This window comes from Sinorhizobium sp. Y406, assembly GCF_058732025.1.
Window position 1 is genome coordinate 228,660 of record NZ_CM178975.1, and the last position, 113,881, is coordinate 342,540.

The following is a 113,881-nucleotide window of genomic DNA, read 5'->3' on the forward strand; positions in this document are numbered from 1 at the left end:
GGGATAGACCGCGCGCCATTTCTCCGCCGCCGGTATCGAGGACACGCGGAAGGCCACCGATTGGAAGACGGCGCCGCCGTCCTGACGCGTCGCTGGCTTGCGGGAAGACGGGGCCGAGGCGAGGGCTGCAATATCGTGCCGTCCGGCCGTCGCGAGCGCGGCGGAGGCTTTTGCGCGCCAGAATTCGACGGCAGTGACGGCGGCGGCGATCGGGGCCCCGAGGCTGTATTGCAACGGACCCAGATAGGCGGAACCAGGCTGCCCGGCCGAGGCTGTGCAAGGACTCATCAGGCCGGCCGCCAAAACAAGCGCTTTCGTATAGGCCTTGATGCCTGTCCAGTTCTTCCCGCCCATCGCCACACCTCATGGTTGATTGGCAATACCATAGGGACAAAAAGAAAAACTCACGTAAAGCAACAAGGAATACAGACAATAATACTCAAAATTGCAATTTGAGTAAAATTTTAGGCAATATTTATATTGTTATCGCGGATCTTGCATCCGTAAAAATCTACTGGTTGACCAGGAAAAATCCAGGAGCGTCATGCGATTACTATTAATCTGAAGTGCTGCGGGGATGCGATCACCAATCTGCGTTGCTCTTATCGGCGTCATGCGCGGCTGAAAAGATATATGTCAATATGCATCTGTGTCATTCGAGAAAGAAATCATCGAAAACAGCATATTATGATATATGCATCGCCGGTCGGACGTTTTCCTAAGAATTGCTTTCAAAGGGACCTTGTGGTTACGTTCTTTTAATTCTTGGGGGATGTATCCATGGCAACCGAAGGTTTCTCTCTTTCAGCCGGCGCAGACGCTCTGACAGCAGGCAATGAAGCAGTGCATGACGATCTCGTCGGGAAAGGCGGGCGCCTCGTCGCGCAAGCGGCAGATCCGTCAGAGCCGCAACTCCTGGATCCGGCGACCGGCGGGCCGGCCGACGACAGCGGAGCCGCACCCGTTCCTCGGATGCCGGAGAGCGTCAAGGCAGATGCGAACAATGTCGTGCGGCTTCCGGCCGGCATCTCCCTTGAAAACATTAAGGTCGTCGGTAACGACATCGTGCTGGAGCAGCCCGGCGGGGCAGAAATCAGAATTGAAAACGCCGCGCTAAATATCCCCACTTTCGTGATCGGCGATGCCGAGATCCCGCGGGAAACGTTGGTGGCTGTCCTCGAAGGCAATGGCATCAACGTCGCTGCTGGACCGGACGGAACCATCAGCGTGGTTTCCGGCCAGAGCAGCGGCGGTGATTTCTCCAATAGCAGCGCCGACATTGGCGATGCGGGGCCGGCGATTTCCTTGCTCGACCCGACCGAACTGCAGTTTGGCACCACGCCGCAGGAGGAGGATCTGCTCGCGCTGCTAGACGCGAATGACACCCCGGTCTTGGCTTTGACCGCGGATGGCTCTGTCACCGAAGACGCAGAGGTCGGCGTTGATGGCAATCTGACGGCCGACGGCACGATATCGCTTACCGATGCGGACGCCGGCGACACACTGACGGTGACCAGCACGCCGAACGGGCAGCCGAGCTGGAGCGGCGGGTCGCTGACGCAGGCGCAGATCGACACGCTGACGTCCGGTTTCACGGCCAGCTCGAGCGGCTGGAGCTACCAGGTTCCGAACGCGCTGGTGCAGTTCCTCGACGCCGGCGAGACGATCACGCTGCGCTTCGACGTGACGGTGACCGATGACGACGGCGCCACCGCCACCCAGACGGTGACGGTCACCATCAACGGCACCAATGACGCGCCGGTGATCGCGGCGACGGCAGCGGGGGCGGTGACCGAGGACGTCGCGGTCGACGGCAGCGGCAACCTGACGACGAGCGGCACGATCACGCTGTCGGACGTCGACACGAACGAGACGCTGACGGTGACGAGCGGACCGAACGGGTCGCCGAGCTGGAGCGGCGGGTCGCTGACGCAGGCGCAGATCGACACGCTGACGGCCGGCTTCACGGCCAGCTCGAGCGGCTGGAACTACCAGGTGCCAAACGCAATGGTGCAGTTCCTCGGCGCCGGCGAGACGATCACGCTGCGCTTCGACGTGACGGTGACAGACGACGACGGCGCGACCGACACGCAGACGGTGACGATCACCGTTAACGGCACCAACGACGCGCCGGTGATCGGCGAAAGCTCGGTAACGACCGGCTCGGTGACCGAGAGCGGACTGGCCGCCGACGACGAGACGGCGGTGACCGGGCCGACGACGGCGACGGGCACGATGGCGTCGAGCGACGTCGACGCCGGCGCCACGGCGACCTGGAGCGGCAATGCCAGCGGCAGCTATGGCAGCTTCGCCATCACCACCGGCGGGGTTTGGACCTATACGCTCGACAACGGCCTCGCCGACAGCCTGGCCGAGGGCGAGACCCGGACCGAGAGCTTCGTCGTCACGGTGACCGACGACAAGGGCGCGACCGCCACCGAGACGGTGACGATCACCGTCAACGGCACCAACGACGCGCCGGTGATCGGCGAAAGCTCGGTAACGACCGGCTCGGTGACCGAGAGCGGACTGGCCGCCGACGACGAGACGGCGGTGACCGGGCCGACGACGGCGACGGGCACGATGGCGTCGAGCGACGTCGACGCCGGCGCCACGGCGACCTGGAGCGGCAATGCCAGCGGCAGCTATGGCAGCTTCGCCATCACCACCGGCGGGGTTTGGACCTATACGCTCGACAACGGCCTCGCCGACAGCCTGGCCGAGGGCGAGACCCGGACCGAGAGCTTCGTCGTCACGGTGACCGACGACAAGGGCGCGACCGCCACCGAGACGGTGACGATCACCGTCAACGGCACCAACGACGCGCCGGTGATCGGCGAAAGCTCGGTAACGACCGGCTCGGTGACCGAGACGGGACTGGCCGCCGACGACGAGACGGCGGTGACCGGGCCGACGACGGCGACGGGCACGATGGCGTCGAGCGACGTCGACGCCGGCGCCACGGCGACCTGGAGCGGCAATGCCAGCGGCAGCTACGGCAGCTTCGCCATCACCACCGGCGGGGTTTGGACCTATACGCTCGACAACGGCCTCGCCGACAGCCTGGCCGAGGGCGAGACCCGGACCGAGAGCTTCGTCGTCACGGTGACCGACGACAAGGGCGCGACCGCCACCGAGACGGTGACGATCACCGTCAACGGCACCAACGACGCGCCGGTGATCGGCGAAAGCTCGGTAACGACCGGCTCGGTGACCGAGACGGGACTGGCCGCCGATGACGAGACGGCGGTGACCGGGCCGACGACGGCGACGGGCACGATGGCGTCGAGCGACGTCGACGCCGGCGCCACGGCGACCTGGAGCGGCAATGCCAGCGGCAGCTACGGCAGCTTCGCCATCACCACCGGCGGGGTTTGGACCTATACGCTCGACAACGGCCTCGCCGACAGCCTGGCCGAGGGCGAGACCCGGACCGAGAGCTTCGTCGTCACGGTGACCGACGACAAGGGCGCGACCGCCACCGAGACGGTGACGATCACCGTCAACGGCACCAACGACGCGCCGGTGATCGGCGAAAGCTCGGTAACGACCGGCTCGGTGACCGAGACGGGACTGGCCGCCGACGACGAGACGGCGGTGACCGGGCCGACGACGGCGACGGGCACGATGGCGTCGAGCGACGTCGACGCCGGCGCCACGGCGACCTGGAGCGGCAATGCCAGCGGCAGCTATGGCAGCTTCGCCATCACCACCGGCGGGGTTTGGACCTATACGCTCGACAACGGCCTCGCCGACAGCCTGGCCGAGGGCGAGACCCGGACCGAGAGCTTCGTCGTCACGGTGACCGACGACAAGGGCGCGACCGCCACCGAGACGGTGACGATCACCGTCAACGGCACCAACGACGCGCCGGTGATCGGCGAAAGCTCGGTAACGACCGGCTCGGTGACCGAGACGGGACTGGCCGCCGATGACGAGACGGCGGTGACCGGGCCGACGACGGCGACGGGCACGATGGCGTCGAGCGACGTCGACGCCGGCGCCACGGCGACCTGGAGCGGCAATGCCAGCGGCAGCTATGGCAGCTTCGCCATCACCACCGGCGGGGTTTGGACCTATACGCTCGACAACGGCCTCGCCGACAGCCTGGCCGAGGGCGAGACCCGGACCGAGAGCTTCGTCGTCACGGTGACCGACGACAAGGGCGCGACCGCCACCGAGACGGTGACGATCACCGTCAACGGCACCAACGACGCGCCGGTGATCGGCGAAAGCTCGGTAACGACCGGCTCGGTGACCGAGACGGGACTGGCCGCCGATGACGAGACGGCGGTGACCGGGCCGACGACGGCGACGGGCACGATGGCGTCGAGCGACGTCGACGCCGGCGCCACGGCGACCTGGAGCGGCAATGCCAGCGGCAGCTACGGCAGCTTCGCCATCACCACCGGCGGGGTTTGGACCTATACGCTCGACAACGGCCTCGCCGACAGCCTGGCCGAGGGCGAGACCCGGACCGAGAGCTTCGTCGTCACGGTGACCGACGACAAGGGCGCGACCGCCACCGAGACGGTGACGATCACCGTCAACGGCACCAACGACGCGCCGGTGATCGGCGAAAGCTCGGTAACGACCGGCTCGGTGACCGAGACGGGACTGGCCGCCGATGACGAGACGGCGGTGACCGGGCCGACGACGGCGACGGGCACGATGGCGTCGAGCGACGTCGACGCCGGCGCCACGGCGACCTGGAGCGGCAATGCCAGCGGCAGCTATGGCAGCTTCGCCATCACCACCGGCGGGGTTTGGACCTATACGCTCGACAACGGCCTCGCCGACAGCCTGGCCGAGGGCGAGACCCGGACCGAGAGCTTCGTCGTCACGGTGACCGACGACAAGGGCGCGACCGCCACCGAGACGGTGACGATCACCGTCAACGGCACCAACGACGCGCCGGTGATCGGCGAAAGCTCGGTAACGACCGGCTCGGTGACCGAGACGGGACTGGCCGCCGATGACGAGACGGCGGTGACCGGGCCGACGACGGCGACGGGCACGATGGCGTCGAGCGACGTCGACGCCGGCGCCACGGCGACCTGGAGCGGCAATGCCAGCGGCAGCTATGGCAGCTTCGCCATCACCACCGGCGGGGTTTGGACCTATACGCTCGACAACGGCCTCGCCGACAGCCTGGCCGAGGGCGAGACCCGGACCGAGAGCTTCGTCGTCACGGTGACCGACGACAAGGGCGCGACCGCCACCGAGACGGTGACGATCACGGTCAACGGCACCAACGATGCGCCGGTGATCGAGGCAACGGCCAGCGGTGCCGTAACGGAAGACGTCAATGTCGTCGGCGGCAATCTGTCGACGACCGGAACGATTGCGATCTCGGACGTCGATGCCAGTGACACGCTGTCAGTGACAAGCACGCCCCATGGCCAGCCGATATGGAATGGCGGTGCATTGACACAGGCGCAGATCGATGGCCTGACGGCTGGCTTCACCGCCACGGAAAGCGGCTGGAACTATCAGGTGCCGAACGCGCTGGTGCAGTTCCTCGATGCCGGCGAAACGATCACCCTGAGCTTCGATGTCACGGTGACCGACGACAAGGGCGCCACAGACACTCAGACGGTCACCGTCACGATCAACGGCACCAACGACGCGCCGGTAGCGGCGAGCACCTGCGTCTGGCTGCCGAGCGATCCTGCGCAACAGGGTTCGGAGTATGCGAGTGGCTACCCGCTCATGGTCTCGACCCCGACCGACGTCGATGGCGAGAACGTGATTGTGACCGCCACGAATTCACCGAACGGTGTCTACTGTTTCGACGGAACAAACTACGTCGCGGTTACTACAAATACGGTCCTCTATGACCCCGCCAACGGGATCAATCTGCTCGACAACCTTGTTTACCGGCCGACCTCAACGGTCGACGATACGCCTTCCGTCTCCCTGAACTTGAGCGCAAGCGATGGTTCACAGGCGACAGCCTATTCGGTGACGATCAATGAAGTCGCCCCCAACCGGCTGCCGGCGACCTCAGTGACTATCAACGACGAGAAAGGCGGACCACTGACTTCTGGAAACAGCGTCACGAAAACGATGGCGATTACCCAGGGCTTTGCTGATAGCGTCAATGCCAACCTGGCTGGTGCGACCATTAGGGTCCTGACGGATTTTCAACAGACAAAAGTCGTAACGCCAGTTCCGGACGACGAGCGTGATCCTGACTTAGGACCCAATGGATATAATGGAAGCAGTGCGGGGACAGCTCGCGAGAAAGAGCTGCAGGTCGAGCTCGTGATCGGGGCAAACCGGTTCGTCGTCGTCGAGGCCGACACAGCGCCTGCAAAATACGAACAAAGCTGGTTTTTCGATCAAGCAAGCGGGCTTATGGCCGCTACCGTGAGCTATTCAAACATATTCTTGCTGAATAGCTCTGGCGTTGCCACGACGATGACTTTGGCGGATTTTCTGGCGCTCAATCCCGCTGCTGCCGGAGACCAATGGACGGTCAGCTATAATGACAACAACGGCGGCAACTTCCAAGCGCGCACCGCAACGTTCGAGTTCTACTACAACGACCCCGGCGATCCCGGCATCGTCGTCGTCGGCGACGACACGAAGTCCAATCTCATCTACGGCACCTCGGGCGCCGATCATCTCACTGGCGGTGCCCTCGACGATACCATCGTCGGACGCGACGGCAATGACGTGATCAATGGCGGCGGCGGTAACGACACGCTGCGTGGCGGCTCCGGCAACGATACAATCGACGGCGGGGCAGGGGCTGACCTTCTCGATCTGTCGGATGCGTCCGCGGGCGTTACCTTCTCTCTCGTACAGTCGTCGGGAAATACGGTGGCGGATCTGACGGCCGTCGGTCTGGGTGTTGATACCTATCGCAATGTCGAAGGACTGATTGGCTCGGATTACAACGATACGTTTATCGGCAGTGCCTTTGACGACAAGCTCTACGCCGGGGCGGGCTCGGACACGCTATCTGGTGGCGCCGGCGCCGATACATTTGTGATCGCCGATGACGAATTGCAACTCGACATCGATGATGTCATCACGGACTATAATGCCGCCGAAGGCGACGTGGTCGACCTGTCGGCGCTGCTTGGTGAGTTAGCACCCGGCACGCTGGAGCAGCATGTGCAGATCGTGCAGGACGGCGAGAATGCCAACCTTCAGGTCGATACGGACGGCAGCGGGAACTCCGCAAGCTGGCAGACCGTGGCCGTGCTGGAAAACTTCTCAGTGAGCGACGAAGTCGTGAAGATACTCTTCAACGAGAGCGGCACCAAGACGACAGGCGAGGTTTGACGGCTGCACGCTTTACATTCTTCCGGTTCGCGGCAAACATGCGCGAACCGGCTTTCCTGAGGGGGATTCCATGATCAAGAGAATTTGCGTCGGGGCAATGATCGCCTTTTCAGCTTCGGCCGGCCATGCCGCCGATCTCATCGGCGATTACGCGCCGGTCGCCGCGCAGTGCGACACGCTGGCCGCATCATCGTTGACGGTCGGGCAGGACATTGCTTTCCTGAGGGGCGAAGTCGTGTCGCGCATGGACCACGCGATTGCCGTTGCCGAGGATCCACGGTGGATCGCTTCGACACGGCCGACATTCGTCTGGGCGTCCGAAACCAAGGTCGCCTGCGGCAAGGCCTATGGCTACTTGCAGTCCGGCTGGGCTGACGGGGACTATCTCGCCAAGTGCGATTGCTTCCACGCCAAAATGATTCGCTTCATGAATTGAAGAGAGCCCGCTTGTCTTGCATGAACAGCATTCATTCTGTCCCGAGGGCGGGCGTACGCCAATATGCGGGCAGGGCACTTGGCGTCCTGTTGCTCGGCCTCTTGGCCAGTTGCCAGGGCGCGAGCCAGGACGCCATCAGCGTCGGGCCACCGCAGGCGGCCCAGGCGAGCCGATCGGCCTCGAGCAAGCCGAAGCCTCAGGAGTTGTTCGGTTCCGGCCCGGTTCGGGTCGGTCTGATCACAGCCCTTCTCGCCTCCGCTGGCGAAAGTCAGCGCGAACGCGACGTCCGGGACGGTGCGGTGCTTGCGGTGGACGAACTCGGCGGCGGGCAGTTGTCCTTGCAAATAGAGAATACGGATGGCTCGGCCGAGCAGGTGCGGGAGGCGGCAAAGAGGCTTGCGGACCAGGGGGCCAAGCTTGTCGCCGTCTCGGCCGAGATGCGGACGACCGGGATGCGCGAAGGAATGCACGCCAGGGATGTCCCGATCCTGGTGCTGAGCGGCACGCCGACCGGGAGCGGCAATGGAAGCTTCTCCTTCGTTTCGGACCATATCGACAGCGCGATCGAGGGCGCATCCTACGCCGCAGCCGCGGGCCGCAAGCGCTTTGTTGTTCTGTTGCCCGCGGGTATCGCCGCTGCGGAACGGCAGCGGCTCGACCGCGGCCTCGCCGGGCACGGCATCAAGCCCGTGTTGACGGCAGACGCGGCCTCGGTATCTGGAGATGCAAGCACCAGAGCCAAGCTCAAGGATATCGATGCGGTCGTAATGATCGGTGCTGGGGAAGCCGAGGTCGGATCCCTTTCGGCGCTTCGGGCAAATGGTCATCTGGCGGCAGACGCCATGGTCGTCGGAAGTTCGCAATGGACGACCGCTTCCTATGGGCGGCCGGAACTCGCGCGGAGTCACCTCTGCCTCTTCGGGCCGGAAAGCGGATCGCGGATGACCGCGAGCTTCCGCCAGCGCTACGAGCGAGCGGCCGATCTGGATGCGGCTTACGGATTCGACATCGTAGCGCTCGCGGCCGGCCTCGTGCGAACGCAAGGGGAGAGCGGCATCAACCGACAGGCGCTCATGTCGCCGAACGGCTTCCTTGGCGCCGCGGCGGCATTCCGCTTCGAGAAGGATGGATCGGTTCGCCGGACCTGTGCCGTCTATCAGATTGTCGACGGAAAGCTGAGCCTGGCGGATCCAGCACCGCGTTCCTTCTGACCTCTCCTCAGTTTCTGACAGGTGATGCAGCAAGCTTGGCGCGTCTAATAAGACGCGCCAAGCTGTGGCGCAGCCGGGCAGCCACGTGCGGGGGGATGAGCGAGGCCGGAAAGGTCACAGCGAGTGTTCAGAACGCCCGCGTTCTCCCTCGTGGACTGAAGGGAGAACGCTTGTGAATAGGCTTCTCGATTGCCGCTAACGTTCGTCAAGCAGGCCGCTCGGAAGCGCTCGGTCTCCACTTGATGAGATGCTTCTCGGCGACGTCGAGGATGCTGTCGATGATCAGGACAAAGATCGCGAGGATCAGGATGCCTGCGAAGACGCCGACCGCATCAAAATTGCCTTCCGCCTGAGCGATCAGATAGCCAAGCCCGGCGGAGGAGCCGAGATACTCGCCGATGATCGCACCGACGACGGCAAAGCCGACCGAAGTGCGCAGCGAAGACAGGATCCAGCTTGCCGCTGCCGGGAAATAGACGTGGCGCAGCAGGTCCGACCGTTTGGCTCCCAGAATGCGGGCGTTCGACAGCACCACCGGGTTCACTTCACGGACACCCTGCATGGCGTTGAAGAAGGTGACGAAGAACACCAGCGTCACGGCGAGCGCCACCTTCGACCAGAGACCGAGGCCGAGCCAGAGCACGAAGATCGGCGCAAGCACGACTCGCGGGATCGCGTTCAAGCCCTTGATGAAAGGGTCCAGAATGCGCGCGGCCGAACGGCTGAGGCCGAGCCAGACGCCTGCTGCCACGCCGAGTGCCGTCCCGACCAGATAGCCGAGCACGGTTTCCGTGAGGGTGATGGCCACATGGTTATAGAAGCTGGCGTCCAGTACCCAGGATACCACCTGGTTCAGGATGTCGAGCGGCGCCGGGAAAAAGAAGACATCGATGGCGCCGGCCGCGACACCGAGCTGCCAGCCGCCGACAATTGCCACCAGCAGCGCGATTTGGATGAGGCGTTCAGTCATGGCGTTCATAGCTTTTCTCCACTTCGCCGCGCAGCGATGACCAGATGTTGCGATAAAGATCCATGAAGCGTGGATCGAGCTTGATTTCCGCGACATCGCGCGGGCGTTCGAGATCGACGGGGAAGCTGTCGATCACGCGCGAGCGCGGTCCGGCGGCAAGCACCACGACCCGATCTCCGAGGGCAATTGCCTCCTCGAGATCGTGCGTAATCATCACCACGGCGCGCCGTTCCTCCTGCCAAAGCCGCAACAGTTCATTCTGCATCAGGTGGCGGGTATGAATGTCGAGTGCCGAAAAGGGCTCGTCCATCAGGATGACCTTGGGGCCGGTGATCAGCGCCTGCGCCATCTGAACGCGCTTGCGCTGACCTCCGGAAAGCTGATGGGGATAGCGATGCTCGAAGCCCTTCAGGCCGACCTTCGCCAGCCACTTCATCGACTGCTCGCGCCGTTCGGCAGCGCCCGTACCCTTGAACATCGGGCCGAGTTCCACGTTCTCGAGCGCGGTCTTCCAGGGAAGCAATGCATCCTGCTGGAAGAGATAGCCGATGTCGTTCTGCACTCCGCGCACCGGCTGGCCGTCGATCGCGACCGTGCCGCTTGCGGGCTTCAGCAGCCCGGCAATCGCATTGAGTATCGTGCTCTTGCCGCAGCCGGTCGGCCCTACGATCGCGAGAAACTCGCCATCGGCGACACTCAGGTTCACGTCCTTCACCGCCACATAGGCGCCGAAGGACATGGTGACCGAGTCGATGGAAACCATCGGCTTTGCCTGATGTGGACTGTCCATCGGGGTTGCGGTTTTCACTACGGCCAATGCCATGACCTCCTCCTGTCAGTTGGCGGCGACGTTCCGGACTTTGCCGACGAACTCGTTCGTGTAGGTTTTCGTAAGATCGATTTCAGCCGCCGCGACTTTTTCGTTGAAACTCTTCAAGACGGCGAGCGGAGTCTTGATATCTTCCTCGTTGATACGTCCGTCCTTTGAAAAGATCGCCTTCGCGTTCTCTACCGCCTTGATGTAGGTGTCGCGATCGCCGGAGATGAACTCCTTCGGGAGCGTGTCGACGATCTCTTCCGCGGAGTGGCTGTTCATCCACTCGAGCGCTTTGACCGTCGCATTCGTGACCTTCTGGATGGTCTCCGGGTTTTCCTCGATATAGCTCTGTGTGGCATAGAGGACGGAGGTTGGGTAAATCCCGCCATAGATCGCCTTGGCACCGTCGTCGCTGCGCCCGTCGATCAGGATGTTGCCGACGCCCTTGGCCTCGATGAAGGTCGCTGCCGGGTCGTAGTTGACGAGGAGGTCGACCTTGCCCTGTTCAAGGGCCGCGACGGCGGCAGACCCGGAGCCGACGCCGATCAGAGAGACGGCGTCCGCGGGCAAGCCGTTGCGCTGCAGGTAGTAGCGGACGAAGAAATCGGAAGACGAGCCTGGCGAGGTGATCCCGACTTTCGCGCCCTTGATCGTTTCTGGTTTTGCCGGGTCGAAAGTGCTCCCCGAACCGCCCGCCAGCACGAGCCCGGAATTGCGGGCGAGTTGCACGAACGCCACCACGGCCTTCTTCTGCGACTGCATTTGGATCGTATGATCGTAGAAGCCGACGGCGATATCCGTCGAGCCGGCAACAAGCGCCTGAAGCGTCTTCGACCCGCCCGATGCGAAGTTTTCGACGGTCACCTCCAGGCCTTCCTTCTCATAAAGGCCGAGCCCCTGGGCGACCGGAAACGGGAGATTGTTGAGGTTGTAAGAGCCGACGCTGATGCGGACCGCATCCGCGTGAGCCGAACCGGCAAAGGCGACGGTTGCCGCGAGGGCGAGCATGAGCTTGCGCATGATATTTTCCTCCGTGTTGGTGGCGCCCTCCCGGCGGCCACGGTCATTATGCCGCGCAACCCATTTGCGTGACAGGTTTTGCGAAAACATGTCCTTCGAACAGCCGGCGGGCGGTGCGAAGGATTCCGGCGACGACTGTGCCGTCTCTTTCGTAGAGCTTGACGTCCAGGTGGCCGCTCGGGTGCTCTATGGAAAGCACGACTGGAGGGGCACGCCGGCCGATCAGTAGCGAGGCGATTGTATCCTGGCTGATACAGGCCGTGGCGATCCCTACAGCGCCCGTGGTTGCCAGCGACGGGTGACATTGATGCGGCATGAAATACCGCACGCTGACGTCGCCTCCCGCCGTTGGCCGGGAAATGAGCACCGGCTTCGGCGTTACCTGATCGCGCACGTCTCCAAGGCCCATCCGTTTGCCGGCCGCGATGCGCAGCTTTTCCAACCGTTCAAGCAATTCCCTATCAGCATTGAGTTCAGCCGCTGACTCGAAGCCGCTTGCGCCGATCGAGTCCGCCTCGATCAACATCATCGGCATCGCACAGTCGATGCAGGTGACAGACACACCGTCGATCACGTCGATTGGCTTGCCAGTGGGAAAGAGCTGTCCGGTGCGAGCCCCCGCTGCGTCCATGAAGGTCAGCGCGATCGGGGCTGCACCGCCGGGCACGCCGTCAATTGCAGCTTCACCGAGATAGGAGACGCTGCCGTTCGGAGTGGGAACTTCGGCCTCGATCAGCTTGCCGGTGTTGACGTTATGGATCCGGACGAGCGTCGTTTCTCCACGGACTGGAACAAGTCCGGCTTCGATGGCAAACGGGCCCACCGCAGCCAGCATATTGCCGCAGTTCGGGGAGGTGTCGACAATCTGTTGCTCGACCCGCACCTGGGCAAAGAGATAATCCACGTCGGCGCCAGGAAGGCTGGCAGGTCCGACGATGGCCACCTTGCTCGTGACCGGGTTGCCGCCGCCGATGCCATCGATCTGCAACGGGTGACCCGACCCCATGACGGAGAGCAGGATCTTGTCCCGCTCGCTGGCATTCGCAGGAAGATCGCTCGCCAGGAAGAACGGACCCTTTGAGGTGCCGCCTCTCATCAGAACGCAAGGGATCGCCAGCAGGTCGTTCATCGCTTGTGCTTCCACCGGAATTATGTCATCGACGTATCAATCGATGTTCGTTGATCCAATTATCGGAAGAAGCGTTGATTTGTGAAATGCTTAGATTCGGGGAATTGATGCACGATGAGCATTAATTGCGAGATCCTTGACCTTCGAGCCTTCCTGAGCGTCGTCGAATTGGAGAGCTTTCATCGCGCCGCCGATGCGCTGCATCTGTCACAGCCCGCGTTGAGCCGTCGCATTCAAAAACTGGAGCAGGTTATAGGAGCGCCCCTCTTGGAACGGACAACCCGGCATGTCTCCGCGACGGCTCTCGGAACAGAGCTCGTGCCGCTTGTCCGACGCATGCTGGAGGAGTTCGATGGCTCCCTGTTTGCTGTCCGTGACGTTGGACCTAATCGCGGCGGATTGGTGACGATCGCATGCCTCCCTACCGCGGCGTTCTACTTCCTGCCTACCGTCATCCGCCAGTTCAATGAGGAGTATCCGAACATCCGCTTTCGAATTCTCGACTTGCCGGCGACCGACGGTCTTCAAGCCGTGGCACGCGGGGAGGTGGAGTTCGGCATAAATATCATGGGCACGTCGGATCCGGACCTGACCTTTGAGCGGCTCGCGGAAGACCCATTCGTGCTTGCAGCGCGCAAGGATCACCCTCTTGCAGCCAAACCCTCAGTCGACTGGGCAGACCTCGAGCCCTACCATCTGATTACGGTTCACCGGTCGAGCGGCAACAGAACCCTGCTCGACGCAGCGCTAGCAAAATCGAGTATCAAACTGCGTTGGTTCTACGAAGTGACCCATCTGTCCACCTCCCTCGGTCTGGTGGAGGCCGGCCTCGGGATTTCGGTGCTACCGCGCATGGCGACCCCGCAGGGTGCCCATCCGTTCTTGATCACACGCCCGATTGGCGATCCCGAGATATCGCGTACCATCGGCGTGGTTCGCCGTCGCGGCGGCACCTTGTCGCCGGCGGCAGAGCGATTTCTCAAGATGCTGATAGGTGTATGGGGAGGTGATTGAGAGGCGCTATGAAAGCAACAGCCGCAAAGCCAGAAAGCCTCACGACCATAGCCGCCGCCACCCATCCGCGTGCCAGGGATTGCGGGAAAGCCGAGCCCGAGGGGGCTCTCGCCGGCACTTGGGAACTGGCTCAAATTAAGGTTCCTTTCCCGTTCAGCGGCGTCGTCTGGAACAGGGCCAAGACGTCTGTCTTGGATATGCAACCAAACTTGCCCCGGCGGGAGAGCTTCGTCTCTTTTAACAATTGACTGATTGACACAGACCCAGTGAACAGTATTCTTGCGTCGATTGGTATGACCACCTGGCCACCTAACCGCTTTGTGCCTAAGGCTGCCTCGGAGAAGCGATGATGTTCTCTGCCGTGGAATCGCGCCGCCTCTATCGTCAGGTGGCGGATCAGATGCGAGGCCTGATCGAACGGGGCGAACTCGCGCCCGGTTCGCGGCTTCCGGCCGAACGTGATCTGGCGCAGAAATTCGGCGTTTCCCGCCCGACAATACGGGAAGCCTTGATCGTGCTCGAGGTCGAAGGCTTCATCGATATTCGCATGGGCTCGGGCATCTATGTCACAGGCCGGCAGGCGCCGGCTCCCGATGTGCCGCCGGAAGATTTCGAAGGCCCGTTCGAATTGCTCAGGGCGAGGGCGGTCGTCGAGTGTGCGATCGCCGAGGAGGCAGCCCGTCTGGCGCGGCCCGAGCATATCGCCATTCTCGACGACAATCTGACGCGAATGGCCGCGGCCCTGGAGGATCGTCGCCTGGCGCTGGCGATCGACCGGGAGTTCCACATTCTCATATCAGGCATCATCGCCAACCAAACGCTGAACCGTTTCGTCGGCAGCATCCATGACATGCGCATGACGCCCTATTTCGAGAAGCTCGCCAGCTATTTCGAGAACACGGAGACATGGCGGGCCGCAATGGAGGAACATCGCGTGATCCGCGACGCGATCGCCGCCGGTGATCCGACCGCAGCACGCGCCGCCATGCGCGCACATCTCGACCAATCGCAACTTCGCCTGTCGGCCAGTTTCGGAGAGGAAGCTGCCGACAGCAAGGTACCTGCCGCCTGGAGGCGTGCCGGGGGGAAACAGCACTGACACTTTGAATTGCGGGATGCAGGCGGAAGACCGCGTACACTTTTCCTCATCCCGGTCTGCGCGAATGACTTCACTTTGGAGGAGAAGGAAGATGAAGGTCAGACTGCTTTTGGGTGCAACTGCGATTATTCTGGCTTCAGCCATCACCGCCCAGGCCCAGACGGCGCTCAAATGGGCGCATGTCTACGAGACATCCGAGCCGTTCCACACCGAATCCGTCTGGGCGGCCGAGGAGATCGGCAAGCGCACCGAGGGGCGCTATAAGATCGACGTCTTCCCGGCCTCACAGCTCGGCAAGGAGGCCGATCTCAACCAGGGCCTGAAGCTCGGTACGGTCGATATCATCATTTCAGGCTCGAGCTTCGCCGCGCGCGAATATGCGCCAATCGGCGTCACCTATTTTCCCTACACCTTTCGCGATCCGGGGCATCTGCTCGCCTATACGAAGAGCGATGTCTTCAAGAATCTTGCCAAGGGCTATGAGGACGCCTCCGGCAACCACATCACCGCCGTCACCTATTATGGCACGCGCCACACCACGTCGAACAGGCCCATTTCCAAATGTGCCGACATGCAGGGCCTGAAGATGCGTGTTCCGGATGTTCCGGCCTACCTGGCCATGCCGCGTGCCTGCGGCGCCAATACAACACCGATCGCCTTTGCCGAGGTCTATCTTGCGCTGCAGAACGGCACCGTCGAGGCACAGGAGAATCCGTTGACGACGATCGAGGCAAAGAAGTTCTTCGAGGTGCAGAAGCATATCGTGCTGACGGGTCATATCGTCGATCACCTGAACACGGTCGTCTCCAAATCCGTGTGGTCGCAGCTCTCCGATGCGGACAAGCAGATCTTCACCGAGGTCATGCAGGAAGCCGCCGAGCGCGCCACAAAGATCATCGGGGAGCGCGAAGCCGGGCTCGTCGCGACTTTCAAGGAGCGCGGCCTTGAAGTGACCGAAGTCGACAAGGCCGACTTCGAGGCGAACGTCGTGGACAAGGTGGCGCTCGAGGACTTCGGCTACCGGAGGGAAGACTGGGAAGCGATCCGCGCCGTCAAGTGAACCGCTTGCCGGCGGTCCGTAGGCGCCGCCGGCATTCCGTCCACCCTCGCCGGATGATCGCCCATGTCACAAGAAATCCATTTGCAGACGACACCGGAGGAGATTGCCCATTCCTTCGACGAGGCGCCGCCAGCCGCCGACATTTCGAACTATGCCTTCGAGGATTGGATCACATTCGTCATCTTCTGGGTTATGACGGCTTGCGTATTCCTGCAGTTTTTCACGCGCTACGTTTTGAACGACTCCTATGCCTGGACAGAGGAGATCGCCACCAATTGCCTGATTGGCGTGGTCTTCCTGGGTTCGGTCATGTGCGTTCGCGTCTCGCGGCACATTCAGGTCGACGTGCTTTATCATTATCTGCCGCGCCCACTGGCGCGCGGCTTGGCGATCTTCGTCGATCTCGTTCGGATCGGCTTCTTCGCCTATGCCTGCTGGCTGATGTGGCGCTATGTCGAGATCGTCGCCCATGAACGGATGGTGACTGTCGACCTGCCGCGCAACATCGTCTTTTACAGCGTCATGGCCGGATTCGTGCTGATGCTAATCCGCTCCATCCAGGTTTTCATCGCCAATCAACGCCGCGGCTATTCGGTTCTCGAGAAGCCGGAGGAATTTCAGAAAGTCGAGGGCTGATCCATGCTTCTGCTTGTCGGTTCCTTTGTGGTGCTGATGGTGATCGGTGTGCCCGTCGCCATCTCCATGGCCGTGGCATCCGTTCTCTATCTCGTTTTCTTCAACGTCGCGCCGGACATCATCGCCGCACAGCGGATGATCGCGGGCGTCGAGAGCTTCCCGCTGCTCGCGGTGCCCTTCTTCATTCTCGCCGGAAACCTGATGAACTCCGCCGGCGTCACCGGACGCATCTATTCATTCGCCGTGGCGCTCGTCGGCTGGATGAAGGGCGGGCTCGCGCAGGTCAACATCATCGGCTCGGTGATCTTTTCCGGCATGTCGGGCACGGCGCTGGCGGATGCGGCCGGCATCGGTACGATCGAGATCAAGGCGATGAAGGATCACGGCTATCCGGTTGAGGCGGCGGTCGGCGTTACCGCCGCATCGGCGACCCTGGGCCCGATATTTCCGCCGTCCCTACCGTTTGTCATCTACGGCATGATGGCGAATGTCTCGATCGGGGCGCTGTTCATGGCTGGAATCGTGCCGGGCGTGGTGATGACCGCTCTGATGATGCTGACGGTCGCCATCTTTGCCTATCGACGCGGCTGGGGGTCGGACACGCCGTTCGAGATCAAGCGATTGTTGTCGGCTTCTCTCGAGGTCATCGTCGTTCTTTCGGTGCCGCTTGCCATCTACCTCTTGATGTCAGCGGGCCTGTCGATGAATGTCGCTGTTGGCCTCGCTCTCGTGGTGCTTCTCGCGCTCGATTGGTATTTCGACTTTTCCGCCGTCATGGCGTTGATGACACCGGTGATCCTGATCGGCGGCATGACTATGGGCTGGTTCACGCCGACCGAAGCCGCCGTTGCCGCGGTCCTCTGGTCGCTGTTTCTCGGCCTGGTGCGATACCGGAGCATGACCATGTCGACGCTCGCCCGGGCAACGTTCGACACGATCGAGACAACCGCTTCGGTGCTGTTCATCGTCACGGCCGCCTCCATCTTTGCCTGGCTGCTGACGGTGAGCCAGGCAGCGCAGATGCTCTCCGGGGCGATCCTGACGATCACGGACAACAAATGGGTCTTCCTGATCCTGGTCAACCTGCTGATGCTGTTCGTCGGCTGTTTCCTGGATACGATCGCGGCGATCACCATTCTGGTGCCGATCCTCTTGCCGCTCGTGGCGCAGTTCGGCATCGACCCGGTCCATTTCGGGCTGATCATGACTTTAAACCTGATGATCGGCCTGCTTCACCCGCCGCTTGGCATGGTGCTCTTCGTGCTGTCGCGCGTGGCCAAACTCTCGGTCGAACGGACGACGATGGCGATCCTGCCCTGGCTCCTGCCGCTCTTCATCGCGCTATTGCTGATCACCTTCGTGCCGGCGGTGACCCTGTGGCTGCCGGGCATGGTGGGACTCGTGCGCTAATGGGGAGAGCGACGATCCGCACGCGCTTCGCGCGGCTCTACGGCCAGCGCGATCTCCGGGTGGAGACCGCCGACCTCGCCGAACCAGGAGAAGGCGAGGTGCTGCTGAAGATTGCGGCTGGCGGCATCTGCGGTTCGGATCTGCACTATTATCAGGACGGCGGCTTTGGCCCCGTCCGGGTGTGCGAACCGATCATTCCGGGCCATGAGGCGTCGGGCTATGTCGCGGCGCTCGGGACAAACGTGTCCGGCCTTGCGATCGGCGCCCTCGTGGCGGTCAATCCGAGCCAGCCTTGCGGAAACTGCCGCTTCTGCCGGGAGGATACTCCCATTCATTGCCTGAACATGCGGTTCATGGGGAGCGCCATGCGTCTGCCGCATGCGCAGGGGATGTTTCGCGATTGGCTGGTCGTTCCGGCCAGCCAGTGCTTTCCGGCTGGCACCCTGGCCGGCGCGGGCGAAGCCGCATGTTCGGAGCCGCTGGCCGTCTGCCTTCACGCGGTCGCGCAGGCCGGCGATCTCGTCGGCAAGCATGTGCTCGTCACCGGCGCAGGGCCGATCGGAGTGCTGGTGATTGCCGCCGCCCGCCATGCCGGGGCCGAGACGATCGTCGTCTCCGATCTCGCCGATGGCGCGCTCGAACGAGCGATGGCAATGGGCGCGACGACCGTCCTCAACATCCGGCGTGATCCGTTGGCGCTTGCGCCCTTCGAGGCGGAAAAGGGCCAGTTCGATCTCGCCTTCGAGTGTTCCGCCGCGGAGCCGGCGCTTCGGAGCGCGATCGCCACGGTCAAGCCGCACGGTCTGATCGTCCAGGTCGGCGTAACCGGCGAAATCGTGCTCCCGCTCAGCGCGCTGGTCGGCAAGGAATTGCGGCTTGTCGGTTCGCAGCGTTTCGATGTGGAATTCGCTCGCGCCGTCGACCTGATCGCGACGCGTCGCATCGACGTCAGACCGATCATTTCCCACGAGTTTCCGATAGAACAGGCGGCCAGCGCCTTTGAGCAGGCCGGCGATCGCTCGGTAGCCTGCAAGGTGCAACTGGTCTTTCCCGATTGATGGCTGTCAAAAGTCGGCGACCTTGCCCCAGGCGGATTTGCGGAAGCGGTCCGGGTGATAGGGGCGGGGATCGACGATCGGCTCGCCGCCGGTGATGATGTCCGCGATCAGGTGGCCGGCGCCGGGTCCGATGCCGAAGCCGTGGCCGCTGAAGCCGGCCGCAAGGATGAAGCCGGGGATGCTTGAGATCTCCCCGATGCCGGGGACACCGTCCGGTGTACTGTCGATATAGCCGGCCCAGGCCGCGGTGACATGGGTGTTCTTCAAGGGGGGAAGCAGTTCGAGCGCACGCGCGTGGGTCAGGCGTATCGTGCGTTTGTCCACCGCCGGATCGAGAATGCGCATGCGCTCCATCGGCGTAGGCTGGTCCAGCCGCCAGCGGACGAGGGCCTCGTGACCGGATTGGATACCCTCTATGCCGCCGGGTGCAAGACTGCGCCAGCGACGCAGGAACATCGGCAGGAATTGCGGCGCGAAGCGCATTTGCTGCGGCGTCGGATCGACGCGGCCGCGGCCGCTGATGGCCAGCGTGTAACCGCCATCGGCGCGACGTGTCACCGAGACGGCGGCCGTGTGCAGCGCGTCCGGCAGGTTTGCAGCGCCCGGGGAGACGGACAGGATCGACGAGCGGACGGAGGCCTGAGGGAAGCGGATGCCGAGTTGCCGGCAGAAGGAGGAGGCCCAGGCGCCGCCGGCGAGCACGGCCGTCTGCGTGTGGATGGTGCCATGTTCGGTGACGATGCCGGACAGGCGTCCGCCTTCGAGCTCGATGCCGCGGGCCGCACAGGATTGATGAACCGTGCCGCCGAGCTTCAGGATCGCTCGCGCGACCGCAGGTGCGGCGCTCGCCGGATCGGCAGTGCCATCGGTGGGCGAAAAGACGCCGCCCTTCCAGGGCTTGCCGGTAGCGCGGCCGCGTTCGCTTGCCTCGGCGCTGTCGAGCATGTGCGTGGTGACGCCGACGGTGCGGGCAAAATCGCGCCAGCGTGCCCAGCCGGCCAGTTCCTCCTCGCTGTCGCTCAGATAGAAGAGGCCGCAGCGCCGGAATCCAGTATCCTCGCCGCTCTCTTCAGCGAAGCTCTCCCAGAGATCGAGGCTCTTCGTCGCCATCGGCAGTTCGCGGGCGTCGCGGTTCTGCTGTCTGCACCAGCCCCAATTCCGGCTGGATTGCTCGGCGCCGATCCGCCCCTTCTCGACGAGGGCCACCTTCAATCCCCGCCGGGCAAGATAGTAGGCCGTGAAAACACCGACAATTCCGCCACCGATCACCACCGCATCGGCAACTGCAGGCAGGGTGGGCGTCGTGTCGACGAGTTTCAGCGGCGCGGGCATTGCATTGTCTCCATTTACGTTCAGCCTAGTCATTTTGCGCCTAAGGCGTTGCTGGAGAGCTGGACCTAGACAGCAGAAAATTCCGTCTTGCAGAGAGGCTGCAGTCCTTTCTGCTTCGGTGCATTGCAAGAAACAAAATCGACATGTGACACCAACGTGTTAAGGTCAACGTGGGAAGTAGGGCAGCATAATGTGCTGCGACGTTGACCCCTATTGCCAGGCGGAGGCACACGGATGAAGCTCGACCGGATCGACATAAAAATTCTCTACGAATTGCAGAAGAATGGCCGCATCACCAATGTGGAGCTTGCCGAACTGGTCAACCTCTCGCCGAGCCCTTGCCTGATGAGGGTGAAGAAACTGCAGTCAGAGGGTTATATTGAGGGCTATTCCGCGCAGATCAATGTGGGCAAGCTTGGCCAGACGTTAACCGTCTTTACCGAAATCACGCTAAAGAACCATCGGCAGATCGACTTCGCCCGTTTCCTGGCGGCAATCGAGAAGGTGGACCAGGTGATCGAGTGCCATCTGGTTTCGGGTGGCTATGACTATCTGGTGAAATTCGTCGCAGCCGGCATCGGCGAATACCAGACCATCATGGAGCGTCTGACCGATATGGATGTCGGCATCGACAAATATTTCAGCTTCGTCGTGCTGAAGTCGCCCATCGTCAAGGCGCACATGCCGCTGACGAGTTTGTTTCGGCTTTAGGTTTCGCGACGAGTTGGTCAATCGCCCCTCACCAGCCCTCTCTCCGTCAAGACGGGGAGAGGGCTAGGGAGCGCGCTGCTTCCGCTTTTCTCCCGCTGAACCGTCCCGGCTTGCGGGGAGAAGGTGCCGGCAGGCGGATGAGGGGCGTTCCGACCGACTAACGCCCGCAATAGGCCCGCACCAGCTCCGGGTCCTGCTCGAGCCCGTCGAGCCAGGTTGGGTCGAGTTTCGGCACGGACGAGAAGAGCAATTGCGAATAGGGGTGCTGTGGCGCCTTGACCTTGGCGGGAGTGATTTCCTCGACCTTCTTTCCACCATACATGACGACAATCTCGTCGCAGATCGCCTCCACCACGGAAAGATCGTGGCTGATGAAGACGTAGGAAAGGCCGAGTTCGCGCTGTAGTTCCTTCAGCAACTCGATGACTGCGGCGGCAACCACGGTATCGAGTGCCGAGGTGATCTCGTCGCAGAGGATCAGCTTCGGATCGGCCGCGAGCGCCCTGGCGAAGTTCACGCGCTGCTTCTGGCCGCCGGACAGTTCGCCCGGTTGGCGATGGCGCAGGTTGCGCGGCAGGCGCACCATGTCGAGCAATTGGTCGATGCGGGCGCTTCGCGCCTTGGCACCCATGCCGTGATAGAAGGTCAGCGGACGCGCAAGAATATCCTCGACGGACTTTGCCGGGTTGAGCGCGGTGTCGGCGTACTGGAAGACGATCTGCATCTCACGCAACTGTTCGCGCGAGCGCTGGCGGGCGTTCTGGTCGAGTGTCACCCCGTCGAACACGATGTTGCCCGCTGCCGCCGGCAGGATGCCAGCGATGGCGCGGGCAAGTGTCGACTTGCCACAGCCGGACTCGCCGATAATGCCGAGATTGCGGCCTTTCTCGACCTTTAGGCTGACATTCTCGACCGCACGGACGAGCGGCAGACCGTCAGCCTGTGTCTGTCCATAGCCCGCAACGAGGCCCTCGATCTCAAGCAGCGGTGCCGGAGCGGTAGCCGCTTGGGCGGCCTGGCGTGGCTTCGGCTCGAAGGCGGCGAGCAGTTCGCGCGTATAGGGATGTTTGGCGTTCGTGAGAATGTCTTTAGTGGTGCCGGCTTCCTGGACCTCGCCGCCCTTAAGGACAACGATACGGTCGGCGATCTGCGCAACCACGGCAAGGTCGTGCGAGACATAGACGCCGCCGATGCCCCCCTGCTTCATAACCGACTTGAAGGCTCGCAACACCTCGATCTGCGTCGTCACGTCAAGGGCAGTCGTCGGCTCGTCGAAGATGACCAGTTTGGGATTGCCGATGAGTGCCATGGCGGCGGAGAGGCGCTGCAATTGTCCGCCGGAGACCTGGTGCGGATAACGGCTGCCGATCGTTTCCGGTGCGGGCAAGGAAAGGGCTCGGAAAAGATCCACCGCGCGGCTGCGCGCCTCCTCCGGCGGCATGAGCCCATGGATACGGGTGACCTCGATCACCTGGTCCATGATGGTGGCGGCGGGGTTGAAAGCAGCGGCGGCGGATTGCGGCACATAGGCAACCTCAGTGCCGCGGACCTTTGCACGCTGCTTTTCGGGGAGAGTAACCATGTCCTTGCCGGCGAGCGACACGCGGCCCCCGGCGATGCGGCAGCCGGGACGGGCATAGCCCATCAGCGTCAGTGCGATCGTCGTCTTGCCCGAGCCGCTCTCGCCGATCAGGGCAACGATCTCACCCTCGGCGATGTCGATGCTGACGCCCTTGATGATCTCGACGCGGCGGCCGGAATCGGTGGTGGCTTCGACTTTCAGGTCGCGGATTTCTACGAGCTTGGCCATCATTCGCTCCGATCGCGGATCTTCTTGGGCAGGTTGTCGATCAGCAGATTGACGCTGATCGTGAGGCTGGCGATTGCAAAGGAGGGTGCCATCACCGCCGGTGCGCCGAAGGGCAGGCCGCCGATGTTTTCGCGCACGAGTGCTCCCCAGTCGGCATAGGGCGGCTGAACGCCGAGGCCGAGGAAGGAGAGGCCGGAGAGCAGGAGCACGATGAACACGAAGCGGATGCCGAGATCCGCCAGGACCGGCCCGACGATGTTGGGCAGGATCTCCGAGCGAATGAGATACCAGGTGCTTTCGCCGCGGATACGGGCGACCGTGACGAAATCCATGGCATTGATGTTCACGGCGAGTGCCCGGGCGAAGCGGTAGGAACCGGGAATGTAGATCACCGACAGGGTTAGGATCAGCACGGGGATGGAAGAGCCGACGGCGGCGACCACCACGAGGCCGAAGAGCTTGCTCGGTATGGAGTTGAGCGCGTCCAGGAAGCGGCTGAGCACCGTGTCGAGCCAGCCACCGGCGACCGCCGCGATCATGCCGAGCACGACGCCGCTGAAGCAGGCGATCGTCACCGCGGCGAGCGAAATGCCAACGGTATAACGGGCGCCCATCAGGATCCGCGAAAACATGTCGCGCCCGAGATAGTCGGAGCCCAGCCAGAAGTCGGCGCTCATCGGACCGAAGTAGTCGAGGTCGACGATCTCGCCGACCGGGTAGGGGATGATCAGCGGTGCGAAGATCGCAACGATCGCCCAGAAGAGGATGACCGAAAGACCGATCATGCCGACGATGTTGAAGCGGTATCCAAACCGGGATCCGGTCATCCGCTCGGAAGTGGTCTCGGAACTGGTCATGGTCATCGAAGCCTCGGATTGGAAAGGATGGCGATGATGTCGGCCGTCGTGATCAGGAGCAGGTAGCCGAGGCAGAAGATCATGGCGCAGCTCTGGATCAGCGGCAGGTCGCGGGTCGCCACGGCGTCGACCATCAGTTTGGCGATGCCCGGATAGTTGAAGATCGTCTCGACGATGATGACGCCGCCGAGGAGATAGGAAAGCGAAAGGGCAACCGCATTGACGATCGGCCCCAATGCGTTCGGAAGTGCATGGCGCAGCACCATTCGCGGGCGAGAGGCGCCCTTGAGCAGAGCCATCTCGACATAGGGCGTATTCAGCGTCTCGATCACCGCCGCCCGCGTCATCCGGATCATCTGAGCCGAGACACCGAAGGTCAGCGTGATCACCGGCATCGCGTAGATGCGCAGCATATCGGAAAGGCTATGGATCTCGTTGGCGAAAGAGAGCGCCGGAAGCCATTTCAGATAGACCGCGAAGATCAGTACGGCGGAGGTCGCGATCATGAATTCCGGCACGGAGATAACGCCGATCGTCATCACGGTGACTATGCGATCGTATAGCGAGCCGCGCAGCATCGCGGCGCTGATGCCGAGTGTCAACGCGATCGGCACCGAGAAGAGCGCGGTGACGCCCGCAAGCTTCAAGGTATTGATGAAGCGCCCGCAGATCAGATCGGCAACCGGCATCTCGTTGGCGTAGGAGGTGCCGAGATCGCCCTGCAGAAGACCGACGATCCAGCGCAGGAAGCGGAAGATCGCCGGATCGTCGAGATGCATGGCCTTGCGCAGGCCCTCGACGGCCTCCGGCGTGGCAGCCTGGCCGAGCAGGATGGTTGCCGTGTCGCCTGGCAGCAGCGTCGTCGCGAAGAAGACGGCGAACGAGACGATCACCAGCGTGATCAGGGCAATGAGCAATCTGCTCAGGACAAGGGAAAGAACCCGGTTGTTCACGCGTGTTCCCTTTCGCATAAGGCTAAAATCGGTGGGGTAGGCTGCAGCGGTGCAGCTGCAGCCCGACCCTTTTCCATTCTTCAGGCTTCGAGCCAGACGTACTCCGCGAAGGCATAGCCCATCTGCCCGCCGAGCGGGTTCGGTTCCAGGCCCTTGAGCTTGGCCGTGAGCGCATCGACGTTGGAGATGTAGGCCGGGATGATGGTCCCGGCTTCGTTGGAGACCATCACCTGCATCTCGTTGTAGATCTCCCTGCGCTTCTCCTGGTCGAGCAAGCCGCGCGCCTCGATCAGCATCTTGTCGAATTTCTCCGATTTGTATTGGCTCTCGTTCCAGGGAGCACTGGAGGCGTACAGCAGTGAGAACAGGATGTCCGGCGTCGGACGCGGGTTGATGTTGCCGAAATGAACCGGCGCCTTGAGCCAGTAATTGTCCCAATACCCGTCCGACGGCACGCGCTGGACATCAAGCTTCAGGCCGATCTCGGCCGCGGATGCCTGAATGATCATTGCCATATCGATGGAGGCGGTGGCCGCTTCGGAAGCAACGACTGGGATTGATTGGCCGAACACGCCGGCCTTCTCGAAGTGGAATTTCGCCTTTTCCGGATCGAAGGCGCGCGGCTTCAGGTCGGCATTATGATAGAAATTGGCCGGCGAGACCGGCTGGTCGTTGCCGACTTCGCCGAGGCCGCGGAGCGCGGACTTGACGATCTGCTCGCGGTTGACGAGGTGTTTCATGCCCTCGACGAAATCGCGCTTGCTGCCGGGCTCCATGTCCAGGCGCATGTTGAGATTCGTGTAGTTGCCTGAAGTCGACTTGGAGAGCACGAAGCCGTCGCCCTGGCTCTCGACAAGGCGCATGGAACGCGGATTGATCGTGGCTGCCAGGTGGATGTCGCCGGACAAGAGCGCATTGACGCGCGAGCTGTCGTCGCTGATAGCGAAATACTCGAAGGAGTCGACGTGCGGGCCGGACTTCCAGTAGTTTTTGTTCTTGACGCCGATCGAGCGCACGCCCGGCTCGAAGACCTCCCTGACGAAGGCGCCGGTGCCGTTCCCCTTGGAGAAGTCGGTGGTGCCATCGGCGACGATCATGAAGTGGTGCAGCGACAGGATCGTCGGCAGGTCGGCGTTCGGGTCGGCAAGGGTGATCTCGACGGTCTGCTTGTCGATCGCCTTGAAGCCGGTCATCTGCGCCGCGATCTTCGCGACCTTGGAGCCGACCGACGGGTCGAGATGGCGCTTCAGCGAGAAGATCACGTCGTCGGCGGTGAGCGGCTTGCCGTCATGGAAGGTGATGCCGCTTTTCAGTTTGACGATCCAGGTCTGGGCATCCTTGGTCTCGATTGCTTCGGCAAGCTCCATCTGCGGCGTGCCGGACTTATCGAGGAAGGTGAGGCGATTGTAGAAGGAGCAGCAGCGGACGTAGTCGGTCGAGAGCGACGCCTTGGCCGGGTCGAGCGTGTCGGCGGTCGAGGACGACCAGCCGGCAGCCTTGAGCGTGCCGCCGGCGACCGGCGTCGCGGCAACCGCCTGACCGGCGCGGCCGAGCAGGACGCCGCCGGCCGACATTGCGACGCCGCCTGCAAGCAGCATCTGCAATAGTTCGCGGCGTGTGGCGCCACGACGGATGGCGGTTTCGACCATGGCGTCGTCCGACCTGGTCCAGTTGGTGATCTTGTCTGTCATGACATTCCCCTTCTTAATTGGCGGGCTGCCCTTCTCTTGTGGGCTTCGACCCGATCCGTTGAATGGATCACTTGCGTTCTTGAGCCACGGCGTCGGCGAGGGCGACCATCGAGGTGAAGTGATAGTCCGGCTTCGTGAATTCGGCCGGCTCGATGGTGCCGCCGTAGCCCTTCTGGGCATGGCGGCGCTCGATCCAGCAATTGGTCATGCCAAGCTCCCGCGAGATGCCGATGTCGTGATACTGGCTCTGGGCGACATGCAGGATGTCGTCTTTGGAATTGCCTTCGGACGCGACGAAGTCGAACACCTTCTCGAAGAAGGCGGGGTCCGGCTTTTCGGTGCCGGTGTCGTCCGCGGTGAAGGCGGCGTAAAAGGGGTTGCCGAGCTCGCGCGCGAAACACTCGAACGCCCAGCGGCGGGCGTTGGTCATGGCGATGAGCCGGTAATCCTTCGCAAGCCGTGCCAGGGCATCGGCGCTGTCCGCGAAGCCTTTCCAGTTCCTTGCCGAGTCCCGCAGGCGCTCGCCATAGCTTCGGTCTGCTGGCAGGCCAAGCTTCGGCGCGACCTGGAGGTAGACCCGCACGAGATCGTCGGGAAAGAGGTCCGCGTCCTCGGAATAGCGGGCGGCGCGATAGAGCGTCAGCGCCTCTTCGCCGTCGATGTCGACGCCCGCCTCGGCCGCGATGCCCGCGAGGCAGTCTTTGAGGCCGCTCTCGAAGTCGATCAGCGTGCCGACTACGTCGAAGGTCATATATTTGAATTCCGGAAGGCTCTTCAACTTCATTCCCCAGTTTTCGGGCTCACAAGGAGCGGCTTCATGGAAGAAGAATATTCTGTTCCCGTCGCGGGATCTCCGCCCCGCCGATCGAAGACCGCATTTACTGTAATGCCGCCATTTCGCGATTTCAGTTTGGCTGCTGTGCCGCGCGGAAGTTTCCGAAAAGATACGGTGACGCGGCACAAAATTTCGAATATGTCCATTCCGCGAAATAAGCGGATGGTCGCTCTCAGGCCCTCACGGCCGCGCGTACGTCCGGGTCCGCCAAGGTCTCGTCCAGCACCTTCCGGGTGCGCTCGACGATGGCGTCGATGTCGGCGTCGGTGCAGCAGAGCGGCGGCGCATAGCCGAGGACGCCGTTGGCGAAGGCGCGGATGACGAGGCCGCTCTCCCAGGCGCGGTCGAAGATGCGCCGTGCCGGGTCGGCTGCGGCCGGTAACGGGGCCTTCTTCTCCTTGTCGGTTACGAGCTCAACGGCCGCCAGCATGCCGCGGCCGCGGACATCGCCGACGAGCGGATGGTCCTTGAGGCCTTCAAGCCCTGCCATCAGCCGTGCGCCGGCTTTGCGGCCGTTGTCCAGCAACCCGTTCTCGTAGAGCTTCAGCACTTCAAGGCCGACCGCGGCGCTGACCGGATGGGCCGAATAGGTGTAGCCGTGGCCGACGGCTGCGGCACCGGCGCTGTCGGCGATCGTCTGGTAGATATGATCGCCCATGAAAACCGCGCCCATCGGCACGTAGCCGGAAGTCAGGCCCTTCGCCACGGTCATGAGGTCCGGAACGATCTCATCTTCCTCGCAGGCAAAGAGCGGTCCGGTGCGGCCGAAGCCGGTGATCACCTCGTCGGCAACGAAGAGAATGCCGAGTTCATGGCAAAGATTGCGCATTGCCTTCATCCAGCCTTTGGGCGGTACCAGCACTCCACCGGAGCCCTGGATCGGCTCGGCATAGAAGGCCGCGACCCGCTCGGGACCGATCTCCTCGACCTTGCGCCGCAGCGCTGCAAGCGACGCATCAATGATCGCCTGCGGATCGTCGCCGACCGGATTACGGTAAGCATAGTGCGATGGAATCTTGTGCTGCCAGTCAAAGGGTATGCCAAAGCCCGCATGGAACAAAGGCAAGGCCGTCAGGCCCGCACCAACCGTCGAGGAGCCGTGATAGCCCTGCTCGATGGAGATGAACTGGTCGCGCTGCGGTTCACCCCGGGCGATCCAGTAATAGCGGATGAACCGGATCGTGCTGTCGACCGCATCGGAGCCGCCGAGCGTGAAATAGACGTGGTCGAGATTGCCGGGCGCCCGTTCGGCGAGTTCCGAAGCAAACCGGATCGCCGGCTCCGATCCGAGACCGAAGTAGGCGGTCGCATAGGGCAGATCGCGCATCTGCCGCGTTGCCACCTCGACGATGCTCTCATGACCATAGCCGGCATTGACGCACCAGAGGCCGGCAAAGCCGTCGATCAGCTGCTTGCCTGAAGCGTCGGTGACTGTCGCACCGGAAGCCGAGGCGAGCACGCGCACGCCCAGCTTTTCATGGCCGCGATAGGAGGCGACCGGATGCACGAGATGAGCACGGTCCAGTTCGATGAGGGAATTGCTGTACATGGGGACTCTCCGGGTCAGCCAAACGCCTGGTTGGCGAGGGCGAAGGTTGTCGCGGTGGCGTCGGCAGCGCGTTCACTGACCGACGTCCTCATAGCGATAGCGTCGCCGACATGGGCAAGACCCTGTTCGGCGAGCCATGGCCCGAGGCCGGTATCTGCGATTGTATCAATCCGCAAAAATCGCCCGGGCCGCCGGGCGATGAAATGTGCGATCAATGCCTTGGCGTCGTTGAGATCGGCGGCAACAACCGGCCCGATGACCTCGCCACGGCCAAAAGGCCTCAGGGCAGCGAAGCCGCAAACGCGTCCATCGCGGCGGATCACCGCGAATTCGCCGACCGCCTCGATAGAGGCGATGAGGTCGCCACGGTCCGCGCCGAAGGCGCCGCGGTCGAGATCGGCAATCGCTGCGACGTCGGATGCGTTTGCGGGCTCCACGCCTGCCGGAGCGGTCATTTCACCAACGACGCCCTGCTGCTGCAGCACGCGACCCGTCTCCCGGAAGCCAACCTTCTCGTAAAGCGGCAAACCTTCCGCGGTAGCCACCAGTCGCAAGGGGCGATTGCCGGCAATGCGCAAGGCGGCGTCCATCAGCCGGCGCCCCAGCCCGCGGCCGCGCATCGCTTCGTCGACGATAACCATGTTGATCGTCGCGCAGTCCTCTTTGTAAGAGGTCACGAGCACGGTGCCGACGATACGATCGTCCTCGAGCGCGACGATGCCCTCACTTAAGGCGAGCACCATCTGCCAATCCTCGGGCCGGTGCGGCCAACCGGCCTGGCGTGACAGTCCGACCGCTGCATCCAGGTGTTCGGGGCTGAAGGTTATGAGATCGATCTGACGTGTCTGCATTGCGAATCTTCCTCATTTCTGACCTCGAAGTCTGGAGGATTTGGATCCGGCAAATCGGCTGAAGGACAGCTTCCGCGCGGTATCTTATGGCTTTGCGCGCGCGCGCCGCCGCATCTTATGCTGGCATGCTGCGATGGGCTGCGGGAAATGGGGGCCTCGGTCGGCGCGGGCGGGCGAGGCTCGCAACCTTCTGCCAAAGGCGACTTTCGATACGGTAGATTCTGCTTCGGTGCTCGCGAAATCAGGTGAGCCGAGGCGTTGGCCAGGGCCTATGATTATGGCATCCGAACCCGTCTATGAAGGATATGCACATGACGACCTTCCGCCCGAAATACATCACCTTCGACTGCTACGGCACGCTGACCAACTTCCAGATGGCGGAGGCCGCTCGTGACCTTTATAGCGAGCAACTGGACGAGCCGCGGATGGCGGAGTTCATCAAGAATTTTGCCGCCTATCGCCTCGATGAGATCCTGGGTGATTGGAAGCCGTATGCAGAGGTCGTGCACAATTCGCTCGAACGCACCTGCAAGCGCAACGGCATAAAATTCCGCGACGAGGCCGCGCGTATGGTCTATGAGCGCGTGCCGACCTGGGGGCCGCATCCGGACGTTCCGGCTGGTCTTGCCAAGGTCGCCAAGGAGATTCCGCTGGTCATCCTGTCAAACGCAATGAACTCGCAGATCATGTCCAATGTCGAGAAGCTCGGCGCGCCGTTCCACAAGGTCTATACCGCCGAACAGGCGCAGGCCTACAAGCCGCGGTTCAAAGCCTTCGAATACATGCTGGACATGCTGGGTTGCGGCCCGGAGGACATTCTGCACTGCTCTTCCTCCTTCCGCTACGACCTGATGTCGGCCCATGACCTCGGCATCAAGAACAAGGTGTGGGTGAACCGCGGTCACGAGCCGGCCAATCCCTATTACGGCTATACCGAGATCGCCAACATCTCGGAACTGCCGGGCGTCGTCGGTCTCTGAACAAGAAAAAGGGGCGGTACGCCATGAAATACGTTTCCTATTGGCACGACACCGCCCCGGCCTTTGCCGGGGCCGTGCAGGGCCTGGTCGAAGGCCATTACGACGTCGCCATAATCGGCGGCGGCTTCACCGGCCTGGGCGCGGCCCGTCAACTCGCCAAGGCCGGCGCGAAGGTCGTCGTGCTGGAGGCGGAAAGGGTCGGTTGGGGCGCCTCCGGCCGCAATGGCGGGCATCTGAACAATGGCCTCGCACACAGCTATCTGGCGGCAAAGAAGGAGCTCGGAAAGGAGCGGGCGATCGCCCTCTACAAAGCGCTCGACGATTCGATCGACACGATCGAGGCGTTGATTGCCGAAGAGGGAATAGAGTGCAATTTCCGGCGGGCCGGCAAGCTGAAGCTCGCTTCGAAGCCCCAACACTTCGAGACGATTGCCCGTAATTTTGAAGCGGTGAACGCTGAGGTGGACGCCGATACTGCTCTGCTCAGAGCGCATGAACTCAAAGATGAGGTGGGCGCCCCCTTCTTCGGGGCGATGCTTTCGAAGAAGAGCGCGATGATGCATATGGGCCGCTATGTCGTCGGTCTCGCCGACGCGGCGAGCCGTCATGGCGCGACGATCTTCGAGCACGCGGCGGTTACCGATCATCGGCGCGCCGGCGGCCGCCATGAACTGAAGACCGCACGGGGGAGCGTGACCGCCGACCAGGTGCTGGTCGCCACCGGCGCCTATACGCCCTCGGCTTTCGGTTATTTCCGGCGCCGCATCATCGCGGTTGGCAGCTTCATCATCGCCACCCGGCCGCTGACGGCGGTGGAGGTCGAAGCGACGATGCCCGGTAACCGCACCTGCGTCACGTCGAAGAATATCGGCAATTATTTTCGGCTTTCCCCGGACAATCGGCTGATCTTTGGCGGGCGCGCCAGGTTTTCTGCGACATCGGACCAGCGGTCAGATGCAAGGAGCGGTGCGATCCTGAAGGCGAGCCTTGCGGAGATTTTTCCGCAACTCGCCAATGTCGAGGTCGATTATTGCTGGGGCGGGCTTGTCGACGTGACCAAGGACCGATATCCGCGCGCCGGCTATCAAGATGGAGTCTGGTATGCCATGGGCTATTCCGGCCATGGCGCGCAGCTTTCGACCCATCTCGGCATGATCATTGCCGACGCCATTCTCGATCGGCCGGACCGCAATCCACTGAAGGGCCTCGATTGGCCGGCTGTGCCGGGACATTTCGGCAAGCCCTGGTTCCTGCCGCTGGTTGGCATGTACTACAAGATGCTTGATCGCATTCAGTAATCGGGACCAGCGGCCGTTTCCGGCAGCCAGGCGTTGAAACTCGCGCGGCGGCGGAAGCGCACGGCCGCGAAATCTAGGAACGCACGTATGCGAGCCGAGACTTTGCGGCCCTCCGCATGCACGATATGGATCGGTACCGGTTCGCGCTCGTAGTCGGCAAGCACGATCTTGAGCCGGCCGGCCTCGATTTCCGGCGCTACCTGGTAGGACTGAAATCGGGACAGTCCCCACCCGGCGACGGCGGCGGCGATGGCGGCATCGTTGGTATTCACGATCAGCCGTGCGCCGATCGGGACGCGTATGCTGCCGTCGTTTCCAAACAGCCATTCGGAATGGCCGAAAAGACCATCGCGGCCGATCATGCGATGTCGTGTGAAGTCTTCCGGGCTTTTGGGCTCGCCGAAGCGGGCGAAGTAGTCTGGCGCGCCGCAGATGACCTGCCGCACCGATCCAATGCGACGCGCGATGAGACCGGAGGAGGGCAGCGCGGCGATGCGGATCGCCACATCTAATCCCTCCTCCACGAGATTGGTCACCCGGTCGACGAAGACCGTCTTCACCTGCATCGCCGGGTAGTGATCGAGAAAGTCGAGGATGATCGGCAGGACATGAATGCGTCCGAAGAGCGCTGGCGCCGTGATCGTGAGCAGCCCTGCCGGATGCGTGAAGCTGCCCGCCGCATTGGCTTCGGCTTCGGCGATTTCCGCGAGGATGCGGCGGCAGTCGGCCACATAGCCCTCGCCGGCCGCTGTCAGCTTCACCGACCGCGTTGTGCGAACCAGCAGCCTCGTGCCGATTTGTTGTTCCAGTGCGGCGATCGCCCGCGTCACCGATGGCGGGCTCATATGCAGCATCTTGGCGGCTGGTGCGAAGCCGCCGCTATCGACCACCTGGACGAAGATCCGCATAGCCTGCCAACGGTCCATCGCCATCTCTCCAATTATTGCTCTAAATGAAATTGTTTAGTGCCTCGGAAAAGACTTAACAACGCGGAGAACAATAATCATGTTTCCGTCTGTTCCCCAATTTCTTTCAGGAGGCAGTCATGAAGCTCTTTTACCATCCACTCTCCGGCCATGCTCATCGCGCCCTGCTTTTCCTCTCGCTGCTCGGCATCGAACATGAGCTCGTGCTGGTTGATCTCGCCAGGAAAGAGCACAAGGAGCCGGATTTCCTGAAACTCAATCCCTTTGGCCAGGTTCCGGTGCTCGATGACGGCGGAACGATCGTGTGCGATTCCAACGCCATTCTCGTCTATCTCGCCAAGAAGACCGGGCGCGCCGACTGGCTGCCGGAAGACCCTGCAGGTGCGGCCGCCATCCAGCGCTGGCTTTCCGTCGCGGCCGGGCAGATTGCCCATGGCCCGGCGCAGGCGCGCCTCATCAACGTGTTCAAGGCGCCGTATCGGGCCGACGAGGCCATGCAGCGGTCGCACGCCATTCTATCCCTGGTCGACTCGGAGCTCGACGGCAGGGTCTGGATAGCCGCCGATCGGCCGACCATCGCCGACGTTGCGCTCTTCAGCTACGTCGCGCGAGCACCCGAAGGCGGCGTGGACCTTCAACCCTATTCGAATATCCGCACCTGGCTCGAGCGCGTCGAGGCCCTGCCAGGTTTTGTCGATTTCCAGAAAACGCCGGTGGGCCTGACAGCTTGAATGGAGGCAAATGGTCATGCAGAACCCCGCCCTCGCACCTTCTCCCTGGCATAAAGGGGAGATCGCCCTGCAGCGCCTCGTCGGTGTGGAAACCCGTATGAACGAGGTCGGGCGCCGGGTCGTGCGCGATCACCTGATCGATCAGCACCGTGAATTCTACTCGCTTCTGCCGATGGTGGTACTCGGTGCCGTCGCGCCCAACGGCGACGTCTGGGCAACACTGCGGTTCGGCTACCCGGGTTTCCTCCGGGCGCCGGACGCCCATACCCTGAACGTCGAACTCGCCAGGGAGCCAGCGGATCCCGCCGAGCCGGGCATGGAAGATGGTGCCGCGCTCGGCCTGCTTGGGATCGATCTCGGCACGCGTCGCCGCAATCGGCTGAACGGAGCTCTTTCGCGCAGCAGCCGCGGCTTCGATCTTGCCGTCGCTCAGAGCTTCGGCAATTGTCCGAAATATATCCAACCCCGGCAGGTCCGCTTCACTCGAGACCCGGCCGCGCCGCCGGTGCTGCCACCGAGGGCGAGCCTCGCGCTCGACGAGACGGCCCGCACCGTAATTGCGCGCGCGGACACTTTTTTCGTGGCGAGCTACGCCGATCTCGAATCCGGGCGCCAGGTGGACGTCTCGCATCGCGGCGGCCGTTCCGGATTCGTCCGCCTCGGCAAGGACGCTTGGCTGACGATCCCGGATTTTCCCGGCAACCGCTTCTTCAACACGCTCGGCAACATCGCGCTCAACGGGCGCGCCGGGCTCGCCTTCCCGGATTTCGATGCGGGCGGCCTCCTGCAGATGACCGGCGAGGCGGAGATCCTGTACGAGCACGCCGATGGCGCGCCACTCGAGGGTGCAGAACGCCATTGGCGCTTTCGGCCGTGCCGGATCGTGTGGCGGGCCGACGCGCTGCCGATCCGCTACGATCCTGCCGAATGATCGCCACACACGCTGGACATTGGATAGACCCCCTGTAGACGGCAAAGTGAGACCTGGTGCAGCCGCTCGTGGTTACGGGGACGCAGTTTCCGGTGACGGCCCCTCGCGGTCGCTAATGCTCGGCGCAACAATTTGCCCGATTGTCCCGATGTGTCCGAAGGCGGCTGATCGCGCGGATGGCTGCTGGTGAGACACGCGTCAGCCGAAAATGCCAAGTTCCGCTGGAGCGTCTCCATAGAGACGCCGGCCGACTGGTCCGGTCGAGTGCGCCAATCTACGCACGCAATGCCAGACGGACGCACGTTTTCTCCGTCTGATTACACGATAACCGGCTCTCTCACGTCTGTAACGGTCGGTGTGCCAACGATCTGCATCAGGATGAAACCATTCGGATGCAGCTTCAAAACGTCGCCATGGTGTTCTGTGGCTTCGTTTAGCGACACCACGCCGACGCCCTCTAGCCGCACGCTATGGGGGTGTGGCGACAAATTGAAGACGCAGAGCACTTCGCCGCCGCGCGTAAATGCCAGAACTGGCTCCGAGGTATCGAAGAACTGCGTCGGGCCGGTACGAAGAGACTCGTTTTCCCGCCGCAGTTTCAGCATGCGGCGGTAAAATTCCAGAACTGAATCCGGCTGGTCGAGCTGGCCCTCCGCATGCCGCGCAGCCTGTGGCGCCTTGATCGGCAGCCAGGGCGTGGCGGTGGAAAATCCGCCATTGGGTGTGTGGCCGTCCCAGACCATCGGTGTGCGGCAGCCGTCGCGCCCCTTGTTGTCGGGCCAGAATCTCAGGCCCTGCGGATCGGTGAGCTCGTGGTATTCGAGGTCTGTTTCGCTCTGGCCGAGTTCCTCGCCCTGATACAGGCAAATCGATCCCTGGAGCGACAAAAGGAGGGCCGCTGCTTGCTTGGCAAGGGCGTCCTGATTGATGCCGTGCCTCGCCCAGCGGCTGACATGACGGATAACGTCATGGTTCGAAAATGCCCAGGTCGGCCACCCACCGGGGGCTCCGGTGAAGAAATCCTCGATCTGATTGCGAAAGTGCGCGGCATTAAAGGCGTCCCCGAGCATCTCGAAGGAGTAGCATTTGTGCAGCCGCTTGCCGGTGGTGTATTCACCCATCATACGGATTGCATGGTGGGCTTCACCCATCTCGCCGACCATGGCGCGGGCATGATATTGGTCGAGCAGAGCCCGCATACGCTCCAGAAACACAAGGTTTTCGGGCTGGTTCTTTGAAAACAGATGGTATTTCATCCAGTAGGGATTCCACTCCGGCACTGCCTTGCGGCGGAAGTCCGCTGGATCATCCCTCAAGAGCTTGTCGTGAAAATAGAAGTTCACCGTGTCGAGTCGGAATCCGTCGACACCGCGGTCGAGCCAGAACTTCATCGTGGACAGCAGCCAATCCTGGACATCCGGGTTATGGAAGTTGAAATCGGGCTGTTCAACGAGAAAATTGTGGAAGTAATACTGCTTGCGCCGGGTTTCCCATTGCCAGGCAGGGCCACCGAAGACCGAGAGCCAATTGTTCGGCGGCGAACCGTCTGCCTTCGGGTCCGCCCACACGTACCAGTCCGACTTCGGATTGTCGCGGCTCTTGCGACTCTCTTGGAAAAACGAATGCTGTGAGCTGGAATGGGAGAGCACCTGGTCGATAATCACCTTCAGACCAAGCTCATGGGCTCGCGCGATCATTCGGTCGAAATCGGCAAGCGTGCCGAAGGTGGGATCGATGTCGGTATAGTTAGCGACGTCGTAGCCCATATCCGCCATCGGCGAGGTAAAGATCGGCGACAGCCAGATTGCGTCGACGCCGAGATCTGCGAGATAGCGGAGACGCTCCGTGATGCCATTGAGATCACCGATGCCGTCGCCGTTGCTGTCCTGGAACGATCGCGGGTAGATCTGATAAGTAACGGACCCGCGCCACCACTCGTTTTGGTCGCCCATTCTTCCGCCTCCCAAGTCACAAACCGCATTCAAAACTGTCCGAAACGCTTCGGATGTTTCACAGTGATAACCGAAACGATTTGGATTGACAAGCGCAGTGCGCTAAGGTCCGGGAAACAACCCGTCGGAGCCACGTCAAATATGACCACCTTGAAGGACATCAGCCGAAAGCTGGGCCTATCTGTAACGCAGGTAAGTCGAGCTCTTAACGGCCATTCGGACGTGAATGAGGAGACGCGTCAGCGGGTCATGGAGACCGCTAAAGCGTTAAAGTACCAGCCGAATCTCACTGCGCGAAAGCTCGTTTCGGGCCGCTCGGGGATGGTCGGTTTCGTGATGACCCGATATCCGCGGCTATCGTCCGACGGCTTTCTCCTGGAAATGATGGCCGGTCTCTCGTCTCAGTTCTCCAGCCGGGGCATGCAGTTCGTCCTGCATATCGCCCAGGAGGGAGATGACGTCATCGACATCTACCAGAAGCTGATCGACGGTGGTGCGCTTGACGGATTTATCATCGTCGAACCCGTAAAAGACGACGTGCGGGTCCGCTACCTCGCCAAACGAGGTGTTCCTTTTGTGGTGCACGGCCGCACGAGCCCGACTCCGAGCTACCCGTTTTTCGACATAGACAATTATGGTGTCGCCTATCAGGCCACCGCCTACCTCGGGAGAAGGGGGCACAAGCACATCGCCTTGATCAATGGCCCCGAACATTACAGCTTCGCACGCGATCGACTGGCCGGTTACCGGTCGGCTCTTGCGGAGAGGGGGCTCACTTTGCGGCGGGATTTGATCCGCCACGGCCGCATGGATGAGGGCCTCGGGCTGGTTTCGACCGTACAGTTCTTCAGCGATGCCGAGCGCCGTCCGAGCGCCGTCATCTGCGGTAACGTGTTGATAGCACAAGGCGTTTACAAAGCAGTCGCGGCACTCGGCCTCTCCATCCCGCACGACGTATCAATCATTGCCCACGACGATGTGCTGCCTGATTTCTCCGTTCCGCCATTTCGCCCGGAACTGACGGTCACGCGCGCGGCGCTCCGCGACAGCTGGTCTCCTCTGGCCGACTACCTGGCCGGCGCGATCCAGGGCAAGCCGCCGGAAAGCCTGCAATGCGTGACTGAGTTCGAGTTCGTCGAAGGGGGCTCCGTCGCCTCGCTCGCCAGCTGATCTGGGCCTTCGCACGCGATTTCGAATATTTTCTCCCAAATCCCGATTGACAGCCGACAAATCTTGGCGCTTATTATCCGAAACGTTTCGGAGAAACGGCGCAAATGCCGGGCGCCCTGCGCTGAGGAGCGCACGCCAGTCGTTCAATGGGAGGAGCCTCGATGAAATCTCATCTCGCAAACCGTGTGACCCGCTCGGCTATGGTTGCGGTACTCGCATCCGCATCGTTCGGAGCTGTGGCGACCGCCGCCGAACTTCACTACGTGCTCGGAACGGTCGGCAACGACGTCGAAAACTTCAAGAAGCTCGTGAAGCCCTGGGAAGAGGCGACCGGCAACACGGTGAAGCTGGTGCCGATGCCAGCCTCCACTTCCGATCAGTTCGGCCAGTACCGCCTGTGGCTCGCAGCCGGCAATAAGGACATTGACCTTTACCAGACAGACGTCATCTGGGCGCCGCAGTTGGCGGAACAGCTGGTGGATCTGTCCGAGGCAGCAAAGGATCTCGTGCCGAAGCATTTGCCCGCCGTCATCCAATCGCAGACGGTGAATGGGAAGCTCGTTGCCTTGCCGCTTTTTACCGATGCACCGGCTCTCTATTATCGAAAGGATCTGCTGCAGAAGCACGGCGTCCGCGTTCCGAAGACTTGGGAGGAACTGACCGAAACCGCACGCAAGATCCAGGACGCCGAGCGGGCCGAAGGTAAGGGCGACCTGTGGGGCTTCGTTTGGCAAGGCAATGCCTATGAGGGTTTGACCTGCAATGCGCTGGAATGGATCCGGTCCTTCGGGGGCGGCCAGATCGTGGAACCTGATGGCACAATATCGGTCAACAACGAGAAGGCCGCCGCGGCACTCGATCTTGCGGAGAGTTGGATCGGCACGATCTCGCCGCAGGGGGTTCTCGCCTATCAGGAAGAGGAAGCCCGCGGCGTCTGGCAGACAGGCAATGCCGTCTTCATGCGTAATTGGCCATACGCCTACAGTCTCGGCAACGGTGCAGACAGCGCAGTGAAGGGACGCTTCGATGTAGCGCCGCTTCCGAGCGGAGGTGAAAACGACAGCTCGGCGGCGACCCTCGGCGGCTGGAATGTCGGTGTGTCCAAGTACTCCGAGCACAAGGAGGAGGCGATTTCGTTGGCACTCTTTCTGGCCGGACCCGACGTGCAGAAACAGCGTGCCATCATGGCCTCAAGCCTGCCGACGATCGTGAAGCTCTACGACGATCCGGACATAGCCGCGGCTCAACCGATCATCCCGCGTTGGAAGGACGTGCTCCTCGGCGCCGTGCCGCGCCCCTCGGCATCAGCCAAGGTCAAGTACAACGAGCTCTCGTCGAAATTCTGGTCCGCCGTGCACGAGACGCTTTCCGGCAACGGCTCGGCCGCCGAAAACCTCGAATTGCTCGAACTCGACCTCGAGGATTTGAAAGGCGCCGGCTGGTAGCGCCAGCTTCGTCCTCGACTAGCGTTTCGCACGCCCGGACCGGGAGGAGCCCCATGACCAACGCTATCACAACAACAGGCAGGCCCGCGATCGAGCGCAGGCAGCTCAGTCTTCAGCAGCAGAGGGCACGCGCCGCGTTCTGGTTCCTGGCGCCGATGCTCGTGATGCTGTTCTTCGTAGCCGCCTGGCCGCTGTTTCGATCGGTCTATTTTTCGTTCACCAACGTGACGCTCAACAATCTCTATGCCGGCGAGTGGATTGGTTTCGATAATTACCTCAGCTGGCGAACGCTGTCGTCGGGCCGCACGATTTGGCGCGGCACGCTGGTCGATCCGGCCTGGTGGAATGCTGTTTGGAACACGGTCCGGTTCTCCCTCGTCTCGGTAACGATCGAGACGATCCTGGGCTTGCTCGTCGCTCTGGTGCTCAACGCCGAATTCAAGGGACGGGGTATGGTACGTGCTGCAATCCTCATCCCCTGGGCGATACCGACGATCGTCTCGGCCAAGATGTGGAGCTGGATGCTGAACGACCAGTTCGGGATTATCAACGACATGCTCCTCAGGCTCGGTCTGATAGAACAGAAGATCGCCTGGACGGCCAATGTCGAGACAGCGATGGTTGCCGTGCTCATCGTGGACATCTGGAAAACCACACCCTTCATGGCGCTTCTCTGCCTCGCCGGGCTACAGATGATCCCGCGCGACATCTATGAAGCGGCGAAAGTGGATGGCGTTCATCCGGTGAGGGTGTTCTTCAAGGTGACCTTGCCGCTGGTCCGTCCGGCGCTGATGGTCGCGGTCATCTTCCGCATGCTCGATGCATTGCGGATCTTCGACCTCATCTACGTGCTTACCCCGAATTCGAAGGCCACCAAGACGATGTCGATCATCAGTCGAGAGAACCTGATCGAATTCGACAAGTTCGCTTACGGATCGGCGCAGTCGACGCTGCTGTTCGCGATCATCGCGGTATTCGTCGCAGCCTATATCTGGCTCGGCAAACTGGATTTGAGTGGAGAAGGCCGATGACCCTGACAGATGCGCTCAAGTGCACCGCCTTCTATCTGGCTGTTGCCGTCATTGTCGTCGTTGCGGTGTTTCCCTTCTACTATGCGATCCTCACCAGTTTGGAGACGGGAACGGCGCTGTTCGAGGTCAACTACCTGCCCTTGAGCCTCGATTGGTCGAACTACGCCGCTATTTTGAGGAACGGCACGTTTCCACGAAACGTGATGAATTCCCTGTTCGTCGCGGCGACGACGGTGGCCTTCGCGATGTTTCTGGCCGTCACTGCCTCTTACGCGCTCGCTCGTGTCCGGTTTCGCGGACGCGGGTTGCTGTTGATGACGATTCTGGCGGTATCGATGTTTCCACAGATCGCTGTGCTCGCCGGATTATTCGAACTGATACGCTTTCTCAACATCTACAACACGCCTTGGGCGATGATCCTCAGCTATACGATCTTTACGCTCCCCTTCACGGTATGGGTGCTGACCACCTTCATGCGCGACTTGCCACTGGAGATCGAGGAAGCTGCGATTGTCGACGGTGCCACGCCGTGGGTAATCATCACCAGGGTCTTTCTGCCACTGCTCTGGCCCGCTTTGGTCACCACCGGACTGCTCGCCTTCATTGGTGCCTGGAACGAATTCCTGTTCGCGCTGACCTTCACGTCCTCCGAAACGACGCGGACCGTTCCAGTCGCCATTGCGCTCCTGTCCGGAGCGACGCAGCACGAGACGCCCTGGGGCACGATCATGGCGGCCTCGGTGCTGGTGACGGTACCGCTCATCGTGCTTGTCCTCGTTTTCCAACGCAAGATCGTGGCCGGCCTCACAGCCGGCGGCGTCAAAGGCTAGTCTGGAGGTTCCTCATGGCAAACATTGAACTCAAGAACGTCCGCAAGGCCTTCGGTGCCCTCGAGGTCATCAAGGGCATCGACCTCACGATCCGGAAGGGCGAGTTCATGGTGTTCGTCGGCCCGTCTGGCTGCGGCAAGTCAACCTTGCTGCGGCTGGTCGCCGGCCTCGAGACGATCACCTCGGGCGATTTGATCTTCGACGGCGAGCGGATGAACAACCTGGTTCCGTCGAAGCGTGGGATCGCCATGGTGTTCCAATCTTACGCCCTCTACCCGCACATGAACGTCTACGACAACATGGCATTCGGCATGAAGCTCGCCAATTCTCATCCACCAGAGATCCGCAAGCGAGTCGAACGAGCCGCCGAAATGCTGCAGATCGGCCATCTCCTCGACCGCTTGCCCAAGCAATTATCCGGTGGCCAGCGGCAGCGCGTGGCAATCGGTCGCGCAATCGTCCGCGACCCGCGTGTATTCCTTTTCGATGAACCCTTGTCGAACCTCGATGCCGCCTTGCGCGTCGCGACCCGACTTGAGATCGCCAAATTGCACCACGACATGCAAGACGTCACGATGATTTACGTGACCCATGACCAGGTCGAGGCAATGACGCTCGCGGACCGGATCTGCGTGCTACGCGACGGCGTCGTCGAGCAGGTGGGCACTCCATCCGAGCTTTACGAGCATCCAAAATCGCTGTTCGTCGCAGGGTTCATAGGCAGTCCTAAGATGAACTTCCTGAATGGTGAGCTTGCTGGAGCGCACGGCTGCCACACACTGGGCATCCGCTCTGAACACATCGACATCGTCAATGACGGCGCCATCTGGCATGGCGACGTCATTCATTCGGAAGACCTTGGTTCCGACAACTACCTGTTCGTCGACATTGGTGCGCAGGAGCCGATCGTCGTGCGTCAGGCGGGAAAGCGGCAAATCCCCCACGGCACCACAGTCGGCTTGCGCCCGGCTCATCTGCACCGGTTCGACGCTCGTGGCGCGCCTATCCGTTAGACCAAAGGTGCGCCGTCAAGATGCTGCTCCTCTCGCGCGGGAGCAGACCAGGTCGGTTCACTCCTTCCCAGGACCGGCCGATTTGGACCCCGATGCCGTCCTCCCAGGCTCGGGGTCCTCCTTTTTTTTGGCGACGAGTGAACGCGGCTTAGCCGCGCGATCGCGTTTGCTCCGCCAAACTGTCGCGCAGGCCGCCGCGACTGGCCGCTGATAGACTAAGTCAGTCCAGCCCGCCGATATGGAAGCTCTTCATTTCAAGATATTCCTCGATGCCGGCCTGGGCGCCCTCGCGCCCGAGCCCCGACTGCTTGACGCCGCCGAAGGGCGCGACTTCGGTCGAGATCGCGCCGGTGTTGAGGCCGATCATGCCGAATTCGAGCGCTTCCCCAACGCGCCAGGAACGCTTCAGGCTCTCCGTGTAGAAATAGGCGGCGAGACCGAAGGGTGTGCCGTTGGCAATGGCGATTGCCTCTTCCTCCGTTTCGAAGCGGAAGAGCGGAGCGACGGGTCCGAAGGTCTCTTCGCTCGCGAGCAGCATGTCGGTCGTTGCACCGGTCAGGACGATCGGGGCCGTATACTGCCTTCCGTCCGGCACTGCATTGCCGCGCGCCGCAACCTTAGCGCCCTTGGCGAGAGCGTCCTCGACGTGGCGGTCGATCTTCTCGATCGCTGCCGCGTTGATCATCGGGCCGATCGCAATTCCGGGCTCGGTGCCCGGGCCGACCTTCATGGCGTTGACGCGAGCGCCGAGCTTCTCGGCGAAGGCGTCGTAGACGCCGGCCTGCACTAGGATGCGGTTGGCGCAGACGCAGGTCTGGCCGCCATTGCGAAACTTCGAGGCGATCGCGCCTTCGACGGCAAGATCGAGATCGGCATCGTCGAAGACGATGAACGGTGCGTTGCCCCCGAGTTCGAGGGAGAGACGCTTGACGCTGTCGGCGGCGCCGCGCATCAAGAGCGACCCGACGCGCGTGGAGCCGGTGAAGGAGATCTTGCGCACCGTCTCGTTCGCCATGAACTCGTTGCCGATCGCGGTCGGCATGCCGGGGACGATGTTGATCACGCCGGCTGGAATGCCGGCACGCTCGGCGAGTACTCCAAGGGCCAGTGCGGAGAAAGGCGTGAATTCGGACGGCTTGATGACTACCGTGCAGCCGGCGGCGAGAGCCGGCGCCACCTTGCGGGTGATCATTGCGTTCGGGAAATTCCAGGGCGTGATGATGGCGCAGACGCCGACAGCTTCCTTGAGCACGACGATGCGGCGGTCCGGTGTGGGCGAGGGGATCGTGTGGCCGCCGATGCGGCGCGCTTCCTCGGCGAACCACTTGACGAAGGATGCGCCATACCGGATCTCGGCGCGCGACTCATCGAGCGGTTTACCCTGCTCGAGGGTCAGGAGCAGTGCCAGGTCCTCGAGATTTTCGATCATCAGCGCATGCCAGCGCTCGAGCAGGGCGGCCCGTTCGGCATGCGTCTTCTTCTTCCAGGGGCCGAAGGCAGTGTTCGCCGCCTCGATCGCCGCGCGAGTTTCGGCCTTCCCCATGTCCGGGACGGTCCCGAGGACCGCCTGACTGGCCGGATCGATCACCTCGACGACCTCGCCCGACCTGGCCTTTGCCCAATTTCCGGCGATCAGGCCCGTCTGGCGGAAGAGATTGCTATCCCTCAAATTGTCCATGGTGTTTCCCTCATGATCAGTCGAGCGCGGCGAGCACCGCGGCGGTTATGGCTTCTGTCTTGTCCTTGCCCGGCACTGTCCCGATGCCGCGTGCGGTGGCTTTCTCGATCGCCCCCATGATCGCCTGTGCGGCGCTCGTCTCTCCGAGATGCTCCAGCATCAGTGCACCGGACCAGATCGCAGCGATGGGATTGGCGATGCGGAGATCGGCGATATCGGGAGCGGAGCCGTGGACCGGCTCGAACATCGATGGAGCTGTCCGATCCGGGTTGATGTTGGCGGAGGCGGCAAAGCCCAGGCCACCCTGGATGGCCGCGCCGAGATCCGTCAGGATGTCGCCGAAAAGGTTCGAGGCGACGACGACGTCGAGGCTATCCGGCGCCATGACCATGCGCGCGGCCATGGCGTCGATATGGTAGCTTGTCACCTCTACGTCCGGGTATTCGGAAGAGAGCTTTTGCGTGATCTCGTCCCAGAATACCATTGAATATTTCTGCGCATTCGATTTGGTGACAGAGGCCAGCTTCCCGCGCCGCGCCCGCGCCCGTTCGAAGCCGAAGCGGAGGATCCTTTCGACGCCGGTGCGGGTAAAGATCGAAGTCTCGACGGCGACCTCATCCGCTGTTCCCTGATGCACACGCCCGCCGGCACCGGAATATTCGCCTTCGGTGTTTTCGCGGATGCAGAGTATGTCGAAGTTCCTGGCCCGGAGCGGCCCGTCAACGCCCACCAGCAGTCGGTGCGGCCGGATATTGGCATACTGCACGAAGGCCTTGCGGATCGGCAGCAGCAGGCCATGCAAGGAAACGGAGTCCGGCACTTCGGCGGGCCAGCCGACAGCGCCGAGCAGGATCGCGTCGAATCGGCGGAGCGTTTCGATGCCGTCCGGCGGCATCATTGCACCGGTCTCCTTGTAGAAGGCGCAGGACCATGGAAAGCGCGTGCCGGTGAGCGTAAACCCGGTATGTCTGGCGACGGTCACGAGTACCTGCCAGGCCGCCTCGGTCACGTCGTCGCCGATGCCGTCGCCGGGGATGAGAGCGATCGAATAGGACTTCATTGTTTCTCCCTAGGCAGGCTTCCGAAGGTCGATGTCCAGACCGAAAACCTGCGATAAAAACAAAACCTAACCAGACGAAGCGTGGCTGGAGCCACACAAGTCCGCTTAGAGGCTGATGAGCACGCTCTTGCTCTTGCGATTGGCGTGGTAGGCTTCTCGGCCAAGATCCTTGCCGATGCCGGAGCGCTTGTAGCCGCCGGTCGGCAGGATGTGGTCGCGGGAGCGGCTGTAGCGATTGACCCATACGGTGCCGGCCTGCAGCTTGCGCGTAAGACGTACGGCGCGCGACAGGTCGCGGGTGAAAAGGCCGGCGGCAAGGCCGTAGGTCGGGTGGTCGGCAAGCGCCAGCGCCTCCTCCTCGTCGGCGAAGGTTTGCAGAGTGAGCACCGGTCCGAAGATCTCCTCGGTGACAGCCGGGGAGGAGCTTTCGCGCACGGCCAACAACGTCGGCTGATAGAAATAGCCCGGCGCATCCATTTGGCGGCCGCCGAACAGGCATTCGCCGCCTGCAGAAACGGCAGCCTCGACGATGCCGTGAATGCGGTTCAGTTGCCGCCTGGAAATGATCGGCGAGTATTCAGAGGTCTCGTCCCAGGTCGGGCCGGCCTTCGCAACCTGCATGCGCGCAACGATCGCCTCGGCGAGCGACGCAGCGACGCTCTCCTCAACGATCAGTCGCGATCCGGCGACGCAGGCCTGACCGGCATTGGAAAGCATGCTCTGGGCGATCGCTGCCGCCGCCTTGTCGAGATCCGCATCGGCAAAAACCAATTGCGGGCTCTTTCCGCCAAGTTCCAGCGTCATCGGCTTGACGCCTGTGCGGGCGATATTCGTCATGATCGCCGAGCCAGCCGCAGTCGAGCCGGTGAAGCTCACCTTGGCGATGTCCGGATGGCCGGTGATCGCGTTGCCGGTTACTGGTCCATCGCCGAGCACGATATTGATGAGGCCTGCCGGAATGCCAGCGCGGATGGCAAGTTCGGCCAGGAATATAGTCGAAAACGGCGTCATTTCCGACGGCTTCAGGACCACCGCATTGCCGGCAGCAAGCGCCGGCCCGAGCTTCCAGGCGGCCATGGAAACGGGAAAGTTCCACGGCGTAATGGCGCCGACGACGCCATAGGGTTCGGTCATGATCATGCCGAGATTGGCATCGTCGGTCGGGACGAGGTCGCTCCCCTCTTTGTCGGCGAACTCGGCAAAGAAGCGTATCTGCTCGGCGCTGACGGCAATGTCGCCGGCTATAAGATGGCCGACCGGGCGGGTCGAAGAAAGCGCTTCGAGCTTGGCCAGGGTTGCCGCTTCCCTTTCGATCAGGTCCGCCCAGCGCTGCAGCGCGACCGTGCGTTCGCGCGGCCGAACGCCGCCCCAGTTGCTGACCTTGAGCGCCTGCTTTGCCGTCTCCACAGCGCGGTCGACGACAACCTCGTCGGCAAGCGGACAGCCCGCATAGGCCTTGCCGTCGGACGGTCGGTACATGTCGATGACGCCTTCGGCCGGCACCAACTGGTCACCGATGAAGTGGCCGACGGGAAGTGAAACGGTGTCCGGATCGAAACTGAGGGTCATCGCTTTTCCTCGCAAGAGAGTAGTGCGAGACTAGCCGACAGGCACGAGCAGCGTGCTTTGAGTGGCGGTATCCGGACGGCCAAAAATTGCGTTTTGGGCCGGATCGGCAGCGAATTCTTTTGTCGGGCAAGCTGACCGCGGATCCTGCCGTATATCAGGGGGGCGTGTCAGCGCAGGCGCGCCGACCGCAGCGGCTAAGGGGACTGTGGGGTGCAGTTTCGGGGCCGCCGAAGGATATCATTCTGGAGGTTTGAAGGAGCGGCCTCGACCCCGATGCGCTTTCACCCACTTGATGGAGGCGGCGAGGCCGCGAAACCCATGAGGATGCGCGGCCCGATCGAGCGTCGAATCGACCGCGCCGCCGGCTCATTCGGCGTTGTCGGCGGAATCCGCGTTGAGCTGGCCGTATTTTTCCACGCCGAGCTTGTCGAGGAGCTCGAGCTGCGTCTCCAGAAAGTCGATGTGGCCTTCCTCGTCGGCGAGCAACTCTTCGAACAGCTTCATCGACACGTAGTCACCGACCTGGTTGCAGATGTCGCGTGAAGCCTTGTAGGAGGTGCGGGCGTCGTATTCACCGGCTAGGTCCGCCTCCAGAACCTCCTTGATGTTCTGGCCGATGCGCAGGGGTGCGACGGTCTGCAGGTTCGGATGCCCTTCTAGGAAGATGATGCGTGCGACGAGCTTGTCGGCATGCTGCATTTCTTCGATCGATTCGGCGCGCTCTTTCTTGGCAAGCTTCGTGTAACCCCAGTCTTCGAGCAGCCGGTAATGCAGCCAATATTGGTTTACCGCTCCGAGTTCCAGGAATAGCGCTTCGTTGAGCCGCTCGATGACTTGGGGATCACCCTTCATGCAATAAGTCCTTCTTGCGAGGTTGAGCGCTAGAGCAAATAGACTCAACCATAGCGTTTGTCGAGTGCTGTTTTAGAATGATTCTAGCATTTGCACAGTGGATACAAAGAGCTGAATGCGCCTATGCAGCGGGAGCGCCCGCGCGTTTGCCGGGTGCGGCACTAAGCCGACGGCCACCCGCTCCCGCCGAAACTTGTATGGTTATGCCGCGCCCCAGGGACTTTTTCGTTGGGGATCGAAAGACGACTGCGAGACGAGCGCGACCCGTGCTGAGCAGACTGCCTTCATACCGGGCGCCGAGGACGATAGCGGCGCGCGGTTTCGGTGCTCACATAACGGTCACGTAAATCTTGCGAACGGTCTCGATCGTCTTCCAGATGCCGACGAAACCTGGCTTCATCACGAAGCTATCGCCTGCCTTGTAAACGACCGGTTCGCCGTCCTCCGGGGTAATTTCGACGACGCCCGTGAGGATGTGGCAGAATTCGAACGTCTCGCCTTTTATCGATCGTGTTTCGCCGGGCGTCGCTTCCCAAACGCCGGTATGGATCATCTCGTCGCGGGCCACATCCTGCGCCCAGGTCTTGAACGCCGGGTTGCCGGCGATGAGGCGTTCGGGAAGCGGAGAGTTCTCGCGCGGGGCGAAGGCGGGATTCGGATCGATCGTCTTCAGCAGGGACATGTTTTTCCTCATGTGATTAGAATTAATAGCCACGGTCGCGGTCCACCAGGCCAATCGGGTCGAGGCCTTCCTGATGGCGCTTGATATTGTCGATCACCGCGAGCGCGGCAGTTTGGGGCTGGGTGACGCTCGCCACATGCGGGGTCAGCAGGATCTTGGGATGGCGCCAGAAAGGATGCGTTTCCGGCAGCGGCTCCGGTTCGGTGACGTCGATCACGGCGCCCGAAAGATGACCGCCGTCCAGGGCTTCGAGAAGTCCGTCATGATCCAGTTGCGGCCCGCGCCCGACATGCACCAATGCCGCACCGGTCGGAAGTCTGGCGAAGAGATCGGCGTTCAGAAAGCCGTAAGTCTCGTCCGTCAGCGGTAGCAGACAGACGAGGATGTCTGTCAAGCGGAGGAAGGTATCGAGTCCGTCTTCACCGTTCCGGCAATTGACACCTGCGATGTCGCGCGGGCTGCGGCTCCAGCCGGAAAGCGGAAAGCCGAAAGGCTTCAAGCGTTCAAGCACCGCTGTGCCGAGCATGCCGAGGCCGAGAACGCCGATGCGCCGCTCCACCGCCTGCCTCTGGGCGATCGCCTGCCAATTTCCGCGGCGCTGCTGATCGAGATAGGCGGGCAAGTTGCGATGGAGCGCGAGCACGGCGAGCGTCACATATTCCTGCATCATCCGGACAATGCCGTCCTCGACCATGCGCACCACCTTCACATGCGCCGGCACGGCATCGATCTGGAACTGATCGACGCCGGCGCCGATCGAGAACAATATTTCGAGATTGCGATACCGGGCGAGATCGGCCGGCACGGTCCAGGTGATCAGATAACGTACATCCTCCGGATCGACATTCGCCGGGTCCATCGAGAAGGGAATCTCAGGCAAGTCACGCGCGAAGGCCTCGGCGAAGATTGCACCACGTTTCGCATCCGAGTTGAAGAGGAAAGTCATCGCCGAGGCTCCTACACGGGGTCTGCCGCACAAGTTGCGCCGAGCGCCGCGATCATCGCCTCGCAGGCCTCGAGTTCTTCCACGAGGATGTATTCGTTCGCCTTGTGGGCGCGACCGATTTCGCCGGGGCCGCAGATGATCGAATCGATACCGGCCTGTTGGAAGAGGCCGGCCTCGGTGCCGTAGCTGACGGCAGCGAGCGGTTCTAAGTCCGTCAGTCCCTTAAGAAGCGCCGCGAGTGGGGCATTTGCCGGGAGCGACAGGGCAGGATAGGCGCTGAGTTCCTGCCATTCCACGGCAAAGCCGCGCTTGGTCAACCGCTCGGCCGCCTGCCGCACGGGATCGAGCAGGCGGTCGGGTTCGACACCGGAGATGGCGCGCGCTTCGAATTCCGCCTCGCAGGTTTCGGGAATGATGTTGACCGCCTGGCCACCCTTCAACGTGCCGATTTGGAGCGAGGAATAGGGCGGCTCGAAGGTGTATTCGAAGGGGCCGCGGCTCAGGCGTTCTGCTTCCGCCACTGCAGAAGCGAGAACATCGGTTATTGCATGCGCCGCATTCAGGCCCTGGTCCGGTCGCGACGAATGCCCGGACCGCCCCCTTACCGTCAACCGTGCGGCTGCCTTGCCCTTGTGAGCGCGGATCGCCCGCATCGCGCTTGGCTCGCCGATAATGGCACCGAGGGGCTTTTCACAAAGCTCCGGCAGGCGGGCAATCATGTGTGGCACCCCACGACAGCCGGCCTCCTCGTCATAGGAGAAGGCGATATGGATCGGCCGGCTAAGCGACATCGCGGCGAGTTTTGGCGCGGCGGCGAGGACGGCCGCAAGAAAGCCCTTCATGTCTGTCGTGCCGCGGCCGTAGAGCCGACCCGCATCGGCACGCAGGCGGAAGGGATCGCTTGACCAGCCATCCTCATTGGCCGGAACGACGTCCATATGGCCAGACAGTACATAACCCGGCAGATCCTTGGGCCCGATCGTGGCGAACAGGTTCGAACGGTCGCCTTCGGGCCCGGGAAGCACGGAGGCGGCGATGCCGTGCCGCTCCAGATAATCGCGAATCCAAGCCACGATGCTGTCATTTGGCGTGCCGACGACGGAAGGGAAGCCGATCAATGCTTCAAGAATTTCAGTTGCCTGCATCGCTTCCCTCACAAGATGCCCGGCTTGCCGAGACCCGGTGCGATTCCCACCACACTTTTCTCTCTGACGGCCAGGGCGGTCCGTTGACGCGTGAACTCGTAAGCCGTGGCGATGTCCGCCATTCTACCACCGATGGCGACTGCATCAGCGCGGGATGGAATTATCGCGGTGTTTGCGGCGGCGCCGGCGGCATGTACGGGCTCTTAAATTTACCGGCAACGACCGCCGGTTGGCATCATTCCGATCAGTCTAGAGTGCGTCCCACGGTTTGCGTGCCGAAAGCGCGACGAATTTGGAGGAATGTTGTGTATAGGAGGATCCCTCAAGCAAATTCTGTTGGGAGCCTTGAACTAAGGTAGAGGCGAACGATTCCGGTTCTGCCGATTTGAGATTGCGAAAGACGGGGAGAGAAGGAGTGGGCGGACAGTCCAAGGTCATCGACAGCTTCGAACTTCGTATTGAGGACGTGGACAGCGTAGACATCGAACAGTTGCACGCGCTGTCGATTTCCGTCGGCTGGCCCTTGCGTGCCGAAGACCTGAAGTTCCTGCGCGAGTTCGGTCGCGGCTATGTCGCGATCGATGAAATCGGCAGGGTGACCGGTTCGGCGATGTGGTTCCCGCATGGCGAAGACTTCGCGACGGTCGGCATGGTGATCACCTCGCCGCGGTTGCAGGCGAACGGCACCGGCCAATGGCTGATGCAGCATGTGCTTGCCGATTGCCAAGGGCGCGCCCTCAGGCTCAATTCGACCCGGGCCGCGCGTCGTCTCTACGATTCGCTCGGATTCCAGCCGATCAAGACCGTCTATCAGTGCCAGGGTGTCGTCCATCTGCCGGCGGAAACCGCGATGGTCCCGGAGGGGACGACCGTTAGGCCGCTGGACGCCGCAGACCTCCCAGGCGTGGTTGAACTGGATGCGCGAGCCTTCGGCGTCGCGCGCGACGTTTTGATCGGGAAACTCTTCCCACAATCCGTGGGTTACGGATTGTTTCGCGATGGAGCGCTCGCCGCATTTGCACTCTGCCGCCCCTTCGGACGTGGACGTGTTGTCGGTCCGGTCGTCGCTACAGACGACGCCGAAGCCATTGCCGTCGTTCGTCCGCACGTCCTCGATCATGCGGGAAGCTTCCTGCGCCTCGATACCCATCGCGCCGGCGGTGCCTTTGCCAGCTTTCTCTCCGATGCGGGAATGCCGGTATTTGATACCGTCCTCACCATGTTTCTGACGCCGAAGGGCGTCGAGGCGAAAGCCGCCGCGACCGAGGGGACGGTCACTTACGCCTTGGTCAGTCAGGCGCTCGGCTGAGTGCACAGCGCGGGAACATGGAACCTATGGACGCTGCACGCCCATGCGATTGAGCGTGATCATATAGACGCTCGTCGTCGCCGTGATGAAGAGCTGGTGCTTTGCACGGCCGCCGAAGCACAAATTGGAAACGAGTTCCGGCACCAGGATTTTGCCCATCAGCTGGCCGTCGGGCGCGATGCAGTGAACGCCATCGGCGGCGGACGACCAGAGATTTCCGTCGGAGTCTAGCCGGAACCCGTCGGCACAGCCGGGCGCGATCGTATGAAAGACCTCGCCGCCAGACAGGCTTCCATCCGCACGGACGTCGAAGACACGGATATGCCGAGGGTCGGACGAGAACATTCGGCCGGTGTCGGCAACATACAGCCGGCTCTCGTCGGGGCTGAAGGCGAGGCCGTTCGGGCAGGCGAAATCGGTGAGGACCGCGTCGATGGCGCCGGAAGGCCGTACGCGGTAGACGCAACAGGGGAGTTCCTGTTCTGCGCGAAAACCCTCGTAATCGGTCATGATGCCGTAATGCGGATCGGTGAACCAGATGCAGCCGTCGGAGGTCACCACTACGTCATTGGGTGAATTCAGCCGCTTTCCTTCATAACTATCGGCGATCACGGTGATCGAGCCGTCATGCTCGGTGCGCGTCACCCGCCGCGTGCCGTGCTCGCAGGTGATGAGCCGGCCCTCCCGGTCGCGCGTATTTCCGTTGGCATAGTGGGACGGATTCCTGAATGTCGAGATGCCGACGTCCGGAATCCAGCGCAGGATACGGTTGTTCGGAATGTCGGAGAAGAGGAGAAAGCCGGCATCGCCGAACCAGACCGGCCCCTCGACCCAGTCGAAGCCGGTTGCGATCTGCTTGAGTGGCGCATTGCCCATGACGAATGATCGGAAACGATCGTCGACCACCTCGAAGAACGACATCTGGGCTTCCTCCTTTTCCGATCACCTGTCGCGATTGCAAACAAAGAGCATGACTGCAGGGCGGCGGGCGCAAATGCAAGCCCGGCCGCCGTGGGGCTAGCGACCGCGGGTTTTGCCGCGGCGCCCGATTTTCTCGACGGCGTCGTTTCGCCCGTCGCTCAGGAGAAAGCGATCTGCGCCTTCATTGCCTGGCTGCGGTCGCTTGCCAGCTCGAAGGCGGCTACGGCATCAGCAAGCGGCAAGGTGTGGGTGATCAGAGGCTTGACGTCGATCAGCCCCTTCTGCATCAGGCCGACGCCGGTTTCGAATTCCTCGTGGAAGCGGAAGGAGCCGCGCAGTTCGAGTTCCTTGGCGGTGATCGCCATCATCGGCAGGCTCATGTCGCCGCCGAGCCCCAGTTGCACGATGACGCCGCGCGGCCGCAGCGCCGCTATCCCTGCCGCGAGTGCCGGCGCCGCACCGGAGCATTCGTAAAGGACGTCGAAGCTGCCCTTGTCCTCCGAATAGGGGGTGAGGGCGTCCGGCTCGTCGCGCATGTTGATGACGCGATCCGCCCCGACCGTCCTTGCAAGCGAGAGGGTGAAGTCGGAAAGATCCGTCGCGACGATCTCGGCTGCGCCGGCGCGACGCGCCGCCAGGATCGCCAGCACGCCGATCGGGCCGCAGCCCGTGACCAGTACGCGCTTGCCGAGTATTTCGCCGGCCCGGCGTGTGGCATGGAGCGCCACCGCCAGCGGTTCGGCGAGCGCCGCTTCGCCCGGCGTCAGGCCTTCGGCCGGCACGCATTGCAGGGCATCGGCGACCAACACCTCGCGGAATGCTCCCTGTATATGAGGGAAGGGCATGGCACTGCCGTAAAAACGCATGTTCAGGCACTGATTGGGAAGCCCCTCCCGGCAGTAGCGGCAGGCTCGGCACGGCCGCGACGGGGAAACAGCGACAAGGTCGCCGACGGATATGCCGTCTACCCCGGGGCCGAGAGCTTCCACATGAGCCGAAACCTCGTGGCCAAGGATCATCGGCTCGCGCAGCCGCACGGCGCCGAAGCCGCCGTGATTGTAATAGTGAAGGTCGCTGCCGCAGACCCCGCCGACGGCAAGGCGAAGTCGCACTTCGCCCGGGCCCGGCATTTCGACGGGCCGCTCTTCGATGCGCAGGTCCTTGGCGCCATGAACGACGATGGCTCTCATGTCACGTCCTCCTCAAACGACCGGCGTGAGCAGCGGTTTGCCGGCGAAATGCGCGGCAAGATTATCGCGCACCAGTTGGCCCATGGCTTTGCGCGTTTCCACGGTGCCGGACGCATGGTGTGGCTGGAGGAGCACATTGTCCAGTGCGAGAAACCGCGGGTTCAGCGCCGGTTCGCCTTCGAACACATCGAGTGCCGCGGAGCCGAGATTTCCATTTTCCAGGGCGTCGAGCAGCGCCTCTTCGTCGATATTGGAGGCGCGGGAGATATTGACCAGCATACCTTCGCTGCCGAGAGCAGAGATCACATCGCGTCCGACAATGTGGCGCGTGGCGGCGGAGGCCGCAAGCGTGACGAAGAGGAAGTCGGAATGCTCGGCAAGCGCGATAGGATCGGCAACGAACGTCCATTCGGATGCATAGGGCTTCGTTTCGACATCACTATAGGCGATGTCCATGTCGAAGCCCTGCAGGCGCTTCGCCACTTCATAACCAATCCGGCCGAGACCGAGGACGCCGGCGCGCCGGCCCCAGACGCGGCGCTTCAGCGGGTAGAGGCCCTTCTTGGCCCAGCTGCCGTCCCTGACCCAGCTTTCCGCACCGATCATGCCGCGAGAGAGGCAGAGCATCATGGCGACGCCGAGATCGGCGACATCATTCGTCAGCACGTCCGGCGTGTTGGTGACGCGAATGCCGCGTTCGCGGCAGGCCGGGAGGTCGACAGCATCGAAACCCACGCCATAGACGGAAACCAGTTCCAATCCCGGGCAGGCATCGATCATCGCCCGGCTGGCGCCGAGCTCGCCACGTGTGGCGATCGCGCGGATTTCCGGTCCAATCCTCGAAAGAAAGCTGTCCTTGTCGGCCGCATTGAAATACCGATGCACGGTAAAGGCGGCGTTCAGCGGAACCTCATCCCATTCCGGATAGGGTCCGACCTGAAGAATATGGGGTTTGTTCAATTCAGATTCTCCATCCCTTGACATTGAATGTTATCGATAACATAAACAGATCATCCGAGCTTGTCGAGATGATTGCGGGAGGAAAAATGAGCCTCGAACTGTTCGACTTGAAAGGGCGCCGGGCGCTCGTCACCGGCTCCTCGCAAGGTATAGGCTATGCGCTCGCCCGCGGTCTTGCCGATGCTGGTGCCGACGTCATCCTTAACGGGCGCGATGAGGAGAAGCTTGCCGCTGCAGCGGCGCAGATCCCCGGCTCCGAGCAGCTTGCCTTCGACGCCACCGACCACGAAGCGGTGCGCGCGGCGGTCGACCGCTTCGAAGCCGAGGTCGGCGCCATCGATATTCTGGTCAACAATGCCGGCATGCAGCATCGGACCCCGCTCGAGGATTTCCCCGCCGAGGCCTTCGAGAGATTACTGCGCACCAATATTTCGACGGTGTTCAACGTCGGCCAGGCGGTCGCGCGGCACATGATCAAGCGCGGCGCGGGCAAGATCATCAACATAGCCAGCGTGCAGACGGCGCTGGCCCGCCCTGGCATTGCGCCCTATACGGCAACCAAGGGGGCTGTCGGCAATCTGACGAAGGGCATGGCGACGGATTGGGCGAAGTACGGGCTTCAATGCAATGCGATCGCACCCGGCTATTTCGACACGCCGCTCAATGCGGCCCTCGTCGCCGATCCGGCCTTTTCGGCCTGGCTGGAAAAGCGAACTCCCGCCGGTCGCTGGGGCAAGGTGGAGGAACTGGTCGGTGCCTGTATCTTCCTTGCCTCAACTGCATCCTCATTCGTGAACGGACACGTGCTCTATGTTGACGGCGGCATCACAGCATCGCTTTGACCTCCCGCAGCGCATGGTGCTGATGGGGGTCGCCGGCTGCGGCAAATCCTCGGTCGGGTCCGCACTCGCCAGGCGCATCGGCGCCGTCTATCTCGACGGCGACGATCTGCACCCCGCGGCAAATATCGCGAAGATGAGCCGGGGCGTTCCCTTGGGCGACGAGGACCGCTGGCCCTGGCTGACGCGCGTCGGCGAGGCACTTGCGGCCGGCGCCGGTCCGACGATCATTGGCTGTTCCGCTCTGAAACGCGCCTACCGCGACCACATTACCAGCGTGGGGGGTGCACCAGTGACCTTCATCCATCTCGTCGGCTCGGTCGAAGTCATCGAAAAGCGAATGAGGGCCCGGCAGGGCCATTTCATGCCGACGGCGCTGCTTGCGAGTCAGTTCGCGGCGCTCGAACCGCCGGGGGCCGACGAGAATGCGATCAGCGTCGACATCGACCAACCGCTCGAAGCGATCGTCGACAGCATCGCCACCCAACTTGGAGGAACGGAAAGATGAACAGAGTCGCCTTGATCGGCGCCGGCGCCATGGGCGGTGCCATCGGCACGCGCCTCATTGAGACCGGGAATGAATTGACGGTCTTCGATCTCGACGCCGAAAAGGTGCAGCAATTGGTGGACAAGGGCGCCACCGCGGCGACAAGCGCGGCGCAGGCGGCGTCCCGCTCCGACTATGTCGTTCTCAGCCTCAATTCGGCAAAGATCGTCCATGCAGTGGTTTTCGGCCCGGGCGGCGTGGCGGAGGGTGCCGAACCAGGAACGCTCATCATCGACATGTCCTCCATCGACCCGGAGTCGACGAAGGCGATGGCGTCGAAAGCGGCCGAGGCGCGCCTGCGCTGGGTCGATAGCCCACTTTCCGGCGGCGCTCCCAAGGCGCTGATTGGTGAGCTGACGCTGATGGCGGGCGGCCACGGGCAGGATGTGTCGGATGCCCATCAGGTGCTGAAACATGTCGCCTCGAACTACACCCACATGGGTCCGTCAGGCGCCGGCCAGACGACCAAGCTGATCAACCAGGTCCTCTGCGGACTCAATTTCCTTGCGGTGGCCGAGGCCACCCAACTTGCGCTCGACGCCGGCGTCGACGCGGCCAAGATTCCGCAAGCGCTAAAGGGCGGGCGTGCCGACAGCGCGATCCTGCAGGAATACATGCCGCGCTTCGTCGCCAGGGATTACCGCCGCACCGGCCGCATCGACAACATGGTCAAGGACCTGAACGGCGCCCAGGATCTTGCACGCCGGACCAATACGACCATGCCGCTGACGGCGGTCTGCGCCGAAGTACACCGGATGCTGACCGCCGCCGGCCTCGGCGGCGAGGACCAGGCCGCGCTGATGGAATACTTCAAGGGACCGAACAAGGAGAATTTCGGATGATCACACGTTATGCGCTGTTCGAAGGAAAGGTGAAGGAAGGTGAGACGGATGCCTTTCGCGCAGCCGTCCTCGAAAACATCGTACCCAAATGGAAGGCCTTTCCCGGCGCGCTCGACGTGCGCGTCACCTTTGCCGAAGCCCGCGACGAAGGGGCGCCGGAGATCCCGATGATCCTGGCGATCAATTATCCTGACCTCGATACCGTCGAGAAGGCGCTGGCGAGCCCGGCGCGTGCAGCGGCGAAGGCCGCAACCGAAGAGGTACTGGCGCGTTTCTTCGAAGGCCGCATCCATCACCACGTCACTCAGGCGAACGAATTCCGCCTCTGAGCGTTTGGCGGCGACGGAGTCTAAACCGTCGCCGCCACTCCTTTTGGCTTGCATTCCGTCCTCAATGTCGATGTACTTGTCACTGGTAACGATAACATGGACGACCATGCACAATTTCCGCAAACCCCCGACGATGGCGGATGTCGCGCGCCGAACCGGCGTTTCGCCGATGACGGTTTCCCGCGCCTTCAAGCGTGACGCCTCGGTCAGCCAGGAAACCCGTGAGGCGGTCCTGCGCGCAGCAGAAGAGCTCGGCTATGTCTTCGACAGCACCGCGTCCAATCTGCGCTCGCAACGCACCGATTTCATCGCCGTGACGATCCCGTCGATCAACAATGCGAACTTCGCCGACACGGTCCGGGCGCTCTCCGATGGCGTCTCCGAGCGGGGCCTGCAGATCTTGCTCGGCTATACGAATTACGATGTCCAGGAGGAGGAGCGGCTGGTCGAGCAGCTATTGCGGCGCAAACCCGAAGCGATCGTCGTCACGGGTGGAAAACATACGCCGCGCACACGAAAGCTTCTGTCGAATGCCGGCATTCCGGTCATCGAAACTTGGGATCTTCCGGAAGAACCGATCGGCCACGTGGTCGGCTTTTCCAATGCTCAAGCCGTGCGCGAGATGGTCGATCACTTCATTGGCGTCGGCTACCGCAACATTGCCTTTATCGGCGGCGACGCCTCCCGGGACACGCGCGGTGCCGACCGACGGGCCGGCTTCATCGCGGCGATGAGGGATCATGGCCTCGAAGCTCCGCGCCTGATCGCGGCAGGGCCGCCGCCGATCTCGATGCGAGAGGGCGCCGATGCGATGGGCCAACTCCTCGAGCGCTTTCCCGATACGGATGCGGTGATCTGCGTTTCCGATCTTTCCGCATTCGGGGCGCTCACCGAATGCCAGCGGCGCGGCATTGCGGTGCCCGAAAAAATCGCCATCGGCGGATTCGGGGATTATGAGATCGGCGCCATCTGCGTGCCGAGCCTGACGACGATCAATGCCTTCGCGGGCGAGATCGGCGCGAAAACGGCAGAACTGATCCTGGATGTGCTCGACGGCAAGCTCGCCGACCAGGGCAGGGTCACCATCCGCCCCGATCTGATCCTCAGGCAAAGCAGCCTCTGACGCCGCCAAGGCGGCTTATCCTCGCTCGGTCATGTGAAGAACCCGCTGCAACCCACTGAGCGGGCGTCGCTTTCACTGGATTGCTCGACCGGGCAGAAACCGGGGCGGACGCAGGAGCAACCACCCCGGGCATGCGTCACTTCGAGGCGGCAACGATCGCGTTGACGAGAGCGTCGCCGTTCTCGTCGATGAAGCCTTCCCAGACCGGTTTCACGGCAGCCTGGAAGGCTGCAGCGTCGACATCGCGGTTGACGCTCATGCCTTCCGATTCCAGTTGCGCAATCATCTCCTCCTCCTTGGCGACGCTCAATTCACGCTGCTTGGCGACGGCCTCGGCCGCGACCTCCATGATGATTTTCTGCTCCGCATCGCTGAGGCCCTTGAGCTTGTCGTTGTTCATCACCATGGCGAGCGCCGAATAGGCGTGCTGCGTGAGCGACAGATATTTCTGCACCTCGTTGAACTTGAAAGAGACGACGATGCCGATCGGATGATCCTGGGCATCAACCACGCCGGTCTCGAGCGCGGTGTAGAGTTCCGCTACGGGAAGCTGCTGCGGATTTGCTCCAAGAAGCGCGAACATGTCATTGAGCGCTTTGGAATTATTCACGCGCATCTGCAGCCCGCCGAGATCTTCCGGTGTGCGAACCGGCCCGCGGTTGTTCGTGATGTTCCGATAGCCGTTTTCGGGGAAGCCAAGCAGCTTGAGACCGACCGGTTCGAACTTGGCGGCAACACCTTGCCCGATCTCGCCGTCGAGGACCCTGTAGGCGAGGTCGCGGGAGGGGAACATGAAGGGCAGTTCGAAGGCGCCGGCTTCGGGGATGAGGCCGGTGAAATTGTTGAGCCCCGAGATTGCGATGTCGATAATACCGGAGCGGGCGCCGTCGATCATCTGGGCGTCGTTTCCGAGCTGGCCATGCGGAAAGACGTTCACCGTGATCGAGCCGCCGGAGCGGGCCTCGACCTGCTCCTTGAAATAGATCGACATGGTCTGCTGAAGGTCCGTCTCCGGCGCCGCGTGGGCAAGCTTCAGCACGGTTTCCGCCAAAGCTGGGACGGCGGAAAGCGTCAGAGCCGCCGCAAGACCAACTGTTTTCATCAGTGTATTCATGGCTATTCCTCCCTGGTTAGCCTGCAAAGAAACGCATGGGCACGGTGATCAAGGCCGGGAAGGCGATGAACAGTGCCAGAAGCACGAGATAGGCGAGGACGAAGGGCATGGTTCCGCCGACGACGGCACTCATCGGCTTTTTCCCCACGCCGCAGACGACGTTCAGCACCGTGCCGACCGGCGGCGTGATCAGGCCGATCGATGTGTTGATGACGAACAGCAGCCCGAAATAGACCGGGTCGATGCCGGCGAGTTTGACGATCGGCATAAAGAGCGGCACGAGGATCAGGATCGTCGGGCTCAGATCCATGACCATGCCGACAAGGAGCACGATGATCATGATCACGGCCATGAGCAGGCGCGGATGGTCGACGAGCGGGCCGAGCAGTTCCGCCAGCTGCTGCGGCAGTTGCGCCACGGTGATTAGCCAGGCGGCGACCATCGCCGCGCCGACCAGGAACATCACCATCGCCGTCGAGCGCGCGCTGCTGACGAGGATGTCGAAGAAGCTGCGTAGGCTGAGTTCGCGATAGATGAGGGCGGATACGACGATCGCATAGACGGCCGCCACGACGGCGGCCTCGGTCGGGGTGAAGATGCCGAAGCGGATGCCGCCGATGATGATGATCGGAAGCAGGAGCGCCCAGATGCCTTCGCGCAATGCCTGAAGTCGCTCGCTTGCGCTTGCCCTCGGCGTGGTTTCCACCGTCTCGTTGCGCATCATCATGGACCAGACGAGCATCAGGGCCGCGCCCATCATCAGCCCCGGCGCGATGCCGCCGAGAAAGAGCTTTGCGATCGAGATATTGCCCGCGACACCGATGATGATGAGCGGCAAGGACGGCGGAATGACCGGCGCGATAATCCCGCCGGCGGCGAGAAGCCCTAGTGACCGCGCGCCCGGATAGCCGGATTTCTGCATCATCGGGTAGAGGATCGAAACGAGCGCAGCTGCGTCCGCGACCGCCGAGCCGGAGAGGCCAGCAAGCAAGACCGAGGTGACGATGGCCACATAGCCGAGACCGCCCTGGCGATGGCCGACAAGCGTCATCGCCAGTTTCACAATCCGGGTCGAGAGGCCGCCCTGCGACATCACTTCACCGGCGACGAGAAAGAACGGCACGGCGAGTAGTGGAAAACTGTCGACGCCGTTGATCAGCGACTGCGCCAGGACATCGGCGCTGAAGAGGTCCAGGTGCAACATCAGCACCATCGCCGCCAGAAGCAGGGCGAAGGCGACCGGCAGGCCGGCAAGAATGCTGATGATGAGAACGGAAAGGAACAGCGCCAGCGTCATCGTCCCTCTCCACCGGTGTCGGTCTTTGTTTCAGCCGGATGGATCAGGCGCGCGATTGCGATGGCGGCCATCAGCCCACCCGATATAGCGCCGGACAGATACATCAATCCCGTCGGCAATCCGGTGAGCGGCGAAATATTATACCAGTTGGCAAGCGTCTGGCGGGCCGCACCCCAGAAAAGCATCCCGACCGCGACGAGGATGACCAGCCAGCAAAGCCGCTGTAACACGGGGACGGCGCGCGGCAAGAAAGCTGCCGAAAACTCCGTCACCGCCAGGTGCTCGCCCCGCCGCAGCGCCACGGCTGCGCCGAACATCACCAACCAGACGAAACCGAGCCGCGACAACTCGACGGAACTGCGAATTCCCGACGAGAATCCATATCTCAATACGACATTGGCAAAGACCAGCGCGATCATGGCGGCAAGCAGCGTTGCCATGATCGCATCGATCCACGCCCACAGGATCGACACGAGTCGTCCCATCGACACTTCCTCCCGAATGAACATTCTCCCTGCGGAAACCCATCGCTGCGGTTGCATTTCGCGAGGGTTATCGCTAACCTCAGCCCGATGTTATCGATAACAATCGGGATCGTCAAGCGTGTGTGTGTGAAGAGCCGGAGGAGAGGGTGGAGGAGAAACATCGAAGACTCGTGACGCTGCGCGACGTGGCTCAACGGGCGGGCGTCAGCACGATGACCGCGTCCAAGGTGCTGCGCGGCGCCGGGAGCATCTCGGAAAAGACGCGCCAAAAGGTCCGGCAGGCCGCCGACGATCTCGGTTATCTGCCCAACAGCCTTGCCGGCTCGCTCAGCTCGCGCAAGAGCCGCATGGTCGCGGTCATCATTCCCTCGATCGCCGATGTCGTCTTTTCCGAGGTGCTGAGCGGGGTGAACTCCGTCTTGCGACCTCGCGGCTTTCAAACCTTTATGGGAGAGTCGCTTTTCGATCCCGTGATCGAGACGGATCTTCTGCGAGAGATGCTCTCTCTTCGTCCGGCCGGGCTTCTCCTCAACGGCGGGATGGTGCGCAGCCCGGATGCCGAAGGCCTTCTGGAACGGCGGAACTGCCCCGCAATTCACCTGTGGGACAGCGACCATGCAGAGCACGATTTCAGTGCCGGGCTCTCCCACGAAGAGGCGGGGAGGCTGGTTGCAGCGCATTTTCTTCAGCGGAATCTGCGGCGCATCGCCTATATTGGCGCGGAGCTTGGCCGGGATCTGTGCGCGCGCCGTCGTTACCTGGCGCTCCACTCAGCCCTTCGCGCCGGAGGGGCCGATCTTGTCGATGTGACCAGCGAGTCCATGCCGCGGCAGGCCGAAACGGGCCGTGTCCTGACCGAAAAGCTGATGGAAACGCATCCGCAGATCGAGGCCATCCATTTCCTGAACGATGCCATGGCGCTCGGTGGCCTGTCCTATTTGCACGAGGCAGGCATTCGAGTGCCGGAAACCGTATCCGTTGTCGGGTTTAACGGAACATCCTTGGCGAATGCCGTGCGCACCCGTCTGACGACGATTGATATGCCGCGAATGGAAATCGGGTCGGTGGCGGCCCGGGCGCTATTGCAGATGCTGTCGGGCGAACTAGTGGACCGCCGATGGCAGGCACCCTTGCGCGTGGTTCAAGGCAACACGACGCCGAGAATCTGAAAAGAGGGGGCGCCATTCGCGGCGCCCCAGCTTGGGAGATCACATCTTGCCCCAGATCTTCTTGTATTCGTCGCGGTAGCCGTTATTCGGGTCGAAGCTGTTTTTCGGGCCGCCGTCGAATTCGACATTGTCGGCGGTCACCACGTGCAGCGGCGAGAGGTAGCCAGACCATTTCTCACCGGCGAGCGCGCGGTTCAGTTCGTCGACCAGTTGCCAGCCCTGCAGGTTCAACGGCTCGGCGACGGTCACCTTCTGGAATTGCCCGGCGCGAATGCGCTGATAGGCGGATACGGAGCCGTCGCCGGCGGCGACATTGATCGGCGTGTCGGTCCCGCCCTTGCCGGCGGCGGCGAGCGACGGTCCCATGAAGTCGAAATAGAGGTCATTGATCGCCAGCGAATGGGTCCACTCGTCGCCGTACTTCTGCAGGAGCGAGGTGGTCAGCTGCGGCATGCGCTGCGATGTTTCCGAGATCGGCGTGTCGACATATTCGAGCACCTTGCCGCCGAGCGCCTCGATCTCAGCCTTCATCTTGTCGGCCTTGGCGATGGCGATCGCATAGGTCGAGTCGGTGAAGATGACCACGCCGGGCTTGCCTTTGGCGTCGACGAATGCCCAGTTGGCGGCAGCCTTCGAGACTTCCATCGCATCGGTGCTGACATTGGCAAACAGCCCTGTCTTCTCGTCCGGGCCGATCACCGGACCGGCGTGCCAGGCGACAAGCGGGATGCCGGCGGCCTTTGCCTGTTCGAGCGCCGGCGCCTGCTCGACGGCGTCGAAGCCATTGATGATGATGCCGGCCGGCTTCAAGGCCATGGCCTGACCGAACGCCGCCGTGCGGCCGCCAATCGAACCGGCACCGTCGATCACCTTGACTTCCCAACCGATCGCCGCCGCAGCCTCTTCGACGCCGGTGGTGACGCCGAGGATGCCGCCGTTCTTCAGGTCACCGGCGAGCACGACGATGGTCTTGCCCTCCTGGGCCTTGGGGCCAGCCGTTGGCCCGTCCCAGGCGGTCACCTTGTTGGCATATTTGGTGACGATCGCCTCGGCATCGGCCATCGGCTCGGCGAGCGCGACATTGGCACCCATCAGTGCGATTGCCGCAACCGTGCCTGTCATGAAATTCCTGCGTTTCATTACCCTTCCCTCCCTTGGGTTCGTTATTCAATGCGGATTGGGCTTCACCTGGTTCCAGGCGACTCTGCGATTGCAGCCGGCGGCGCATTGCGCGTCACGGTTCCCCTCCTTCGCTGCGCGTAACCGGCGATGCCGATCGCCACGAGCAGCGTGACGCCGTTGAACAGCGGTTCGACGAAGAACGAGCCGCCGATTTGTTGGATGCCGGATATGCCGACCGCCAGAATGATCACCCCGATCATCGTGCCCCAGACATTGACACGACCGGGCTTGATCGTGGTCGAGCCGAGGAAGGCGCCGACGAGGGCCGGCAGCAGGTACTCGAGACCGACGCTTGCCTGACCGATCCGGAGCTTCGAGGCGAGCAGAATGCCGGCAAGTGCCGTCAGCGTTCCCGAGGACACGAAGGCCGCGATGACGAAGCGGCGAACCGGAATGCCGTTGAGTGCCGCGGCCTTCGGGTTTGCGCCGATCGCATAGACGTAGCGGCCGACCGGCAGATATTCGAGCACGAGCCAAAGCGCGGAAGCGAGGAGCAGCACGTAGAGACCGGTGATCGGCAGGCCGAGGACCATGGTTCCGTTCAGCGCATAGAAGCCGTCCGGCAGGACGCCGACAACCTGCCGCCCGCCGGTATGCCAGAGCGCCAGCGCATAGAGGATTGTGCCTGTGCCAAGCGTGGCGATGAAGGAATCGATCCGCGCCACTTCGACGAGCAGCCCGTTCAAGAAGCCGGAAAGCGCACCGAGCGTCAGTACGATCACCACCGCCAGCGGCCAGGGCACGCCGAACATCGTCTGCAGGCTGATCGCCAGGATATGCCAAAGCACGATGCCGTAGCCGACGGTCAGGTCGATGCGGCCAGCTGCCATCGGGATCATCGCAGCCAGCGACAGCATTGCGATGATCGCCTTATCGGAGATGATCGAGCGCAGATTGAGCACGGTCGGAAAGGTCTGGGGCAACAGGATCGAGAAGAGGATGATCAGGAAGAGCGTCAGGACCACGAGCCCATAGGCCGGCAGAAAGCGCAGGAGCTTCTGAAGCAGGCTCAGTCCCGCAAGTTCGCCTCGGGTCGGTTCAAGCGCGGTGGATTCGATCGACTGCATTTTTATCTCCCGGAAATTCAAGCGGCTTCGGAGGCCGAAGCGGCGGCGATCACCGCCGAAGTCGTCAGGTCGGCCCCCCGCAACTCGCGGAGGATGCGTCCGCGTGAAAAGACAAGGGCGCGATGGCAGATATGGGCGATTTCCTCGAAATCCGTCGATACGACGATGACAGCGAGGCCGGCTTCGAGCGCGCGGGCGATCAACCGGTAGATCTCCGCCTTTGCGCCGACATCGACGCCGGCCGTCGGATCCTCGGCAATTAGCAGACGGCGGCCGGTCGCCAGCCATCGTCCGACCACGACCTTCTGCTGGTTGCCGCCGGACAGCGCCTCGATCGGCAGGCTCTGGTCGTTCGGCCTCAGACCGACCCGCTCCCCAATGGCATAGGCCGTGTCCGCTTCTCGGGAGGGGGAGAGGAAGGAATACAGCCTGCGGCCGGTCGCTTGCGGATTGAGGAAGGTGTTTTCCCGCAGCGAAAGCGACATGGCGACCGATTCCTCGGTGCGGTCCCTGGCAATCAGGCCGATGCCCGAGCGCATGGCGGCAACCGGACTCGAGAGATCGGGGCGGCCACCCCCGAGCGTGACGCTGCCGGCAAAGGGTTCGCACCCGAACAGGGCACGGCCGACCAGTTCCTGCCCCGCGCCGCGCAGACCGACGAGGCCGAGCAACTCGCCCTTGAACACGTCGAAGGAAACGGGCCCGGCGCCCTCGCATGCGAGGTGGCGGACGCTGACGACCGCCTCGCCCGGCGCGCATTCGGCCTTCAGGAAAAGCTGGTCGGCCTTTCGTCCAACGATCATTTCGATCAATTCCTCCGGCGTCGTCTCTCGGACTGGTTTCTGCCCAACGAGGCGGCCGTCGCGCAGGACTGCAACGCGGTCGGCGATCCTAAAGATCTCATCGAGGCGATGCGAGACATAGATCATCGCGACACCGCGCTCCTTGAGCGGCCGGATAGCGTTGAAGAGCCGTTCGACCTCGTCTGCCGGAAGGCTTGCCGTCGGTTCGTCAAGCACCAGGACATCCGCCTCCACGGCCAAGGCTCGCGCGATCGCCACCAGGGATTTCTCCGTGCGCGTCAGGTCGTGAACGCGAGTGCAGGGATCGAAGTCGCAGCCGACGAGACGCAGTGCCTCGCGGGCCCGGTCCTCCGTTTGTCGCCAGTCGATCAGGCGCGACTTCATCGAGAAGCCCTGCGCCAGGCCGACATTCTCTGCGACTGTCATCCATTCGATCAGACCTAGATCCTGGTGGATGAAGGCGACCGGCTGGCGCCTGTTCGGCTTCGGCGGCTGATTGACGTAGTGTTCGCCGCGGAACCGGATCTCGCCGCCATCGGGCCGATGGATGCCCGCAAGCGTCTTGATCAGCGTGGACTTGCCCGCGCCGTTCTCGCCGAGAAGCGCAAGGATTTCGCTGGCTTCCAGATCGAGCGACACCTCGGATAGCGCCCGCGTGCCGCCGAAGATTTTTGTGATGGAGTGAAACTCCAGAAGCTTTCCACCAACCACTGCGCTCCTCCCAAAGCTCGGCGATGGAAGAAACCATATGTTATCGATAACATGTCCGTCAAGTGGGCCTGTGTGGCCGTGCCCCAGTGCAGTTGTCGGCGCACAGCGGGCAGGCTAGGAGTGATAACCTCCTTCGCCACGTAGCCCCGCTTGAGCAGGGCGAAGGCTCAGCTACGACAGCATTCGTCGCCACCAAGTGGAAAAAGGTAGAGAGGGGCAAAGGACTTTGGCGCGCGGTCGCTGATGGCGAATCGACTCGTGAAGCCGCGCTCCGGCGCTGCCACGTCGCACTGGGGCCGTTTCAGGGCCTTGATCGTGCGTATTGTTCCCGAATTGACCCAACGATATCGCTTGCGACAGTGCAATTGCGCATTCCTTCTTGCCGGCCCGCCTTCTGCAGGGTCGTCATAGCGTCTTTAAGTAGGCCCCTTATTTCCTTGGATGAAAGCAGTTCGGACGCTTCTAATTCGAGTAACAGCGATTCCATAATGTGCAACGCGGCAAGTGCGATCGCCTTGGGCTTGGCCTTGAGGACTTTGGGCCGGCGCCGCGCCGAGTGGCCGTTGGTGGACTTTTTTCTCGCCATCGTCGGGCATCACTGAGTTGCAATAGCGCGGGCGCCGCCGGCAGAGACGGCAACTGGCTTTTCGAGCCGGCGCAAGCGCTTCAAGTCCTCAGGCCAAACTTTGTTCAGCCGACCTCAGAACTCCTTGAAGATAAACGCGAGATGGGACCGGGCGCTTCGTAACGACTGATTGGCTCGATCCGCCGTTGATCTTAGCCCATTTAAATGGAGACTCCCAAGAGGAGGGAGATACCGAATTTGCATTAGCCCCGATTGGCAATCTTACGTCGCTCTCCACTCGATGTATCATGCATGCCCCAGAGAAAAAGGTGCATCGGAAATGACATTTGCCTCTCACGCATTTCCAACGGTGCAGGAGGCCGCGGTCTTCCGCGTAGGACTCGACGATTGCGACAAGGCCCATCTGAGCTCGCTCGGCTTCGTTCTGAGGCGCTACCCGGCGCATGCCGTTATTGCCCGGCAGGGAGACGAGCAGGATCGCATCTTCGTCATGCATTCCGGGTGGGGCTGTATCTGCACCGAGCTTTCAGATGGGGAGCGGCAGATCCTGGACTTTCCGCTGAAGGGAGAGATCGTCGCCTCTCGGCCCTTCGAGGGCGAAGCCGCCGAATCATTCATTTCGCAGACGGAACTGACGGCGTTCGAGGCGCCTGCCACGGCATTGCTTGCGGGGCTCGCCCGTTCTCCGAAACTCGCTGCCGTCCTTCTGGGAGCAATTGCCCGTCAAAGGGCGATTCTGGTCCAGCACTTGACCAATCTCGGCCGGAGAAGCGCTTTGATCAGGACGGCTCACCTGCTCCTCGAGTTGGGCACGCGCCTTGAAATGGCGAATGCCGCAAAGCGGCTTGGGTTCGAATGTCCGCTGACCCAGTACGACCTTGCAGATACGCTCGGGCTCACCGCGATCCACGTCAACCGCATGCTGCGCGAACTGAGGGAGCGGGGCTATCTTGAATTTCGACACGGTGCCGTTCATTACCTGAACAAACAGGGCCTCGAGTGTTTCGCAGGTTTCGATCCGGGGTACCTCCGATTGCCGGGCTAATCATGGGGTCGGAGTGAGAGCCCAATGCCTTGAGCTAAACCAAAGGGATTATATTATCAGTCCCCCCTGATAGAAAATACTAACCTATAATTACAACGTACTATTTCGATGAAACCGAGACAAAATTGACATAAAGCATCGATAGTAAAGTTGGCATTCTTAACATAGGTTAATACACCACGATCGTTTAGGCACTATCGTTCAATCTGATACTCGTAAATGGCTCTGCTTCGGCGCCATTCACAAAAATTTTATTATGAAGCGGTGACCCGACTCGCCGTTCGGTTCAGTCCCCTCGGTTGTTTGCGCCTGCGTAGCGTGGCGGGGAGTTTTATCATGCATTCAATTGCCCCAACTTACGAGAATTCCGCGATCAACGCGTTAAATGGATCCATATCTGGCGATGCCGCCGATGAAACATGCGACAGGTCGGTAACCGATGCGGTTCTGCTCCTCCTCGACCACCGCAAGCTCGATAGGGAATGCTTGGCCCAATGCCTCGTATCGTACGGCGTGGGTCTGGAGGTCCTGGCCTTCGGATCGACGGAAGAATGGCGAAAAGACGGGGCTGTCCACCCCCCCATTGCGGCAGTCCTCGTGAATATAGGCGGCCGGAAGGTCACCGATCCAAGTATCGCTGCAGAGATTGCCGGCCTGGTCGTGGAGTTTCGACCCACACCTGTCGTGGTCCTCGCCGACACCGACGAATTGGCTCAGATTCTCAAGGCACTGGAGTGCGGGGCAAAGGGCTATATTCCAACCACGATTGGTTTCGACGTCTGCGTGGAAGCGGTCAAGTTGGCGCGCGCCGGAGGAATCTTCGTTCCCGCGAGTAGCGTGCTTGCCACCCACAAGGTCATGGACTCAGGCGGAACACTTGCGCGACGGCCCATGGCTGGGATGTTCACACAGCGCCAGGAAGAGGTCATCCGCGAACTCCGATGCGGCAAGGCCAACAAGATCATCGCCTATAAGCTCAATCTGCGCGAGAGCACAGTCAAGGTCCACATTCGCAATATCATGAAAAAGCTGAAGGCCACCAACCGGACCGAGGTAGCTTACAAGCTCAGCGAGATGTTTCCTGTCGAGCTCAGAGCCCGGGATTAACCGGGACTGTCGCAACCACGATCTTCCATCGTTCCCAGCAGCCGACGGACGCGAGAGAAGGATCGTCCTGGACGGCGACTTCGACCTGATCGCCGGCGCTACATCGACGATCTCACCCGCGGCAGGCGCATCGGCCGGCCGCTCAAGGTCGTGGCTGCCTGCGGCAACGGTACAGCCGGCGCCTTTGCACCTGATGTGCTGGAGCGGATCGGCTGCGCGGTGATCCCGCTCGACTGCGAACTCGACTACTCCTTTCCGCGCTACAATCCCAATCCCGAGGACATGGCGATGCTTCATGCCATCCGGGAAAGAGTGCTGGAGAGCGGCGCCGATGTCGGGCTGGGTTTCGATGGCGACGGGGAACGCTGCGGTGTCGTCGACAATGAGGGTACCGAGATCTTCGCCGATAAGGTCGGCGTGATGCAGGCGAGGGATATCTCCGCCTTGCATCCCGGCTCGAACTTTGTGGTCGACGTCAAGTCGACCGGACTGTTCGCCACCGATCCGGTGCTGAATGCAAGCGGCGCTCGCACCGACTACTGGAAGACAGGTCATTCCTACATCAAACGCCGGGTCGCCGAACTTGGCGCCATCGCGGGCTTCGAGAAGTCCGGGACTTCTTTTTCAATCCGCCGCTGGGATGCGGATACGACGACGGGCTGATCACGGCGATCGCTGTCCGCGAGATGCTCGACCGCAGTCCGGACAGGGGCATGGCTGTGCTCTACCGGGCGCTGCCGATGACCTGGGGCTCGCCGACAATGTCACCGCACTGCGGCGATGATGTGAAATACGCCGTCGTCGAGCGCATTGTGGAGCGGTTTCGCACGATGCAGCGCGACGGGATGCCAGTCGCCGGGCAGAAGATCGTCGACCTCGTGAGCGTCAACGGCGTGCGCGTGGTGGCCGAGGACGGCACCTGGGGATTGGTCCGGGCCTCTTCCAACAAACCGGAACTCGTCGTGGTGGTGGAAAGCCCGGTCTCGAAAGCGCGCCAGCGGGCCATGTTCGAAGCGGTTAATGGCGTGCTCCGGGAGCATGCGGAGGTCGGCGCCTATAAACAGACAATTTAGAGCGGACGAGGAAATCGCGCGTGGTTCGGCTCAGACCCCCAAAAGCGAAGGAGACGGGTAAATGGCCGAACGGATCTCCTGTTTCGTGATAAGCGGTGGCGTCGGCTCGCGGCTTTGGCCGCTGTCGCGCGAGGATAATCCGAAGCAATTCCATGATCTGGCCGGACACGGTTCTATGCTGGTCAGCACTGTCCAGCGCCTGAAGGCCCGGCCAGAGGGCGAAACGCCAATCCACCTGATCGCCTCCGAGCGACATGCCGAGCGGGCGCGCGCGGACATGGCCGGCATAGATCTTACGGGCGGCCGGGCGATCTTCGAGCCGGTCGGCCGCAATACGGCGGAGGCAGTGGCGGTGGCGACCATCGAAACGATCGCAACCTACGGCGACGGTCTCGTCCTGGTCGTTCCCTCTGACCACGAGATCGCGACCGAAAAGCAGTTTTGGGAAACCGTGGAAAAGGGCACGTCGGCTGCAAACGCCGGCAGGCTCGTCGTCTTCGGAATCACGCCCAGCCAGCCGGAGACCGGCTACGGCTATATCGAGGCGAGAGGGGAGGGCGATGTCCGCGACGTCGCGCGCTTCGTCGAAAAGCCGGACCTCGAGACCGCAAAAGCCTATGTGGAGTCTGGAACCTTCTCCCGGAACGCAGGCATTTTCCTGTTCCGCGCCGGCGCCATGCGCGCAGCGTTCCGTAGCCACCGGCCCGAAATCTGGGAAGCGGCTGTGCGCGCCTTCGCGGCGGCGGCGAGAGAAGTTTCGGGTACATATCTACCGCACGGGCTCTATTCTGCAATTCCTTCGGTGTCGATCGACTATGCGATCATGGAGAACGCCAGCGGCATCGCGATGGTGCCGGCAGGCTTTCGCTGGAGCGATCTCGGCTCCTGGCAATCCCTCCTCGACGTCAGCCCGACGGACGCGATGTGGCGGTTGGCGACGTCGTGGCCATCGATTGCGAGCACACATACCTGCGCAGCCAGGGGCGCATGCTTTCGGTGATCGGACTTAGGGACATTGCGGTCGTGGCAACGGCCGACGCGACTTTCGTGGCACCGGTGGCGAAGAGCCAGGAGGTCAAGCGGATCGTCGAGCAGTTGGAAAAGTGCGGTCGCCTGGAGACCATGTTCACACCAGCGCATGACCGGGTAATGCTGCCGGGCGCCTGGCGGCAGCGTGTCGCATTGGCTGTTCGAGGAGACGCTGCCGCTCTGGTCGACCATGGGCGTCGACGCGCGCCATGGCGGCTTCCATGAGGCATTGAGCTTCGAGGCTGCGCCTTTGACGAAGCCAAAACGCATGCGCACCATGACCCGGCAGGTCTATGCCTTTTCCGTGGCGAAATTGCGCGGCTGGGATGGAGACCCGGACCGGCTGATTGCCCACGGCCTCGCATTCATGGGCAAAGGACGCACCGAAAGCGGAGGTTGGGCTCGGGTGCTTCATGTCGACGGCGCCATCGCCGACGCTTGCAAAGATGCCTATGACCACGCCTGCGTACTCCTGGCGCTGGCGCATGCTCAGGCAATCCGGACGCGCTGCGGCTCGGCCAGGAGGCCTTGGCCTTTCTCGATGCGCATCTGGAGGATGAGCGCCTCACCAGTTTTCTGGAAACTTCCGACGGCACCGAACTGCGCCGGACCAACCCTCATATGCATCTGCTCGAGGCTTTCCTGGCCTGGTACACGGCCACCGGCGAACGCGGCTACCTGCGCCGGGCCGCACGTATCATCGACCTGTTCCGCAGCCACTTCTTCGATGCCGAAAGCTGGACCATCGGCGAATATTTCGACAACGCCTGAAGCCGGCGGCAGGCGAGCAGGGACAATGGACGGAGCCGGGCCATCATTTCGAATGGGCGTCGCTACTGGTCGAGTTTGCCGGCAAGAGCGGCCAGGCGGATCTGATCGCTTTCGCCAGAAAGCTCTACGCCTCCGCGATTGCCAACGGGCTCAACCGCTCGACCGGATTGGCCTATGGTGCCGTGTCCCGCTCCGGCCTGCCGCTCGATCTCGGCCGGCTCACGGAGTTGGCCGCAGGCTGAGGCGGTAAAGGCCGCTGTTGCCCTCGACGGCACCGGGGGACCGGACCTCAAGCCAGAGATCGAGGCTTGTGTCTGCCACCTGTTCCGCTGGCATGTCGATCCAGCGCCACTCGGCATGTGGATCAACCGCATCGACGAAAGGGCAGGAGCGTCGCAACCGAAGTCCCGGCCTCCATCTTCTATCACCTCGTCACCGCGCTCATGCAATATCTCGACAAGACGGAAGGAGCGGCCACCGTTTACCAGTTGCCGGCATCCGATGGCAAATCCACTTCGGAGGCGTCCTTTATCAAGGCAACGGCGTGACTTGCGTCGTTCGAAGGCGCTGGCGCCGCTTCGCCGACAGGGCGGCGCTGATGCGCGAGAAGGAAAATCGCCCGGCTTCGGAGGACACGTGGCCGGGCGATTTTTCAATTCTTCAGGTAAGACATTGTCTTAGAACTCGACCCAATCGGAGGCAACCGCCGCTGCGGCTGTGCCGCGGCCGCCGAAGGCGCCGGCGAGCGTGCGGGAAAGCGCGCGGGCGGGTGAGGTGACCGGTTTGCTGTCCGGGGCGGCCATGCGCGGTGCCGCCGTGCCGGCGTCGATCCTGAAGCGGGCGATCAGGTGCGCGAGGTTCGCCGCCTCGTCGGCGAGCCGGTTGGTCGCCGCGGTCGATTCCTCCACCATCGCCGCGTTCTGCTGCGTCGTCTGATCCATCTGGTTGACCGCGGTCGAGACTTCGGAAAGCCCCGTCGACTGCTCGCGGGCGGCGGTGGCGATCGAATGCACATGCTCGTTGATCTTGACGACATGGCCCTGGATCGCGGCGAGCGCCTCGCCGGTCGCCGTCACCAGCTTCACCCCGGAATGCACCTCGTCGCCCGAGCGCGAGATCAGCGCCTTGATGTCCTTGGCGGCATTGGCCGAGCGCTGGGCGAGCTCGCGCACTTCTTGCGCGACGACGGCAAAGCCCTTGCCGGCGTCACCGGCTCTTGCCGCCTCGACGCCGGCGTTGAGCGCCAGCAGGTTCGTCTGGAAGGCGATCTCGTCGATGACGTTGATGATCTGGCCGATCTCGCCGGAGGCCTGCTCGATCTTGCCCATCGCCGCGACCGCATCCTTGACGACGGCGCTCGACTGTTCCGTGCTTTTGCGCGCCTCGTCCACCATGGCGCTGGCTTCCGTCGCCCGCTCGGTCGAGCTCTTCACCGCCGCGGTGATCTCTTCGAGTGCCGACGAGGTTTCCTCCAGCGAGGCGGCCTGCTGCTCGGTGCGCTTGGAAAGATCGCCCGAGGCGACGCGCATCTCGCCGGCCCCGCCATTGATCGTGTCGATCGCAGCGCGCACCTCACCGAGCACGTCGCGCAGGTTGGCCATCGTCTGGTTGACGTTCTGCTGCAGTTCGCCGAAGGCGCCCTGGAAGTCGCCGCGCATGCTTTCCGTGAGATCGCCCTCGGCCAGCGCCGAGATCACCCGGCGGGTTTCGGCGACGCCGCGATCGACGGAGGTCACCAGTTCGTTCACCTGGGCGGCGAAGCGGTTGAGGTCGGCATTGTCGTAGTCCCTGGTGATGCGCCTGGTGAAATCGCCGGCAACCGCCGCCTGGACCACCTGGCCGATGTTCGACTGCAGATCGGCGCTCTTTGCCTGCAGTGCGGCTTCGTGGGCGTTCAGGTCACGCACCTTGATGCCGTTCGCCTTGAACACCTCGACGGCGCGGGCCATCTCGCCGATTTCGTTCGTGCGATCGGCGAAGGGGATTGCGACCGAGAAGTCGCCATTGGCGAGCGTGCCCATCACGTCGGTAATGCGCGCGACAGGCCCAAGGACGCCGCTGAGGACGACACGAAACGCCAGCCCCGCCAGCGCAAGACCGGAAAGCAGCACGGCGCCGTTAACGATCATCGCCATTCGTGCATTGCTGGCGGATACACTGGTCAGCTTGTCCGATGCGCCGCCGGTGCGGCCGCCCAGTGCCAACAGCGTGTCGATCGCGCGCGTCGCTTCGGCGATCCAGGCGTCGGCGTCGATCGGATAGCCTGTGCCGGCAATGTCTGCCTCATACACCGTTTTGCGTGTCGTCTCGAAGCTGTCGAAGAATGTCAGCTTGACGGCCGCCGCCGCCGAGATCACACCGGGATCGGCGTTCCCCCGCGACAAATAGGCATCGACGGTCAGCCACGACTGCTCGACGCGCCCACGATAGGTGGCGAGCGTCTGCAATGTTTCACTGTCGAGGGCTGCGCCGCTCGATATCGCGCGGCCGATGAGCGCGCGCTCACGTCCGGCATATTCGCCCATAGTCCAGACTGCGCCCTTGACGTCCTGAATCTGGCTGATGTTGGTTTCGATGGTATCGGGCTGAAACTGTGCCGCGATTCGCAGCGCTTGAGACGCCATGACGAGGGACGTCATCGTCGGCACCCATTCTCTAGAAACTGCGCCGTCGCGGCTTGCAAGCGGCTTGTCGAGTTCGGCGTCTGCCCGGCGGCGAATTGCGACGACCTTGTCCATTGCCGCCGCGACACCGGCCACCGTCGCGTCGCCCGCCCCGAATGCTGCGCCCTCGGTGATCCTCTGCAGGGCGTGTTCCAACGCGGCATCGGCCTTCTCCCGCCGCTCGAGTATCGCCTTTCTGGTTGCTGTCGGCGCTGGATGGGCGGCGGCCAGCGCGGCATTGGTGATGCCGCGTTCGACGGCCCAATCGCCGGCTGCCGACAGCAGCAGGTTCGATGTCGTGTTGTTGGCGCTGACCAGCCCTGCATCCGCAAATCTAGCCCATGCATGGGAGAATTCATGGCCCGCCAATATTATGGCCAAAAGGCATAGCAGCGATACGATGGCAAGCAGGCTGGCGCGGATCGAGTCTGACAGGCGCTTCATCAGATTGCCCGCGATTGATTGGCACCGAAGGCGAAGGGCAAAGGCATTTGATGGTGTCCTCTGGGCGGCGGGCACAGGAAATCGTCATGGCTTTCTGTCGAGAGTATGGATGTTACCCGGCGAGGTCATTCCGTCGGGATGTTGGCGCTCGCCTGCGTGTCGGGATGGCTTGGTTCAAAGGTGTGCCACGCAACCAGCGACTAAGTTGTGATTGTTCTCGTCTGCAAGCCATACAGGAGAAACTCTTTAGCAAGCATTAATATTGCAACCATCGGATTGCGATTTGCCAATTGATATTCGTCAAACTCGCGCTTAGATTGCCTTAAAATCCCACCCTATTCAGCGGGCGCAGTAGCAGCGCGTGCCGCGGTTCACTCGGCGTTAGGGCCATGCTGTTGGCGAGGCAACTCGTCCGGTCGGATCACCGGTATCCGGCCGACATCGGGGGCCGGCTCGACCAGTTCCGAGTCTCCGACCCTGGGTGGCTTCAGCACCCCGTTGCACTCCTCGAGCTTCCGCGCAAGCGCCTGGGGATCGTCGTCGATACCGGGCTCGGCACGGCAGCGCTCCGCGGCAGAGCCAGGATTTTTCGCGAGGGCTGAGGCTGACGTCGATGCGGCAATGGCAAGCAGTGCGATACAGGCTCTCCATCTCATCAAAGCCTCCTTGCCCCAGACGCGGTACCATGGCGCCTTGGAGCACCGCGGGTTCGCGGCCGGTGTCGCAGCAGCTGTGCTAACCGCGCTGCCGGTCTTCCTGTTTTGCCTGCTCCAAATCGTCCTCGCTCAAGAGGCGCACACCGGGATCGGCGGTCCCTCCGTCCGCCGGCGTGAAACGCAGTCCTTCCATGTAGGGTGTGGGATTCTTGCGCCGATAGTCGACAAACTCCTTCGCGTAGTAGGCGCGTGCCTCCTCGACGCTTTTCTTGCCGGATCCTGCATGAGATTCAAGGCGAGGAAATTTGCTCCCTCGTCGTGGCACCGCGCGGAACCTCGGCGGCGGTGCGCTGCACGATCACGCTGCCATCGAAAGCAGCATCCGAGACCTTCTCCGGCGGAACGCGGTAGTCGATCACGGATTCCACCGCATCATGATGCGGTGCCGGAGAATCGTGGTCAAAGAACACACGGGTCGCGACGACCCGCTTCCACGGCCCGGGGCGGTGCCAAAACGAGCTGAGTTTCCGTCGCCTCGTCCAGTTCTCCATGACGATCGATCACCAACTGGGCAGCCTCGCGGGATTGCCGCGGCCAACCCTCGACGTACTGGTATGTCATGGTTACCTCCTTCACGGCGGGAAACCGCCTCGGCCGGATCTGGTTGTCCTGATCTCCCGAAACCGGCGTCGTGAGTTTAACCGACACCAGACGGTTCTGCTTCTAACTCCGAGCGATCGCCCCCGGCCAGAGACCGGAACTATTGGCAACCAAGTTCGTTAGCTTTTTTAGAATGGGAGTGGACAATGCCGCGCCAGGAAAAAACGCAACAGCCGCACCTCAGCAAAACGACAGGGACCGAGATCAGGCATGAGCGCCGGAAGGCGCGCCCGGATATCGAGGATCTGACCGAGCCGAAAGAGGTGTGGAAGGAATCCGAAACAACCCCGCAGCCGAAACCGCAACCCAAATCGGAGACGGGCAGAAAGCGCGTCGCGGATGCGGGCGACCTCCAAGACGGCGAGCCCTCGCCCTACGACACCGAGGTGCAAGCCGATCGCGTCGCAACCCAGACGGACCGGAATCGCCCCGTGACGAACAAGAAGCGCTAGCATCGGCCCCCGAATATCGGAACCGATCTTCGGAAAGCTCGACGCGCCGATTCAAAGCGTTACAGCGACCAAACATCGAGGAGCGAGACAATGCTATGGAGCGCATCCGACATGACGGGCTGTGGCATCGACGCCACCGATGGCTCGATCGGTACCATCGGCGATCTTCTTTTCGACGACCAGAGCTGGACCGTACGTTGGTTCGTTGTTGAGACGGGCGTGGTGTTCACCGGCCGAAAGGTGCTCTTGCCGCCGTCAGCGATTCTTTCGTCAGATTCCATAGGACGGCTATTGTCCCTCAACGTGACGAGACAACAGGTCAAGGATAGTCCTGAGATCGACTTCGACGCGCCCGTTTCCCGTCAGCAGGAAAGCAGCGTCTACGACCACTATGGATGGCACCCCTATTGGGGGCCGCATACCTATTTTGCGCCGGGCGCCAGGGCTCCGGTCGTGCCCGCGCCGACTCCCGATTACGAGGAAGAACAGGCGGCCCCCGATGCGCGAGGAGAGGGCGATCCGCATCTGCGATCCGCGAACGAAGTCACCGGCTATTACGTCAACGCCACGGACGGCGACATCGGTCATGTGGAGGACCTTGTCGTCGACACCGATGCCTGGGCGATCCGTTATATCGCCGTGGATACGGTGAATTGGTGGCCCGGCAAGAAGGTGTTGATTTCGCCGGCCTCCTTGACCGGCGTGATCTGGGCCACCCAGACCGTGGACATCAACCTCACGCGCGAGCAGATACGCAATGCGCCGGAGTATCTCCCCGGTGAATCGATCGATCGTGCCTATGAAACGCGCTACCACGACTATTACGGCTATCCCTACTATTGGAAGTGACGGGAAAGCAGATAGGCACATCCTTCAATCGGCCAATCCGCCCTATCGGGGGCACCGTATCAGCACCTGCTCCTCTGCCGAGTCCCGAAGGTGGATGCGCATCATTCCAGGAGCCTCGCGTCGTAGCAGGAACTCGTATTCCGATCGCCCGTCTTCGGAAACGCAAAGCGCCGTCAGTTCACCGCCGACTTCGGTTGCCGTGACGTCTCGCACGCTGCAGGTATTGCCCTGCCATCTGAGAAGCGTGTCGGTGAGGAGGGGTGAGACCGGTGGCGAGGCAGGTTCGCCAACCGGACACTGCGCGGGGTCCTCCACCCATCTCCCGTGGATTTGCACGAAGCTCTCGTCATCGGGCTCGATTTCGGAGGGCAAAGGATCAGGCTTGGGAGGTCTGTCGATAATTCTGAAGGAGGCCGGCGGCTCTCTCTTCGGGACCTGGGCCGACGCCACGTCGCCGAGCAACGCACATGCGATCGCAGCCGCCAGGCAGCAGTGGGGGAGCGATCTTCGGCCGGAGTTTCCCTCCAAACGGTGTTTCTGCATGGCCAATCTCCAAGTTTCAAGCATTCAACTTCCCGCGGAACTCTCGAGGTCCGCCCGCTCGGCCTGCGCTTCGGCACCAGACCGGTCGCCTCCCTCTTGCAGCCACAATGTTTTCACCAGGACCACCGACAAGACGGTTAGCGGGGCGGCAAGAACGACCCCCATTGGACCAAAGACGATGCCGAAGGCGACGATGGCAAAAATCGCCAGAGCCGGCGCCAGATCGACCGCCTTGCGCTGGATCAGTGGAGCGAGCAGCAGCCCCTCCGCCTGTTGGATTGCGAAGTAAAGCCCGAGGACCAAAAGGGCTCTGGTGGGACCTTCGACCAGCCCGAGCGCAATTGCCGGCGCGGCGCTGAGGACCGCACCGACATAGGGCACAAATTCGAGTACACCGGCCAGGAAGCCGAGCGCGATGGCGGAGGGAATGCCGAGCGCCAGCAGCCCCAGCGTCGTCGCGAGGCCCACCGTGATCATGGCGAGGAATTGCCCAAGCAGCCATACCCGCAGAGCGCCCGTGGCCGAGGCTATGACCTTCGCGGCCTCGCTTCGCCATCTGTGCGGCAGCAGCTTGAGAAATCCTTGACGATAGGTCCGTGGCCGGGCGGCCAGATATATTGCGCCGGCGACCACGAGAAATGTTTGGATCAGCCCGGAATAAATGACGGTCGAGAGCCCCGAGATTTCACTTAACAGGCTGAAGTTCCGGAATACTCTGCCCGCCTGCTGTTCGAGCCATTCGAGCGGGTCCTCAAGGCCAAGCCAGTTACCAACGGAGACGGCTAATTCCGGGGCGCGCTCCGCCAATTGCGTTATTTCGCCGGCGATACGGGAACCGAGAAGAAAACTGAAGCCCGCTGCGGCCGCAGCGATTACGAGTGTGGCGACAAGCAGGGACAGCGCCCAGCCAGTCCCGAGCGAATCCTTGATCAACTGAGTGAAGGCAGTAAGGGCGATCGCCAGCAGGACGGCGGCGAAGACAAGCAGGAGGAGATGCCGCAATTCCCAAAACAACAGACCGGCAACAACCAGCGCCGCCGCCATGAGAACGAGCCGGAAGGAAAAATCGGCGGGCCTCAGATTCGCTGGCATCCGGATTACCTGTCTCGCTCGACCTTGGTGATACGATCTCCGGCAGGAGCGTCAGCCGCAGCCGTCACGCGACGGCTGCGGGTAAGGAAAGCCAAGGAATGGAGCGCCATTGCCGGGCACTCCCGCTGCGTTGAACCACTCACTGGGCGGTTTGGGTATCGGTCTCGGCCTCCGGCATGGGCTCAGTACTCGACGTCTTGCCCGCATCCTGCGTGCTTGCATCCGTTGCGCCCTTTCGCTGCATCTGACTGTAGTCGAAGACCTGCAGCACAGCGACGTCCTCGGCCCCGTAGGGCAGGGTATAACGCGCCGGGTCGCGCCAAGCGGTCGGGCCCGTGTACGGATAGGCGTAGTAGCCCCGGCCATATGCTCTCGTGTCGGCCACGACGGCCGCAAGCTTGCCGTCATTGACGATGATGTCGTTCAGATAGCCGTAGCGCTCCGCATTATTGAGAAACGCCGTATCTCCGATTATGTCGGTGGCCTTGAACAGATCGGGCCCGGTCGCAAGGTCGTCGTCGACCGTCGACACCTGCCCCGTTTCACCTTCGCGGAGTACGCTCCGGTCTCCGGCCGCGGCGAAATCGTCGGCATTTTCCTCCGTCACCGGCACGGTGAAGCGGGCGGCGTCCTCGGAGATCTGTACCTGATCCCAGGGGATGCTCACATGCGTGTCGCCAATGTCCCAGAAACCGCCGACCTCTGCTATCAGCGCAACGGCATTGCCATCTCTGTCGAAGATGATGTTCTCGATGTCGCCGATCTCGTCGCCATTCTCGCCGGCGACTGTCGCCTCGTCGAAGGCCTGATCGACGCTCCAGCCGGAAGCATAAAGCGGATCATAACGCCACTCGGACAAAACAATCACGCCTTTGGGTTCCACCTGCGTCTGCGGCTGGGTCTGCTCCTGTTGGGTTGCTTGGTCGGGCTGCTTTTGCTCTTGCGCATAGGCGGGCGCGACGATTAAAGCAAAGAGGCTGGCGCTACAGAGTAGACTTTTCATGGTTGGATTCTCCCAGTGATTTGATCATGGAGGCGACTGCCTCCGTCCTTGTCCAACCGAGATGTCTCGACGATGTTCCGAGATTGGGTCTCGGAGTTGCCGGACTGCATGAGGAAAATCCTTCACGGGGGAGAACTGATCTTCGTTCACGCCTGCATCGCGGCACGCACGCGCTCCGGCTGGAGCGGCAGGTCGCGGATGCGGACGCCGATCGCGTCCGCCACGGCATTGGCGATCGCGGCCGCCGCCGGTCCCTGTGAGGCCTCGCCGGTGCCGAGGAAAGGTTCTCCCGGCCGGTCGACGACATGGACTTCCACCGTCTCCGGCACTGACGGGAACCGCATGATCGGGTAACCCGCCCAGTCGGCTGAATGGACCCCTTCCGCATCGAAGCGGACCTGCTCGAAAAGCGTCCAGCTCGCCGATTGCACAAGCCCGCCCTCGATCTGGTTCCGTATGCCGTCGGGATTGACGGCCTGTCCGCTGTCGCAGGCGGCGACTGCCCGGCCAAGCCTGATGCGCCCGGTTGCAACGTCCACCTCGACTTCGATCGCCACCGCGCAATAGGCGGCGAGGTTCTTGTAGCGCGCATAGGCAAAGCCGCGCCCACGCCCCGATCTTTGCTCCCAGCCGGTCCAGTCGAACGCCTTTGCGGCCGTGGCTACGACATCGCGCGCCCGCGGATCTTCGAGCCGGGAAAGCCGGAATTCCACCGGATCCGCTCCGGCGGCAAGCGCCAGTTCGTCCATGAAACTCTCCAGCGCAAAGACGTTCATGTAAGCGCCGAGGGAGCGCAGGGCCGACGTGCGCAACGGCATTTCGCTGATGAAGTGTTCGACGACGCGCGCATTCGTAATTTTATAGGTCGGAACGGCGTTTCGGTCGGCGCCGCCGGCTGGCTGCGGGATGTTGGTGGGTGCTTCCGGCTCGAAGGAAGCGGAGATGAGTTGAGCGGGCAGGAGGTTGCCCGCCGGGCCCGGCCTCGTGGTGTGCGGGTTGCTCCAGACCTCGTAATTCCAGCTCGATATATCGCCAGAGGCGGAAACGGAGCCACGTGCCCGCACGACCATGGCCGAGCCATAGGGTTCCCATTGATGCTCGTGGTCGCGCATCCATTGTATGCGGACCGGGCGGTCGGGCACGGCGCGTGCCAGCAGTGCTGCATCGGCTGCCGCATCGTCCGCGCCATTATGACCGTAGCAACCCGCGCCCTCCATATGGATAAGCCGCACGGCTGCCTCCTCCATGCCGACCATCTCGGCGATCGCCGCACGATCCGGGTAGACGCCCTGGGTGTGGCTCCAGATGGTGAGCTGACTGTTCTGGAAGAGCCCCACCGCGCAGGATGGTCCTATGGATCCGTGCATCTGGTAGGGTCGCGTGTAGGTCGCTTCAACGATCTTGGCGCCGTCGGGCGGCGATACCGCCGTCTGCGGACCGTCGATCACGCTGGTGTCCGCCGGCAATTGCATCAGATGATCGTAGATGTCCGTGTTGGACGGCAACGAGGCGCCACCTTCCCACTGCGCGGCCATTTGAAGCGCCTGCATCGCCTTGATCGCCTGGAACTCGCCCTCCGCGATCACGCCGAGATAGTTGCCGTCCCTCACCACCCTGATCACGCCCGGCATGTCGTCGATCTCAGACGTATCGAGGTCGGCGAGACGCATGCCGCGTCTCGGCGGACGCACGATGCGGGCATGCACCATGCCCTCAAGTCTCAGGTCGTGCACATAGGACGGCTCGCCGGTGACTTTGCCCGGAATATCGACTCGCGGCACCGGTTGCCCCATAACCGTGTAATTCCCCGGTTCGAAGAAGTCGGTCTGATCGTTCACCGTCACATGAAGCGATCGTCCGCTGACCAACTGCCCGTAGCTTCGCCTTTCGCCCGTACTGCTGACGACAGCGCCGTCCTCGACCTTGAGATCGCCCGCCGCGACACCGAGCTCCTCGGCCGCCAGTCCGATCATCATCCGGCGCAGATATGCTGCGGCATGCAAGATAGCCGTGCCGCTCTTTTCCATAGAGTGACTGGCTGCAGTGTAGCCCTCGTCTGGTGTCTGCGCCGTATCGGCGGTGAGGAGCCTGATACGGGAGAAGTCCACCTTGAGCTGTTCGGCCGCGATCTGACTGAGGGCGGTTCGGATTCCCTGGCCGAGTTCGGCCTTGCCGGTGAAGACCGTGATGCTTTCGTCATTGTCGATGCGTATCCAGGAATCGAGGAAAGGAAAGTCGGAAAGGCTTCCCGGAAGCTTGGCGGGCGGTGGAGCAGCGGCCGGTGGAGCAGCGGAGGGTGCGCCTTCCTGGGCCGCGAGCCGACCGGGCGAGATCGCGAAGTAGAGAACCAGGCCGCCGCCGCCCTTGAGGAGCGAGCGGCGCGACAGTTCCAGGTGATCAAGGACGGTCATTGGCTAGGCTCCCCTGCAGCGGATGTTTGTTGCTGAAAGCCTTCGCTTGCCCGGTGCACGGCGCGTAGGATCCGCATATGCGTTCCGCAGCGGCAGAGAGAGGGTTCGAGGGCCGCGCGGATGGTCGTTTCGTCGGGCGCGGAATTCTGCAAGAGAAGGGCATGCGCCCGCATGATCATGCCGGGAATGCAGTAGCCACATTGCGCGGCCTGTTCGTCGATGAAAGCCTTTTGCACCGGGCCGGGGTTGTCGATAGAGCCGAGGCCCTCGAGCGTCGTGACCTCCCGCCCGGCAAGCACGGCGATGGGTGTCAGGCAAGAAAAGATGGGGTGGCCGTCGGCGAGCACCGTGCAGGCGCCGCACTGGCCCAGCCCGCAGCCGAACTTCGCACCGTTGAGTTCCATCTCGTTTCGCAGAACGTAAAGGAGTGGCGTCTCCGGCGCGGTGTCGGTGTCGAACGTGCTGCCGTTCACATTGAGCGTGATCATGTCTCACTCCGCTTCAGCTGTTTCCGCCCCGGACCCCGGCTCGCTGCGCATTCTCCTGGCGACGACGTCGGCGACGTCCGCCCAGGGCTCGAGCCCGGTGAACCGCCCGCGCAGATAGGTGGCGAGCGCCACCATCTGGTCGTCCGTCAGGGCGCCGGCAAATCCCGGCATATAACGGCCCGGCCGACCTTCGGGTGGCTTGACGCCGTCCTCTATGATCCGGACCAGATTCAAGGGCGTGGGTATGCGGATCGACGTGCTATAGGCCAGAGGCAAACCGGCGGCGAAAGGCGAGGGGCTCGCTTCGTGGCAGATCGCGCAAGCGCCGGCATAGATCACCGCGCCGATATCGTCGCCATTACGCAGTTCGCCGACGGCACCGGTGATCTCGGCATCGGTTTCGGCTTCGTCGCCCTCCATGAGCAACGCGATGTAGGCTGAGATCGCTGCGACATCCTCTTCGGGAACGCGCGAGAGATTGTGAGCGACGGGCGCCATCGCGCCGAGAGCGACGCCGTGCTCATCGACCCACCGGCCCGCCAGGTAATCGGTCAGTTGCGCCTCGTTCCACTTTACCGCTGCCGGAACCTCGCCTGCGATTGCGGGCGCATACCAGTTTTCAGTAACCTCGCCCCGCAGGAACTCACCCTCTTTTTCGGCCTGGAGAGCGTTGCGCGGGGTGTGGCAGCCGCCGCAATGTCCCAGCCCCTGCACCAGATACGCGCCCCGGTTCACCTTCTCATCCGCATCGGGCAGCCCGGCAAAGCGTTCATTGTCCAGATAAAGAAGCTTCCAGCCGGCCAGCAGCGGGCGGAGGTTGAATGGAAATCTCAGCTCATTTTCCGGCGGCTCGTTGCGCACCGGTTCGCGGGTCATGAGATAGGCATAGAGGGCATCGACGTCCTCCGGCATCACCTTGGTGAAATGATGATAGGGAAAGGCGGGGTAGAGGTGCTGCCCTTCTCTATCGAGCCCCTCATACATCGCGCGGCGGAAGGCTTCCTGTGACCAGGTGCCGATGCCGGTCTCCGGATCCGGCGTGATGTTCGTCGAATAGATGGTGCCGAGTGGGGTAGGGATGGGCCGGCCGCCTGCATAGGCTCCGCCACGCTCGGCCGTATGGCATTCCGCGCAGTTACCAATCAGCGCCAGGCGCTCGCCATGAGCGACCGTGGCCCCGTCGAAGCGTTGCGGATCTGGGCGCTCGACGCCTTCGAGCGCACGCGGGCTCACGGCATAGGCGACGGCCGCCGCCGCAAGCACGATCAGCGCGATGGCGAGGCCGTAGAGAACCTTCACCGGTGCTCCTTCCTCTAGAAGATTTCGTCAATGAAACCCAACCTGTGGCACCCCAAAAGGTTCCATGTGTCGGGAGCGTCGAGCAGTCTCCGGACGTAAAATGGCGGCGCCTGGATTTCAGGCACCGCCAATGAGCAAAAGGGGGACTAGATTTGTCGCTCCCGCTACCGGGAGCATGCAATATCCAATTCGCGATCTGGCAATTTGTTCCATGCCTTTGTCGAAAGCGGCCGCTGCTGGGCGAGGCGGGAATCTCCTTCGTGTCGCAACCGCGCACTGCTTCCTTTCTACCGCTGGAAATGGCGAACTCGGCGAGAATTCGAGCGGCAATTCCCGCCGCCGCGCTATTCGGATGGGCCACCGCGCAGATCGCCGACTGCAACTCTGGAGCGCATCGTTACTGCCATTTGCCCAGGGCCAGTTCCAAATGCTGACGGGCTCGCCCGCGGTCGTCTCCATCGGCCGTTAGAGTGGTCTCCTCGAGACGCCTCTAGATCCGTCCCATCAGGACAAGGATTAGGAGCACGACGACCAGCAGTCCGAGGAAGCCCGAAGGGCCATAGCCCCAACCGGAAGAGTAGGGCCATGTTGGGACCGCTGCGATGAGCAACACGATCAGGATGATCAGAAGTATGGTGCCTAGCATGCTGCGCTCTCCTTAGACAAAAGATCGTTTACGCTTGGGTTTGAGCGTCGAACGGCGGCTCTTTGAGAATTTCGATCGAGCCGGGGCCCAAGCCTCGATAAGATTTGCACTCCTAACCCGAAAGGCGCGCAGATGTTCCGCCGCCACTCGCAAACCTCTGATGATGTTCCTGCCGGTCACTGATGCTATGCCGCTTGCCGGTCTGGGCTACCCCCGATCTGAGAGTGCCAATTCCCAGGGATTCAGAGCACGATTCCGCCGGCCATGATCGCGAGAACGAGAAAGATAAGGAATATGGCCACGGCGATGAAGAACAGGATCTTGGCAATTCCGGCGGTTGCAGCCGAAACGCCGGAGAAGCCGAGGAAGCCGGCAACCAGTGAAATCACAAAGAAGATCAAAGCCCATTTCAACATTGCTGCACCTATGGTGGAAGGAGTGATCCGGGGGAAGATAGGGCATCAATCCGGCACGACCACTTTCGTTTTACGGCGGCTACCCGCGGTCATGCAGATCGCCGGAGAAAGATGCAATCGCTGCCATTCTGACGGAACCAATTTCATGGGACGGCGTTAGACGGGCTCGTCACGAAGGAGGGTAAGCCATGCCAGAAAAAACACTTGAGAACCTGTTCCACGAGACGCTCAGGGACATCTATTATGCCGAGCGACAGATCCTGAAGGCGCTGCCGAAGATGGCCAGGGCAGCGAAATCCCAGAACTGCAAAGAGGCGTTCGAAAAGCACAAGGAAGAGACCGAGACGCATGTCGAGCGGCTTCAGAAGGTGTTCGAGATCATCGGCAAGCGGGCCCAGGGTAAGACATGTGAAGCGATGGACGGCCTTATTGCCGAAGGCGAGGACGTAGCCGAGGAGTTCAAGGGATCGCCCGCCGTGGATGCGGGGCTGATTGCCGCCGCGCAAGCGGTTGAGCATTACGAGATCGCCCGCTATGGCACGCTGAAGACCTGGGCACAGCAGCTTGGCCTCAAGGAAGCGGTGTCGCTCCTCGACGCCACCCTCCAGGAAGAGGGTGAAACGGACAAGAAGCTCACTAAGCTTGCCGTAGAAGCGGCGAACCAGAAGGCGAAAGCGGCCTGAACGGAAGGCCGCGCGCTCTCAAAAACGCCGGTGACCTACGCACGAGAACGGCGCACCGAATTTGCGCCTTCCCTCGGTACCGGTCACCGGCTCCTGCTGCGGGCCAAACTGATCGCCAGCGTATCATTCCCAGAGAGATGTGCTTCCATGGAACATGGTGATGTTCTGCGTGGTTGTGATGATCAATCCGGCGAAGCAGCGAAGAGGAAGGTCTCATGAGTGAAGCCACCGCAACTGACAAGCATGAGGAAATCAGACGCTGGGTCGAGGAACGCAATGGTCGCCCGGCGAGAGTGAAGGCCACTTCGAACGGGGGCCTGCTCCGCATTGATTTCGGTGAGCCGGAGGAATCCCTCGAGCCGATTTCCTGGGAAGAATTTTTTCGTGTCTTCGACGAAAACCGGCTGCTGTTCCTCCATCAAGACAAGACCGCAGATGGCAGTCTCAGCCGCTTCAACAAATTCATCGACCGCCGGTGAGGAATGCAAGACCCGCACGAGGCAACTTATCGGACCGCACCACCTGCACAGGCCACGCCGCGGCTCGATCGCAACATTCGTGCGGTGCTGAAACAGCGCGAGGATGATGAACGGAGCACAACGGCGCAGGAACAGATTTCGCAGCGCATCACGAACTTCGCGGGCTCTCTGAACTTTGTCTGCCTGCACGTGCTCGCCTTCGGGGCTTGGATCATCGCGAATCTCGGGCTGGTGCCCAAAGTGCCTGTTTTCGATCCCACCTTCGCCATGCTCGCCATGATCGCCTCCGTGGAAGCCATCTTCGTCACCACTTTTGTGCTGATCTCCCAGAACCGCATGGCCCGGGATGATGCCAGGCGGGCGGATCTGAACCTGCAGATATCCCTGCTTGCGGAGCAGGAGGCGACACGGCTCCTGGCACTCGTTTCCACCATCGCCGAGCGCCTGGACGTAAAGACGGCCGCCGATGCCGCCCTTGACGAACTTGCAACGGAGATCACGCCTGAGCAGGTGCTTCACAGGCTGGACGAGCGCGAAGCAGAACCGCGCGAATAGAGACGGGCGGCGAATTGCTCGCCTCACCTTGGCCCGTCACCTCAACAGTCCGCACACGTCGATCTGGAAGACCGATGCGCCGCTCCAGACGACCCCCATGAGCGACAGCAAGCTCAACAGTCGTTCAACGCGGACCGAAAAGGTGCGGTTGTGCGGCTCCGGCATCTCGTAGCGCAGCATATGGGCAAGGCGGCCGGGGAAGAAGAGGCTGAAACATAGCAACAGAATGGCCCCGAGCGTCGCCAGCATCACCGACGCCTGGATCAGAACCGATGGGGCCATTGTGCTGTTTCCGACGGCGCAGGCTGCCGACTGAACGCCGTAAACCAGAAGGAGGTGTGTCGCCCACAGAATTGGTCCGGCCAGCAGGAAGAGGATTGCGCTGGCGATTGGTGCTTCCTTTCCAGGCTCGATCATCGCCAACCTACCCGATCAGCCGCGGGAAACCGTGCACGAGCCCAAGCCCGAGCAGCGACTGCGCCACGGCGTAGTGATACAACAGCATGTAGTTGTCGAATGTCACGCGGCGCACGCCGTCGAGCTTGCCTGTGAGGTATCGCGCGAGCGTATACAACCCCAGTATTGCAAGCGCGAAGGCAAGCTGGCCGAAGAGCACCACGCCGAGATAGACCATGGCGCCGTAGGCGTTGTCGCCGGGGCTGAGGCCGGTCATCAGATGGCCTGAAAGTTCGAGTGCAAGCGCGCCGATCAGAGAGGCGAGCGATAGCAGCAGAGCCGCCGTCATGGCGAATGGTGACGTGGCGAGTTTCCCGAGTCTGCGGCTGATGAGCCAGATGAGGGCCGAACCGGACAGCAACAGCGTCGCGGTTGAAGCCGGCCAGAGGCCGGGCGGCGGCGGCGGAGATCCGGCCGGCGCCCAGACTTCGGGCGATACGAGCCAGAGAAACAGATAGGAGAAGACGTAGGCGAAGTAGAGGGAGCCGGCAACGATCATCAGCACCACCATCGCCCACCAGGAATGCGAGGCCGGACCGGTCATGTAGGTGGGCAGGCGAACGCCCTTGGCTATGTCGATCGCGCCCTTGGATGGACCGGGGTCAAGGCCCCAGGTCCAGATGAGCACGAAGGCTATGGCAAGCACGCCGCAGACTGCGGCGACGGTCACGATCTTGACCGTCAGCAGCAGGAAGAAGGCCGCCGTAAAGACCGCCGCTAGGAAAGGCGGCCAGCCGGGACCCGGCATCTGGATGATGTATTGCGGCCGGGCGTGGATCGGCGAGGTGACAATGGTTTCTCGCCCGCCCGTTGGGGCGTTGGGGAGATAGTGATGGCCGTCCCGCACCTCCCGGGGAAGGGTCGGCCTGTCCCACAGCGGTTCGCGGCTGGTGATGTGCGGAATGCTGCGGGTGGAATAGACGTCGTTCGGCAGCCATTCGAGCGTGCCCGCTCCCCATGGATTCTCGACCTCGGCATTGCCGGCTCGGAACTTCGCGACGAGGTCGACCAGGAACACCAGCACGCCGGCGCCGAGCACGAAGGCCCCGACGGTGGAAATGGTGTTCAGCAGGTTCCAGCCCATGTCGCCGGGGTAGGTCCAGACGCGCCGGGGCATGCCTTTGAGCCCCGTCAGGTGCATTGGCAGGAACGCCACGTTGAAGCCGATGAACATCAGCCAGAAAACCCAGCGGCCGAGCCGCTCCGAAAGCGGGCGCCTGCTGAAGAGTGGTATCCAGTAGTAGAACGCCGCAAACAGCGGGAACACGAAGCCACCGATCAGCACGTAGTGGAAATGCGCGACGACGAAATAGGTATCGTGCACCTGATAGTCGAAGGGCACCATGGCCACCATCACGCCGGTGAGACCGCCGAGCGTGAAGATGAAGAGGAATCCCAGGATGAACAGCGACGGGGTCGTCATGCGAAATCGTTCTCGCCCGGCGGCGATGGTGGCGATCCAGGCGAAGACCTGAATGCCGGACGGTACGGCGACGGCCATGCTGGCGGCCGAAAAGAAGGCAAGGCTGAGTGCCGGTATGCCCGTCGTGAACATGTGGTGCACCCAAAGCCCGAAGCTGAAAAAGCCGGTCGCGATCAGCGCCACCACGATCAGGTGGTAGCCGACGAGCGGCGTACGGGCCATGGTCGGCACGATCATAGAGACGAGACCTGCGGCCGGCAGGAAGATGATGTAGACCTCCGGATGGCCGAAGAACCAGAAGAGATGCTGCCAGAGCAGCGGATCGCCTCCGAGTGCGGCCGTGAAGAACGGCCAGCTGAACGCCCTCTCTATTTCGAGCATCATCGTCGCCAGGATGACCGCGGGAAAAGCGAACATGATCATGCTGGCGAAGATCAACATGGTCCAGGCGAAGATCGGCATCTGTGCGAGCGACATGCCCGGAGGGCGGGTCCGGAGCGTCCCGACGACGATCTCGATCGCGCCGGCGATGGCCGAGATCTCGATGAAACCGATGCCAAGCAGCCAGAAGTCGGCATTATCGCCCGGTGAAAACTCCATCAGCGTCAGCGGCGGATACATGAACCAGCCGCCCTTGGGCGAAAGATCGTAGAAAATCGTCGAGAAGAAGACCAGCCCGCCAACCACATAGGCCCAGATGGCGAAGGCGCTGAGTCGGGGAAAAGGCAGGTCGCGGGCGGCGAGCATCTGCGGCAGCAGCATGACCCCAAGCGCCTCGACGGCCGGCACGGCGAAGAGGAACATCATCGTCGTGCCGTGAACGGTGAACATCTGATTATAGAGGTCCTGATCGATCAGGCGACTGTCGCCGACGGCCAGCTGCGCCCGCATGATGAGCGCCAGCACGCCCGCCATCAGGAAAAAGAGAAAGGCGACGCCGATATAGAGCAGTCCGATCACCGTATTGTTGACGGCGGTGACCAGTCGCCATCCCCGTGGCGTCGCCCAGATGCGTTCCAGTTCTCTGACCTCGCCTTCGGGGCGCGGATCGGGATTGGGCAGTTCCATCATCCACCTCCTCCACCAGCGTCGCGCAGGAAGTAGAGTATGACCAGTCCGGAAAGGTATACCGTCAGGACGGCGAAGGCATCGTAGCCCATCTTGAAAATTGTCCGGTCTCGCCGCTCGACCAAGCCGATGAGAAAGGTCGCCGTGACGGTGATGGCGATCAGCGCTGCAAAGGTCTCGAAGCGGCCGACGCTGTTCATGACCGCATCGGCCCCTCCGGTAAGATCGATGAGGAATAGAAAGAAAATGTCGAACAGATTCGTGCCGAAAATATCCGACATCGCCATGGTGTAGAGCCCGGCCCGCGCAGCGGCGAACACCGTGCTCGCTTCCGGAAGAGAGGTTGCGATCGCGACGAGTACAGCCCCGACGAAGCTCTGGCCGAGGCCGGTTTCCTCAGCGATCGCCTCCGCCGTGCGCGACAGCAGATAACCAGCGGCAATGATGACGGCTCCTGTGGCGGCCGCGGCCCAGCCAGCCGCGCTGAGGGACTCATCACTCTCTTTCGCCTCCTCGCGCGCTTTTGATTGTTCGCGTTCCTGCGTCACATCTTCGTTGTTGGCGACCCACGCCTTGCGGTGCTGTGCACGCGAGAGGGCCCACAGGCCGAGTCCGGTAACAGCGGCCAAGAGCCACATCCAAAGACCGGTGAAGAGCACCGGCACGTCACCGACCACGATCGAGGCAGCGACGATCGACAAAAGCAGAATCTTGAAACAGCCCTGGAGCATCACGACCGGATCGGGGACGACGGAGGTCAGCGCTCGTTTGCCGATCAGCATGTCGGCAAGCGCAAGGATCGCCACCTGCATCGCGATGCCGCCGAGCATGCTGTTGACCGCGAGGCTCGCGTTTCCGGCCAGCGACGAACTCACCGCCACCGCCAGCTCCGGCAGGGAGGTGATCCCGCCGAGAAGCACGACGCCGACGAATGCCTGTCCGACGCCTGTCCTGACGCTGATGATGTTGGCGTAACGCGTGATGCGGACGCCCGCCATCCAGACAGTCGCAGCCGCTCCGGCGAAAATCGCGAGGTTCAGCCACAGTCCGAGGGCTGTGAAATCAAGCATCGGTCGTCACCTCAACTGATCCAGATAGAGTGCAAGCTGATCGAGCTCGCTCTCGGTGAAAATTTCGAAGGAAGGCATGAGGTTTTCGGGCTTCACATGTTGACTGTCCCGGATCCAACGGGCGAAGGCTGCCGGGTCGTTTTCAAGGGTGGCCGCGGCGAGCGAGTGCCTGCTGCCGACATGCGTCAGATCTGGGCCGATCGTCCCCTGCGCCACGGACCCCCGTACCCTGTGGCATGCGACGCAGCCGGAAGACTGGAACAGCGCCTGTCCGGTCACCGCCTCGGCGCTGGTGGGCGGCAGAGCATCGGCAGCTTCGCGCTCGAGCCAGGCGGCGAACTCGACTTCCGGTAACGCGACGACAAAAAATGCCATGAGGGCATGCGGGCCGCCGCAATACTCGGCGCACTGCCCACGACTGATCCCGGTCTCCGTCACATGAAGCGTCATCCGGTTGGTGCGGCCCGGAATCATGTCGAGCTTGCCGGCAAGTTTCGGCACCCAGAAGCTGTGGATCACGTCCGCCGACGTCAGTTCGATCTCCACCGGCCGTCCAACTGGCAGGCGGATTTCGTTGGCGCTCTCGATCCGTCGACCGTCTTCGTCGATATAAGTCACCCGCCACCACCAGCGCTCTCCCACGACTTCGACGCGCAGCCGGCCGTCCGTGTCCATAGCCGGCGCGTTCGATCCCATCAGGTAGAAGCCGTAGCTCAACAGAACACTGAGGGAGAGAAACGGAAAGATAATGCCGCCTCCGATCACCAGCCGTTCTCCGGATAATCGAGCACGCAGGGCATCGCCTCCAAACAATGCCGCAGCCGCGATCGCACAGACCCCCACCAGCACGGCGGCAGAGAACAGTATCAGCACCCAGCCGAGGACATTGATCCGCTCCGCCTCGGTACCCGCCGGTTCGAGGGCCGACTGAACGCCGGCGCAGCCATGCAAAGCGAGGAGAGCAAGTGGCGTGATCGATCTGACGGGGTTCATTGATGCGCCTCCGCCATTGGGCTTGGAGACGCCAACCCATGAGGTTGCGCGGCAAGATAGGCGGCAACATCTTCGATCTGTGCCGGCTCGAGGGCCCCGGCGACGACCGCCATGATCCGCCCATAGGCCGATCCCCTGCGTCCGCCCTGCCGCCAGAGGTGCAATTGTGTCTTGATATAGTCAGCGTGTTGGCCGGCGATCAATGGGAATTGGGACGACTGCCGCCCCGCGTGACAACTCATGCATGCGGGTACCTGCTGCTCAGGAATGCCGCGAAGCGCGATGGATTGGCCGCGCCGAAGCTGCTCCACGTCCGGTGCGGCCCGCTCCGCCTCCGCGGCCGGCCGCAGGGCCGAGTAGTAGGACGCCAGCCTCTGTCGTTCTCGCTCGTCCAGGAGATCGGCTACGGGTTCCATTGCACCGCTCGGACGCATCTGCTCGGCATATTCCCGAAGGCTGCGCAACAGATAGGCTTCGGTTTGCCCCGCAAGCCGCGGCACGCGGTCGCCGTTCGTACCGTTGCTCCCACTTTCATGGCAGCGCGCACATTGTGTCAGCGCTCTCCCGCTCGCCAGCTGTCCACGCGTATCACCAACACCGCCGCGGGTGAGGCCGGAAAGCTCTCTATAGTCGTCTGTCGCATCTGGAAGGCGGGCGAGAAAGGCCGTCACGGCCCAGACTTCGTCGTCTCGTTGCGAGCTCGGCCAGGCGGGCATGCCGGTATATTTCATTCCATGTTTGACGATCCAGAAAATTTCCTCGGGAGGGCGTCGCTCACCGATGGTCCTCAGATCAGGAGGCGGAGGCAGCATCCCTCTGACGATCGGATCTATTTCTTCGCCCGGCCGGCTGTGGCAGGGTGCGCAGCCGCCCTCATAATGGCTGGCGCCGAGGCGAACCATGCCTTCGTCGTCGAGCGGCGGCACCTCGATCGGATAGCTGCGGACGGTGATCGAACGTTCGCGGATCACTTCGAAGAGCCACGTTGTGATTCGCAGGTGATCCCGCGAGGCCGCGACATTGTAGACACCGGACAGGACAACGACCGCACCCGCGGCAATCACGCCGGCACCCGCCAGGGCGAGTACCTTTGCAATCGTCGTCCAGTGCAGATCCTTCAGGTCCACGCTTCTCCACCCGCACTTGACCGGTCGATTTCGTCGGTTTCCATGGCGAACAGCCATCGTGCGCCAAGGACGATCCCGCCGAGAACGTAAGTTGCCGGGCAGGCAGTCAGCATGAGCAATCCCGCAAGCTGCTGATCGGCCAGAACAGCCTCAGGGGTGGGGGCACCGGTGCCGGGATCACCGGCTATGCCGGTAAAGAGCACTCTCGGCGCGAACAGGACGAGCACACCCAGCACGCAATAAAGCTTGCTGGTCACGAGCAGCGAGAGGATCGGTTTGCAGCTGTGATTTCCGCGGAAACGAAGGACCACCCACCAGAACAGAAAGGCGGTGAGAAGAAGGCTCCCGTACATGAGCAGGTGAAGCGGAGCGGAGGCGAGGGCGCGCGTGAGCAAAGGCGGTGCGTGCCACAGCCAAAGGCTGAGGAGTTGCGCTGCCGTCGCGAAGGCCAGCGCGCCGCCTGCGGGTTCTCGTCCTTGCTGCCAGAAAGCGCACGCGCTCATCGCCGCGAGCGGGGCGAGGACGTTCATAAGCAGGATATGCACGACCATATGGCTCGCCAGCGGTCCCATTGCGTCCACCTCTCCTTTGGAACGGCGCGCTATACGTTTCGCGATTTGCCAGTCGACTGGCGGCCTGATGCGTCCCTCGCGGCCGCGCCGTTACAGCATCTTTCCTAACGGGTTTGAACGCCTATGGTTCCCGTGGAGGTGAGGATCCGGCGGAACGACGCTTGCCGTTTGCGGAGGAGGGGGGTGAGATGTCCGACAAAATCCTGATCGCCAACGATGGCTCGGAAGGTGCTGCAAAGGCCCTCGACGTAGCGATCAAGCTCGCGCATCGCCTGCGGGCGAAGCTGCACATGATCTCGGTCGAGGAACTGACGGGCGCGCCTAGCACGATCGACGAGGTGGTGGAGGAGGAGCGCGAAGAGCAGCAGCGCTGCGCACAGGTGATCGCCCAGGCGCAGTTCAAGGCATGTGACACTTTTCCGGAACCCGCTTAATGCTTCATCATCAAGGGAATCGCCGCATACGACAGCAGGTAACGGGTGACGTGGCCGAGAAGCAGTTCGAGAAAGTATTCATGCTTGAATGCCCCGATCAGCAGGCAGGTCGCGTTGGCTGAACCGGCGAAGTCGAGGATGGCTTCCCCGACAGAGCGGTTTTCCGAACTCATCGCCACGACGCCGCCCTTGAGGCCAAGCTGGGCGAGAAGTTCACTTGCCGTGTGCTGGTAGCTGCCGTCGGGTTTGTCGTTGACGCAGAGGACCGTGACGCGCGCGGCCGCTGCCAGCCAAGGCCTTGCCGCCACGACGGCATCGCGCGCGCGGGCATGCGGCTTCCAGCCGATCACGACATGTCTCAGGAGATGGCCGGAGTATCCGGCCGCCGCCGGCACGAGCACCAGCTTGCCTTCGTTGAAAAGAACGTCATGGAAAGCGTCGCGCGCGTCCATGTTTCCATGGGCCGGGGCGACGACCAGCGCTGTGTCGTGGCATAGGCTCGTCACACAGCGAACGAGATCGCCGCGGCAGTCGTCCAGCAGGATCTCTTCGCGATCTGTTCTGGCCCGTTTCCATTCCTCGAACGATTGCTCGACGTGCTTGAGACGCTCGCGCGGGGACCCTTCCTCGAGGTCGCGCAGCATCTGCAGGTCGATCTCCTCCGGCGCGGCGATCATCGCTTCAGGATCGGCTCCGACATGGGCGGCGGCCATGCGGCCACCGATGGCGCGTGCCGCGTCTTCGGCAACGTCCAGACAGGCGCGGGCGCTCGCCGGATCGGGCAGCAATGCGACCACATCCGCATGAATGGCCGAGGCATGGGCCTCTTCGGCCAGGACCGGCGTGGTCGTCCGCTCACTCGTGCCGCCATTCGCTGACGCCATGTTCACCACCATCCGCGATGCTCCCACATCGCTCCTGGCCCACTCCCGGACGCCTTGTCACGGTAATGCTAAAATTACCGCTGCGTAGGGTCGCCAGCAACGACGCAGGAATTGCCGCGATTTAGACGGGCGGTCGAGGGGTTGATGGAGAAGGGCTGCCAAAAATTTTCCGGCAGAGGTCCTCGCCGAAGCCCGTGCGCAACGGTCGCTCTCGATCAGCTTGAAGGTCCCGCGTCCCGTCTCGCCGGTCTTCCTCAGCGAAGAAGTTGGCGAATTCGTAGGCTGCCGACAATCTTCGTCCAAACCACGTACGAGCGAGTGCTCCGCGGTGCTGTTGCGGCTATCTGGGGTCAGGTCTGTCCTGGAATTGCCCATCTCACATACTCCTGCTCTTCATCAAACAGGAGTCATTGGCCGGGCGGGTTTTATGCTTGGGGCACATTGCGATGCCGTTAGGGGAGGACGGCAACCACCCCATCTTGTCCCGCCCCGTCGGGTCGACGGAACAATCGCTTGAGCCCGCCATTACTCCTCTCGTTCACGAGATCGTCGGCGATGGAGGGTAAACAATGGTGGAGTCACATACCATTTCTGCGCCCAGGCATACTTCCGGTTATCCCGGTCGACAGGCGGACTGCCTCGCCGCGCTGCGGCCCGCCGTCGCGGATCTGGCGGCAAGCTCTCAGGACAGCGTCGTCGCCGCCATGGGCGGAGAGATGACCGGTGAGTTGCTGACCCTCGCCCACGAAGCTCAAGGGGCAGGTTGGAGCTTCGACGAGGCTCGCGAAGCCATCGAGAAACTTGCGCGCGAGTACGAGGGTGCCAAGGGGACGATCTTCGACTGAGCGGAAGCGAGCGTCGATCTCGCTCGAGCCGGCCGACCGTCAACCGAGAAGGTCAAAGCCGTTGCCGAAAGTGGGTATCCTCACCTTCCATCGTTGCATCAACTACGGATCATTCTGGCAGGCGCGCTGTCTGGTCGACGGTCTCCGGTCGCTCGGAGCCGATCCGGTGATACTCGACCATCGCTCCGCCCACATCCGCCGCGCCGAATTGCGCTGCGCCTTTCAGCCGCTGCTGCCGGCCAGATCGGCACGAGCGGACTTTCCGCTCTATGCTTCGAAGGTCAGAAAATTTGCGGAAGCCATCGCGTCCTATCCGCTAAGCGGAGCGTTCGAGATCGACAGTCCAGCTGGCATCGAACCCTTCGGCCTTGTGCTTGTCGGGAGCGACGAGGTCTGGAATCTCAGCCACCCCTGGTATGGGGGCCGTCCGCTCTTTTACGGAGAAGGCGTGCCGGCGCGCCGCCTCGTCTCCTATGCGGCCACCTTCGGGAACTTGCCTGCAGCACAGGGGATCGAAGCCTACTGGGCGGACAAACTGCGGAAATTCGATGGTATTTCCGTACGCGACGCCAATTCGAGGGCGATCATCGCGAAGGATCTCAAGCGACACGCCACGCTCGTGCTCGATCCTTGCCTCCAGTTTCCCGCATCGCCTGCGCGAAGCCAGGGGAACGGACCAATGCCCCCTTACCTGGCCGTGTATGGCCACTCCTTTCCGGACTGGTTCCAGGCCGGCATCCGTCGATGGGCGGAATCCTGTTCGCTCGATATCGTCAGTATCGGCTACCGAAACGATTGGACCGACCGACAGTGGCTCGACGCAGGGCCGTACGAATTCGCCGGATTCATTGCCGGCTCCGCCGCAGTCGCCACGAACTTCTTTCACGGCTGCGTGTTCTCGCTGATCAATGCGAAGCCTTTCGTCTGTACCCTGTCGGATTACCGCTCCAACAAGATAGGCGATCTCACGCGAACGGTCGGTGCCGAAGATCACCTCGTCTCGGAAGAGACACCACTAGCGACCTATGAAGCCATACTCGGGGAACCGCTCGATCCGGGCATCGCAGCCCGGATCGCAAAACTCCGCCTGCAATCCGGGACGTATTTGGCCGATGTCCTCCAATGAAAGAACCCCCGATCATGCCAGGCGTGCCGTGCTGACGCCGGCGCAGATGAACAGGGCCGGCCTCTGCATCGGCTGCGGCGCCTGTGTAGCGCAGGCCGGCGAAAGCACTGCCAGAATGCAAATCGACCGGTTTGGTCAGCTCAAGCCACTTACCTCCGGAGAAGGGAACGACAGCTCAGCCTTTGCGGAAATCTGCCCCTTCTCTCCCAGCTCCACTAATGAAGATGCGATCGCTGCCAAGCGTTTTGCCTCGAGCAAGTACCTCGACCCGCGCATTGGACGATTCGAGGCCTGCTATGTCGGCCATGTGCGCGAAGGGCGGTTTCGCGCCGAAGGCAGTTCCGGCGGGATGGCGAACTGGACGGCGGTCGAGCTCCTGGAAAAGCGGCTGGTCGACGGCGTCGCGCATGTCGTCCCATCTTCCGGCGATCAACTCTTCTTCCGCTATCAAATCTCGCGAAAGGCGGAGGACGTCCGCAGCGGCGCCAAGTCGCGATATCATCCGGTCGAGCTATCCGGCATCCTCGAAGAAGTCCGGCGGCAGCCCGGCCGCTATGCGGTCGTCGGCATTCCCTGCTTCGTCAAGGCCGTGCATCTACTCAGGCGGCGGGATCCGGTGCTACAGGAGCGGCTCGCGTTCATGCTTGGCCTCTTTTGCGGCCATATGAAAAGCGCCCGTTTCGTCGAGAGCTTCGCCTGGCAGATGGGTGAGAGGATCGACGCGGTGACCGGTGTCGATTACCGGCTGAAGGATGAGAACAGACCGGCCAACTGGTACACCGCGCATCTTGAGATGCGGGACGACAGCAGCCGGAGTCGGGACTGGTGGCACCTTGTCGATGGCGATTGGGGCGCCGGCTTCTTCCAGAACTCCGCTTGCAATTTCTGCGATGACGTGGTCGCCGAAACGGCCGATATTTCCTTCGGCGACGCCTGGGTGGAGCCCTATGCGTCGGACGGTCGCGGCACCAATGTCGTCATTGTCCGATCGCCGGAGCTTCACCGGCTGATCGGTCGAGCCGCAGAGGAAGGGCGGCTTGAACTGCGGGAAGTCGACAGTGCCTTTGTGGTGCGAACCCAGGCAGCCGGATTCAGGCAGCGGCGCGAGGGCCTTGCCTTTCGTCTAAGCTGGCCGCGGCGCGGCGTCAGGCCTTCAAAGCGCGTTCCACCGAAGTTCACCGGCCTGCCGCTGCGGCGCATGCTGGTCTATTGGCTGCGAAGCGTGATCAGCGCCCAGAGCCATCATGTCTTCTGGTGCGCCCGCGCCTTGCATCTGCCCGCGCTCTATCTCCGCTGGGCCTCCGCGATGCTCGCGTTCTATCAGGGCGTCACCTATTCGCGCGGCTGGGTCGGAAGGTTCGTCGACCGCATCGTCCCCCGGGAGAAAGGCGACTGATCGACGAAATCCAGGGTTGAGGAGGTGGTTGCATAGCGTTCGGTCATTTCGGCGCAGAATTCGGCGAACTCTTCCGGTACGATCGGCGTGCTGGTGTGATGGGCAGCGAGCCCCCTGTGGGCCGGCGTGAAGCAGAAGGTGACGGTCACGTCGAAGTCTTCCAGCGCCTCCATCTGGCGATCGAACCAGTCCAGTGCGTTAGGCCGGAAGCGATCGGCCCAGGAAAGGCCGGTCCTCATATAGGTGACGCCAAGCCGCTTCATCCATGCGACTGCCTCGACCAGCCGCGGGTCCTCGAAATGGAACCACTGCATCAGTCCGATCTCGGGTGTGTGCCTGGCGAATTCCTCGATGGCCGGTTTCGGCGAGCCGTCCTCGCGCAAGAGACCCATGTAGAAATGGCGGTAGTAGGAGGAACCCTCCGCCTCCCTGTGGCGGGTGGTCGCCCCCCAGGCGCTCGGCAGGTCATAAAGGCTATACCACTGAATCCGATCTGTTCTGCCCTTGAGCAATTCGACCGTCCTCTTCAATCCCCAGACCTGCACCTCCTCGGCTCCGAAGGTCGAAACGCCGACCTCGCTCACCCATAGAGGCAGATCGGTGACGCGCCGCATTTCTTCGATCTTCTGCGGCCATTCGTCGATCTGCCACAGATTCCAGTCGAGAGGAAAGCCATGTACGGCGACGGCATCGACATGGTCGAGCACGCCATAGGATTTCATCAGCGCCATAAAATTCGGATCGATCGGCGAAATGCCGCCAAGCACGCGCGTGAGGCCCGGATTCACATCGCGGATCGCATCTCCGGCCAGTTTCGCCATATGGGCAAATCGGCTCCAGTCCGGGTCGAGGTCCGGGTCCCAATGCGACTTGTTGTTCGGTTCGTTCCAGATCATGGCGGCTTCGATCATGATTACCTCCGCGCTGTCAGAAGATGGGCCGTCTCATCATGCTCGGGCGCTTCTCGGTTCAGCATCAGGAGCTTCATTTCGCCGCCGCTTTCCGCCACGGCGGAAACGAAGGCCGGCGCAATCTCGAAGCGCGGCCAGGCGTCGAGCGAAAGGCCGAGCACGTGGCAGACGAGCGCCTTGATGACATCGGCGTGGCTGACAAGAGCGATTTTCCCGCCGTCATGGTCCTTTGCCAGGATCTCGACGAACTGCGTCACGCGCCGCTGCACCTCGGGCATGGTCTCGCCCCCGGGCGCCCGCACGCGGCTTCTCACAGAGTTCCATTCCCGCCATAGCGGATCGGTGTGAAGCGTCTCGAAGGTCTTGCCGGACCAGGCGCCAAAATCGACCTCGTCGAGCGCTTCCGTCCTGGTCACCTCGCCAAGGCCGGCGGCTGCGGCAATGGCACCGGCGGTCTCGTTGGTCCGCTTGCGCGGGCTCGTATAGATCGAGGCAACTCCTTCCCTGGCGAGCTGCGCCGCGAGCCGCTCCGCCTGCTTTCTCCCGGCCTCGCCGAGGGAAACGTCGGTCGTTCGCCCGGCGAGGAACTGACCGAGCCGGTCGTGTGCGGCGTGGCGCACCAGGAGGAACGTGGTCGTCACTCAGCCGCTCCCAAAAGTCCTTCTTCATCACTGGCGATGAATTCCTCCAGGCGCCGGCGTGCTTCTGAATCGGTGAACTGCCGCGGCGGGGACTTCATGAAATAGCTTGAGGGGGCGATCAGCGGCCCACCCATCTTGCGGTCGAGCGCGAGCCTGGCGCAGCGCACTGCATCGATGACGACGCCGGCGGAATTGGGTGAATCCCAGACTTCCAGCTTCAACTCGACATTGAGCGGGACATTGCCGAAGGTGGTGCCCTCGACGCGGATATAGGCGAATTTTCGGTCGGCCAGCCAAGGGACGTGGTCACTCGGGCCGACATGGATGTCGTCGGCAGCCAGCGGGACATCCAATTGGCTAAGGACCGATTGGGTCTTCGAAATCTTCTTCGATTCCAGCCGCTCCCGCTCGAGCATGTTGAGGAAGTCGGTATTGCCGCCGAAATTGAGCTGATAGGTCCGGTCGATCCGCACTCCGCGGTCGCGGAAGAGATTGGCGAGCAGGCGATGGACGATAGTGGCGCCGACCTGGCTCTTGATATCGTCGCCGATGAGCGGCAGACCGCGTTCGGCAAAGCGTCTCTGCCAGGCGCCGTCGGACGCGATGAAGACGGGGATGCAATTGATGAAACCGCAACCGGCGGCCAGCGCCTGTTCCGCATACCAGCGCGTAGCCGCCTCCGAACCGACGGGCAGATAGTTAACGAGCACATCCGTTTCGCTTTGCCGCAGGACTTCGGCGACATCGACTGCGGGCTGGTCGGCTTCTTCGATATTCTCGCGGAGATACCGGCCGATACCGTCTAGGGTCCGGCCGCGCTGAACGGTCACGCCCGTCGGAGCGACATCGGCGAAGCGAAAGGTGTTGTTGGGTTCGGCGTAGATCGCATCGGCAACATCCCGGCCCACCTTCGAGGCGGCGACGTCGAATGCCGCGGCGATCTCGATGTCGCTCACATGATAGCCGCCGAGAGCGACATGCATCAGCCCGGGAACCGGTTCGCACTCTCTGGCATTACGATAGAAGGTGAGCCCCTGGACCAGCGACGAGGCACAATTGCCCACCCCCGCCAGGCCGATCCGAATGGATTTCGATCGCATCTCCGCACTCCCGCATAGCATCTACAATGCTTGTCAAACCCGCGCGCGTTGGAATGGTTCCTTGAAATGACACGCACCGCGCGGATCGAATTCCCCGGCCACGCGTTGAAGGCGAACGGGAAAGGCGATCAGATGCTGGTGTACGGCGACTCCCAGCGCTCGGAATGCGCTGACGCTCTCTGCGAGGCAATTGCCGAAAGACTGGCGAAGGTTGAGCATCAGCCACCAGGGATCGCAAGGCACATGGGTCTGGTCGGCGTCCTGCTGAACGCCGGCGAACTGGCACAGGGAGTGTCGGATATCGAGTTCAAGAGCATTGGCGCCGACGAAGTCTCGCCCGTGCGGAAAGCGGCCGGAGGCCTGCTTATCCAGATCGCGGACCTTGTGGTCCAATCCTGGCTTCACGATTTCGCCTGGGATCCGGCCGACCCCGCCCGCATGTCTGCCCTTCTGCGGGAGCTTCGGAAACCTGAGGCGCTATCGATACGGGAAGGGGAGGGCTTTGCCTTTTATGGTCTCTATCCGGAAAGCTACATCGAGGCGGCGAGACGTTCGAAGCTTTGTTCGAACAACGTCGTGATCGGCATCCGGTCCATCGGCACCACTCTTTCGGCCGTCGTTTCCGCAGCATTTGGAGCTGCGCCACCGGAGACGGTGCGCCCGGTCGGGCCGCCTTATCGAAAGCGAATCGTCATCGCGCCTAAGCTTACCCACTACTTCCTACGCGACCCCGGCGCCGAATTCGCGATCGTCGACGAGGGCCCCGGCCTTTCCGGCAGTTCGTTCGGCAGTGTTGCCGACTGGCTCGAGGAGCATGCCGGCCGTGAGAGGCGCATTCACTTCTTTCCAGGACACAAGGGAGGCCTTGGGCCCGAGGCCACGCGCCGCCATCGTGCTCGCTGGAAAGCCAGCCCGCGGCACGTCGTCGACATGGACGAGCTCCTCCTTGGGGGCGGCCGTCCCACTCACCGGCTGGCGTCCTGGGTAAGCGACCTTGTCGGCCCGCTGGAGCGGCCCCTCGAAGACATTTCCTGCGGCGGCTGGCGGCGCGCCACTGCCGGTGATCGGCAGGCATGGCCTCCCGCGGATCGCAGGTTCGAGCGGCGCAAATTCCTGGCGCACACGGAAAACGGGCTCTGGCTCGTCAAGTTCGCCGGCCTTGGCAATATCGGCGAGCGCAAATTTGCCAAGGCGCGCCTGCTCGCGGCGGCTGGTTTCACGCCACCGGTTGCGGGGCTCTGCCACGGCTTTCTGGTTCAGAAATGGGTGCCGGCAGATTTTCCTGCGCGAGACCTGCACCGCGCCGATTTCATCGGACATCTCGGCGAGTACCTGGCGTTCCGGGCCCGCCGCCTGCCGGCACCGAAAACCGGCGGCGCCTCGCTTTCCAAGCTCTGCGAGATGACCGTGCTGAACACGGAAGAAGCACTGGGGGCGGCGGCGGGGCGGGCCGCGAGAGAGCGCATCGACGACGCTTTACGCTACGCCGACCTCCCTGTGCCGATCGATACAGACAATCGGCTGCACGCCTGGGAATGGCTTTCTGCCGGGGAACGCGGCTTCCTCAAGACGGATGCGCTCGACCACAGCGAAGGCCACGACCTTGTCGGCGCACAGGACGTGGCATGGGACATAGCGGGCGCGGCAATCGAGTTCGATCTGTCACCGGAAGAAACGGCAAAGCTGCGCGCGGCTGTTTCCGACGGGTGCTTGCGTGCCGTGAACGCGGAACTGCAGGCGGTCTTCGAGATCTGCTACCTGGCTTTCCAGGTCGGTCTTTGGACGACTGCCAGGAAGTTTGCGCCAGCGGACGAAGCATTACAGCTGGAGGTGGTCGCTTCACGTTACGTAAATTGTCTGCGGCAGCGTACTCTGGAAGTCGCGGCCTGAGCTCAAAGGCCGAGCGCCTCTATCGTCCGTAAATTCTGTCGAGCACTTCGGCGACAGTCGCAAACCATTCGCAATCCGGGTCGAATGCATCGCCTGCGGCGAGGCGCTCAGCCCAGGCGGCGGCTGCGCGCCCGCCCCAGGCATCCGGTGGCGATGCCAGGACCTGCCGTTGCGTTCCGCGGTGAAGTTCAGCCGTGAAGTCGAGGAACGAGCCGTTCACGTTACGGAAGCCTGCTCCCCCTCGGGTACCATGGAATTCGGCGCCGATCACGGCATCGCAGCCCGCATGCAATTGCCACGAGCAAGCGATCCGGGCGACGACATCGTTGCCGAGTTCGAGCGTTGCGACGGCGTAGTCCTCGACCTCATCGCAGTCCTGAAAAATCGGCGATCCCTTCGAATATAACCGGCTATCGACGCGGACGACGTTCGGGAAACCGAGAACCCAAAGAACGAGGTCCACGAGGTGCACGCCGAGATCCATCACACAGCCTCCGCCCGACAACGCCTTGTCGTAGAACCAGGGCTTGCCGGGACCATAGGCATTGTGGAAGACGAGATCGACGGCATAAATTGTGCCGAGTTCGCCCGCGACGATCAGATCGCGAATGCGTCGAATGCCTTCCGTATGACGATAGGACAGGTCGACGCCAAGCAGCCGGTCGTTGCGTCGCGCTGCCTCGACGACTGCGTCACACTCGTCGTGTGAACGGCCGAGCGGCTTTTGACAGAAAACGGCGAGGCCCCGCTCAAGGGCCATGATCGATTGCGCGGCGTGGAGGGCGCTCGGCGTGGCGATCACGACGCCGTCCAGTTCCTGATCGAGCAGTGCTTCGAGCGTCGCTGCGATCTTCGCTTGCGGCGCCAGTTCGCGCGCCGCCGCCACCATTTCGGGGGAGGAATCGGCAATGGCGGCCGGCTCGGCGGCGCCGCATTCGACGATCGCTCTCATACGGTCGAGCCCGATCCAACCAACGCCCAAGAAGCCGATGCGGGGACGGGTCCGTTCAAGGAGCGCGTCACGCATCGCAGATCACCAGCGCCTTGATGAAGCCTTCGGGACGATCCCGGGTCATGTCCAGTGCTGCGCCGAGATCCCGGAGCGGAAAACGGTGGGTGAAGAGCGGCGAGGGCGACAGACGGCCGGCAGCGGTCGCCTCGATCGCTTCGGATATGCCGCGCATATAGACGGCCGGATCGCGCTCATGCGCGTTGATCACATCGAGGCCGCGCCAGTTCCAGAGCTGCATATTCACCTGGCGTGGGCCGTCCTGGTGATATCCGGCCACGATCAGGCGGCCGCGTTCCTTCGTCAGTTCTCCGGCAAGATCGAGCGGCCACTGCTTGCCCGTCGCCTCGATGACGCAGTCGCAGAACTGCCCCGCAGTCAGGTCCTTCACCTTCTCGATGATCCGCCAGTGATCGTCCATGGGGATTGCCTCACTGGCGCCGGCTCGCATGGCCGAAGCAAGCGAAAATGGCCGGCGGGAGACGGCGATTACCCGCGCGCCCGCCGCACTTGCGAGCTCCGTGAGGAGAATGCCGAGAAAGCCGATGCCGATGATCGCCACCGTCTCCCCCGGTTCGATCCCGCTTCGGCGGAAGATGTTGAAGGCGCAGCCGAGCGGTTCACCGGGAAAAGGGACATTTGAAAGTTCCACGGGCAAGCGGGCGATCGCCGTTTGTTCGGCGATGTCGTGCGTTGCATAGGCATGGTAGGAGAGGGCGGCGACCCGATCCCCGATCCTGAAGCCGTCGACCTCCTCGCCGATTGCATCGATCACACCCCATCCCTCGTGTCCGAGCGCACCTGGTTCGGTGGGAAAGCGCATCCATTCGGGCCCGGACCAGGGTACGAGGTTGGACGCGCAAACGCCGCAGCCCTCCAGCCTGACGCGGACCTGCCCGGGGCCTGGCTGCGGCAATGGAAGCGTCTCGATCCGAACCGTGCCCGGGGCGGTCACGACGGCAGCCGACATCGCATCCGCCTCCGCCTTCATGGAGATGTTCATCCCTACCTCCTCCTGCGGTTGAACTCGGCAGACCGGCGGGACGGTGCGTGGCGAAATGGAAGCCCGATCGCGTGCGTGCCGCATCATGCTGTAAGTTGGCATTCGGTCGCCCTCGCGCCGTTAACTTCATCTTTCCGGCTTTTGTTCCTGCCTGGACTCAGCCGCCATGGAACATCCAGCACGAGAAGACCGTTCCCTCCGTTGGAATGCCAAAACGAGAATCCGCCAAAGCTAAGTAGAAGTCTCAGAAGAAGTCATAGAAGAAGGAACCTTTGCCGCGCACGTTGGTTGGAAGCTTTGTTCCACCATCTCTGATGAGTCCTAATCAGGTGCGATATGGCAAAAGTGCTAGTTACTGGCGGTTGCGGATTCATCGGCCGCCATGTGGTCGAGGAGCTTCTTTCAGGACAGTATGACGTGCGTGTCCTGGACGCACTCAACGAGCAGGTCCATGCGGATGCGCATGTTGCCCTGCCCGCCGGGGTCGATATGCGACGTGCCGACATTCGCGATGCGGCTGCAGTCAGGAGCGCACTGAGGGGCGTCGAATTCGTCATTCATCTTGCCGCTGAAGTTGGCGTTGGCCAATCGATGTACGAGATCGCCCGGTATGTCGGCGTCAACGATCTCGGCACGGCGGTCCTGCTCGAGGCGATGATCGAAATGCCCGTCCGACGAATTGTCGTCGCATCGTCCATGAGCGTCTATGGAGAGGGGCTGTACCAGACGGCGGCAGGCGAACGACTGCAACATGTCCGTCGGTCGCAGGCCCGGGTCAAGGGCGGCGCCTGGGACCCGGTCGGGCCGAGAGGAGAGCCTTTAAGCCCCACGCCGACAGACGAGCAGAAGCCGGTCGATCTCGCGTCGATCTACGCGCTGACGAAATATGCCCAGGAACGACAGGTGCTGATCTTCGGCGAAGCTTATGAAAGGGAAGCCGTGGCCCTGCGGCTCTTCAACGTTTTCGGTGCCGGCCAGGCACTCTCCAATCCCTACACGGGTGTGCTCGCCAATTTCGCTTCGCGTCTAGCCAACGGACAGGCGCCGATGGTCTTCGAAGACGGGCGGCAAAGGCGGGATTTCGTTCACGTCCGCGACGTGGCGCGTGGCTTTCGTCTGGCGCTGGAGCAGCCGCAGGCGACGGGCCACATCATCAACATCGGCAGCGGACAGGCCTACGCGATCGCCGATGTTGCGCGGATGCTCGCAGACGCCATGGGCGTGCCCGAACTCGAACCCGAGATCATGAACAAGGGCCGTTCCGGCGACATCCGCCACTGCTTCGCCGACATCGCCAAGGCGCATGACCTCATCGGCTTCGAGCCTCGCCGAAAGCTGGAGAATTCGCTTGCCGACTTCGTCGACTGGGTTCGTAGCGTCGGCGCCGTCGACCGTGGTGCCGAGATGAAGCGGCACCTGGAGACGCGAGGGCTGGTGATATGAGCGATAGATCTCCGGACAACGGAAGGCCGGGTCCCGCAGCGCCCGCTTTGGCGCGCAAAGCGAAGGCGATCCTTGTCGTAGGCGGCAGCGGCTTTATCGGCTGCAATTTGGCAGATAGCTTCCTGCAGGACGGCGAGGACGTCGTCATACTCGACAATCTGAGCCGCGCCGGCGTCGAGCGTAACCTCGACTGGCTGGTTAGAAAGCATGGGCGTCGCGTGCATGCCGCGATTGCGGATATCCGCGACCTTGCAGCGATGGAGGACGCTTTCAAGGACGCCAAGGCGGTGTTTCATCTCGCGGCGCAGACCGCGGTCACGACCAGTCTGCAGCGGCCGATCGACGATTTCGAGACGAATGCCAGGGGCACGATCAACATACTCGAGGCTGCGCGTCGCTCCGGTCGGCCGCCCGTCATCTTCGCCAGCACGAACAAGGTTTACGGAACGCTCGATGACATGCGGCTGCGTGAGGCGGGCAACCGTTATGTGCCCGCCGACGGTTCCACAGCAAGCCTCGGAGTGAACGAGGCACAGCCGCTCGACTTCCGAACACCCTATGGCTGCTCGAAAGGGGTCGCGGATCAATATGTGCTTGACTACGCCAGATCCTATGGCCTCGCGACGGCGGTGCTGCGGATGAGCTGCGTCTACGGCCCCCGGCAATTCGGTACCGAAGACCAGGGGTGGGTGGCGCATTTCCTCATTCAGGCGCTGGCGGGCGAACCGATATCGATCTACGGCGACGGCAAGCAGGTTCGCGACATCCTGCATGTCGGCGATGCTGTCGCCGCCTACCGGGCGGTGCTGAAGTTCATCGATCGGCTCGGCGGCTGCGCTTTCAACCTCGGTGGCGGACCCTCCAATGCCGTCAGCCTCAATGAAGTCATTCGCGAGATCGAGCTGTTGACGAACCGTCCGGTGACGACGGTCGGCAGCGACTGGCGTACAGGCGATCAACTGTACTTCGTGGCCGACACACGGGCTCTTGAGAAGGCGGTCGGTTGGAAGGCCCGCATGGACTGGCGCACGGGCCTGCGCGACCTGCATGCCTGGCTCATTGAAGAATGGTCCGCAGCCGGTCCGGTGAAGCATAGGCCGAGGAGGGCCACTGCATGAGCGATCGCGCCGCATCTCCGGGTCCAGCCGCGGCTCAGGCCAGCGCCCGCACGAAAGTGCCGCGTCGGCTCCTGATGAGCGTCGATGCGGTAGGCGGCATCTGGCGTTATGCGATGGACCTTGCCGGCGCCCTACGCGAGACCGGCGTCGAGACCGTCTTCGTCGGCTTCGGCCCCGCTCCCTCGGCAAACCAACGGCGCGAGGCGAACCGCATGGGCGTGCTCGAATGGTTGCCCGTACCGCCGGACTGGATGGCGGACGATGAAGCAAACCTCGATCCGATTTCGGACCGTCTGACCGAATTAACGCTCAAGCACGCGGTCGAACTCCTGCATCTCAACCTGCCGTCGCAGGCCGTCGACCTCCAGTTGCAAATACCGATCGTGGTGGTCTCGCATTCGTGTGTAACGACCTGGTTTGAAGCGGTGCGGGCCTGCGGACTGCCAGAGTACTGGCTCTGGCAAAAGACCCGAAACCGGCGAGGTTTCGACCGCGCCGACATGGTGCTGGCGCCAAGCCGCAGCCACGCGGCGGCACTGACCCGCTGTTACGGTCAGATCGACAATCTCTCCGTTGTGCATAATGCGAGCAGCGCGCCTTGCCTGCGACCGGTCAAGGAATGCTTCGTCTTCGCCGCCGGCAGATGGTGGGATGAAGGCAAGAACGGCGTCCTGCTCGACCGCGCTGCCAGCCGGATCCGTTGGCCTGTCGTCATGGCCGGCGCGTGCGAAGGCCCGGGCGGCGAATGGCTGGCGATCGAGCATGCGGAACATCTTGGCGAACTCAGCCATGACCGGACGATGGCGCTGATGTCGAGGGCCGCGATCGTCGTCTCGCCGTCTCTTTACGAACCCTTCGGCCTGGCCGCCCTCGAGGCGGCGAGATGCGGTGCAGCCCTCGTCCTTTCAGATATCGACACCTATCGCGAGCTCTGGGATGGCTCCGCGCTTTTCGCCGATCCCCGCGATCCGGAAGCACTTGCGGATTCACTCGATCGGCTGGCGCGGGATGCCGATCTCAGGGCTGAACTGGGGCACGGCGCGCGGCGGCGCTCGAGCCAATTCACGCTCGAGGCTCAGCGCGACGCAATGCTCGATGTTTATCGGCGGGCGATGCGTGCCTCTGGCCGACTGACGGCAGCGGAGTGACCATGCGATTTCTGTTCTACACCCATTCCCTGATTTCCGATTGGAACCATGGCAACGCCCATTTCTTGCGCGGCGTGATGCGCGAACTTCTCCGGCGCCGTCACGAAGCGACCGCTCTCGAACCCGGCGATTCCTGGAGCAGACGGAACCTGATCGACGATCAGGGGGTCGGCCCGATCATGGCGTTCCTCAAGAACTTTCCCGAGTTGAGGACCGCAATTTACGAAGATGACTTCGATCACGAGGCGGCGGTGAGTACCGCCGACGTCGTCGTGGTCCACGAATGGACTGATCCGAAGATCGTTAAACAACTCGGCCGGATCCGTCGTGAGGGCGGACGGTTCACGCTGGTCTTCCACGATACGCATCATCGTGCCGTCACGGCCAAAGCAGACATCGCCCGGCTTGACCTGTCGAACTACGACCTCGTGCTGGCATTCGGCGAGGCACTGCGGGAGCGATATCTCCGTTCTGGCTGGGGGAGGCACGTCTACACGTGGCACGAGGCCGCCGACACGGCCCTGTTCCAGCCGCTGCCCGGCGTCGATAAGCGCGGCGATCTCGTCTGGATCGGCAATTGGGGCGACGAAGAGCGCAGCGCCGAGATTGTCTCGCTCTTTGTGGAGCCCGCGCGGGAATTGCAGCTCAAGGCAACGGTCCGTGGCGTCAGATACCCCGAGGCAGCCCTGGGGAAACTGCGCGAGGCAGGCATTGCCTTTGGCGGTTGGATTGCGAATGCGGCAGTTCCCCGTGCCTTCGCCGAACACCGCGCGACGGTGCACATTCCACGACGCCCCTATGTCGGGGCGCTGCCGGGCATTCCGACCATTCGCGTGTTCGAAGCGCTCGCCTGCGGCATTCCGCTGGTTTCGGCGCCTTGGGACGACGTGGAGGGCCTGTTCCGTTCCGGCAAGGATTTCGTCTTTGCTCGAGGCAGCGAGGAGATGAAGCGACTGTTGCGCCAGGTACTCCATGAGCCGGATTTCGCGCGCGAAATGGCGGCCTCTGGTCTTGCGACCATCCACGCCCGCCATACCTGCGCCCACCGAGTCGACGAACTCCTTCGGATCGTAGCGCCCTACAGGCCGGGCAAGGCCGCGGCTCACACTGCGCGGGAGGAGGCGACGCTATGAGAATTGCATTCTACGGCTCCAGCCTCGTTTCAGCCTATTGGAACGGTGCTGCCACCTACTATCGAGGGCTGTTGCGGGCGCTTGCATCGCTTGGCTACGAGATCACATTCTACGAGCCGGATGTCTACGATCGGCAGAAACACCGGGACATCGACCCGCCGACGTGGTGCCGCGTCGTCGTCTACGAGGGATCGGTTGCCGCCATGAAGCGGGCCGCGGCTGAAGCGGCCGGCGCCGACATCGTCGTCAAGGCAAGCGGGGTGGGGTTCGAGGACGATCTGCTGCTCGAAGAGGTGTTGAGGGCGGCCAGGCCGACGGCGCTGAAAATCTTCTGGGACGTCGACGCACCCGCGACTCTGGCGGTGCTCAAGGCCGCTGAGGACCATCCGCTCCGGAGCGCACTCCCTTCGCTGGATCTCGTCTTGACCTATGGGGGAGGCGATCCCGTTGTCCGATCGTACCGGGCCATTGGGGCACGGGAATGTATTCCCGTCTACAATGCGCTCGACCCTGAGACCCACCACCCTGTGGCCCCGGAGCCCCGCTTTAACGCTGATCTCGCTTTCCTTGGCAACCGGTTGCCGGATCGGGAATCACGCGTCGAAACCTTTTTCCTCGAGCCCGCGTCGAGGCTTCCGGAGCGCCGCTTCCTGCTTGGCGGAGCAGGCTGGCACGACAAGCCGCTGCCGGAGAGTGTGGTCTATATCGGTCATGTTCCGACCGCCGATCACAATGCCTTCAATGCAACCCCCAAAGCGGTCCTCAACATCTCGCGCTCCAGTATGGCGGCGAATGGGTTCTCGCCGGCGACCCGCGTGTTCGAGGCGGCAGGCGCCGGAGCGTGTCTGATCACGGATGCCTGGGAGGGCATCGACCTTTTCCTGAAACCTCAAGAAGAGGTGCTGGTCGCCAGAGATGGCCGGGACGTTGCCGAACTGATGTGCAGCCTGACTGCGGGCCAGGCGAAGCAAATCGGGCAAAGGGCTCTCAGCCGCGTCCTCGGCGAGCACACCTATGCGCATCGCGCTTCGGAGGTGGACCAAACATTCCGCCGGTGGTTCAAGCGTCCGGAGGCCGCGGAATGAGATGCGCCCTCGACATCGTCGTTCTCGGCCTCTCGCTTTCCTCCTCCTGGGGCAACGGCCACGCAACGACGTTCCGGGCACTGCTTCGCGGTGTCCACGCCGCGGGGCACCGAGTGACCTTCCTGGAGCGCGACGTTCCATGGTACGCCGCGCGCCGCGATTTGGCCGACCCGGATTTCTGCGACCTGATCTTCTACACCAGCGTCGATGAACTGCTTGCCTGCCACTCGAACAGGCTCGCTGCGGCGGATGCCGTCGTCATCGGCTCCTACGTGCCACAGGGCGTCGAGGTGATCGACGCCGTCTCCCGTCTCCTGCCGAAGCGGCTTTGCTTTTACGACATCGACACGCCGGTGACGCTTTCGAAGCTGTCGCACGGCGACGAGGAATATCTGGCACGTCGCCAAATACCAGTCTTCGACCTCTATTTTTCCTTCTCGGGAGGCGGGACGATTGCCCGGCTTCGTCAGGAGTTCGGGGCGAACCGTCCCCTGCCGCTCTATTGTGCCGTCGATCTCCAAGCGTACCGCAATAGCGGTGCGCGAACGACATGGGATCTCGGCTATCTTGGGACCTATAGCCCGGATCGGCAGCCCGCTCTCGAACGGCTGCTGATCGAACCGGCGCGGCAATTGCCGGAGAAGCGTTTCGTCGTCGCAGGGCCAAGCTATCCCGCGGACATCCGGTGGCCGGAGAATGTGGAGCGCATAGAGCATCTGCCTCCATCCGAGCACGCCGATTTCTACAGCCGCCAGCGCTTCACGCTAAACGTCACGCGCAGTGACATGATCGCAGCCGGCTGGTCGCCGAGCGTACGGCTCTTCGAGGCGGCCGCTTGCCGCACGCCCCTGATCAGCGACTGGTGGCAGGGCATTGAGAGCTTCTTCCCGCCCGGCGAAGCCCTTGTCATTGCGCGCACCGGCGGCGACGTCGTCACGGCACTGGTGGAACTGGACGATCGGCGACGTGAGGCGATTGCGGACGCCGCCTATCGACGTGTGGCCAGCGCGCACAGCGCTGAGGTGCGCGCGCGAGCCTTCGTCGAGGTAGTCGAAAACGTCCCGCCCAGGGGAGAGCTTCCGGCGACCCATTCCATGCGGCGGCTTCAGGCCTAACACCGAAAGGAGAACGGCCCAATGGTAAAGCGAAACAGATTGAACGACGGAAAGGTCGTCCTGGTTGCCGGCGGCGCGGGTTTCGTCGGTTCGCACCTTTGCTCGGTGCTTGTCGACCGCGGCAATCGGGTGATCTGCCTCGACAGCTATCTCACTGGCTCTCCCGTCAACGTCAATGCTTTGCAGAGCAATCCCTATTTCACGATGGTCGAGCAGGATGTCTGCGACGAAATCCAGATCGATGGCCCCATCGATCAGATCTATAACCTTGCATGCCCGGCCTCACCAAAAGACTATCAGGCCGATCCGATCCACACGATGCTGACCAGCGTAACGGGAACGGGCAACCTGTTGCGGGCGGCGGCGCGCCATGGGGCGACCTTCCTGCAGGCCTCCACCAGCGAGATCTACGGTGATCCGGAGGAACACCCGCAACAGGAGGATTACTGGGGCCACGTCAACTGCACCGGGCCAAGAGCTTGTTATGACGAAGGCAAACGAGCAGCCGAGGCCCTGTGCTTCGACAGCCTGAGAGCCGGGAACGTGGATGCGAGGGTGGCACGCATCTTCAATACCTACGGGCCGCATATGCGCCCGAACGATGGACGCATCGTCTCGAACTTCGTCGTTCAGGCGCTGAGCAACGAGCCGCTGACGGTCTATGGAAGCGGCGAGCAAACACGCTCCTTCTGCTATGTCACGGATCTCGTCGAGGGGCTCATCAGGCTCATGAACTGCGGTCCAAATCCGGGTGGAGCGGTCAATCTCGGCAATCCCGGCGAGTTCACCGTCAACGAGCTCGCCGAGCTGGTCCTGTCGAAGATCAAAACAGCCTCGAGCATCGTCTATGCGCCGCTGCCCCAGGATGACCCCTCGCGCCGCCGTCCCGACATCTCCCGCGCGAAGGCACTGCTCGGCTGGGAGCCGAGGGTACCGCTTACCGACGGCCTTTCCCATACGATCCGCTGGTTCCAGGCGGCACTTCCACAGCGTCGGCCCGCCCCACGCCGCAATCGCCGCGGCCAGCAGCCGCAAACGTCTGTTTCATCGCAGCCAGTCTGACGATGTCGGAGGAGACGGAACGCATGGCGCTCAAGGAAGACATCGCGGCGCTCGGACCCTGGTTCCACAATATGCGTATCCAGGGCATCGAGACGTCGCCGAACCACTTTCTCGGCGATTATCCCGCCGTGAAATGGAATAGCTTCAAGCATGTGGTCCCGGAAGACCTCGCCGGCAGGAGTGTGCTCGACATCGGCTGCAACGCCGGCTTCTATGCACAGGAAATGAAGCGGCGCAATGCGGGGCGCGTGCTTGGTATCGATTCAGATCCGCATTATCTGCGGCAGGCGAAATTCGCCGCCGAACAGGCGGGAGTGGAGATCGAGTTCAGGCTCATGTCGGTCTACGACGTCGCCTCACTGCGCGAAAGATTCGACCTCGTCCTGTTCATGGGCGTTCTCTACCATCTTCGCCATCCGCTGCTCGCGCTCGATCTTCTTTACGAGCATGTCGTCGGGGAAAGCATGCTGTTCCAATGCATGCAGCGCGGCACGAGATCGGTGGCGCAGCTCGATCCCGACTACGATTTCAAGGAGTGGGGGATTTTCGATCGTCCGGACTATCCGAAGCTGTTCTTCGTGGAACATCGCTTCGCGGACGATCCGACCAACTGGTTCATTCCGAACCGGGCCTGCGTCGAAGCCATGCTGCGCAGTTCCGGCTTCGTTATCGAGGCCAATCCCGAACGGGAGGTTTATCTGGTGCGGCTCGGCGAGCGTCCCTACCTGGATGAGCCGACATTGCGGGTGATCGGCGGCGCGGCGCACCCGTAGGCGGGTGCGATCAGCCGAAGCGGCGAAGCTGCTCCGCCTCCTGTTCAAGCAGGTCTGCCACTTCTTCGAGCGTCATATGAGTCGCGCAGAGATGGATCGCGCATTCGAGAAAACGCAATGAAGATCGACGCAGATAGAGTGCCTGCTCCGATGCGCTCAGTTCGGAAAGACGGTCCCTGGGATCGGGGCGTTGATCGGACATTGGGGGCTCCTTTCGATCCCGTATGCGCTGAG

General features: G+C 62.4%; 100 protein-coding genes and 2 pseudogenes (1 of these 102 running past the window's edge). 48 read left to right on the forward strand and 54 right to left on the reverse strand.

What is annotated here, in order from left to right:
- On the reverse strand, positions 1-354 hold the 5' portion of the coding sequence (locus AC4P1R_RS18025; RefSeq protein WP_245314714.1) for a transglutaminase-like cysteine peptidase. 555 nt of this gene lie to the left of the window's left edge; the window shows 354 of its 909 coding nt (coding positions 1-354); its start codon is at positions 352-354; the stop codon falls past the left edge of the window.
- 426 nt (positions 355-780) lie between these two features.
- On the opposite strand from AC4P1R_RS18025, the gene AC4P1R_RS18030 reads away from it, so the two are divergent.
- The 3 genes from AC4P1R_RS18030 (at position 781) to AC4P1R_RS18040 (ending at position 8,943) form a co-directional block, all read left to right on the forward strand.
- Positions 781-7,296: a VCBS domain-containing protein gene (locus tag AC4P1R_RS18030; protein ID WP_492178390.1), complete on the forward strand. Its 6,516-nt coding sequence runs from the start codon at positions 781-783 to the stop codon at positions 7,294-7,296.
- Between the two features lie 70 nt (positions 7,297-7,366).
- Positions 7,367-7,732: a hypothetical protein gene (locus AC4P1R_RS18035; protein WP_069460175.1), complete on the forward strand. Its 366-nt coding sequence runs from the start codon at positions 7,367-7,369 to the stop codon at positions 7,730-7,732.
- 20 nt (positions 7,733-7,752) lie between these two features.
- Positions 7,753-8,943 (forward strand): ABC transporter substrate-binding protein, encoded by a 1,191-nt coding sequence (locus AC4P1R_RS18040; protein ID WP_069460176.1) that lies wholly within the window; start codon positions 7,753-7,755, stop codon positions 8,941-8,943.
- 205 nt (positions 8,944-9,148) lie between these two features.
- On the opposite strand, the gene AC4P1R_RS18045 is transcribed toward AC4P1R_RS18040, so the two are convergent.
- From AC4P1R_RS18045 to AC4P1R_RS18060, 4 genes are read right to left on the reverse strand one after another with little or no spacing between them, the layout of a single operon-like run.
- On the reverse strand, positions 9,149-9,922 hold the full coding sequence (locus AC4P1R_RS18045) for an ABC transporter permease (protein ID WP_069460177.1): 774 nt from the start codon (positions 9,920-9,922) through the stop codon (positions 9,149-9,151).
- Entirely contained in the window at positions 9,906-10,736 is an 831-nt protein-coding gene (locus tag AC4P1R_RS18050) for an ABC transporter ATP-binding protein (protein ID WP_069460178.1), read from the reverse strand. The genes AC4P1R_RS18045 and AC4P1R_RS18050 overlap by 17 nt, the downstream gene beginning before the upstream one ends.
- Before the next feature lie 12 nt (positions 10,737-10,748).
- Positions 10,749-11,750 carry an ABC transporter substrate-binding protein gene (locus tag AC4P1R_RS18055; RefSeq protein ID WP_069460179.1) on the reverse strand — a complete coding sequence of 334 codons (1,002 nt, stop codon included), beginning with the start codon at positions 11,748-11,750 and terminating at the stop codon, positions 10,749-10,751.
- Positions 11,751-11,796: 46 nt separating this feature from the next.
- Positions 11,797-12,879 carry a 4-oxalomesaconate tautomerase gene (locus AC4P1R_RS18060; RefSeq protein WP_069460180.1) on the reverse strand — a complete coding sequence of 361 codons (1,083 nt, stop codon included), beginning with the start codon at positions 12,877-12,879 and terminating at the stop codon, positions 11,797-11,799.
- A 114-nt stretch (positions 12,880-12,993) separates the two neighbouring features.
- Between AC4P1R_RS18060 and AC4P1R_RS18065 the strand changes: the two genes are divergently transcribed.
- From AC4P1R_RS18065 to AC4P1R_RS18090, 6 genes are all read left to right on the forward strand, one after another.
- Positions 12,994-13,893, forward strand: a complete 900-nt coding sequence (locus AC4P1R_RS18065; protein ID WP_069460181.1) for a LysR family transcriptional regulator — start codon at positions 12,994-12,996, stop codon at positions 13,891-13,893.
- Between the two features lie 349 nt (positions 13,894-14,242).
- Positions 14,243-14,992, forward strand: coding sequence for a FadR/GntR family transcriptional regulator (locus AC4P1R_RS18070; protein ID WP_069460250.1), 750 nt, complete (start codon positions 14,243-14,245; stop codon positions 14,990-14,992).
- Between the two features lie 91 nt (positions 14,993-15,083).
- On the forward strand, positions 15,084-16,052 hold the full coding sequence (locus AC4P1R_RS18075; RefSeq protein WP_069460183.1) for a sialic acid TRAP transporter substrate-binding protein SiaP: 969 nt from the start codon (positions 15,084-15,086) through the stop codon (positions 16,050-16,052).
- Positions 16,053-16,115: 63 nt separating this feature from the next.
- The gene (locus AC4P1R_RS18080; protein WP_069460184.1) at positions 16,116-16,688 is read left to right on the forward strand and encodes a TRAP transporter small permease; all 573 of its coding nucleotides are present in this window, start codon (positions 16,116-16,118) and stop codon (positions 16,686-16,688) included.
- Positions 16,689-16,691: 3 nt separating this feature from the next.
- A complete protein-coding gene (locus AC4P1R_RS18085; RefSeq protein ID WP_069460185.1) occupies positions 16,692-18,098 on the forward strand; it encodes a TRAP transporter large permease in 1,407 nt (468 codons plus the stop codon).
- Entirely contained in the window at positions 18,098-19,156 is a 1,059-nt protein-coding gene (locus AC4P1R_RS18090) for an L-idonate 5-dehydrogenase (protein ID WP_069460186.1), read from the forward strand. Before AC4P1R_RS18085 ends, AC4P1R_RS18090 begins: the two co-directional genes overlap by 1 nt.
- 6 nt (positions 19,157-19,162) lie before the next feature.
- Here AC4P1R_RS18090 and AC4P1R_RS18095 read toward each other — a convergent pair whose 3' ends face one another.
- Complete coding sequence (locus AC4P1R_RS18095) at positions 19,163-20,488, reverse strand: NAD(P)/FAD-dependent oxidoreductase (protein WP_069460187.1); 1,326 nt, start codon at positions 20,486-20,488, stop codon at positions 19,163-19,165.
- A 234-nt stretch (positions 20,489-20,722) separates the two neighbouring features.
- On the opposite strand from AC4P1R_RS18095, the gene AC4P1R_RS18100 reads away from it, so the two are divergent.
- The gene (locus tag AC4P1R_RS18100; RefSeq protein ID WP_069460188.1) at positions 20,723-21,199 is read left to right on the forward strand and encodes an Lrp/AsnC family transcriptional regulator; all 477 of its coding nucleotides are present in this window, start codon (positions 20,723-20,725) and stop codon (positions 21,197-21,199) included.
- Positions 21,200-21,356: 157 nt separating this feature from the next.
- Here AC4P1R_RS18100 and AC4P1R_RS18105 read toward each other — a convergent pair whose 3' ends face one another.
- The 7 genes from AC4P1R_RS18105 to AC4P1R_RS18135 all read right to left on the reverse strand — a co-directional run bounded on the left by AC4P1R_RS18105 (position 21,357) and on the right by AC4P1R_RS18135 (position 29,745).
- On the reverse strand, positions 21,357-23,009 hold the full coding sequence (locus AC4P1R_RS18105; protein WP_492178393.1) for an ABC transporter ATP-binding protein: 1,653 nt from the start codon (positions 23,007-23,009) through the stop codon (positions 21,357-21,359).
- Positions 23,009-23,872 (reverse strand): ABC transporter permease, encoded by an 864-nt coding sequence (locus AC4P1R_RS18110; protein ID WP_069460190.1) that lies wholly within the window; start codon positions 23,870-23,872, stop codon positions 23,009-23,011. Before AC4P1R_RS18110 ends, AC4P1R_RS18105 begins: the two co-directional genes overlap by 1 nt.
- Positions 23,869-24,819, reverse strand: a complete 951-nt coding sequence (locus AC4P1R_RS18115) for an ABC transporter permease (protein ID WP_069460191.1) — start codon at positions 24,817-24,819, stop codon at positions 23,869-23,871. The genes AC4P1R_RS18110 and AC4P1R_RS18115 overlap by 4 nt, the downstream gene beginning before the upstream one ends.
- Positions 24,820-24,899: 80 nt before the next feature.
- Positions 24,900-26,510 carry an ABC transporter substrate-binding protein gene (locus AC4P1R_RS18120; RefSeq protein ID WP_069460192.1) on the reverse strand — a complete coding sequence of 537 codons (1,611 nt, stop codon included), beginning with the start codon at positions 26,508-26,510 and terminating at the stop codon, positions 24,900-24,902.
- A 67-nt stretch (positions 26,511-26,577) separates the two neighbouring features.
- Complete coding sequence (locus tag AC4P1R_RS18125; RefSeq protein WP_069460193.1) at positions 26,578-27,294, reverse strand: HAD-IA family hydrolase; 717 nt, start codon at positions 27,292-27,294, stop codon at positions 26,578-26,580.
- 223 nt (positions 27,295-27,517) lie between these two features.
- The gene (locus AC4P1R_RS18130; RefSeq protein ID WP_492178394.1) at positions 27,518-28,894 is read right to left on the reverse strand and encodes an aspartate aminotransferase family protein; all 1,377 of its coding nucleotides are present in this window, start codon (positions 28,892-28,894) and stop codon (positions 27,518-27,520) included.
- A gap of 14 nt (positions 28,895-28,908) precedes the next feature.
- Positions 28,909-29,745, reverse strand: coding sequence for a GNAT family N-acetyltransferase (locus AC4P1R_RS18135; RefSeq protein WP_492178395.1), 837 nt, complete (start codon positions 29,743-29,745; stop codon positions 28,909-28,911).
- Positions 29,746-30,056: 311 nt separating this feature from the next.
- Between AC4P1R_RS18135 and AC4P1R_RS18140 the strand changes: the two genes are divergently transcribed.
- Together AC4P1R_RS18140 and AC4P1R_RS18145 are read left to right on the forward strand one after the other, a co-directional pair.
- Positions 30,057-30,725 carry a haloacid dehalogenase type II gene (locus tag AC4P1R_RS18140; RefSeq protein WP_151613497.1) on the forward strand — a complete coding sequence of 223 codons (669 nt, stop codon included), beginning with the start codon at positions 30,057-30,059 and terminating at the stop codon, positions 30,723-30,725.
- Positions 30,726-30,748: 23 nt separating this feature from the next.
- A complete protein-coding gene (locus AC4P1R_RS18145) occupies positions 30,749-32,023 on the forward strand; it encodes an NAD(P)/FAD-dependent oxidoreductase (RefSeq protein ID WP_492178397.1) in 1,275 nt (424 codons plus the stop codon).
- On the opposite strand, the gene AC4P1R_RS18150 is transcribed toward AC4P1R_RS18145, so the two are convergent.
- Positions 32,017-32,949, reverse strand: a complete 933-nt coding sequence (locus AC4P1R_RS18150) for a LysR family transcriptional regulator (RefSeq protein ID WP_492178399.1) — start codon at positions 32,947-32,949, stop codon at positions 32,017-32,019. The two genes, AC4P1R_RS18145 and AC4P1R_RS18150, sit on opposite strands and share 7 nt — an antisense overlap.
- A 119-nt stretch (positions 32,950-33,068) precedes the next feature.
- On the opposite strand from AC4P1R_RS18150, the gene AC4P1R_RS18155 reads away from it, so the two are divergent.
- On the forward strand, positions 33,069-33,680 hold the full coding sequence (locus tag AC4P1R_RS18155) for a glutathione S-transferase family protein (RefSeq protein WP_492178401.1): 612 nt from the start codon (positions 33,069-33,071) through the stop codon (positions 33,678-33,680).
- A gap of 16 nt (positions 33,681-33,696) precedes the next feature.
- On the forward strand, positions 33,697-34,611 hold the full coding sequence (locus tag AC4P1R_RS18160; RefSeq protein ID WP_492178402.1) for a flavin-nucleotide-binding protein: 915 nt from the start codon (positions 33,697-33,699) through the stop codon (positions 34,609-34,611).
- A 317-nt stretch (positions 34,612-34,928) separates the two neighbouring features.
- On the opposite strand, the gene AC4P1R_RS18165 is transcribed toward AC4P1R_RS18160, so the two are convergent.
- Positions 34,929-36,563, reverse strand: a complete 1,635-nt coding sequence (locus AC4P1R_RS18165) for an alpha-glucosidase (RefSeq protein WP_492178404.1) — start codon at positions 36,561-36,563, stop codon at positions 34,929-34,931.
- Between the two features lie 141 nt (positions 36,564-36,704).
- On the opposite strand from AC4P1R_RS18165, the gene AC4P1R_RS18170 reads away from it, so the two are divergent.
- The 5 genes from AC4P1R_RS18170 to AC4P1R_RS18190 all read left to right on the forward strand — a co-directional run bounded on the left by AC4P1R_RS18170 (position 36,705) and on the right by AC4P1R_RS18190 (position 42,052).
- Positions 36,705-37,733 (forward strand): substrate-binding domain-containing protein, encoded by a 1,029-nt coding sequence (locus tag AC4P1R_RS18170; RefSeq protein WP_069460201.1) that lies wholly within the window; start codon positions 36,705-36,707, stop codon positions 37,731-37,733.
- A 200-nt stretch (positions 37,734-37,933) separates the two neighbouring features.
- Positions 37,934-39,178 (forward strand): ABC transporter substrate-binding protein, encoded by a 1,245-nt coding sequence (locus AC4P1R_RS18175; protein WP_273361178.1) that lies wholly within the window; start codon positions 37,934-37,936, stop codon positions 39,176-39,178.
- A gap of 53 nt (positions 39,179-39,231) precedes the next feature.
- A complete protein-coding gene (locus tag AC4P1R_RS18180) occupies positions 39,232-40,209 on the forward strand; it encodes a carbohydrate ABC transporter permease (RefSeq protein ID WP_069460203.1) in 978 nt (325 codons plus the stop codon).
- The gene (locus tag AC4P1R_RS18185; protein WP_492178406.1) at positions 40,206-41,039 is read left to right on the forward strand and encodes a carbohydrate ABC transporter permease; all 834 of its coding nucleotides are present in this window, start codon (positions 40,206-40,208) and stop codon (positions 41,037-41,039) included. The genes AC4P1R_RS18180 and AC4P1R_RS18185 overlap by 4 nt, the downstream gene beginning before the upstream one ends.
- 14 nt (positions 41,040-41,053) lie before the next feature.
- Positions 41,054-42,052: an ABC transporter ATP-binding protein gene (locus AC4P1R_RS18190; RefSeq protein ID WP_069460205.1), complete on the forward strand. Its 999-nt coding sequence runs from the start codon at positions 41,054-41,056 to the stop codon at positions 42,050-42,052.
- A gap of 220 nt (positions 42,053-42,272) precedes the next feature.
- Here AC4P1R_RS18190 and AC4P1R_RS18195 read toward each other — a convergent pair whose 3' ends face one another.
- The 7 genes from AC4P1R_RS18195 to argE form a co-directional block, all read right to left on the reverse strand.
- A complete protein-coding gene (locus tag AC4P1R_RS18195) occupies positions 42,273-43,730 on the reverse strand; it encodes an NAD-dependent succinate-semialdehyde dehydrogenase (RefSeq protein ID WP_492178407.1) in 1,458 nt (485 codons plus the stop codon).
- Positions 43,731-43,746: 16 nt separating this feature from the next.
- Positions 43,747-44,790, reverse strand: coding sequence for a tartrate dehydrogenase (locus AC4P1R_RS18200; RefSeq protein WP_492178408.1), 1,044 nt, complete (start codon positions 44,788-44,790; stop codon positions 43,747-43,749).
- 105 nt (positions 44,791-44,895) lie between these two features.
- Entirely contained in the window at positions 44,896-46,359 is a 1,464-nt protein-coding gene (locus AC4P1R_RS18205) for an aldehyde dehydrogenase family protein (RefSeq protein ID WP_492178410.1), read from the reverse strand.
- Between the two features lie 366 nt (positions 46,360-46,725).
- Positions 46,726-47,211: a bacterioferritin gene (gene bfr / locus AC4P1R_RS18210; protein WP_069460209.1), complete on the reverse strand. Its 486-nt coding sequence runs from the start codon at positions 47,209-47,211 to the stop codon at positions 46,726-46,728.
- Positions 47,212-47,539: 328 nt separating this feature from the next.
- A complete protein-coding gene (locus AC4P1R_RS18215) occupies positions 47,540-47,893 on the reverse strand; it encodes a cupin domain-containing protein (protein WP_069460210.1) in 354 nt (117 codons plus the stop codon).
- A 22-nt stretch (positions 47,894-47,915) separates the two neighbouring features.
- Positions 47,916-48,839 carry a 2-hydroxyacid dehydrogenase gene (locus AC4P1R_RS18220; RefSeq protein WP_492178412.1) on the reverse strand — a complete coding sequence of 308 codons (924 nt, stop codon included), beginning with the start codon at positions 48,837-48,839 and terminating at the stop codon, positions 47,916-47,918.
- Between the two features lie 11 nt (positions 48,840-48,850).
- Positions 48,851-49,984 (reverse strand): acetylornithine deacetylase, encoded by a 1,134-nt coding sequence (argE, locus tag AC4P1R_RS18225; RefSeq protein ID WP_492178413.1) that lies wholly within the window; start codon positions 49,982-49,984, stop codon positions 48,851-48,853.
- 415 nt (positions 49,985-50,399) lie between these two features.
- Here argE and AC4P1R_RS18230 point away from each other — a divergent pair, with 415 nt between their 5' ends.
- The gene (locus AC4P1R_RS18230; protein ID WP_492178414.1) at positions 50,400-51,293 is read left to right on the forward strand and encodes a GNAT family N-acetyltransferase; all 894 of its coding nucleotides are present in this window, start codon (positions 50,400-50,402) and stop codon (positions 51,291-51,293) included.
- Positions 51,294-51,317: 24 nt separating this feature from the next.
- Here AC4P1R_RS18230 and AC4P1R_RS18235 read toward each other — a convergent pair whose 3' ends face one another.
- From AC4P1R_RS18235 to AC4P1R_RS18245, 3 genes are all read right to left on the reverse strand, one after another.
- On the reverse strand, positions 51,318-52,214 hold the full coding sequence (locus AC4P1R_RS18235; protein WP_492178415.1) for an SMP-30/gluconolactonase/LRE family protein: 897 nt from the start codon (positions 52,212-52,214) through the stop codon (positions 51,318-51,320).
- Between the two features lie 158 nt (positions 52,215-52,372).
- Positions 52,373-53,404, reverse strand: coding sequence for an L-idonate 5-dehydrogenase (locus tag AC4P1R_RS18240; protein WP_273361597.1), 1,032 nt, complete (start codon positions 53,402-53,404; stop codon positions 52,373-52,375).
- A gap of 12 nt (positions 53,405-53,416) precedes the next feature.
- Complete coding sequence (locus AC4P1R_RS18245) at positions 53,417-54,364, reverse strand: 2-hydroxyacid dehydrogenase (protein WP_492178416.1); 948 nt, start codon at positions 54,362-54,364, stop codon at positions 53,417-53,419.
- Positions 54,365-54,450: 86 nt separating this feature from the next.
- Here AC4P1R_RS18245 and AC4P1R_RS18250 point away from each other — a divergent pair, with 86 nt between their 5' ends.
- From AC4P1R_RS18250 to AC4P1R_RS18270, 5 genes are all read left to right on the forward strand, one after another.
- Complete coding sequence (locus tag AC4P1R_RS18250; RefSeq protein WP_069460217.1) at positions 54,451-55,206, forward strand: SDR family oxidoreductase; 756 nt, start codon at positions 54,451-54,453, stop codon at positions 55,204-55,206.
- A complete protein-coding gene (locus AC4P1R_RS18255; protein WP_492178417.1) occupies positions 55,175-55,711 on the forward strand; it encodes a gluconokinase in 537 nt (178 codons plus the stop codon). Before AC4P1R_RS18250 ends, AC4P1R_RS18255 begins: the two co-directional genes overlap by 32 nt.
- On the forward strand, positions 55,708-56,592 hold the full coding sequence (locus AC4P1R_RS18260) for an NAD(P)-dependent oxidoreductase (RefSeq protein ID WP_069460219.1): 885 nt from the start codon (positions 55,708-55,710) through the stop codon (positions 56,590-56,592). Before AC4P1R_RS18255 ends, AC4P1R_RS18260 begins: the two co-directional genes overlap by 4 nt.
- Positions 56,589-56,921: a hypothetical protein gene (locus tag AC4P1R_RS18265; RefSeq protein ID WP_151613515.1), complete on the forward strand. Its 333-nt coding sequence runs from the start codon at positions 56,589-56,591 to the stop codon at positions 56,919-56,921. The genes AC4P1R_RS18260 and AC4P1R_RS18265 overlap by 4 nt, the downstream gene beginning before the upstream one ends.
- A 106-nt stretch (positions 56,922-57,027) precedes the next feature.
- The gene (locus AC4P1R_RS18270; RefSeq protein WP_069460221.1) at positions 57,028-58,044 is read left to right on the forward strand and encodes a LacI family DNA-binding transcriptional regulator; all 1,017 of its coding nucleotides are present in this window, start codon (positions 57,028-57,030) and stop codon (positions 58,042-58,044) included.
- Between the two features lie 136 nt (positions 58,045-58,180).
- Here AC4P1R_RS18270 and AC4P1R_RS18275 read toward each other — a convergent pair whose 3' ends face one another.
- From AC4P1R_RS18275 to AC4P1R_RS18285, 3 genes are read right to left on the reverse strand one after another with little or no spacing between them, the layout of a single operon-like run.
- A complete protein-coding gene (locus tag AC4P1R_RS18275) occupies positions 58,181-59,158 on the reverse strand; it encodes a TRAP transporter substrate-binding protein (RefSeq protein ID WP_492178419.1) in 978 nt (325 codons plus the stop codon).
- A gap of 16 nt (positions 59,159-59,174) precedes the next feature.
- Positions 59,175-60,455, reverse strand: coding sequence for a TRAP transporter large permease subunit (locus AC4P1R_RS18280; RefSeq protein WP_492178420.1), 1,281 nt, complete (start codon positions 60,453-60,455; stop codon positions 59,175-59,177).
- Positions 60,452-60,940 carry a TRAP transporter small permease gene (locus AC4P1R_RS18285; RefSeq protein WP_492178421.1) on the reverse strand — a complete coding sequence of 163 codons (489 nt, stop codon included), beginning with the start codon at positions 60,938-60,940 and terminating at the stop codon, positions 60,452-60,454. Before AC4P1R_RS18285 ends, AC4P1R_RS18280 begins: the two co-directional genes overlap by 4 nt.
- 185 nt (positions 60,941-61,125) lie before the next feature.
- Between AC4P1R_RS18285 and AC4P1R_RS18290 the strand changes: the two genes are divergently transcribed.
- On the forward strand, positions 61,126-62,109 hold the full coding sequence (locus tag AC4P1R_RS18290; RefSeq protein ID WP_492178789.1) for a LacI family DNA-binding transcriptional regulator: 984 nt from the start codon (positions 61,126-61,128) through the stop codon (positions 62,107-62,109).
- Between the two features lie 39 nt (positions 62,110-62,148).
- On the opposite strand, the gene AC4P1R_RS18295 is transcribed toward AC4P1R_RS18290, so the two are convergent.
- Genes AC4P1R_RS18295 through AC4P1R_RS18305 form a run of 3 tightly spaced genes read right to left on the reverse strand, consistent with a single transcriptional unit; the run spans position 62,149 to position 65,872 of the window.
- Positions 62,149-63,249, reverse strand: a complete 1,101-nt coding sequence (locus tag AC4P1R_RS18295) for an ABC transporter substrate-binding protein (protein WP_069460226.1) — start codon at positions 63,247-63,249, stop codon at positions 62,149-62,151.
- Between the two features lie 44 nt (positions 63,250-63,293).
- Entirely contained in the window at positions 63,294-64,358 is a 1,065-nt protein-coding gene (locus AC4P1R_RS18300; RefSeq protein ID WP_492178422.1) for an ABC transporter permease, read from the reverse strand.
- A 17-nt stretch (positions 64,359-64,375) separates the two neighbouring features.
- The gene (locus AC4P1R_RS18305) at positions 64,376-65,872 is read right to left on the reverse strand and encodes a sugar ABC transporter ATP-binding protein (RefSeq protein ID WP_492178424.1); all 1,497 of its coding nucleotides are present in this window, start codon (positions 65,870-65,872) and stop codon (positions 64,376-64,378) included.
- A gap of 905 nt (positions 65,873-66,777) precedes the next feature.
- On the opposite strand from AC4P1R_RS18305, the gene AC4P1R_RS18310 reads away from it, so the two are divergent.
- From AC4P1R_RS18310 to AC4P1R_RS18325, 4 genes and pseudogenes are all read left to right on the forward strand, one after another.
- A complete protein-coding gene (locus AC4P1R_RS18310) occupies positions 66,778-67,503 on the forward strand; it encodes a Crp/Fnr family transcriptional regulator (protein ID WP_492178425.1) in 726 nt (241 codons plus the stop codon).
- Between the two features lie 336 nt (positions 67,504-67,839).
- Positions 67,840-68,610, forward strand: coding sequence for a response regulator transcription factor (locus tag AC4P1R_RS18315; protein WP_069460231.1), 771 nt, complete (start codon positions 67,840-67,842; stop codon positions 68,608-68,610).
- Positions 68,611-68,694: 84 nt separating this feature from the next.
- A pseudogene (locus AC4P1R_RS18320) lies at positions 68,695-69,683 on the forward strand (phosphohexomutase domain-containing protein); the annotation flags it as partial.
- Positions 69,684-69,744: 61 nt separating this feature from the next.
- Positions 69,745-72,031: pseudogene (locus tag AC4P1R_RS18325) on the forward strand (AGE family epimerase/isomerase).
- A 129-nt stretch (positions 72,032-72,160) separates the two neighbouring features.
- On the opposite strand, the gene AC4P1R_RS18330 reads toward AC4P1R_RS18325, so the two are convergent.
- From AC4P1R_RS18330 to AC4P1R_RS18340, 3 genes are all read right to left on the reverse strand, one after another.
- Positions 72,161-74,590 (reverse strand): methyl-accepting chemotaxis protein, encoded by a 2,430-nt coding sequence (locus AC4P1R_RS18330; RefSeq protein WP_492178427.1) that lies wholly within the window; start codon positions 74,588-74,590, stop codon positions 72,161-72,163.
- Positions 74,591-74,961: 371 nt separating this feature from the next.
- On the reverse strand, positions 74,962-75,246 hold the full coding sequence (locus tag AC4P1R_RS18335) for a hypothetical protein (protein ID WP_069457509.1): 285 nt from the start codon (positions 75,244-75,246) through the stop codon (positions 74,962-74,964).
- 290 nt (positions 75,247-75,536) lie between these two features.
- On the reverse strand, positions 75,537-75,797 hold the full coding sequence (locus AC4P1R_RS18340) for a hypothetical protein (RefSeq protein WP_245314528.1): 261 nt from the start codon (positions 75,795-75,797) through the stop codon (positions 75,537-75,539).
- 255 nt (positions 75,798-76,052) lie between these two features.
- On the opposite strand from AC4P1R_RS18340, the gene AC4P1R_RS18345 reads away from it, so the two are divergent.
- Together AC4P1R_RS18345 and AC4P1R_RS18350 are read left to right on the forward strand one after the other, a co-directional pair.
- A complete protein-coding gene (locus tag AC4P1R_RS18345; RefSeq protein ID WP_069457510.1) occupies positions 76,053-76,358 on the forward strand; it encodes a hypothetical protein in 306 nt (101 codons plus the stop codon).
- Positions 76,359-76,448: 90 nt separating this feature from the next.
- Positions 76,449-77,207, forward strand: a complete 759-nt coding sequence (locus tag AC4P1R_RS18350) for a PRC-barrel domain containing protein (protein WP_069457511.1) — start codon at positions 76,449-76,451, stop codon at positions 77,205-77,207.
- 567 nt (positions 77,208-77,774) lie between these two features.
- Here the strand turns inward: AC4P1R_RS18350 and AC4P1R_RS18355 are convergent.
- The 7 genes from AC4P1R_RS18355 to AC4P1R_RS18385 form a co-directional block, all read right to left on the reverse strand.
- A complete protein-coding gene (locus AC4P1R_RS18355; protein WP_083265258.1) occupies positions 77,775-78,842 on the reverse strand; it encodes an AI-2E family transporter in 1,068 nt (355 codons plus the stop codon).
- A gap of 139 nt (positions 78,843-78,981) precedes the next feature.
- Positions 78,982-79,845, reverse strand: a complete 864-nt coding sequence (locus AC4P1R_RS18360) for a PRC-barrel domain-containing protein (RefSeq protein WP_492178429.1) — start codon at positions 79,843-79,845, stop codon at positions 78,982-78,984.
- Between the two features lie 146 nt (positions 79,846-79,991).
- On the reverse strand, positions 79,992-82,256 hold the full coding sequence (locus AC4P1R_RS18365; protein WP_069457514.1) for a xanthine dehydrogenase family protein molybdopterin-binding subunit: 2,265 nt from the start codon (positions 82,254-82,256) through the stop codon (positions 79,992-79,994).
- Positions 82,253-82,744: a (2Fe-2S)-binding protein gene (locus AC4P1R_RS18370; protein WP_069457515.1), complete on the reverse strand. Its 492-nt coding sequence runs from the start codon at positions 82,742-82,744 to the stop codon at positions 82,253-82,255. The genes AC4P1R_RS18365 and AC4P1R_RS18370 overlap by 4 nt, the downstream gene beginning before the upstream one ends.
- A 3-nt stretch (positions 82,745-82,747) precedes the next feature.
- On the reverse strand, positions 82,748-84,043 hold the full coding sequence (locus tag AC4P1R_RS18375) for a cytochrome c (RefSeq protein WP_069457516.1): 1,296 nt from the start codon (positions 84,041-84,043) through the stop codon (positions 82,748-82,750).
- A 490-nt stretch (positions 84,044-84,533) separates the two neighbouring features.
- A complete protein-coding gene (locus tag AC4P1R_RS18380; protein ID WP_069457517.1) occupies positions 84,534-84,689 on the reverse strand; it encodes a DUF3309 family protein in 156 nt (51 codons plus the stop codon).
- 242 nt (positions 84,690-84,931) lie between these two features.
- Positions 84,932-85,105, reverse strand: a complete 174-nt coding sequence (locus AC4P1R_RS18385; protein ID WP_069457518.1) for a DUF1328 domain-containing protein — start codon at positions 85,103-85,105, stop codon at positions 84,932-84,934.
- A gap of 188 nt (positions 85,106-85,293) precedes the next feature.
- Here AC4P1R_RS18385 and AC4P1R_RS18390 point away from each other — a divergent pair, with 188 nt between their 5' ends.
- The 3 genes from AC4P1R_RS18390 (at position 85,294) to AC4P1R_RS18400 (ending at position 86,822) form a co-directional block, all read left to right on the forward strand.
- Positions 85,294-85,788 carry a YciE/YciF ferroxidase family protein gene (locus AC4P1R_RS18390; protein WP_069457519.1) on the forward strand — a complete coding sequence of 165 codons (495 nt, stop codon included), beginning with the start codon at positions 85,294-85,296 and terminating at the stop codon, positions 85,786-85,788.
- A gap of 215 nt (positions 85,789-86,003) precedes the next feature.
- A complete protein-coding gene (locus AC4P1R_RS18395) occupies positions 86,004-86,267 on the forward strand; it encodes a hypothetical protein (RefSeq protein WP_069457520.1) in 264 nt (87 codons plus the stop codon).
- A gap of 3 nt (positions 86,268-86,270) precedes the next feature.
- On the forward strand, positions 86,271-86,822 hold the full coding sequence (locus tag AC4P1R_RS18400) for a DUF1003 domain-containing protein (RefSeq protein ID WP_069457521.1): 552 nt from the start codon (positions 86,271-86,273) through the stop codon (positions 86,820-86,822).
- A 36-nt stretch (positions 86,823-86,858) separates the two neighbouring features.
- Here the strand turns inward: AC4P1R_RS18400 and AC4P1R_RS18405 are convergent, their stop codons facing one another.
- From AC4P1R_RS18405 to AC4P1R_RS18430, 6 genes are all read right to left on the reverse strand, one after another.
- Positions 86,859-87,104, reverse strand: a complete 246-nt coding sequence (locus AC4P1R_RS18405) for a hypothetical protein (protein ID WP_492178433.1) — start codon at positions 87,102-87,104, stop codon at positions 86,859-86,861.
- 142 nt (positions 87,105-87,246) lie between these two features.
- A complete protein-coding gene (ctaD, locus tag AC4P1R_RS18410) occupies positions 87,247-89,769 on the reverse strand; it encodes a cytochrome c oxidase subunit I (RefSeq protein WP_069457522.1) in 2,523 nt (840 codons plus the stop codon).
- Positions 89,769-90,839 (reverse strand): sodium:calcium antiporter, encoded by a 1,071-nt coding sequence (locus tag AC4P1R_RS18415; protein WP_069457523.1) that lies wholly within the window; start codon positions 90,837-90,839, stop codon positions 89,769-89,771. Before AC4P1R_RS18415 ends, ctaD begins: the two co-directional genes overlap by 1 nt.
- 6 nt (positions 90,840-90,845) lie before the next feature.
- Positions 90,846-91,832, reverse strand: coding sequence for a cytochrome c oxidase subunit II (locus AC4P1R_RS18420; RefSeq protein WP_069457524.1), 987 nt, complete (start codon positions 91,830-91,832; stop codon positions 90,846-90,848).
- Positions 91,829-92,959 (reverse strand): c-type cytochrome, encoded by a 1,131-nt coding sequence (locus AC4P1R_RS18425; RefSeq protein ID WP_069457525.1) that lies wholly within the window; start codon positions 92,957-92,959, stop codon positions 91,829-91,831. Before AC4P1R_RS18425 ends, AC4P1R_RS18420 begins: the two co-directional genes overlap by 4 nt.
- Positions 92,950-93,531, reverse strand: a complete 582-nt coding sequence (locus tag AC4P1R_RS18430; protein WP_069457526.1) for a cytochrome c oxidase assembly protein — start codon at positions 93,529-93,531, stop codon at positions 92,950-92,952. Before AC4P1R_RS18430 ends, AC4P1R_RS18425 begins: the two co-directional genes overlap by 10 nt.
- Positions 93,532-93,719: 188 nt before the next feature.
- Here AC4P1R_RS18430 and AC4P1R_RS18435 point away from each other — a divergent pair, with 188 nt between their 5' ends.
- Positions 93,720-93,965 (forward strand): universal stress protein, encoded by a 246-nt coding sequence (locus tag AC4P1R_RS18435; RefSeq protein WP_069457527.1) that lies wholly within the window; start codon positions 93,720-93,722, stop codon positions 93,963-93,965.
- On the opposite strand, the gene AC4P1R_RS18440 is transcribed toward AC4P1R_RS18435, so the two are convergent.
- A complete protein-coding gene (locus AC4P1R_RS18440) occupies positions 93,962-94,855 on the reverse strand; it encodes a universal stress protein (RefSeq protein WP_492178791.1) in 894 nt (297 codons plus the stop codon). The genes AC4P1R_RS18435 and AC4P1R_RS18440 overlap by 4 nt on opposite strands.
- Positions 94,856-95,418: 563 nt before the next feature.
- Between AC4P1R_RS18440 and AC4P1R_RS18445 the strand changes: the two genes are divergently transcribed.
- The 3 genes from AC4P1R_RS18445 (at position 95,419) to AC4P1R_RS18455 (ending at position 98,216) form a co-directional block, all read left to right on the forward strand.
- Positions 95,419-95,694: a hypothetical protein gene (locus tag AC4P1R_RS18445; RefSeq protein WP_069457528.1), complete on the forward strand. Its 276-nt coding sequence runs from the start codon at positions 95,419-95,421 to the stop codon at positions 95,692-95,694.
- Between the two features lie 61 nt (positions 95,695-95,755).
- Positions 95,756-96,820 carry a polysaccharide pyruvyl transferase family protein gene (locus tag AC4P1R_RS18450; protein ID WP_273363155.1) on the forward strand — a complete coding sequence of 355 codons (1,065 nt, stop codon included), beginning with the start codon at positions 95,756-95,758 and terminating at the stop codon, positions 96,818-96,820.
- Entirely contained in the window at positions 96,807-98,216 is a 1,410-nt protein-coding gene (locus AC4P1R_RS18455; protein WP_492178436.1) for a Coenzyme F420 hydrogenase/dehydrogenase, beta subunit C-terminal domain, read from the forward strand. The genes AC4P1R_RS18450 and AC4P1R_RS18455 overlap by 14 nt, the downstream gene beginning before the upstream one ends.
- On the opposite strand, the gene AC4P1R_RS18460 is transcribed toward AC4P1R_RS18455, so the two are convergent.
- Genes AC4P1R_RS18460 through AC4P1R_RS18470 form a run of 3 tightly spaced genes read right to left on the reverse strand, consistent with a single transcriptional unit; the run spans position 98,153 to position 100,868 of the window.
- Positions 98,153-99,127, reverse strand: coding sequence for a glycoside hydrolase 5 family protein (locus AC4P1R_RS18460; protein ID WP_492178437.1), 975 nt, complete (start codon positions 99,125-99,127; stop codon positions 98,153-98,155). The two genes, AC4P1R_RS18455 and AC4P1R_RS18460, sit on opposite strands and share 64 nt — an antisense overlap.
- Before the next feature lie 2 nt (positions 99,128-99,129).
- A complete protein-coding gene (locus tag AC4P1R_RS18465; RefSeq protein WP_492178439.1) occupies positions 99,130-99,768 on the reverse strand; it encodes a histidine phosphatase family protein in 639 nt (212 codons plus the stop codon).
- On the reverse strand, positions 99,765-100,868 hold the full coding sequence (locus AC4P1R_RS18470) for an inositol-3-phosphate synthase (protein WP_492178441.1): 1,104 nt from the start codon (positions 100,866-100,868) through the stop codon (positions 99,765-99,767). Before AC4P1R_RS18470 ends, AC4P1R_RS18465 begins: the two co-directional genes overlap by 4 nt.
- A gap of 66 nt (positions 100,869-100,934) precedes the next feature.
- On the opposite strand from AC4P1R_RS18470, the gene AC4P1R_RS18475 reads away from it, so the two are divergent.
- Positions 100,935-102,758, forward strand: a complete 1,824-nt coding sequence (locus AC4P1R_RS18475; protein ID WP_492178442.1) for a hypothetical protein — start codon at positions 100,935-100,937, stop codon at positions 102,756-102,758.
- Positions 102,759-102,777: 19 nt separating this feature from the next.
- Here the strand turns inward: AC4P1R_RS18475 and AC4P1R_RS18480 are convergent, their stop codons facing one another.
- Both AC4P1R_RS18480 and AC4P1R_RS18485 read right to left on the reverse strand, forming a co-directional pair.
- Positions 102,778-103,785, reverse strand: a complete 1,008-nt coding sequence (locus AC4P1R_RS18480) for a Gfo/Idh/MocA family protein (RefSeq protein WP_492178443.1) — start codon at positions 103,783-103,785, stop codon at positions 102,778-102,780.
- On the reverse strand, positions 103,778-104,770 hold the full coding sequence (locus tag AC4P1R_RS18485; RefSeq protein ID WP_069457533.1) for an MDR/zinc-dependent alcohol dehydrogenase-like family protein: 993 nt from the start codon (positions 104,768-104,770) through the stop codon (positions 103,778-103,780). The genes AC4P1R_RS18480 and AC4P1R_RS18485 overlap by 8 nt, the downstream gene beginning before the upstream one ends.
- Before the next feature lie 336 nt (positions 104,771-105,106).
- On the opposite strand from AC4P1R_RS18485, the gene AC4P1R_RS18490 reads away from it, so the two are divergent.
- Genes AC4P1R_RS18490 through AC4P1R_RS18525 form a run of 8 tightly spaced genes read left to right on the forward strand, consistent with a single transcriptional unit; the run spans position 105,107 to position 113,647 of the window.
- On the forward strand, positions 105,107-106,213 hold the full coding sequence (locus AC4P1R_RS18490) for an NAD-dependent epimerase/dehydratase family protein (protein WP_492178444.1): 1,107 nt from the start codon (positions 105,107-105,109) through the stop codon (positions 106,211-106,213).
- Positions 106,210-107,331 (forward strand): NAD-dependent epimerase/dehydratase family protein, encoded by a 1,122-nt coding sequence (locus AC4P1R_RS18495; protein ID WP_492178445.1) that lies wholly within the window; start codon positions 106,210-106,212, stop codon positions 107,329-107,331. Before AC4P1R_RS18490 ends, AC4P1R_RS18495 begins: the two co-directional genes overlap by 4 nt.
- Complete coding sequence (locus AC4P1R_RS18500; protein ID WP_492178446.1) at positions 107,328-108,479, forward strand: glycosyltransferase family 4 protein; 1,152 nt, start codon at positions 107,328-107,330, stop codon at positions 108,477-108,479. The genes AC4P1R_RS18495 and AC4P1R_RS18500 overlap by 4 nt, the downstream gene beginning before the upstream one ends.
- Before the next feature lie 2 nt (positions 108,480-108,481).
- Entirely contained in the window at positions 108,482-109,612 is a 1,131-nt protein-coding gene (locus AC4P1R_RS18505) for a glycosyltransferase family protein (RefSeq protein WP_273363402.1), read from the forward strand.
- Positions 109,609-110,697, forward strand: coding sequence for a CgeB family protein (locus tag AC4P1R_RS18510; RefSeq protein ID WP_069457538.1), 1,089 nt, complete (start codon positions 109,609-109,611; stop codon positions 110,695-110,697). The genes AC4P1R_RS18505 and AC4P1R_RS18510 overlap by 4 nt, the downstream gene beginning before the upstream one ends.
- Positions 110,694-111,812, forward strand: coding sequence for a glycosyltransferase family protein (locus tag AC4P1R_RS18515; RefSeq protein WP_273363407.1), 1,119 nt, complete (start codon positions 110,694-110,696; stop codon positions 111,810-111,812). Before AC4P1R_RS18510 ends, AC4P1R_RS18515 begins: the two co-directional genes overlap by 4 nt.
- Before the next feature lie 21 nt (positions 111,813-111,833).
- Positions 111,834-112,874, forward strand: coding sequence for a UDP-glucuronic acid decarboxylase family protein (locus AC4P1R_RS18520; RefSeq protein WP_069457540.1), 1,041 nt, complete (start codon positions 111,834-111,836; stop codon positions 112,872-112,874).
- Between the two features lie 2 nt (positions 112,875-112,876).
- Positions 112,877-113,647 (forward strand): TIGR04290 family methyltransferase, encoded by a 771-nt coding sequence (locus AC4P1R_RS18525; protein ID WP_151613560.1) that lies wholly within the window; start codon positions 112,877-112,879, stop codon positions 113,645-113,647.
- Positions 113,648-113,657: 10 nt separating this feature from the next.
- Here AC4P1R_RS18525 and AC4P1R_RS18530 read toward each other — a convergent pair whose 3' ends face one another.
- Complete coding sequence (locus tag AC4P1R_RS18530; protein WP_069457542.1) at positions 113,658-113,849, reverse strand: hypothetical protein; 192 nt, start codon at positions 113,847-113,849, stop codon at positions 113,658-113,660.
- Between the last annotated feature and the right edge of the window lie 32 nt (positions 113,850-113,881).

Coding starts and splice junctions, on each gene's coding strand:
- AC4P1R_RS18235 (WP_492178415.1), bottom strand. CDS start 52,214: ATGTCGTTCTTCGAGGTGGTCGACGATCGTTTCCGATCATTCGTCATG.
- AC4P1R_RS18310 (WP_492178425.1), top strand. CDS start 66,778: ATGACATTTGCCTCTCACGCATTTCCAACGGTGCAGGAGGCCGCGGTC.
- AC4P1R_RS18495 (WP_492178445.1), top strand. CDS start 106,210: ATGAGCGATAGATCTCCGGACAACGGAAGGCCGGGTCCCGCAGCGCCC.
- AC4P1R_RS18085 (WP_069460185.1), top strand. CDS start 16,692: ATGCTTCTGCTTGTCGGTTCCTTTGTGGTGCTGATGGTGATCGGTGTG.
- AC4P1R_RS18490 (WP_492178444.1), top strand. CDS start 105,107: ATGGCAAAAGTGCTAGTTACTGGCGGTTGCGGATTCATCGGCCGCCAT.
- AC4P1R_RS18100 (WP_069460188.1), top strand. CDS start 20,723: ATGAAGCTCGACCGGATCGACATAAAAATTCTCTACGAATTGCAGAAG.
- AC4P1R_RS18390 (WP_069457519.1), top strand. CDS start 85,294: ATGCCAGAAAAAACACTTGAGAACCTGTTCCACGAGACGCTCAGGGAC.
- AC4P1R_RS18530 (WP_069457542.1), bottom strand. CDS start 113,849: ATGTCCGATCAACGCCCCGATCCCAGGGACCGTCTTTCCGAACTGAGC.
- AC4P1R_RS18295 (WP_069460226.1), bottom strand. CDS start 63,249: ATGAAACGCAGGAATTTCATGACAGGCACGGTTGCGGCAATCGCACTG.
- AC4P1R_RS18080 (WP_069460184.1), top strand. CDS start 16,116: ATGTCACAAGAAATCCATTTGCAGACGACACCGGAGGAGATTGCCCAT.
- AC4P1R_RS18215 (WP_069460210.1), bottom strand. CDS start 47,893: ATGTCCCTGCTGAAGACGATCGATCCGAATCCCGCCTTCGCCCCGCGC.
- AC4P1R_RS18130 (WP_492178394.1), bottom strand. CDS start 28,894: ATGTACAGCAATTCCCTCATCGAACTGGACCGTGCTCATCTCGTGCAT.
- AC4P1R_RS18505 (WP_273363402.1), top strand. CDS start 108,482: ATGCGATTTCTGTTCTACACCCATTCCCTGATTTCCGATTGGAACCAT.
- AC4P1R_RS18140 (WP_151613497.1), top strand. CDS start 30,057: ATGACGACCTTCCGCCCGAAATACATCACCTTCGACTGCTACGGCACG.
- AC4P1R_RS18360 (WP_492178429.1), bottom strand. CDS start 79,845: ATGAAAAGTCTACTCTGTAGCGCCAGCCTCTTTGCTTTAATCGTCGCG.
- AC4P1R_RS18120 (WP_069460192.1), bottom strand. CDS start 26,510: ATGACAGACAAGATCACCAACTGGACCAGGTCGGACGACGCCATGGTC.
- AC4P1R_RS18485 (WP_069457533.1), bottom strand. CDS start 104,770: ATGAACATCTCCATGAAGGCGGAGGCGGATGCGATGTCGGCTGCCGTC.
- AC4P1R_RS18405 (WP_492178433.1), bottom strand. CDS start 87,104: ATGGCCCCATCGGTTCTGATCCAGGCGTCGGTGATGCTGGCGACGCTC.
- AC4P1R_RS18420 (WP_069457524.1), bottom strand. CDS start 91,832: ATGAACCCCGTCAGATCGATCACGCCACTTGCTCTCCTCGCTTTGCAT.
- AC4P1R_RS18150 (WP_492178399.1), bottom strand. CDS start 32,949: ATGGACCGTTGGCAGGCTATGCGGATCTTCGTCCAGGTGGTCGATAGC.
- AC4P1R_RS18435 (WP_069457527.1), top strand. CDS start 93,720: ATGTCCGACAAAATCCTGATCGCCAACGATGGCTCGGAAGGTGCTGCA.
- AC4P1R_RS18415 (WP_069457523.1), bottom strand. CDS start 90,839: ATGCTTGATTTCACAGCCCTCGGACTGTGGCTGAACCTCGCGATTTTC.
- AC4P1R_RS18270 (WP_069460221.1), top strand. CDS start 57,028: ATGCACAATTTCCGCAAACCCCCGACGATGGCGGATGTCGCGCGCCGA.
- AC4P1R_RS18275 (WP_492178419.1), bottom strand. CDS start 59,158: ATGAATACACTGATGAAAACAGTTGGTCTTGCGGCGGCTCTGACGCTT.
- AC4P1R_RS18345 (WP_069457510.1), top strand. CDS start 76,053: ATGCCGCGCCAGGAAAAAACGCAACAGCCGCACCTCAGCAAAACGACA.
- AC4P1R_RS18380 (WP_069457517.1), bottom strand. CDS start 84,689: ATGCTAGGCACCATACTTCTGATCATCCTGATCGTGTTGCTCATCGCA.
- AC4P1R_RS18200 (WP_492178408.1), bottom strand. CDS start 44,790: ATGAAGTCCTATTCGATCGCTCTCATCCCCGGCGACGGCATCGGCGAC.
- AC4P1R_RS18455 (WP_492178436.1), top strand. CDS start 96,807: ATGTCCTCCAATGAAAGAACCCCCGATCATGCCAGGCGTGCCGTGCTG.
- AC4P1R_RS18040 (WP_069460176.1), top strand. CDS start 7,753: ATGAACAGCATTCATTCTGTCCCGAGGGCGGGCGTACGCCAATATGCG.
- AC4P1R_RS18525 (WP_151613560.1), top strand. CDS start 112,877: ATGTCGGAGGAGACGGAACGCATGGCGCTCAAGGAAGACATCGCGGCG.
- AC4P1R_RS18060 (WP_069460180.1), bottom strand. CDS start 12,879: ATGAACGACCTGCTGGCGATCCCTTGCGTTCTGATGAGAGGCGGCACC.
- AC4P1R_RS18300 (WP_492178422.1), bottom strand. CDS start 64,358: ATGCAGTCGATCGAATCCACCGCGCTTGAACCGACCCGAGGCGAACTT.
- AC4P1R_RS18125 (WP_069460193.1), bottom strand. CDS start 27,294: ATGAAGTTGAAGAGCCTTCCGGAATTCAAATATATGACCTTCGACGTA.
- argE (WP_492178413.1), bottom strand. CDS start 49,984: ATGCAGGCAACTGAAATTCTTGAAGCATTGATCGGCTTCCCTTCCGTC.
- AC4P1R_RS18035 (WP_069460175.1), top strand. CDS start 7,367: ATGATCAAGAGAATTTGCGTCGGGGCAATGATCGCCTTTTCAGCTTCG.
- AC4P1R_RS18335 (WP_069457509.1), bottom strand. CDS start 75,246: ATGAGATGGAGAGCCTGTATCGCACTGCTTGCCATTGCCGCATCGACG.
- AC4P1R_RS18445 (WP_069457528.1), top strand. CDS start 95,419: ATGGTGGAGTCACATACCATTTCTGCGCCCAGGCATACTTCCGGTTAT.
- AC4P1R_RS18470 (WP_492178441.1), bottom strand. CDS start 100,868: ATGCGATCGAAATCCATTCGGATCGGCCTGGCGGGGGTGGGCAATTGT.
- AC4P1R_RS18515 (WP_273363407.1), top strand. CDS start 110,694: ATGAGATGCGCCCTCGACATCGTCGTTCTCGGCCTCTCGCTTTCCTCC.
- AC4P1R_RS18155 (WP_492178401.1), top strand. CDS start 33,069: ATGAAGCTCTTTTACCATCCACTCTCCGGCCATGCTCATCGCGCCCTG.
- AC4P1R_RS18135 (WP_492178395.1), bottom strand. CDS start 29,745: ATGCAGACACGTCAGATCGATCTCATAACCTTCAGCCCCGAACACCTG.
- AC4P1R_RS18260 (WP_069460219.1), top strand. CDS start 55,708: ATGAACAGAGTCGCCTTGATCGGCGCCGGCGCCATGGGCGGTGCCATC.
- AC4P1R_RS18400 (WP_069457521.1), top strand. CDS start 86,271: ATGCAAGACCCGCACGAGGCAACTTATCGGACCGCACCACCTGCACAG.
- AC4P1R_RS18395 (WP_069457520.1), top strand. CDS start 86,004: ATGAGTGAAGCCACCGCAACTGACAAGCATGAGGAAATCAGACGCTGG.
- AC4P1R_RS18075 (WP_069460183.1), top strand. CDS start 15,084: ATGAAGGTCAGACTGCTTTTGGGTGCAACTGCGATTATTCTGGCTTCA.
- AC4P1R_RS18110 (WP_069460190.1), bottom strand. CDS start 23,872: ATGACCATGACCAGTTCCGAGACCACTTCCGAGCGGATGACCGGATCC.
- AC4P1R_RS18105 (WP_492178393.1), bottom strand. CDS start 23,009: ATGGCCAAGCTCGTAGAAATCCGCGACCTGAAAGTCGAAGCCACCACC.
- AC4P1R_RS18170 (WP_069460201.1), top strand. CDS start 36,705: ATGACCACCTTGAAGGACATCAGCCGAAAGCTGGGCCTATCTGTAACG.
- AC4P1R_RS18460 (WP_492178437.1), bottom strand. CDS start 99,127: ATGATCGAAGCCGCCATGATCTGGAACGAACCGAACAACAAGTCGCAT.
- AC4P1R_RS18030 (WP_492178390.1), top strand. CDS start 781: ATGGCAACCGAAGGTTTCTCTCTTTCAGCCGGCGCAGACGCTCTGACA.
- AC4P1R_RS18045 (WP_069460177.1), bottom strand. CDS start 9,922: ATGAACGCCATGACTGAACGCCTCATCCAAATCGCGCTGCTGGTGGCA.
- AC4P1R_RS18180 (WP_069460203.1), top strand. CDS start 39,232: ATGACCAACGCTATCACAACAACAGGCAGGCCCGCGATCGAGCGCAGG.
- AC4P1R_RS18175 (WP_273361178.1), top strand. CDS start 37,934: ATGGTTGCGGTACTCGCATCCGCATCGTTCGGAGCTGTGGCGACCGCC.
- AC4P1R_RS18520 (WP_069457540.1), top strand. CDS start 111,834: ATGGTAAAGCGAAACAGATTGAACGACGGAAAGGTCGTCCTGGTTGCC.
- AC4P1R_RS18500 (WP_492178446.1), top strand. CDS start 107,328: ATGAGCGATCGCGCCGCATCTCCGGGTCCAGCCGCGGCTCAGGCCAGC.
- AC4P1R_RS18330 (WP_492178427.1), bottom strand. CDS start 74,590: ATGAAGCGCCTGTCAGACTCGATCCGCGCCAGCCTGCTTGCCATCGTA.
- AC4P1R_RS18365 (WP_069457514.1), bottom strand. CDS start 82,256: ATGACCGTCCTTGATCACCTGGAACTGTCGCGCCGCTCGCTCCTCAAG.
- AC4P1R_RS18165 (WP_492178404.1), bottom strand. CDS start 36,563: ATGGGCGACCAAAACGAGTGGTGGCGCGGGTCCGTTACTTATCAGATC.
- AC4P1R_RS18220 (WP_492178412.1), bottom strand. CDS start 48,839: ATGACTTTCCTCTTCAACTCGGATGCGAAACGTGGTGCAATCTTCGCC.
- AC4P1R_RS18255 (WP_492178417.1), top strand. CDS start 55,175: ATGTTGACGGCGGCATCACAGCATCGCTTTGACCTCCCGCAGCGCATG.
- AC4P1R_RS18385 (WP_069457518.1), bottom strand. CDS start 85,105: ATGTTGAAATGGGCTTTGATCTTCTTTGTGATTTCACTGGTTGCCGGC.
- AC4P1R_RS18185 (WP_492178406.1), top strand. CDS start 40,206: ATGACCCTGACAGATGCGCTCAAGTGCACCGCCTTCTATCTGGCTGTT.
- AC4P1R_RS18195 (WP_492178407.1), bottom strand. CDS start 43,730: ATGGACAATTTGAGGGATAGCAATCTCTTCCGCCAGACGGGCCTGATC.
- AC4P1R_RS18475 (WP_492178442.1), top strand. CDS start 100,935: ATGACACGCACCGCGCGGATCGAATTCCCCGGCCACGCGTTGAAGGCG.
- AC4P1R_RS18265 (WP_151613515.1), top strand. CDS start 56,589: ATGATCACACGTTATGCGCTGTTCGAAGGAAAGGTGAAGGAAGGTGAG.
- AC4P1R_RS18095 (WP_069460187.1), bottom strand. CDS start 20,488: ATGCCCGCGCCGCTGAAACTCGTCGACACGACGCCCACCCTGCCTGCA.
- ctaD (WP_069457522.1), bottom strand. CDS start 89,769: ATGGAACTGCCCAATCCCGATCCGCGCCCCGAAGGCGAGGTCAGAGAA.
- AC4P1R_RS18050 (WP_069460178.1), bottom strand. CDS start 10,736: ATGGCATTGGCCGTAGTGAAAACCGCAACCCCGATGGACAGTCCACAT.
- AC4P1R_RS18315 (WP_069460231.1), top strand. CDS start 67,840: ATGCATTCAATTGCCCCAACTTACGAGAATTCCGCGATCAACGCGTTA.
- AC4P1R_RS18370 (WP_069457515.1), bottom strand. CDS start 82,744: ATGATCACGCTCAATGTGAACGGCAGCACGTTCGACACCGACACCGCG.
- AC4P1R_RS18065 (WP_069460181.1), top strand. CDS start 12,994: ATGAGCATTAATTGCGAGATCCTTGACCTTCGAGCCTTCCTGAGCGTC.
- AC4P1R_RS18160 (WP_492178402.1), top strand. CDS start 33,697: ATGCAGAACCCCGCCCTCGCACCTTCTCCCTGGCATAAAGGGGAGATC.
- AC4P1R_RS18340 (WP_245314528.1), bottom strand. CDS start 75,797: ATGGAGAACTGGACGAGGCGACGGAAACTCAGCTCGTTTTGGCACCGC.
- AC4P1R_RS18280 (WP_492178420.1), bottom strand. CDS start 60,455: ATGACGCTGGCGCTGTTCCTTTCCGTTCTCATCATCAGCATTCTTGCC.
- AC4P1R_RS18430 (WP_069457526.1), bottom strand. CDS start 93,531: ATGGGACCGCTGGCGAGCCATATGGTCGTGCATATCCTGCTTATGAAC.
- AC4P1R_RS18480 (WP_492178443.1), bottom strand. CDS start 103,785: ATGCGTGACGCGCTCCTTGAACGGACCCGTCCCCGCATCGGCTTCTTG.
- AC4P1R_RS18190 (WP_069460205.1), top strand. CDS start 41,054: ATGGCAAACATTGAACTCAAGAACGTCCGCAAGGCCTTCGGTGCCCTC.
- AC4P1R_RS18285 (WP_492178421.1), bottom strand. CDS start 60,940: ATGGGACGACTCGTGTCGATCCTGTGGGCGTGGATCGATGCGATCATG.
- AC4P1R_RS18205 (WP_492178410.1), bottom strand. CDS start 46,359: ATGACCCTCAGTTTCGATCCGGACACCGTTTCACTTCCCGTCGGCCAC.
- AC4P1R_RS18090 (WP_069460186.1), top strand. CDS start 18,098: ATGGGGAGAGCGACGATCCGCACGCGCTTCGCGCGGCTCTACGGCCAG.
- AC4P1R_RS18145 (WP_492178397.1), top strand. CDS start 30,749: ATGAAATACGTTTCCTATTGGCACGACACCGCCCCGGCCTTTGCCGGG.
- AC4P1R_RS18250 (WP_069460217.1), top strand. CDS start 54,451: ATGAGCCTCGAACTGTTCGACTTGAAAGGGCGCCGGGCGCTCGTCACC.
- AC4P1R_RS18355 (WP_083265258.1), bottom strand. CDS start 78,842: ATGCCAGCGAATCTGAGGCCCGCCGATTTTTCCTTCCGGCTCGTTCTC.
- AC4P1R_RS18055 (WP_069460179.1), bottom strand. CDS start 11,750: ATGCGCAAGCTCATGCTCGCCCTCGCGGCAACCGTCGCCTTTGCCGGT.
- AC4P1R_RS18070 (WP_069460250.1), top strand. CDS start 14,243: ATGTTCTCTGCCGTGGAATCGCGCCGCCTCTATCGTCAGGTGGCGGAT.
- AC4P1R_RS18510 (WP_069457538.1), top strand. CDS start 109,609: ATGAGAATTGCATTCTACGGCTCCAGCCTCGTTTCAGCCTATTGGAAC.
- bfr (WP_069460209.1), bottom strand. CDS start 47,211: ATGAAGGGTGATCCCCAAGTCATCGAGCGGCTCAACGAAGCGCTATTC.
- AC4P1R_RS18240 (WP_273361597.1), bottom strand. CDS start 53,404: ATGAGAGCCATCGTCGTTCATGGCGCCAAGGACCTGCGCATCGAAGAG.
- AC4P1R_RS18350 (WP_069457511.1), top strand. CDS start 76,449: ATGCTATGGAGCGCATCCGACATGACGGGCTGTGGCATCGACGCCACC.